Origin of the sequence: Streptomyces sp. NPDC086147 (assembly GCF_040702165.1) — a bacterium.
Classification (GTDB): Bacteria; Actinomycetota; Actinomycetes; order Streptomycetales; family Streptomycetaceae; genus Streptomyces.
In genome coordinates this window covers 504545-616977 of the sequence record NZ_JBFBJO010000001.1, presented here as the reverse complement: position 1 = coordinate 616977, position 112433 = coordinate 504545, and the positions used below count along the sequence as shown (strand labels likewise).

106 protein-coding genes, 2 tRNA genes and 1 riboswitch (2 of these 109 running past the window's edge) are annotated in these 112433 nt (G+C 72.6%); of the genes, 49 read left to right on the top strand and 59 right to left on the bottom strand.

Features of this window, described 5'->3' with window-relative positions; all coding sequences use genetic code 11:
- Positions 1-630, bottom strand: the 5' end (the start) of a protein-coding gene (locus tag AB0398_RS02960) for a nitrate- and nitrite sensing domain-containing protein (protein WP_366371865.1). The gene continues 2478 nt to the left of window position 1, outside the view; only the first 630 of its 3108 coding nucleotides appear in the window; its start codon is at positions 628-630; its stop codon lies beyond the left edge, outside the window.
- Between the two features lie 359 nt (positions 631-989).
- Between AB0398_RS02960 and AB0398_RS02955 the strand changes: the two genes are divergently transcribed.
- Positions 990-1820, top strand: a complete 831-nt coding sequence (locus tag AB0398_RS02955; RefSeq protein ID WP_366371863.1) for a hypothetical protein — start codon at positions 990-992, stop codon at positions 1818-1820.
- A 113-nt stretch (positions 1821-1933) separates the two neighbouring features.
- On the opposite strand, the gene AB0398_RS02950 is transcribed toward AB0398_RS02955, so the two are convergent.
- On the bottom strand, positions 1934-2365 hold the full coding sequence (locus tag AB0398_RS02950) for a MarR family transcriptional regulator (RefSeq protein ID WP_366371861.1): 432 nt from the start codon (positions 2363-2365) through the stop codon (positions 1934-1936).
- A gap of 558 nt (positions 2366-2923) precedes the next feature.
- On the opposite strand from AB0398_RS02950, the gene AB0398_RS02945 reads away from it, so the two are divergent.
- Positions 2924-3835 (top strand): lytic polysaccharide monooxygenase, encoded by a 912-nt coding sequence (locus AB0398_RS02945; protein WP_366372342.1) that lies wholly within the window; start codon positions 2924-2926, stop codon positions 3833-3835.
- 166 nt (positions 3836-4001) lie between these two features.
- On the opposite strand, the gene AB0398_RS02940 is transcribed toward AB0398_RS02945, so the two are convergent.
- A complete protein-coding gene (locus tag AB0398_RS02940) occupies positions 4002-4580 on the bottom strand; it encodes a DUF4240 domain-containing protein (protein WP_366371859.1) in 579 nt (192 codons plus the stop codon).
- Between the two features lie 110 nt (positions 4581-4690).
- The gene (lon, locus tag AB0398_RS02935) at positions 4691-7102 is read right to left on the bottom strand and encodes an endopeptidase La (RefSeq protein ID WP_366371858.1); all 2412 of its coding nucleotides are present in this window, start codon (positions 7100-7102) and stop codon (positions 4691-4693) included.
- 131 nt (positions 7103-7233) lie between these two features.
- Between lon and AB0398_RS02930 the strand changes: the two genes are divergently transcribed.
- The 7 genes from AB0398_RS02930 to AB0398_RS02900 all read left to right on the top strand — a co-directional run bounded on the left by AB0398_RS02930 (position 7234) and on the right by AB0398_RS02900 (position 15961).
- On the top strand, positions 7234-7872 hold the full coding sequence (locus AB0398_RS02930; RefSeq protein ID WP_366371857.1) for a GNAT family N-acetyltransferase: 639 nt from the start codon (positions 7234-7236) through the stop codon (positions 7870-7872).
- A gap of 121 nt (positions 7873-7993) precedes the next feature.
- On the top strand, positions 7994-8557 hold the full coding sequence (locus AB0398_RS02925) for a hypothetical protein (RefSeq protein WP_366371855.1): 564 nt from the start codon (positions 7994-7996) through the stop codon (positions 8555-8557).
- A gap of 300 nt (positions 8558-8857) precedes the next feature.
- Entirely contained in the window at positions 8858-9529 is a 672-nt protein-coding gene (locus AB0398_RS02920) for a spermidine synthase (RefSeq protein WP_366371853.1), read from the top strand.
- A gap of 71 nt (positions 9530-9600) precedes the next feature.
- Positions 9601-10338, top strand: coding sequence for a response regulator transcription factor (locus AB0398_RS02915; protein ID WP_366371852.1), 738 nt, complete (start codon positions 9601-9603; stop codon positions 10336-10338).
- Positions 10335-11534 carry a HAMP domain-containing sensor histidine kinase gene (locus tag AB0398_RS02910; protein WP_366371850.1) on the top strand — a complete coding sequence of 400 codons (1200 nt, stop codon included), beginning with the start codon at positions 10335-10337 and terminating at the stop codon, positions 11532-11534. Before AB0398_RS02915 ends, AB0398_RS02910 begins: the two co-directional genes overlap by 4 nt.
- A 290-nt stretch (positions 11535-11824) precedes the next feature.
- Positions 11825-15655, top strand: a complete 3831-nt coding sequence (locus AB0398_RS02905; RefSeq protein WP_366371848.1) for a multifunctional oxoglutarate decarboxylase/oxoglutarate dehydrogenase thiamine pyrophosphate-binding subunit/dihydrolipoyllysine-residue succinyltransferase subunit — start codon at positions 11825-11827, stop codon at positions 15653-15655.
- A 120-nt stretch (positions 15656-15775) separates the two neighbouring features.
- Positions 15776-15961, top strand: coding sequence for a DUF6104 family protein (locus tag AB0398_RS02900; RefSeq protein ID WP_007266501.1), 186 nt, complete (start codon positions 15776-15778; stop codon positions 15959-15961).
- Between the two features lie 30 nt (positions 15962-15991).
- Here AB0398_RS02900 and AB0398_RS02895 read toward each other — a convergent pair whose 3' ends face one another.
- Positions 15992-16807: a hypothetical protein gene (locus AB0398_RS02895; RefSeq protein ID WP_366371846.1), complete on the bottom strand. Its 816-nt coding sequence runs from the start codon at positions 16805-16807 to the stop codon at positions 15992-15994.
- A 149-nt stretch (positions 16808-16956) separates the two neighbouring features.
- Between AB0398_RS02895 and AB0398_RS02890 the strand changes: the two genes are divergently transcribed.
- Positions 16957-17832, top strand: a complete 876-nt coding sequence (locus AB0398_RS02890; protein WP_366371844.1) for a DUF4097 family beta strand repeat-containing protein — start codon at positions 16957-16959, stop codon at positions 17830-17832.
- Between the two features lies 1 nt (position 17833).
- The gene (locus tag AB0398_RS02885; RefSeq protein WP_366371842.1) at positions 17834-18742 is read left to right on the top strand and encodes a PadR family transcriptional regulator; all 909 of its coding nucleotides are present in this window, start codon (positions 17834-17836) and stop codon (positions 18740-18742) included.
- Positions 18743-18821: 79 nt separating this feature from the next.
- On the opposite strand, the gene AB0398_RS02880 is transcribed toward AB0398_RS02885, so the two are convergent.
- The 3 genes from AB0398_RS02880 to AB0398_RS02870 all read right to left on the bottom strand — a co-directional run bounded on the left by AB0398_RS02880 (position 18822) and on the right by AB0398_RS02870 (position 22796).
- A complete protein-coding gene (locus AB0398_RS02880; RefSeq protein ID WP_366371840.1) occupies positions 18822-20237 on the bottom strand; it encodes a cellulase family glycosylhydrolase in 1416 nt (471 codons plus the stop codon).
- Positions 20238-20342: 105 nt separating this feature from the next.
- Positions 20343-21308 (bottom strand): quinone oxidoreductase, encoded by a 966-nt coding sequence (locus AB0398_RS02875; RefSeq protein WP_053640531.1) that lies wholly within the window; start codon positions 21306-21308, stop codon positions 20343-20345.
- 279 nt (positions 21309-21587) lie between these two features.
- Entirely contained in the window at positions 21588-22796 is a 1209-nt protein-coding gene (locus AB0398_RS02870) for an NADP-dependent malic enzyme (RefSeq protein ID WP_366371838.1), read from the bottom strand.
- Between the two features lie 537 nt (positions 22797-23333).
- On the opposite strand from AB0398_RS02870, the gene AB0398_RS02865 reads away from it, so the two are divergent.
- From AB0398_RS02865 to AB0398_RS02855, 3 genes are read left to right on the top strand one after another with little or no spacing between them, the layout of a single operon-like run.
- Positions 23334-24299, top strand: coding sequence for an ABC transporter substrate-binding protein (locus AB0398_RS02865; protein WP_366371836.1), 966 nt, complete (start codon positions 23334-23336; stop codon positions 24297-24299).
- A gap of 29 nt (positions 24300-24328) precedes the next feature.
- Positions 24329-25279, top strand: coding sequence for an amino acid ABC transporter permease (locus AB0398_RS02860; protein WP_366371834.1), 951 nt, complete (start codon positions 24329-24331; stop codon positions 25277-25279).
- The gene (locus tag AB0398_RS02855; protein ID WP_366371832.1) at positions 25276-26043 is read left to right on the top strand and encodes an amino acid ABC transporter ATP-binding protein; all 768 of its coding nucleotides are present in this window, start codon (positions 25276-25278) and stop codon (positions 26041-26043) included. The genes AB0398_RS02860 and AB0398_RS02855 overlap by 4 nt, the downstream gene beginning before the upstream one ends.
- A 60-nt stretch (positions 26044-26103) precedes the next feature.
- On the opposite strand, the gene AB0398_RS02850 is transcribed toward AB0398_RS02855, so the two are convergent.
- Positions 26104-26853 carry a class I SAM-dependent methyltransferase gene (locus tag AB0398_RS02850; RefSeq protein ID WP_366371830.1) on the bottom strand — a complete coding sequence of 250 codons (750 nt, stop codon included), beginning with the start codon at positions 26851-26853 and terminating at the stop codon, positions 26104-26106.
- Between the two features lie 94 nt (positions 26854-26947).
- Here AB0398_RS02850 and AB0398_RS02845 point away from each other — a divergent pair, with 94 nt between their 5' ends.
- Complete coding sequence (locus AB0398_RS02845) at positions 26948-27568, top strand: CGNR zinc finger domain-containing protein (RefSeq protein ID WP_366371828.1); 621 nt, start codon at positions 26948-26950, stop codon at positions 27566-27568.
- Here the strand turns inward: AB0398_RS02845 and sodX are convergent.
- Positions 27481-27906 carry a nickel-type superoxide dismutase maturation protease gene (sodX, locus tag AB0398_RS02840; RefSeq protein WP_366371827.1) on the bottom strand — a complete coding sequence of 142 codons (426 nt, stop codon included), beginning with the start codon at positions 27904-27906 and terminating at the stop codon, positions 27481-27483. The genes AB0398_RS02845 and sodX overlap by 88 nt on opposite strands.
- A gap of 174 nt (positions 27907-28080) precedes the next feature.
- On the opposite strand from sodX, the gene sodN reads away from it, so the two are divergent.
- Complete coding sequence (gene sodN / locus AB0398_RS02835; RefSeq protein WP_366371825.1) at positions 28081-28476, top strand: superoxide dismutase, Ni; 396 nt, start codon at positions 28081-28083, stop codon at positions 28474-28476.
- Between the two features lie 651 nt (positions 28477-29127).
- On the opposite strand, the gene AB0398_RS02830 is transcribed toward sodN, so the two are convergent.
- On the bottom strand, positions 29128-30096 hold the full coding sequence (locus AB0398_RS02830) for a LysR family transcriptional regulator (RefSeq protein WP_366371823.1): 969 nt from the start codon (positions 30094-30096) through the stop codon (positions 29128-29130).
- Between the two features lie 185 nt (positions 30097-30281).
- Between AB0398_RS02830 and snpA the strand changes: the two genes are divergently transcribed.
- Complete coding sequence (snpA, locus tag AB0398_RS02825; protein ID WP_366371821.1) at positions 30282-30935, top strand: snapalysin; 654 nt, start codon at positions 30282-30284, stop codon at positions 30933-30935.
- 85 nt (positions 30936-31020) lie between these two features.
- On the opposite strand, the gene AB0398_RS02820 is transcribed toward snpA, so the two are convergent.
- The 4 genes from AB0398_RS02820 to AB0398_RS02805 all read right to left on the bottom strand — a co-directional run bounded on the left by AB0398_RS02820 (position 31021) and on the right by AB0398_RS02805 (position 34959).
- Positions 31021-31434, bottom strand: coding sequence for a DUF6304 family protein (locus tag AB0398_RS02820; protein ID WP_366371819.1), 414 nt, complete (start codon positions 31432-31434; stop codon positions 31021-31023).
- A 162-nt stretch (positions 31435-31596) separates the two neighbouring features.
- Positions 31597-32178: a dihydrofolate reductase family protein gene (locus tag AB0398_RS02815; RefSeq protein ID WP_366371817.1), complete on the bottom strand. Its 582-nt coding sequence runs from the start codon at positions 32176-32178 to the stop codon at positions 31597-31599.
- Positions 32179-32392: 214 nt separating this feature from the next.
- Positions 32393-33436: a family 2 encapsulin nanocompartment cargo protein polyprenyl transferase gene (locus AB0398_RS02810; protein ID WP_366372341.1), complete on the bottom strand. Its 1044-nt coding sequence runs from the start codon at positions 33434-33436 to the stop codon at positions 32393-32395.
- A 107-nt stretch (positions 33437-33543) separates the two neighbouring features.
- On the bottom strand, positions 33544-34959 hold the full coding sequence (locus AB0398_RS02805) for a family 2B encapsulin nanocompartment shell protein (protein ID WP_366371815.1): 1416 nt from the start codon (positions 34957-34959) through the stop codon (positions 33544-33546).
- Positions 34960-35214: 255 nt separating this feature from the next.
- On the opposite strand from AB0398_RS02805, the gene AB0398_RS02800 reads away from it, so the two are divergent.
- Both AB0398_RS02800 and AB0398_RS02795 read left to right on the top strand, forming a co-directional pair.
- Positions 35215-35805: an N-acetylmuramoyl-L-alanine amidase gene (locus AB0398_RS02800; RefSeq protein WP_366371813.1), complete on the top strand. Its 591-nt coding sequence runs from the start codon at positions 35215-35217 to the stop codon at positions 35803-35805.
- 58 nt (positions 35806-35863) lie between these two features.
- Complete coding sequence (locus tag AB0398_RS02795) at positions 35864-36784, top strand: pyridoxal-phosphate dependent enzyme (RefSeq protein ID WP_366371812.1); 921 nt, start codon at positions 35864-35866, stop codon at positions 36782-36784.
- On the opposite strand, the gene AB0398_RS02790 is transcribed toward AB0398_RS02795, so the two are convergent.
- Positions 36760-38358, bottom strand: coding sequence for a Na+/H+ antiporter (locus AB0398_RS02790; protein ID WP_366371810.1), 1599 nt, complete (start codon positions 38356-38358; stop codon positions 36760-36762). The two genes, AB0398_RS02795 and AB0398_RS02790, sit on opposite strands and share 25 nt — an antisense overlap.
- A gap of 58 nt (positions 38359-38416) precedes the next feature.
- On the opposite strand from AB0398_RS02790, the gene AB0398_RS02785 reads away from it, so the two are divergent.
- The 3 genes from AB0398_RS02785 (at position 38417) to AB0398_RS02775 (ending at position 40395) form a co-directional block, all read left to right on the top strand.
- On the top strand, positions 38417-38677 hold the full coding sequence (locus tag AB0398_RS02785) for a UBP-type zinc finger domain-containing protein (RefSeq protein ID WP_366371808.1): 261 nt from the start codon (positions 38417-38419) through the stop codon (positions 38675-38677).
- 273 nt (positions 38678-38950) lie between these two features.
- Entirely contained in the window at positions 38951-39364 is a 414-nt protein-coding gene (locus tag AB0398_RS02780) for an anti-sigma regulatory factor (protein ID WP_019889334.1), read from the top strand.
- The gene (locus AB0398_RS02775; RefSeq protein ID WP_366372340.1) at positions 39253-40395 is read left to right on the top strand and encodes a SigB/SigF/SigG family RNA polymerase sigma factor; all 1143 of its coding nucleotides are present in this window, start codon (positions 39253-39255) and stop codon (positions 40393-40395) included. Before AB0398_RS02780 ends, AB0398_RS02775 begins: the two co-directional genes overlap by 112 nt.
- Positions 40396-40567: 172 nt before the next feature.
- On the opposite strand, the gene AB0398_RS02770 is transcribed toward AB0398_RS02775, so the two are convergent.
- The gene (locus AB0398_RS02770; protein WP_366371806.1) at positions 40568-41032 is read right to left on the bottom strand and encodes a hypothetical protein; all 465 of its coding nucleotides are present in this window, start codon (positions 41030-41032) and stop codon (positions 40568-40570) included.
- A gap of 102 nt (positions 41033-41134) precedes the next feature.
- Between AB0398_RS02770 and AB0398_RS02765 the strand changes: the two genes are divergently transcribed.
- Both AB0398_RS02765 and AB0398_RS02760 read left to right on the top strand, forming a co-directional pair.
- The gene (locus tag AB0398_RS02765; protein ID WP_366371804.1) at positions 41135-42103 is read left to right on the top strand and encodes a diacylglycerol kinase family protein; all 969 of its coding nucleotides are present in this window, start codon (positions 41135-41137) and stop codon (positions 42101-42103) included.
- 317 nt (positions 42104-42420) lie between these two features.
- Positions 42421-42678 carry a WhiB family transcriptional regulator gene (locus AB0398_RS02760; RefSeq protein ID WP_003953983.1) on the top strand — a complete coding sequence of 86 codons (258 nt, stop codon included), beginning with the start codon at positions 42421-42423 and terminating at the stop codon, positions 42676-42678.
- Between the two features lie 225 nt (positions 42679-42903).
- Here the strand turns inward: AB0398_RS02760 and AB0398_RS02755 are convergent, their stop codons facing one another.
- Together AB0398_RS02755 and AB0398_RS02750 are read right to left on the bottom strand one after the other, a co-directional pair.
- The gene (locus tag AB0398_RS02755) at positions 42904-44370 is read right to left on the bottom strand and encodes a histidine kinase N-terminal domain-containing protein (protein WP_366371802.1); all 1467 of its coding nucleotides are present in this window, start codon (positions 44368-44370) and stop codon (positions 42904-42906) included.
- 350 nt (positions 44371-44720) lie between these two features.
- Complete coding sequence (locus tag AB0398_RS02750) at positions 44721-45326, bottom strand: TetR/AcrR family transcriptional regulator (protein ID WP_366371801.1); 606 nt, start codon at positions 45324-45326, stop codon at positions 44721-44723.
- Between the two features lie 83 nt (positions 45327-45409).
- On the opposite strand from AB0398_RS02750, the gene AB0398_RS02745 reads away from it, so the two are divergent.
- Both AB0398_RS02745 and nagB read left to right on the top strand, forming a co-directional pair.
- The gene (locus tag AB0398_RS02745) at positions 45410-46159 is read left to right on the top strand and encodes an SDR family oxidoreductase (RefSeq protein ID WP_366371799.1); all 750 of its coding nucleotides are present in this window, start codon (positions 45410-45412) and stop codon (positions 46157-46159) included.
- Between the two features lie 231 nt (positions 46160-46390).
- A complete protein-coding gene (nagB, locus tag AB0398_RS02740; protein WP_366371797.1) occupies positions 46391-47176 on the top strand; it encodes a glucosamine-6-phosphate deaminase in 786 nt (261 codons plus the stop codon).
- A 191-nt stretch (positions 47177-47367) separates the two neighbouring features.
- Here nagB and AB0398_RS02735 read toward each other — a convergent pair whose 3' ends face one another.
- The 4 genes from AB0398_RS02735 to AB0398_RS02720 form a co-directional block, all read right to left on the bottom strand.
- Positions 47368-48891 carry a glycoside hydrolase family 3 N-terminal domain-containing protein gene (locus tag AB0398_RS02735; protein WP_366371795.1) on the bottom strand — a complete coding sequence of 508 codons (1524 nt, stop codon included), beginning with the start codon at positions 48889-48891 and terminating at the stop codon, positions 47368-47370.
- Positions 48892-48899: 8 nt separating this feature from the next.
- A complete protein-coding gene (locus AB0398_RS02730; protein WP_366372339.1) occupies positions 48900-49736 on the bottom strand; it encodes a carbohydrate ABC transporter permease in 837 nt (278 codons plus the stop codon).
- A 26-nt stretch (positions 49737-49762) separates the two neighbouring features.
- Positions 49763-50785, bottom strand: coding sequence for a sugar ABC transporter permease (locus AB0398_RS02725; RefSeq protein WP_366371793.1), 1023 nt, complete (start codon positions 50783-50785; stop codon positions 49763-49765).
- Positions 50786-50916: 131 nt separating this feature from the next.
- The gene (locus AB0398_RS02720) at positions 50917-52209 is read right to left on the bottom strand and encodes an extracellular solute-binding protein (protein ID WP_366371791.1); all 1293 of its coding nucleotides are present in this window, start codon (positions 52207-52209) and stop codon (positions 50917-50919) included.
- A 492-nt stretch (positions 52210-52701) separates the two neighbouring features.
- Between AB0398_RS02720 and AB0398_RS02715 the strand changes: the two genes are divergently transcribed.
- The 6 genes from AB0398_RS02715 to AB0398_RS02690 all read left to right on the top strand — a co-directional run bounded on the left by AB0398_RS02715 (position 52702) and on the right by AB0398_RS02690 (position 59849).
- Complete coding sequence (locus AB0398_RS02715; RefSeq protein WP_053649500.1) at positions 52702-53466, top strand: GntR family transcriptional regulator; 765 nt, start codon at positions 52702-52704, stop codon at positions 53464-53466.
- Positions 53467-53689: 223 nt separating this feature from the next.
- The gene (locus AB0398_RS02710; RefSeq protein ID WP_366371790.1) at positions 53690-53944 is read left to right on the top strand and encodes a DUF3311 domain-containing protein; all 255 of its coding nucleotides are present in this window, start codon (positions 53690-53692) and stop codon (positions 53942-53944) included.
- Positions 53941-55545, top strand: coding sequence for a monocarboxylate uptake permease MctP (gene mctP / locus AB0398_RS02705; RefSeq protein ID WP_366371789.1), 1605 nt, complete (start codon positions 53941-53943; stop codon positions 55543-55545). The genes AB0398_RS02710 and mctP overlap by 4 nt, the downstream gene beginning before the upstream one ends.
- An 81-nt stretch (positions 55546-55626) precedes the next feature.
- A complete protein-coding gene (locus AB0398_RS02700; RefSeq protein ID WP_366371787.1) occupies positions 55627-56136 on the top strand; it encodes a GNAT family N-acetyltransferase in 510 nt (169 codons plus the stop codon).
- A 49-nt stretch (positions 56137-56185) separates the two neighbouring features.
- Positions 56186-56326: riboswitch (cobalamin riboswitch) on the top strand.
- Between the two features lie 131 nt (positions 56327-56457).
- A complete protein-coding gene (locus AB0398_RS02695) occupies positions 56458-58833 on the top strand; it encodes a ribonucleoside-diphosphate reductase subunit alpha (protein ID WP_366371785.1) in 2376 nt (791 codons plus the stop codon).
- Positions 58833-59849, top strand: a complete 1017-nt coding sequence (locus AB0398_RS02690; RefSeq protein ID WP_366371783.1) for a ribonucleotide-diphosphate reductase subunit beta — start codon at positions 58833-58835, stop codon at positions 59847-59849. Before AB0398_RS02695 ends, AB0398_RS02690 begins: the two co-directional genes overlap by 1 nt.
- Before the next feature lie 74 nt (positions 59850-59923).
- Here the strand turns inward: AB0398_RS02690 and AB0398_RS02685 are convergent, their stop codons facing one another.
- Genes AB0398_RS02685 through AB0398_RS02675 form a run of 3 tightly spaced genes read right to left on the bottom strand, consistent with a single transcriptional unit; the run spans position 59924 to position 62006 of the window.
- Positions 59924-60466 (bottom strand): NUDIX domain-containing protein, encoded by a 543-nt coding sequence (locus tag AB0398_RS02685; RefSeq protein ID WP_366371781.1) that lies wholly within the window; start codon positions 60464-60466, stop codon positions 59924-59926.
- 11 nt (positions 60467-60477) lie between these two features.
- A complete protein-coding gene (locus AB0398_RS02680) occupies positions 60478-61602 on the bottom strand; it encodes an adenosylhomocysteinase (RefSeq protein ID WP_366371779.1) in 1125 nt (374 codons plus the stop codon).
- Positions 61602-62006, bottom strand: a complete 405-nt coding sequence (locus AB0398_RS02675) for an ATP-binding protein (RefSeq protein WP_366371777.1) — start codon at positions 62004-62006, stop codon at positions 61602-61604. Before AB0398_RS02675 ends, AB0398_RS02680 begins: the two co-directional genes overlap by 1 nt.
- 153 nt (positions 62007-62159) lie before the next feature.
- Between AB0398_RS02675 and AB0398_RS02670 the strand changes: the two genes are divergently transcribed.
- Both AB0398_RS02670 and AB0398_RS02665 read left to right on the top strand, forming a co-directional pair.
- Complete coding sequence (locus AB0398_RS02670; protein ID WP_366371775.1) at positions 62160-62705, top strand: UTRA domain-containing protein; 546 nt, start codon at positions 62160-62162, stop codon at positions 62703-62705.
- Entirely contained in the window at positions 62702-63469 is a 768-nt protein-coding gene (locus AB0398_RS02665) for a GntR family transcriptional regulator (protein WP_366371773.1), read from the top strand. The genes AB0398_RS02670 and AB0398_RS02665 overlap by 4 nt, the downstream gene beginning before the upstream one ends.
- A gap of 67 nt (positions 63470-63536) precedes the next feature.
- On the opposite strand, the gene def is transcribed toward AB0398_RS02665, so the two are convergent.
- The 8 genes from def to AB0398_RS02625 form a co-directional block, all read right to left on the bottom strand.
- On the bottom strand, positions 63537-64172 hold the full coding sequence (gene def, locus AB0398_RS02660) for a peptide deformylase (RefSeq protein WP_366371771.1): 636 nt from the start codon (positions 64170-64172) through the stop codon (positions 63537-63539).
- 67 nt (positions 64173-64239) lie between these two features.
- On the bottom strand, positions 64240-65220 hold the full coding sequence (locus AB0398_RS02655; protein ID WP_053646821.1) for a hypothetical protein: 981 nt from the start codon (positions 65218-65220) through the stop codon (positions 64240-64242).
- Between the two features lie 79 nt (positions 65221-65299).
- Positions 65300-66580, bottom strand: a complete 1281-nt coding sequence (locus AB0398_RS02650) for an HD domain-containing protein (protein ID WP_366371769.1) — start codon at positions 66578-66580, stop codon at positions 65300-65302.
- Positions 66577-67953: an HD-GYP domain-containing protein gene (locus AB0398_RS02645; RefSeq protein ID WP_366372338.1), complete on the bottom strand. Its 1377-nt coding sequence runs from the start codon at positions 67951-67953 to the stop codon at positions 66577-66579. The genes AB0398_RS02650 and AB0398_RS02645 overlap by 4 nt, the downstream gene beginning before the upstream one ends.
- Before the next feature lie 172 nt (positions 67954-68125).
- Positions 68126-68440, bottom strand: coding sequence for a mycothiol system anti-sigma-R factor (gene rsrA / locus AB0398_RS02640; RefSeq protein ID WP_366371768.1), 315 nt, complete (start codon positions 68438-68440; stop codon positions 68126-68128).
- Positions 68437-69093 carry a sigma-70 family RNA polymerase sigma factor gene (locus AB0398_RS02635; RefSeq protein ID WP_030207302.1) on the bottom strand — a complete coding sequence of 219 codons (657 nt, stop codon included), beginning with the start codon at positions 69091-69093 and terminating at the stop codon, positions 68437-68439. Before AB0398_RS02635 ends, rsrA begins: the two co-directional genes overlap by 4 nt.
- Before the next feature lie 282 nt (positions 69094-69375).
- Complete coding sequence (locus AB0398_RS02630) at positions 69376-70029, bottom strand: alpha/beta family hydrolase (RefSeq protein ID WP_366372337.1); 654 nt, start codon at positions 70027-70029, stop codon at positions 69376-69378.
- Positions 70030-70081: 52 nt separating this feature from the next.
- Positions 70082-70897: an SOS response-associated peptidase gene (locus AB0398_RS02625; protein WP_366371766.1), complete on the bottom strand. Its 816-nt coding sequence runs from the start codon at positions 70895-70897 to the stop codon at positions 70082-70084.
- A 50-nt stretch (positions 70898-70947) separates the two neighbouring features.
- Here AB0398_RS02625 and AB0398_RS02620 point away from each other — a divergent pair, with 50 nt between their 5' ends.
- The 4 genes from AB0398_RS02620 (at position 70948) to AB0398_RS02605 (ending at position 74419) form a co-directional block, all read left to right on the top strand.
- Entirely contained in the window at positions 70948-71634 is a 687-nt protein-coding gene (locus AB0398_RS02620; RefSeq protein ID WP_366371764.1) for a M50 family metallopeptidase, read from the top strand.
- A 20-nt stretch (positions 71635-71654) separates the two neighbouring features.
- Entirely contained in the window at positions 71655-72986 is a 1332-nt protein-coding gene (aroA, locus tag AB0398_RS02615; RefSeq protein WP_366371762.1) for a 3-phosphoshikimate 1-carboxyvinyltransferase, read from the top strand.
- 3 nt (positions 72987-72989) lie between these two features.
- Complete coding sequence (gene rsgA, locus AB0398_RS02610; RefSeq protein WP_366371760.1) at positions 72990-74003, top strand: ribosome small subunit-dependent GTPase A; 1014 nt, start codon at positions 72990-72992, stop codon at positions 74001-74003.
- Between the two features lie 92 nt (positions 74004-74095).
- Complete coding sequence (locus AB0398_RS02605) at positions 74096-74419, top strand: multidrug efflux SMR transporter (protein ID WP_125658544.1); 324 nt, start codon at positions 74096-74098, stop codon at positions 74417-74419.
- Here the strand turns inward: AB0398_RS02605 and AB0398_RS02600 are convergent.
- Positions 74311-74973 carry a TetR/AcrR family transcriptional regulator gene (locus AB0398_RS02600; RefSeq protein ID WP_366371758.1) on the bottom strand — a complete coding sequence of 221 codons (663 nt, stop codon included), beginning with the start codon at positions 74971-74973 and terminating at the stop codon, positions 74311-74313. The genes AB0398_RS02605 and AB0398_RS02600 overlap by 109 nt on opposite strands.
- A gap of 157 nt (positions 74974-75130) precedes the next feature.
- On the opposite strand from AB0398_RS02600, the gene hisN reads away from it, so the two are divergent.
- The 3 genes from hisN to AB0398_RS02585 all read left to right on the top strand — a co-directional run bounded on the left by hisN (position 75131) and on the right by AB0398_RS02585 (position 77214).
- Complete coding sequence (hisN, locus tag AB0398_RS02595) at positions 75131-75943, top strand: histidinol-phosphatase (RefSeq protein WP_366371756.1); 813 nt, start codon at positions 75131-75133, stop codon at positions 75941-75943.
- 204 nt (positions 75944-76147) lie between these two features.
- Positions 76148-76537 (top strand): CBS domain-containing protein, encoded by a 390-nt coding sequence (locus AB0398_RS02590; RefSeq protein ID WP_366371754.1) that lies wholly within the window; start codon positions 76148-76150, stop codon positions 76535-76537.
- A 257-nt stretch (positions 76538-76794) separates the two neighbouring features.
- Entirely contained in the window at positions 76795-77214 is a 420-nt protein-coding gene (locus tag AB0398_RS02585) for a Fur family transcriptional regulator (RefSeq protein ID WP_366371752.1), read from the top strand.
- Positions 77215-77330: 116 nt separating this feature from the next.
- On the opposite strand, the gene AB0398_RS02580 is transcribed toward AB0398_RS02585, so the two are convergent.
- The 4 genes from AB0398_RS02580 to AB0398_RS02565 form a co-directional block, all read right to left on the bottom strand.
- A tRNA-Met gene (locus AB0398_RS02580) sits at positions 77331-77404 on the bottom strand.
- A 69-nt stretch (positions 77405-77473) separates the two neighbouring features.
- The gene (locus AB0398_RS02575) at positions 77474-79438 is read right to left on the bottom strand and encodes a tetratricopeptide repeat protein (protein ID WP_366371751.1); all 1965 of its coding nucleotides are present in this window, start codon (positions 79436-79438) and stop codon (positions 77474-77476) included.
- A 207-nt stretch (positions 79439-79645) separates the two neighbouring features.
- Positions 79646-79719: transfer RNA gene (locus tag AB0398_RS02570), tRNA-Met, on the bottom strand.
- A gap of 45 nt (positions 79720-79764) precedes the next feature.
- Complete coding sequence (locus AB0398_RS02565) at positions 79765-82656, bottom strand: UPF0182 family protein (protein ID WP_366371749.1); 2892 nt, start codon at positions 82654-82656, stop codon at positions 79765-79767.
- 170 nt (positions 82657-82826) lie between these two features.
- Between AB0398_RS02565 and AB0398_RS02560 the strand changes: the two genes are divergently transcribed.
- Positions 82827-83378, top strand: coding sequence for a PPA1309 family protein (locus AB0398_RS02560; protein ID WP_366371747.1), 552 nt, complete (start codon positions 82827-82829; stop codon positions 83376-83378).
- 80 nt (positions 83379-83458) lie between these two features.
- On the opposite strand, the gene AB0398_RS02555 is transcribed toward AB0398_RS02560, so the two are convergent.
- From AB0398_RS02555 to AB0398_RS02540, 4 genes are all read right to left on the bottom strand, one after another.
- Positions 83459-84547, bottom strand: a complete 1089-nt coding sequence (locus AB0398_RS02555; RefSeq protein WP_366371745.1) for a PDZ domain-containing protein — start codon at positions 84545-84547, stop codon at positions 83459-83461.
- Between the two features lie 66 nt (positions 84548-84613).
- A complete protein-coding gene (locus AB0398_RS02550; RefSeq protein ID WP_366372362.1) occupies positions 84614-84796 on the bottom strand; it encodes a hypothetical protein in 183 nt (60 codons plus the stop codon).
- A gap of 233 nt (positions 84797-85029) precedes the next feature.
- Positions 85030-85491, bottom strand: a complete 462-nt coding sequence (locus AB0398_RS02545; RefSeq protein WP_366371743.1) for a molybdenum cofactor biosynthesis protein MoaE — start codon at positions 85489-85491, stop codon at positions 85030-85032.
- Positions 85492-85602: 111 nt separating this feature from the next.
- Positions 85603-86712: an SDR family oxidoreductase gene (locus tag AB0398_RS02540; protein ID WP_366371741.1), complete on the bottom strand. Its 1110-nt coding sequence runs from the start codon at positions 86710-86712 to the stop codon at positions 85603-85605.
- A 214-nt stretch (positions 86713-86926) separates the two neighbouring features.
- Between AB0398_RS02540 and AB0398_RS02535 the strand changes: the two genes are divergently transcribed.
- Both AB0398_RS02535 and AB0398_RS02530 read left to right on the top strand, forming a co-directional pair.
- Positions 86927-88402: a zinc-dependent metalloprotease gene (locus AB0398_RS02535; protein ID WP_366371740.1), complete on the top strand. Its 1476-nt coding sequence runs from the start codon at positions 86927-86929 to the stop codon at positions 88400-88402.
- Positions 88399-88920, top strand: a complete 522-nt coding sequence (locus AB0398_RS02530; protein ID WP_366371738.1) for an NUDIX hydrolase — start codon at positions 88399-88401, stop codon at positions 88918-88920. Before AB0398_RS02535 ends, AB0398_RS02530 begins: the two co-directional genes overlap by 4 nt.
- A gap of 57 nt (positions 88921-88977) precedes the next feature.
- Here the strand turns inward: AB0398_RS02530 and AB0398_RS02525 are convergent, their stop codons facing one another.
- From AB0398_RS02525 to AB0398_RS02510, 4 genes are all read right to left on the bottom strand, one after another.
- Complete coding sequence (locus AB0398_RS02525) at positions 88978-89733, bottom strand: AIM24 family protein (protein ID WP_366371736.1); 756 nt, start codon at positions 89731-89733, stop codon at positions 88978-88980.
- Positions 89734-89752: 19 nt separating this feature from the next.
- Positions 89753-90433: an AIM24 family protein gene (locus AB0398_RS02520; protein ID WP_366371735.1), complete on the bottom strand. Its 681-nt coding sequence runs from the start codon at positions 90431-90433 to the stop codon at positions 89753-89755.
- Positions 90434-90447: 14 nt separating this feature from the next.
- Complete coding sequence (locus tag AB0398_RS02515) at positions 90448-92058, bottom strand: TerD family protein (RefSeq protein WP_366371733.1); 1611 nt, start codon at positions 92056-92058, stop codon at positions 90448-90450.
- A 132-nt stretch (positions 92059-92190) separates the two neighbouring features.
- Complete coding sequence (locus tag AB0398_RS02510) at positions 92191-92802, bottom strand: M48 family metallopeptidase (RefSeq protein WP_366371731.1); 612 nt, start codon at positions 92800-92802, stop codon at positions 92191-92193.
- A gap of 250 nt (positions 92803-93052) precedes the next feature.
- Here AB0398_RS02510 and AB0398_RS02505 point away from each other — a divergent pair, with 250 nt between their 5' ends.
- Together AB0398_RS02505 and AB0398_RS02500 are read left to right on the top strand one after the other, a co-directional pair.
- Positions 93053-94273, top strand: coding sequence for a TOMM precursor leader peptide-binding protein (locus tag AB0398_RS02505; protein ID WP_366371729.1), 1221 nt, complete (start codon positions 93053-93055; stop codon positions 94271-94273).
- A 41-nt stretch (positions 94274-94314) separates the two neighbouring features.
- The gene (locus AB0398_RS02500) at positions 94315-95748 is read left to right on the top strand and encodes an AarF/ABC1/UbiB kinase family protein (RefSeq protein WP_366371727.1); all 1434 of its coding nucleotides are present in this window, start codon (positions 94315-94317) and stop codon (positions 95746-95748) included.
- 6 nt (positions 95749-95754) lie between these two features.
- On the opposite strand, the gene AB0398_RS02495 is transcribed toward AB0398_RS02500, so the two are convergent.
- The 5 genes from AB0398_RS02495 to AB0398_RS02475 all read right to left on the bottom strand — a co-directional run bounded on the left by AB0398_RS02495 (position 95755) and on the right by AB0398_RS02475 (position 99658).
- Entirely contained in the window at positions 95755-95937 is a 183-nt protein-coding gene (locus tag AB0398_RS02495; protein ID WP_366371725.1) for a hypothetical protein, read from the bottom strand.
- 107 nt (positions 95938-96044) lie between these two features.
- Complete coding sequence (locus AB0398_RS02490) at positions 96045-96368, bottom strand: hypothetical protein (RefSeq protein ID WP_366371723.1); 324 nt, start codon at positions 96366-96368, stop codon at positions 96045-96047.
- Positions 96365-96760 carry a WhiB family transcriptional regulator gene (locus tag AB0398_RS02485; RefSeq protein ID WP_366371721.1) on the bottom strand — a complete coding sequence of 132 codons (396 nt, stop codon included), beginning with the start codon at positions 96758-96760 and terminating at the stop codon, positions 96365-96367. The genes AB0398_RS02490 and AB0398_RS02485 overlap by 4 nt, the downstream gene beginning before the upstream one ends.
- 194 nt (positions 96761-96954) lie before the next feature.
- The gene (locus AB0398_RS02480; protein ID WP_366371719.1) at positions 96955-97302 is read right to left on the bottom strand and encodes a hypothetical protein; all 348 of its coding nucleotides are present in this window, start codon (positions 97300-97302) and stop codon (positions 96955-96957) included.
- A 172-nt stretch (positions 97303-97474) separates the two neighbouring features.
- Positions 97475-99658 carry an ATP-dependent DNA helicase UvrD2 gene (locus tag AB0398_RS02475; RefSeq protein WP_366371718.1) on the bottom strand — a complete coding sequence of 728 codons (2184 nt, stop codon included), beginning with the start codon at positions 99656-99658 and terminating at the stop codon, positions 97475-97477.
- A 235-nt stretch (positions 99659-99893) separates the two neighbouring features.
- Here AB0398_RS02475 and AB0398_RS02470 point away from each other — a divergent pair, with 235 nt between their 5' ends.
- Positions 99894-100136, top strand: coding sequence for a mycoredoxin (locus tag AB0398_RS02470; protein ID WP_366371716.1), 243 nt, complete (start codon positions 99894-99896; stop codon positions 100134-100136).
- 47 nt (positions 100137-100183) lie between these two features.
- Here AB0398_RS02470 and AB0398_RS02465 read toward each other — a convergent pair whose 3' ends face one another.
- Positions 100184-100354, bottom strand: a complete 171-nt coding sequence (locus AB0398_RS02465; RefSeq protein ID WP_366371714.1) for a hypothetical protein — start codon at positions 100352-100354, stop codon at positions 100184-100186.
- 29 nt (positions 100355-100383) lie between these two features.
- Between AB0398_RS02465 and AB0398_RS02460 the strand changes: the two genes are divergently transcribed.
- Positions 100384-100788 (top strand): MerR family transcriptional regulator, encoded by a 405-nt coding sequence (locus AB0398_RS02460; RefSeq protein WP_366371712.1) that lies wholly within the window; start codon positions 100384-100386, stop codon positions 100786-100788.
- A 54-nt stretch (positions 100789-100842) separates the two neighbouring features.
- On the opposite strand, the gene nudC is transcribed toward AB0398_RS02460, so the two are convergent.
- The 6 genes from nudC to AB0398_RS02430 all read right to left on the bottom strand — a co-directional run bounded on the left by nudC (position 100843) and on the right by AB0398_RS02430 (position 112168).
- A complete protein-coding gene (nudC, locus tag AB0398_RS02455; protein WP_366372336.1) occupies positions 100843-101754 on the bottom strand; it encodes an NAD(+) diphosphatase in 912 nt (303 codons plus the stop codon).
- 154 nt (positions 101755-101908) lie between these two features.
- A complete protein-coding gene (locus AB0398_RS02450; protein ID WP_366371710.1) occupies positions 101909-103327 on the bottom strand; it encodes a dipeptidase in 1419 nt (472 codons plus the stop codon).
- A gap of 10 nt (positions 103328-103337) precedes the next feature.
- Positions 103338-106862 (bottom strand): UvrD-helicase domain-containing protein, encoded by a 3525-nt coding sequence (locus AB0398_RS02445; protein ID WP_366371708.1) that lies wholly within the window; start codon positions 106860-106862, stop codon positions 103338-103340.
- A 237-nt stretch (positions 106863-107099) separates the two neighbouring features.
- Positions 107100-107867, bottom strand: a complete 768-nt coding sequence (locus AB0398_RS02440; protein ID WP_366371706.1) for a hypothetical protein — start codon at positions 107865-107867, stop codon at positions 107100-107102.
- Positions 107868-108038: 171 nt separating this feature from the next.
- The gene (locus AB0398_RS02435) at positions 108039-111503 is read right to left on the bottom strand and encodes an ATP-dependent DNA helicase (RefSeq protein ID WP_366371704.1); all 3465 of its coding nucleotides are present in this window, start codon (positions 111501-111503) and stop codon (positions 108039-108041) included.
- A 239-nt stretch (positions 111504-111742) separates the two neighbouring features.
- Entirely contained in the window at positions 111743-112168 is a 426-nt protein-coding gene (locus AB0398_RS02430) for an MGMT family protein (protein WP_366371702.1), read from the bottom strand.
- 230 nt (positions 112169-112398) lie between these two features.
- Between AB0398_RS02430 and AB0398_RS02425 the strand changes: the two genes are divergently transcribed.
- A protein-coding gene (locus AB0398_RS02425; RefSeq protein ID WP_366371700.1) for a lysylphosphatidylglycerol synthase transmembrane domain-containing protein crosses the window boundary here: on the top strand, positions 112399-112433 show its 5' end (the start). 2665 nt of this gene lie beyond the right edge of the window; 35 of the gene's 2700 nt are visible here — the first part of the coding sequence; the start codon lies at positions 112399-112401; its stop codon lies beyond the right edge, outside the window.

Genomic DNA, 112433 nt, shown 5'->3' with positions numbered 1-112433 from the left:
GGCGAGGGCCTGGAGCTTGTCGATGACGTCCGAGTACGCCTTGTGGGCCTCCAGGGCCGTGCCCTTGCCGGTGAGGGCGGCGCGGCGGACGGAGGGGACGCCGGCGAGGTCGCGGCGGAGCTCCGTGGAGGCGGCGGGGCGGATCTCGTCGATCTGCCGGTCGACGCGGGTGGAGCGCACGGTGGTGACCTGGCGCTTCTTCTTGGCGTCGCCGCTCTGGGCGTCGCGGCCCGCGGCGATGTACGCGACGACCTCGTCGCGCTCGTCGGCCAGGGAGTGCGCGAGGGTGACGGCCTGCCGGTCGAGCTCGGCGAGGGTGACCAGGCGCTGGGAGTCGGTGAGCTCGGCGGAGGTGGCGAGGATCCCGGGGGCGCCGGCGGCCAGGACGGTGACGCCCACGAGGGCGACGCCGACGACGAGCCGGTTGCGGACGCGCTTGGCACGGCCGGCGGGGGCGGCGGGCTGTGCCGGGGGCTGCGGCGCCGGGGCGGACGACGGGACCTGGGCAGGGGCGGGCGTGCCTCCGGCGGGGGCCGCGGCGGTGCCGGCCGGGGCCGGTGGGACACCGGGGCCCTGGCTCCGCGTGCCGTTCTTGCTCCGAGGCCGCTTCATCTGCACCGGTGCTCGCATTCTTGACTCGTCCAGCCACAAAGCAGAGGTGACGGCCGATCACTATGGAGCGCCCCCACCCCCGATACGGCTTCCGACCATTCCAGCGCTTCCGGGAAGGGGACGGGCATCGGCCGCTCCGCCACCCGAACGAGTGAACAACACTCCCGAGTTGGCGAACAACTTCCCCAAGCCGGGTCCCGGGGCCCGGAAGGGGCCCCGGTTGGATCTTCCGCGCGGGCTTTGGCAGGATGCCCGCCCGCAGCTCCGCGGCGGCGCCCGTTCCGCCCCTTCCGCCGCCGCCGCGCGTTGGTACAGGCCTTTTCCCGCCATTCGCGGGTCCGGTGGAGGCGGACCCGGGGCCGGGCACACTGGGCCGCATGCGCAGCGACGTCGCCTCCCTCCCCGGCAGCCCCGAACGCCCCAACGAGGACTGGGCGGCCAGCGCCCTGTTCGCGGCGGAGGGCGGGGGGACGCTGGTCGTCCTCGACGGTGTCACGCCACCCGCCGGTGACGACGGCTGTGTGCACGGAGTGCCGTGGTTCGCCGCCCGCCTCGGCGGGGCTTTGACCGAACTGTCCGCTTCCCGGCCCGATCTCCCCTTGTCCGGGATCCTCTCCCTGGCAATCCGGCGCACCGCGGACGCCCATCGGGCGACCTGTGACCTTTCTCACGCACGGACGCCTCAGGCAACCGTGGCCCTCGCCCGTTGGAACGGGGCGGTGGTCGAGCACCTCGTCCTCTCCGACGCGGTCCTCCTCCTGGAGGGGCCGGACGGGACGGTGCGGGCGGTCCTCGACGACCGGCTCGACCGGGTGCCGGCCGAGGTGCTGCGGTCCGTGGCGGCGACGGACCGGCTGCGGAACCGGGAGGGCGGCTTCTTCACGGCGGCGGCCGACCCGGCGGTCGCGGAGCTCGCGGTGACCGGGACGACCCCGCGCGCGGAGGTGCGGGCGCTGGCGGCGCTCACGGACGGGGCGAGCCGCTGGGTGGACCTGTTCGGCGAGGGCGACTGGGCGGACTGCCTCGGCGTCCTGCGCGCGGAGGGCGCGTCCGGCCTGCTCCGCCGGGTGCGGGCGCGGGAGGCCGCGGACGCGGAAGCGGGGGGCGTACGGCGCCGGAAGCTGCACGACGACGCGACGGCGGCGCACGTGGAGCTGGGGGCGGGGCTTTTGCGGGCGCCGGGGCCCGGGGGGCCGGGGCTTCCGTAGGCGCCGGGGCCTGGGGGCGGGGCTTCCGTGGCGCCCTGGGCTTGCCTGGTGCCCGGGTCTTGCCTTGGCGCCCGGGGCCCCTGGCCCTCGGGGCTCTTGAGGAGGCCGGGGCCTCAGCCCTCCGCCCGTACGTTGAAGTGGTTCAGGAGCCGGGCCAGCTCGGCGACCTCCGCGCGGTCCCAGTCGGCGAGCTTGCGGACGTAGCGCTCGCGCCGGGCGTCGCGGACGCGGCGGAAGCGGTTCCGGCCCTCCTCGGTGAGGCGGACGAGGGAGGCGCGCCCGTCGGCGGGGTCGGGGTCGCGGGCGACGAGCCCGAGGTCTTCGAGGGCCCGGAGCTGGCGGCTCATGGTCGCCTTGCCGACGCCGAAGTACCCGGCGAGTTCGGTGGCCCGCTGGGACCCGGCGTCGTCGAGGCGCACGAAGAGGCCGTAGGCGGCGGGCTCCAGCTCCGGGTGGACCTCGCGGGCCATCTCGCCGGACTGGGCGCGGGCGCGGCGCAGGAAGACCGCCAGCTCGCGTTCGAGGGCGAGGAACTCCCGGTCCACGCCGGCCGGGGGGACGGACCCGCCCTCGGCGGGAGCCGGCGGGACGGCCCCGCTCCCCCCGGGAGCCGGCGGGGCGCCCTCGTCCTCGCCACGGACCGGCGGAACGGCTCCGGTCCCGTCGGGCACCGGCCGGGCGACCCCGCCCTCACTTCCCGTACCGCTTCCGTGCACGTCAGCGCCTCCCACGCGTTCCCCGGTGACGCGACTCCGTCACACCGGCGGCCTCCGCCGCTGAAAGTTTCTTCCCGTCGCGGCCGTTTCCGCAGCTCTTCCAGTATTTCGCAGGCGTAGGCCGACGGCGGCGACCGGGCCCCCTTCCACGGGCGGGTCCACGGGCGGAATGCCGCCCTCTCTCCCCACGAGCCTCCCGGCGGCCCCCGGAGCGCACGGCGCGCCCCGGGGGGTCGCACCCGCTTTTTCCCTCCACCCCCTTGCCCATTGGTATGGACCAATGCGAGGCTCTACGGCGGTCGCCCGGAATTCAACTTCCTTGCGCCCCGCGCGCGTTGCTCGTCCCGTACTCCCCCACGCACGAGAGAGAGCCCCCGCATGCCCTCCCTGCCTTCCGCCCGCCGTGCCACCGCCGCCGGCGCCGCGGCCCTGTCCGCCGCCGCGCTCGTCGGTCTCACCCCCACGGCGGCCAGTGCCCACGGGGCCGTCTTCAACCCCGTGAGCCGGGTGGCCGCCTGTTACGCCGAGGGCCCCGAGACGCCCAGGTCGCAGGTGTGCAAGGACCTCGTCGCCGACTCCGGCACCCAGCCGCTCTACGACTGGAACGAGGTCAACATCGCCAACGCGGACGGACAGCACCGGACCCTCATCCCGGACGGCAAGCTCTGCTCGGCGAACCGCGCGAAGTACCGGGCCCTGGACTGGGCGCGCACCGACTGGCCGGCGACGGCGGTCGCCGCGGGCTCCTTCGACTTCAAGGTGCGGGCGACGGCGGCCCACTCGGGCACCATGACGGTCTACATCACCAAGGCCGGCTTCGACCCGACCCAGCCCCTGAAGTGGTCGGACCTGGACGCGACCCCGGTCGCGGTGTACAACACCACCCGCGCCGCCACCGACGGCTACTACAACTTCACCGGCACCCTGCCGGCCCGCACCGGCCGTCACATCGTCTACAAGGTGTGGCAGCGCAACGACAGCCCCGAGGCCTTCTACAGCTGCTCGGACGTCACCTTCGGCGGCACGGCGGCGAAGGCCGGGGCCCCGGCGCAGTCCGGCACGGCGACGAACGGCGCGAAGGCGCAGGCCCCGACCGAGGCGAAGATCGCGGCGGGCGCCGCCCTGTCCACCGTGAGCCACGCGGGCCACGGCGGCGACGAGCAGCCCCCGGCGCTCTCCGCCGAGGCCGCCGGAACCTCCTCCCCCCTGATGCCGGCCCTCGCGGGCGCGGGCGCCCTCGCCGCCTTCGCGGCGGGCAGCCTGCTCCTGGGCCGCCGCCGGAACACGTCCGCCTCCTGACGCGCCCCCCACGCGTCACCGGTGGTCCCGCCCGTCCCGACGGGGGCCGGGCGGGACCCGGGGCGTGCGCCGAGGATCTCGCCGTGCGGCGCCCGGCACGCCCCAGGGCGTGTGTCGAAAGTCCCGCCTGCCCTTCGGGCAGACGACGCCACTTTCGACACACGCCCTAGGAGCCGGACGGCCCGGGCGGGAAGAGGGCGGTGAGCCGGGGCAGGGCCGACCCCTCCGGCCCGGCCGCCCCGCGCTCCTCGTCCTCTTCCCCCTCGTCCTCCTCCGCGGCCTCCACCGCTTCGAGGAACTCCTCCCCGTCGTCGTCCTCCTGGCCGGTCAGCTCGTCGTACGCGTCCTGGGCGACGTAGTCGAGCTCCTCCCACTCGGGCCACTCGTCGTCGTCCCAGTCGTCGTGGTGCCGCCCCACGAGCGCCCGTACGTCGGACACGTCGGCCAGCGCGTCCGGGTCGGCGAGCACCGACGCGTACACCTTCCGCCCCTGGCCCACCAGCCAGAGCGTGAAGTAGTGGAAGCCGTCGTCCGTGCAGCCGCCGCCCTCGATCCGGTTCGCCGCCCTCCACAGCGCGTGCGTGTCGGCCGCCCCGCACGCCTTCTCCAGGCGCACCTGGAACGCCACGCTCTCCTCGGCCGGACGTCGCAGCAGCTCCCCCTCCAGCCACTCCAGCCGCTCGTCCCGGGTGCCGGGACGGCCGCTCAACTCGTCGATGAGAGCCCAGAAGGCGTCTTCGTTCATGCGTACGATCATGACAGCCGGGGCTGACATCGCGGACCCGCCCCCGGACCCGCGTCCGGACGTGCCGGAGCGGGGCGCCCCCGAGGGAACGCCCCGCTCCTGACGAGGGGTTACGCGGCCACGCCCACCGGCACCTCCGCCGGGGCGAGGGCGATCTCCAGGACCTGCCGGACGTCCGTCACGGGGTGGACCTCCAGCTTCTCCAGGATCTCGGCCGGGACGTCGTCCAGGTCGGCCTCGTTCCGCTTGGGGATCACGACAGTCGTGATGCCCGCCCGGTGCGCGGCGAGCAGCTTCTGCTTCACGCCGCCGATCGGCAGCACCCGGCCGGTGAGGGAGACCTCGCCGGTCATGGCCACGTCCGTGCGGACGAGCCGGCCGCTCAGCAGGGAGGCCAGGGCGGTCGTCATGGTGACGCCCGCGCTCGGCCCGTCCTTGGGGACCGCGCCCGCCGGGAAGTGGATGTGCACGCCCCGGTCCTTGAGGCCGGTGACGGGCAGCTCCAGCTCCGCGCCGTGCGAGCGGAGGAAGGAGAGCGCGATCTGCGCCGACTCCTTCATCACGTCGCCCAGCTGTCCGGTGAGGGTGAGGCCTGCGGCGCCGGTCTCCGGGTCGGCCAGGGAGGCCTCCACGAAGAGGACGTCGCCGCCCGCGCCGGTCACCGCGAGTCCGGTGGCGACGCCCGGCACGGACGTCCGGCGCTCGGCCGGGTCCTGCGCCGACTCGGGCACGTGGTGCGGGCGCCCGATCAGCTCCCGCAGGTCCTCCGGGCGGACCGTGAACGGCAGCTCGCGGTCGCCCAGTTCGTGCTGGGCCGCGACCTTCCGCAGCAGCCGGGAGACCGTCCGCTCCAGGGTGCGGACGCCCGCCTCGCGGGTGTACTCGCCGGCCAGCTTCCGCAGCGACGCCTCCTCCAGGACGACCTCGCCGGGCTCCAGACCGGCCCGCTCCAGCTGCCGGGGCAGCAGGTGGTCGCGGGCGATGACGACCTTCTCGTCCTCGGTGTAGCCGTCGAGCCGCACCAGTTCCATGCGGTCGAGGAGGGCCTCCGGGATGGACTCCAGGACGTTCGCCGTGGCCAGGAAGACCACGTCGGAGAGGTCGAGCTCGACCTCCAGGTAGTGGTCGCGGAAGGTGTGGTTCTGCGCCGGGTCGAGGACTTCGAGGAGCGCCGCCGCGGGGTCGCCGCGGAAGTCGGAGCCGACCTTGTCGATCTCGTCGAGCAGGACCACCGGGTTCATGGACCCGGCCTCCTTGATCGCGCGGACGATCCGGCCCGGCAGGGCGCCCACGTACGTGCGCCGGTGGCCGCGGATCTCCGCCTCGTCCCGGACGCCGCCGAGGGCGACCCGGACGAACTCGCGGCCCATCGCGTGGGCGACGGACTCGCCGAGGGAGGTCTTGCCGACGCCGGGCGGGCCGACGAGGGCGAGGACGGCGCCGCCCCGGCGCCCGCCGACCACGCCGAGACCGCGGTCGGCGCGCCGCTTGCGCACCGCCAGGTACTCGGTGATCCGCTCCTTCACGTCGTCCAGGCCCGCGTGCTCGGCGTCGAGCACCGCGCGGGCGCCCCGGATGTCGTACCGGTCCTCGGTCCGCTCGTTCCAGGGCAGTTCGAGGATCGTGTCGAGCCAGGTGCGGATCCAGGAGCCCTCGGGGGACTGGTCGCTGGACCGCTCCAGCTTCTCGACCTCCTTGAGGGCGGCCTCCCGCACCTTCTCGGGCAGGTCGGCGGCCTCCACGCGGGCGCGGTAGTCGTCGGACTCGTCGCCCTCGGCCTCGCCGTTGAGGTCGCGGAGCTCCTTGCGGACGGCTTCGAGCTGGCGGCGGAGCAGGAACTCGCGCTGCTGCTTGTCGACGCCCTCCTGGACGTCCTTGGCGATGGTCTCGGCGACGTCCTGCTCGGCGAGGTGCTCGCGGAGCTGGGCGGTGGCGAGGCGCAGCCGGGCGACCGGGTCGGCGGTCTCCAGGAGTTCGATCCGCTGGGTGACGGTCAGGAAGGGCGAGTAGCCGGAGTTGTCGGCGAGGGCGCCGACGCCGTCGATCTGCTGGACGCGGTCGACGACCTGCCAGGCACCGCGCTTCTTGAGCCAGGTGGTGGCCAGCGCCTTGTACTCCTTGACCAGCTCGGTCACGGAGCCGGGCAGCGGGTCGGGCAGGGTCTCCTCGACGGCGGTGCCCTCGACCCACAGGGCGGCGCCGGGGCCGGTCGTGCCGGCACCGATGCGGACGCGGTCGCGGCCGCGCACGAGCGCGCCCGGGTCGCCGTCGGACAGGCGTCCCACCTGCTCGACGGTCCCGAGGACGCCGGTTCCGGCGTAGGTGCCGTCGACGCGGGGCACGAGCAGCACCCGCGGCTTTCCTCCTCCCGGCCGTGCGGCGGCCTGGGCGGCCTCGACGGCGGCCCGTACCTCGTTGTCGGACAGGTCCAGCGGCACCACCATTCCGGGCAGCACGACCTCGTCGTCGAGCGGCAGCACAGGCAGAGTGAGCGGCGCGGACGCCATGGACTCAGAAGCCATGATCTCCCCTTCGGCAGTCAAGTTGAGCTGTACGGACTCAATGCATGTGAGCCCGTGAATGTTCCCGGACGTCCGTTCGCTCTGAGCGATCACTCTCGCGCGCCTCACCGAACAGCCGATGTAATCCCTCCATGGATATGCGAGCCATTACATCGGCCTGGGTGGAGGGCTGGACCGTCTCCCGGGGCACCCCGGCCGCCGTCGACCAGCCGTGGGGGTACCGGATCGACGTCGGGCTCCCCCGGCACGTCCTGCGGCACGTGCTGCCCGCCCCCGACGCGGCCACCGTCGGCGCGCTCTGCGAGCGGCTCACCGAGCCGTACAGCTGGCTCAAGGTGATGGCGGACGCCGGGGATGTGGCGCCGTGGATCACCGAGGGGTGGACGATCCCCGACGACCCCGGCTTCATGATGGTCAAGCCGCTGGACCCCGGCGTCCGCCCCGCGCCGCCCGAGGGGTACGCCCGGACCGTCGAGGTCCGGGACGGCGTCGTCCGGGTCCGGATCCTCGCCCCGGACGGCACCCTCGCCGCCCGGGGGCAGATCGCCCCGACCGGCGCCACCGCCGTGGCCGACCAGATCGAGACGGACGCGGCGCACCGGCGCCGGGGCCTCGGCGCGAACGTCATGCTCACCCTGGAGGCCGCCGCCGCGCAGGCGGGCGCCGCGACCGGAGTGCTCTCCGCCACCACGGACGGCCGACAGCTCTACGCCGCGCTGGGCTGGGAGTACCGGGGGCCGCTGACCGGGATCGTACGGGGGGAGGACTGAGCCCGGGACCCTCCGGACGGCGGCGGAATCCGGTCGTCCGGCTGCGGGGAGGCGCCCCGCCGGGCATGCTCCTCCCATGAGTCCCACGAGGCGAGGCGGACGGGGAAGGCGATGCGGGGCCGTGCTGCTCGCGGCGGTCCTGGCGGGCGGCGCGACCGGCTGCGGCGTGGACACCGGGGCTCCCCCGGCGCCCGGCGCACCGGGGAGCGCGTCCGGGCCGGGCACCCCCGGACCGAGCGCGTCCGGCCCGGCGCCCGGACCGAGTACGTCCGGAACCGCGCCCGGGCCGAGCACTCCCGGCGCCACGACCGGGCCGAGCGCCCCGCGGGACGACCCCCGGCCGGGTCAGGTCCTCGTCCGGGTGACCGTCACCGGCGGCTTCGCCGGGGTCCGGAACCGGCTCGTCGTCCACCGGGACGGGGGATGGACGATCCGCTCCGGCGACAAGCCGCCCCGGACCGGCCGGCAGACCCCCGCCGAGGCCGCCGAACTGCGCGCGGCCCTGGAGGACCCCGCGTTCGCCCTCGTCCCGGCGCGGCCGACCGGACGGCCGATCGCCGACGGCTTCCAGTACGAGGTGGCCTACCGCCACCGCGTGGTCGTCGCGGGCGACGGCGACCGGCCGCCCGCGCTCCAGCGCGTCTTCGACGCCCTCCCGGAGGGCGGGCCGCCGACGAGCCCCTGAGGCCGGGGCGCCCCTCCGACCGGCTTCCGGCCGTCGTCCTCGGCCCGCTGCCCGCGGCGGCGGGCGCTCAAGGGGCGGGACGCCGGACGGACCCGTGGGCGGTGCGCTCCGGGCGTCCGGCCCGAGACCTCCCGGGGTCGGGGCGGGGCCGAGCCGAAGCTGGTCGGAGGGTGGGAGGAGGGCCTCCCGGGAGAGGGGGCGGGCCACGAGCGGCCGGTCCCGTAACACGTTTGTGATCGTCACCACCGCGCGGCCAGGATGACGGGAACCATCCGGCGGGACGACGAGAGCGGAGTGACGATGTCGGGAACCGTGACCCTCGAACGGCGCGAAGGACCCCACGGAGAGGTCGTCCTGCGGCGCCGCGACGAGCACTACGAGATCATCGCCAACGGCACCTTCCTGATGGACACCTCCGACGGGCGCTCCGAGCGGCTCCTGGTCGACGCGGCCCTCGCCTCGCTCCCCGAGGAGCGCCGGGCCGGCGCCTCCGTCCTCGTCGGCGGCCTCGGCGTCGGCTTCTCCCTCGCCCACGCCGCCGCCGACCCCCGCTGGGGCCGGATCGTGGTCGCCGAGCGCGAGGAGGCGATCATCGACTGGCACCGGCGGGGCCCGCTCGCCGCGATCTCCGGGGCCGCGCTCGCCGATCCCCGGACCGTGATCCTGCACACGGACCTGGTGGAGCACGTCCGCACCTCCGCCGACACCTACGACGCCCTCTGCCTCGACATCGACAACGGCCCCGACTGGACCGTCACCGAGGACAACGAATCCCTTTACTCCGCCCAGGGGTTGGCGGCCTGCGCGGACCGGCTGAACCCCGGCGGGATCCTCGCCGTGTGGTCCGCGCGGCCCTCCGGGGATTTCGAAGCAACCTTGCGGAATGCCGGATTCAGCGGGGTACGGACGGAAGAGATCCCCGTTGCCCGGGGCGTCCCGGACGCGGTCCACCTCGCCGTGCGTCCCGGCTGACTCCTGGATAGCCGGGACACCGCCGGTACCTCTAGGCTGCTGCACCGACATCGGCGACGCGAGGCGGGGCAATGGAGCAGACACACACCACTCACCACGGTGCGGCGGCCACTCCGGGGGCCCAGCGGCGCGTCCTGGTGGTCGAGGACGACACCACGATCGTCGAGGCGATCTCCGCCCGGCTGCGCGCCGAGGGCTTCCTCGTGCAGACCGCGACCGACGGCCCCGCCGCCGTCGACGCCGCCGAGGCCTGGCAGCCCGACCTGATGGTCCTGGACATCATGCTGCCCGGTTTCGACGGCCTGGAGGTGTGCCGCAGGGTCCAGGCCCAGCGGCCCGTCCCGGTCCTCATGCTGACCGCCCGCGACGACGAGACCGACATGCTGGTCGGCCTCGGCGTCGGCGCGGACGACTACATGACGAAGCCGTTCTCGATGCGCGAGCTGGCCGCCCGGGTGCACGTGCTGCTCCGCCGGGTCGAGCGGGCCGCGCTCGCGGCGGTCACCCCGCGCAGCGGCATCCTGCGCCTGGGCGAGCTGGAGATCGACCACGCGCAGCGGCGGGTCCGTGTCCGGACGGAGGACGTGCACCTGACCCCGACCGAGTTCGACCTCCTCGTCTGCCTGGCGAGCACGCCCCGCGCGGTCCTCTCCCGCGAGCAGCTCCTCGCCGAGGTGTGGGACTGGGCGGACGCCTCGGGCACCCGGACCGTGGACAGCCACATCAAGGCGCTGCGCCGGAAGATCGGGGCCGAGCGGATCCGCACGGTCCACGGCGTCGGCTACGCGCTGGAGACCCCGGCGCCATGAGCCCCCGGAGGCCCGGAGGGCCGGAGGAGCCGAAGGGGACCGAGGAGCCGGGCGGGCTCGGGGAGCCGGGCGGGCTCGGGGATCCCGGGGCCGGTGAGTCCGGCGGGCCCGGCGGCCCCCGTGGCGGGCGGCGGCGCCGCCGGATCGTGATCTCCATCAAGACCAAGCTCGGCGCGCTCGTCGTCGGGGCGGTCCTGCTGACCTCCTGCCTCGCCCTGGTGGCGATCCGTACCTCCACCGAGTTCCGGTACATCACGATCTTCGCGATGATCGCGACCCTGCTCATCACCCAGTTCGTGGCCCAGTCCCTGACGGCCCCGCTGGACGAGATGACCACGGTGGCCGGGACGATCTCGCGCGGCGACTTCAGCCGCCGGGTGCGGGGCGCGGACCGGCGGGACGAGCTGGGCGACCTCGCGTCGACGATCAACCGCATGGCGGACGACCTGGAGGCCGTGGACCGGCACCGCAAGGAGCTGGTGGCCAACGTCTCGCACGAGCTGCGGACCCCGATCGCCGCGCTGCGGGCCGTCCTGGAGAACGTCGTGGACGGGGTCTCCGAGGCCGATCCCGAGACGATGCGGTCGGCGCTCAAGCAGACCGAGCGGCTGGGCCGGCTCGTGGAGACGCTCCTCGACCTGTCACGCCTTGACAACGGTGTCGTCGCCCTGCGGGGACGCCGCTTCGAGGTGTGGCCCTATCTGTCCGGGGTCCTGCGGGAGGCGAACCTCGCCGCGTCCCAGCGCGGCCTGTCGTCCACCTCGGGCCTGCACAACCGCACGGACGTGCACCTGCACCTGGACGTGTCGCCGCCCGAACTGGTCGCCCACGCGGACGCGGAGCGGCTGCACCAGGTGATGGCGAACCTGATCGACAACGCGGTGAAGCACTCCCCGCCGCACGGCCGGGTCACCGTGCGGGCCCGCCGCGGCCGGTATCCGGACTCCCTGGAGCTGGAGGTCGAGGACGAGGGTCCCGGCATCCCGGAGTCGGAGCGGCACAAGGTCTTCCAGCGGTTCAACCGGGGTTCGGCCTCGCGCCGGCAGGGTCCGGCCAGCGACGGCGGGACGGGTCTGGGGCTCGCGATCGCCCGCTGGGCGGTCGATCTGCACGGCGGCGAGATCGGTGTGGCCGAATCATCACGCGGGTGCCGCATCAGAGTCACTCTTCCGGGCAGTCGTCCACCGACGGATTGACGTAGGGTTCGAACCGGAAGAACACGTTCTGCGTATACGGGGGCGAGACCTCCGCGCACGTGAACGGGGTGCGATCAGGGGTGCGGCCGAAGGGGGCCGTGCCGATGCTTTTCCGTACCCTCACACCAGCGGAACCACGCTTGTTTCCCGCCATTCACGGCTCCGAAACACCCCGTCAAGTGTGACTTGCGCGACGTTGGAGTGCCCGGCCTGCACCTCCCGGCCGGACAGGCGTAGCCTTTATTTCCGCTGTCCATCACCTTGTGAAGCGGAAGAGGGCGGTTGCCGCCGTGTCGTCTCAGTCCCCCAGTACCCCGAGCTCCCCGACCGACCAAGACGGGCAGGGCCAGAACCCTGCGACCGCCTTCGGTGCCAATGAGTGGCTCGTCGACGAGATCTACCAGCAGTACCTCCAGGACCCGAATTCGGTCGATCGTGCCTGGTGGGACTTCTTCGCCGACTACAAGCCCGGAGCGTCGGAGACCCCGGCCGCCCCGGCGCCCGCCCAGAGCACGCCGAGCGCTCCGGCCGTGACGCAGACGGGCCCCGCACAGGCCGCGCCTGCCGCTCCGGCCTCCGTGCCCGCCCCTGCTCCGGCTCCGGCCCCCGCCGCGCAGAAGCCGGCCGCGGCTCCCGCCGCCCCGGCCGCGGTGAAGGCGGCCCCCGCGGCCGCCAAGCCGGCCGCCGCCCAGGCCGCGCCCGCCGCCGCGAAGCCCGCCGCCAAGGCCGCTCCGGCCGCCGAGGCCCCGGCCGGTCCCGAGCTGATCACGCTGCGCGGTCCCGCCGCCGCGGTCGCGAAGAACATGAACGCCTCCCTGGAGGTGCCGACGGCCACGTCCGTCCGCGCCGTCCCGGTGAAGCTGCTCTTCGACAACCGGATCGTGATCAACAACCACCTGAAGCGCGCCCGGGGCGGGAAGATCTCCTTCACCCACCTCATCGGCTACGCCATGGTGCAGGCCATCAAGGCCATGCCGTCCATGAACCACTCCTTCGCGGAGAAGGACGGCAAGCCGACCCTGGTCAAGCCGGAGCACGTGAACTTCGGCCTCGCGATCGACCTGGTGAAGCCCAACGGCGACCGCCAGCTCGTCGTCGCGGGCATCAAGAAGGCCGAGACGCTCAACTTCTTCGAGTTCTGGCAGGCGTACGAGGACATCGTCAAGCGCGCCCGCGTGGGCAAGCTGACGATGGAGGACTTCTCCGGCGTCACCGTCTCCCTGACCAACCCCGGCGGCCTCGGCACGGTCCACTCCGTGCCGCGTCTGATGCCCGGTCAGTCGGTCATCATGGGCGTCGGCTCGATGGACTACCCGGCCGAGTTCCAGGGCACCTCCCAGGACACCCTGAACAAGCTGGGCATCTCGAAGGTCATGACCCTGACCTCGACGTACGACCACCGGGTCATCCAGGGCGCCGCCTCCGGCGAGTTCCTGCGGATCGTCTCGAACCTGCTCCTCGGCGAGGACGGCTTCTACGACGAGATCTTCAAGGCCCTGCGCATCCCGTACGAGCCGGTCCGCTGGCTCCGGGACATCGACGCCTCGCACGACGACGACGTCACCAAGGCCGCGCGGGTCTTCGAGCTGATCCACTCCTACCGGGTCCGCGGCCACGTCATGGCCGACACCGACCCGCTGGAGTACAAGCAGCGCAAGCACCCCGACCTGGACATCACCGAGCACGGCCTCACCCTGTGGGACCTGGAGCGCGAGTTCGCGGTCGGCGGCTTCGCCGGCAAGTCGATGATGAAGCTCCGCGACATCCTCGGCGTGCTGCGCGACTCGTACTGCCGCACCACCGGCGTCGAGTTCATGCACATCCAGGACCCGAAGCAGCGCAAGTGGATCCAGGACCGCGTCGAGCGCCCGCACTCCCGCGTGGAGCGCGAGGAGCAGCTGCGGATCCTGCGCCGCCTGAACGCCGCCGAGGCCTTCGAGACCTTCCTGCAGACGAAGTACGTCGGCCAGAAGCGCTTCTCCCTGGAGGGCGGCGAGTCCGTCATCCCGCTGCTCGACGCGGTCATCGACTCGGCCGCCGAGTCGCGCCTCGACGAGGTCGTCATCGGCATGGCCCACCGCGGCCGGCTGAACGTCCTGGCGAACATCGTGGGCAAGTCGTACGCGCAGATCTTCCGCGAGTTCGAGGGCAACCTCGACCCGAAGTCGATGCACGGCTCCGGCGACGTCAAGTACCACCTGGGCGCCGAGGGCACCTTCACGGGCCTGGACGGCGAGCAGATCAAGGTCTCGCTCACCGCCAACCCCTCGCACCTGGAGGCGGTCGACCCGGTCCTGGAGGGCGTCGTCCGCGCCAAGCAGGACGTCATCAACAAGGGCGGCACGGACTTCACCGTCCTGCCCGTCGCCCTCCACGGCGACGCGGCCTTCGCCGGCCAGGGCGTCGTCGCCGAGACGCTGAACATGTCGCAGCTGCGGGGCTACCGCACCGGCGGCACGGTCCACATCGTCATCAACAACCAGGTCGGCTTCACCGCCGCCCCGGAGTCCTCGCGTTCCTCGATGTACGCGACCGACGTGGCCCGCATGATCGAGGCGCCGATCTTCCACGTGAACGGCGACGACCCGGAGGCCGTGGTCCGCGTCGCGCGGCTCGCCTTCGAGTTCCGCCAGACGTTCAACAAGGACGTCGTGATCGACCTCATCTGCTACCGCCGCCGCGGTCACAACGAGGGCGACAACCCCTCGTTCACCAACCCGCAGATGTACAACCTGATCGACAAGAAGCGTTCGGTGCGCAAGCTGTACACCGAGTCGCTCATCGGTCGCGGCGACATCACCCTGGAGGAGGCGGAGCAGTCGCTCCAGGACTTCCAGGGCCAGCTGGAGAAGGTGTTCGCGGAGGTCCGCGAGGCCACCACCACCGCCTCGTCCTCGGTGCACGTCCCGGACGCCCAGGCCGAGTTCCCGGTCTCCGTCACCACCGCGGTCTCCCAGGAGGTCGTGAAGCGGATCGCCGAGTCGCAGGTCAACGTGCCGGAGCGGATCACGGTCCACCCGCGTCTGCTCCCGCAGATGCAGCGCCGCGCCGCGTCCCTCGACGACGGCACCATCGACTGGGGCTTCGGCGAGACGCTCGCCATCGGCTCCCTGCTGATGGAGGGCACCCCGGTCCGGCTCTCCGGCCAGGACTCCCGCCGCGGCACCTTCGGCCAGCGCCACGCGGTCCTGGTGGACCAGGAGACCGGCGAGGACTACACCCCGCTGCTCTACCTGGCCGAGGACCAGGCCCACTACAACGTCTACGACTCGCTGCTCAGCGAGTACGCGGCGATGGGCTTCGAGTACGGCTACTCGCTGGCCCGCCCGGACGCCCTGGTCGTCTGGGAGGCCCAGTTCGGCGACTTCGTCAACGGCGCGCAGACCGTCGTCGACGAGTTCATCTCCTCCGCCGAGCAGAAGTGGGGCCAGACCTCAGGCGTCACGCTGCTCCTGCCGCACGGCTACGAGGGCCAGGGCCCGGACCACTCGTCCGCGCGCCCGGAGCGCTTCCTCCAGATGTGCGCCCAGGACAACATGACGGTCGCCATGCCGACGCTGCCGTCGAACTACTTCCACCTCCTGCGCTGGCAGGTGCACAACCCGCACCACAAGCCGCTCATCGTCTTCACCCCGAAGTCGATGCTGCGCCTGAAGGCCGCGGCGTCCACGGTGGAGGAGTTCACCACCGGCGGCTTCCGCCCGGTGATCGGCGACACGACGGCGAACCCGGCCGACGTCCGCAAGGTCGTCTTCTGCGCCGGCAAGGTCTACTACGACCTGGAGGCCGAGCGCCAGAAGCGCGGTGACACGGAGACCGCGATCATCCGCGTGGAGCGCCTGTACCCGCTGCCGGGTGCCGAGCTCCAGGCCGAGATCGCCAAGTACCCGAACGCCGCGAAGTACATCTGGGCGCAGGAGGAGCCGGCGAACCAGGGTGCCTGGCCGTTCATCGCGCTCAACCTGATCGACCACCTCGACCTGGCGGTCGGCGCGGACATCCCGGCGGGCGAGCGCCTGCGCCGGATCTCGCGTCCGCACTCCTCCTCCCCGGCGGTCGGCTCGGCCAAGCGCCACCAGGCGGAGCAGCAGCAGCTCGTCGACGAGGTCTTCGACGCCTGATCCGTACCGCTCGCGCGTGACGGGCGGAGGCCCGGCATCCCCCACGGGGTGCCGGGCCTCCGGCGTTCCCGGACCCGGGCGGGCGGCGGGGGCGTGCGGGACACGGCCTATCCTGATCGCATGTACTTCACCGACCGTGGCATCGAGGAACTGGAGAAGCGGCGCGGCGAGGAGGAGGTCACCTTCGAGTGGCTCGCCGAGCAGCTGCGGACGTTCGTCGACCTCAACCCCGACTTCGAGGTGCCGGTCGAGCGCCTCGCGACCTGGCTGGCCCGTCTGGACGACGAGGACGAGGACGACGAGTAGGGGGCTGCCGCGCCCCCGGACGCCGTACGGTCAGTGCTCCCTGAGCCGGTCGTAGGCGAGTCCGAGGGCGCCGTGCGCGACGAGCAGGGCGCCGGCCGTCGCCCAGCCGCCGCTGCGCCGTCCGGCGCCCCAGAGCAGCAGCGGGACCCCCGCCAAGAGCTGCGCCCCGCCCAGCACGCGCGCCCGTGGGCCGCGCAGGTACGGGCCGAGGGGGCCTTGTTCCACCACGTCCAGTTCGGCGCGCACCGCGTCGCGCCGACCGGACCGTTCGAGCGGTTCGGCGCCCTGCGCGAGGGCGACGGAGCGGAGCCGGTCGGCGTGGTCGCCGGGGACGAGGCCGGTGGGCAGCGCGAGGCCGGCGCGGGCGAGGACCGCGGCGATCCCGACGAGCCGGCTGTGGGCGTCGGCCTCCGGGTCGGGGGCGGTGAGCGGTTCGAGGGCCTGCACGTCGAGGACGGGGTCGAGGGCGAGCCGGGCGGCGAAGGTGCGCATGGCCTCGTCCTCGCCGACGGGGGTGCCGTCCGCGAGCCAGGTGTAGCCGACCGTGCGGCGGAAGCCGGCGGCCAGGGTGAGTCCGGCCCGGTCGCGGTCCCACCACAGCGCGACGACGGGCCAGGTGGCGGCCGGGACGGCGAGGGCGGTGGCCCAGCCGGTGACGACCCGTTCGACGGGCTCCCCGCCGTGCAGCCAGGGCTTCCCCTCCGGTACGAGGACGCTCCAGCCGGGGCCGGCGGGGGCGAGGAGCAGGTGTTCCCCGAGCAGCCGGGCCGGCGGCCGGACCGCCGGGGGATCGGCGCGGCAGAGCAGCAGCGCCCCGACGGGCTTCGGTCCGGATGTCGCGTTCATGCCCCTACGCTAGGTCAATTTGTCCCGCTAAAGCAGTGATTGCACCTCGCGTCTCAGGGAAGAGTCGGGGTTGACTTCACTCGACCGCGATATATCGTGTTCATCGAGAGACGCGATATGTTGCGTTGCCGATGCGGGAGGTCAGCACCATGACAGAGTGGTCCGTCACCGAGCCGACGAAACTGGCGCCGGCCGACCCCGTGACGCGCCTGCGGATCCGCGTCGTCAACGGCACGGTGAACGTGGTGGGGACGGACGAGGACTCCGCCCGCGTGGAGGTGTCCGAGGTCGAGGGCCCGCCCCTGCTCGTGTCGCAGGACGGCTCCACCCTGACCGTGGGCTACGAGGACCTCCAGTGGAAGCACGTCCTCAAGCTGTTCGACCGCCAGGAGTACCGGCGCCGGGCCGTCGTCTCCGTCGCCGTCCCCGCGGGCGCCGACGTCGAGGTGGGCGTGGTCGGCGCCGAGGTCGTCGTCTCCGGCGTCCGGGGGCGTACGGAGGTGCGCGGCGTCAGCGGCGACACCACCCTCCTGGGCCTCTCCGGCCCGGTCCGCGCCGAGAGCGTCTCGGGGAGCCTGGAGGCCCAGTCGGTCACGGGCGCCCTGCGGGCCAACTCCATGACCGGGGACGTGACGGTGATCGAGGGCGCCGGCGGCTCCGTGCGGGCCGAGACGGTCAGCGGCGACATGGTCGTCGACCTCGACCCGGCCGGGCTCGACGGCCCGCCCGCCGACATCCGGCTCACCAGCGTCTCCGGCGAGGTCGCCATCCGGCTGCCGCACCCGGCCGACGCCCGGGTCGAGGCCAGCACCACCAGCGGCTCCGTGTCGAACGCCTTCGAGGACCTCCGGGTGGGGGGCCAGTGGGGCGCCAAGACCGTCAGCGGCACCCTCGGCGCGGGCCGGGGCACCCTCAAGGCCACCACCGTCTCCGGCTCCATCGCCCTGCTCCGCCGCCCCGAGGCGGACGAGGACACCGGCGCCGGCCCCTCCTCCGCCCCCTCCGCGACCGGAAAGGTGCTCTGACATGCCGCCCGTCTTCGCCCACGGCCGTCTGCGCCTCTATCTGCTCAAGCTGCTCGACGAGGCCCCGCGCCACGGCTACGAGGTGATCAGGCTCCTGGAGGAGCGCTTCCAGGGCCTCTACGCCCCCTCGGCCGGCACGGTCTACCCGCGCCTGGCCAAGCTGGAGGCCGAGGGGCTCGTCACCCACGCCAGCGAGGGGGGCCGGAAGGTCTACTCGATCACCGAGGCGGGCCGCGCCGAACTGGCCGGGCGCGGCACCGAACTGGACGACCTGGAGCGGGAGATCCGCGAGTCGGTGTCGGAGCTGGCGGCGGAGATACGCGACGACGTGCGCGGCGCGGCCGGCCGGGTCCGCAGCGAGATGCGCGCGGCGGCGGGCCGGACCCGGACGGCGGAGCCCTCCTCGTTCGCCGACGCCAAGGAGGAGCTGCGCCGGGTCGGGCAGGAGTGGAAGCAGCAGGCCCGCGAGGCCCGCGCGGAGGCCCGTTCGGCGCGCCGCCAGGCGAAGGAGTTCCAGCGGATCGCCCAGCAGGTCCAGGAGGAGGTCCAGGACCGCTTCTCGCGCGGTGACTGGCCCAAGGGGGTCTGGGAGGGGATCTCGGGCATCACGGCCCAGCTCGGGGACCTGGTGACGGGCACGACCCATCCGAAGGCCGCCGGCGCCGCCGACCGGGAGCCGCCGTTCGCGGCGGCCCCGGCCGACGAGGCGCCGGAGTGGGCCCGGGACGTGGAGGGTTCGGGCGACCCGGCCCGCGACCTCGACCGGCTCCTCGACCGCTTCCGCGACGAGATCCGGGACGCGGCCCGCGACCACGGGGTGACCCCGGAGCAGCTGGCCGAGACCCGCCGCCACCTCTCGACGGCGGCCCACCGCGTCACGGACCTGCTGCATCCCGAGCGGAAGGCCTGAGCGGAGGACGTAGGCGGGAGACGTGAGCGGAGGGCGCGGGCGGGAGGCGTGAGCGGAGGGACGGCGGGGGCCGGGGGCGTCAGCGGCGGGTGACCGTGACCGTCACCCGGGCGTCCGGGGCCCCGAGGACCCAGGCCCTGCCCCGGTCCTTGCGGAGCACGAGGGCCGCGCCCCGGGCCGTCACCCGCCAGTCGCCGGGCGGCAGGGAGAGCTCGGTGACCCGGGGGCCCCGGCGCCCGGCGGCGTCGTACGCGAGGCGGTAGACCCCGGTCCCGGAGTCGTAGGCGGCGGAGCGGACCCGGCCCGCGACCGCCTCCGCGTACGGCTCGGCGGTCAGCTCCTTGTTGGTGCGGAAGGCGCCCGCACCGTCGACCGCGCAGTAGCCGCCGCCGTAGCACCACACGTAGCCCGCCCAGCCGGAGCCGTAGCGGCCGAGGGAGGACATCGCGTCGCGGTAGAAGCGGTTCATCCGCGGCAGGGAGTTGTTGAGCGGCCCCCACTCCCCCACGACCACCGGCACCTTGTACTGCTCGGGGTAGAGGGTGACGGCCCGCTCGTAGCTCTCGATCCAGCCGGCGGCGGGGTCGTAGTCGGCGCCCGCCTCCATGCCGGTGTTGTAGAAGTGCGGGGCGTAGACGACCTTCGGGTCGTGGATCCGGCCGAGCCCGGTGGGCACGCCCTCGCCGACGATGGGAGTCGGCTCCACGAAGATCCAGGCGTCCCGGTCGACCGAGCGGACGGCGTCGGCGAGCCGGTTGTAGAGCGGGGTGAGCTGGTCCCGTTCGATGCGCCGGGCCGCCGTCGCCAGGTCCTCGCCCTCCCGGACCTCTCCCATCGGCTCGTTGATCAGGTCGTAGCCGAGGACGGCCGGGTGGTCGTCGAAGCGGTCGGCGAGCACCCGCCACATGCGGGCCTGGGCGCGCCGCAGGTCCTCGTCCTCGTACAGATGGGTGAAGGCCCGCTGGACGGCGGGCTCGAAGTACTCGGAGAACCAGTCGTCGGGGCGCGGGGTGAAGGGCAGCCCGTCGGTCCTGGTCGCCCACTCGGGGATGCCCCGGTGGCCGAACGCGGGCCCGAAGACGTCCTGGTGGGCGTCGAGGAGGACCTTGACGTCGTGCTTCTCCGCCCAGTCCAGGATCCGTTCGATCTTGCGCAGGTAGTCCTGGCTGTACCGGCCGGGCCGGGGCTCCAGGTCGTCCCAGAAGACCAGGAGGCGGGCGAAGTTGAAGCCCTTGGCCCGCATGTCGCGGAAGTGCTTCTCGGTGACGGCGGAGAGGGCGGCGTCGCCGCGGTTCGCCTTGTCCTCGACGTTCCAGCCGCGCAGGGTGAGGGCGCGGCCGTACTCGTCGGTGAGGACGGGGATGCCGTCGCCGGCCGTGCGTCCGGCCCCGCCCCCGGCCCCTCCCCCCGTCTCGGCGCGGGCGGCTGTCGGGGCGAGCAGCGCGGCGACGACGGCGCTCGCGAGAAGGGTGGTTCGCCAGGTGGTTCGCGGCATGGAGGACCTCCGGCACGACGGTGTGTTCGGGGTGCGCGTGCCGGAGATCCCATCAGTACTACTGACGAGTCATCAAGAGGTCGTCGGAAGATCTTCGGGTGGTCGTCAGGAGGTCGTCAGGACGACCTTTCCGAAGAGGTCGCCCGCGGCCATCTTCTCGAAGCCCTCCCGCGCCCGGTCGAGCGGCAGGACGTCGTCGATGACCGGGCGGAGGCCGGTGGCCGCGCAGAAGGACAGCAGGTCCTCCAGCTCGTCCTTGGAGCCCATGGTGGAGCCGACGACCTTCAGCTCCAGGAAGAAGATCCGGGTCAGCTCGGCGTGCGAGGGGCGGTCGCCGCTGGTGGCGCCGGAGATGACGAGCGTGCCGCCCGGCCGCAGCGACTTGACCGAGTGGGACCAGGTCGCCGCGCCGACGGTCTCGATGACGGCGTCCACCCGCTGCGGGAGCCGCGCCCCCGCCTCGTACGCCTCGACGGCGCCGAGCTCGACGGCCCTCTTGCGCTTCTCCTCGTCGCGGCTGGTGGCGAAGACCCGCAGGCCGGCCGCCTTGCCGAGGGCGATCGCGGCGGTGGCCACGCCGCCGCCCGCGCCCTGCACGAGGACCGAGTCGCCGGGCCGTACGCCGGCGTTGGTGAAGAGCATGCGGTAGGCGGTCAGCCAGGCGGTGGGCAGGCAGGCGGCCTCCTCGAAGGAGAGCTCCTTCGGCTTGGGCAGCACGTTCCAGCGGGGCACGGTGACCCGCTCGGCGAAGGTGCCCTGGTAGCGCTCGGTGAGGATGGACCGGGGCTCGTCCGGGCCGACGCCGTGACCCGTCTGGCCGATCACGGAGTGCAGGACGACCTCGTTGCCGTCCTCGTCGATCCCGGCGGCGTCGCAGCCGAGGATCATCGGCAGCTTCTCCTCGGGCAGGCCCACTCCGCGCAGCGACCACAGGTCGTGGTGGTTGAGGGAGGCGGCCTTGACGGTGACGGTGGTCCACCCGGCCCGTGCCTCGGGTTCGGGGCGTTCGCCCAACTCAAGGCCGTTCAGCGGCTGGTCACGGTCGATTCGGGCGGCGTAGGCAGCGAACATGGCCCCGACCCTAGGGCGCGCGGGCGGGCGGGGGAACCACACCCCGGTGTGACCCGTGTCGCCCGGCGGCCGCGGGGGGCCGTGGCCCACCCCCGTACGAGCCGCCGGGATGCCGTGGCCCCCCGTACGGGCCCCCCGGACAGCCGTGCCCCCCCCCCGCGCGTACGGGCCCGTCAGGAGGCCGGGACCCGGCCCCGTACAAGCGCCCGGAGCGCCCGTACGCCGAAGGGCCCCGTCCCGGCGTACAGGACAGGGCCCTTCGGGCGTACCGGAGGCGCGTCAGCGGCGGGCGACGCCCTCGGCGCGGGCGGCGGCGGCGACCGCGGCCGTGACGGCCGGAGCGACCCGCTCGTCGAACGGCGACGGGATCACGTAGTCGGCGGCGAGCTGGTCGCCGACCACGTCCGCGAGCGCGTTCGCCGCGGCGATCTTCATGCCCTCGGTGATCCGGGAGGCCCGGACCTGGAGCGCGCCGGCGAAGATGCCGGGGAACGCGAGGACGTTGTTGATCTGGTTCGGGTAGTCCGAACGGCCGGTCGCCACGACGGCCGCGTACTTGTGCGCGACGTCGGGGTGGACCTCGGGGTTCGGGTTGGCCATGGCGAACACGAAGGCGTTCGGGGCCATGGAGGCGACGGCCGCCTCGGGGACGGTGCCGCCGGAGACGCCGATGAAGACGTCGGCGCCGGCGAGGGCGTCCTCCAGGGAGCCGGTCAGGCCCGCCTTGTTGGTGATCTCCGCGAGCTCGCGCTTGACGTCCGTGAGGTCGCCGCGGTCGCGGCTGACGATGCCCTTGCGGTCGGCGACGGCGACGTCGCCGAGGCCGGCCTCCAGGAGGAACTTCGCGATGGCGACACCGGCCGCGCCGGCGCCGGAGATGACCGCGCGCAGGTTGCCGAGGTTCCGGTCGGTCAGCTTCGCCGCGTTGCGCAGGGCCGCGAGGGTGACGATGGCGGTGCCGTGCTGGTCGTCGTGGAAGACCGGGATGTCGAGGCGCTCCTGGAGCCTGCGCTCGATCTCGAAGCACCGCGGGGCCGAGATGTCCTCCAGGTTCACGCCGCCGAAGGAGGGGGCGAGCCGGACGACGGTCTCGATGATCTCGTCGGTGTCGGTGGTGGCGAGGGCGATCGGGACCGCGTCCACGCCGCCGAACTGCTTGAAGAGGATGGCCTTCCCCTCCATGACCGGGAGGGAGGCCTCCGGGCCGATGTCGCCGAGGCCGAGCACCGCGGTGCCGTCGGTCACGACCGCGACGACCTGGGACTTCCAGGTGTAGTCGTTGACCAGCTCGGGCTGCTCGGCGATCGCGGTGCACACCTTGGCGACGCCGGGGGTGTACGCGAGGGACAGGTCGTCCTTGTCCCGGAGGGGAACGGTGGCCTGCACGGCCATCTTGCCGCCCCGGTGGAGGGCGAAGACAGGATCGAAGGGCTCCTCGGGAGCCTCCGTACCGCTGTCGTTGCGAGGGTTGACGATCTCCGCTGCCATTGGGTTGACCCCTTGAGTCTGTTTCATTTGAGGGTGGCCGCTCCCGGTTGAGGAGGGGTGGGGAGGCACCGCGGCCGCCTTGTCGGGCAGCCGCTCGGGCACGCCGCACAACGCGCCCTGAGCCCCGGATGAGGGGTGTAAGGATCCTTCTTACCGGACGGACGGCACCGCAGACGAGTCCATAACCGTTCGGTGACACGACTCATACCGAGAGCATCCGGGCACGTACGGGTGATGACACGTCACACGATGTCCATATAGATACCCAGGGCACCCGATTGGTGGCCTTAGTGTCGTCCGAATGGCGAGATCAACCGGAGATTTTTCGGTGTCGTGGAAGGTATTCCGCAGAAGGTCCGGCCTTGATGGAGCGGTCTGTCGTGATTCGGGGGTCACCCGTTACCCGATTTTGACATCCGTGGCCGTCGGTTTGAGGCAGTCCGAATGGCAAGATGCCGTAATCACACGAGGCCGCGACACTCGAAGATGCGTACGTGGCCACCTGGCATCTCCCTGATACGCCGGAGGAACCCGACCATGACCGCACGCTCCACGCGTTGTACGACCGCCAAGACCCGCACCTCCCGTCTTGCCGCGGTCGCCGCCATCGCGGTCGCCGGCTCCATGCTGCTGACCGCCTGTGGCGACCAGACCGAGGGCGGCACGTCCGGGGGCACCTCGCCCTCGGGGAAGCCCGCCTCCAACGCCCCGCTCTTCTCGAAGCTCCCGGCCGACATCCAGAAGTCCGGCGTCATCAAGGTCGGCACGGACGCCTCGTACGCCCCGATGGAGTTCACCGAGGGCGGCAAGATCGTCGGCGTCGACCCCGACATCGCGCAGGCCCTGAGCAAGCAGCTCGGCGTGAAGCTGGAGTTCGTCTCGGGCACCTTCGACGGCCTGATCACCTCGATCTACAGCGGTCGCCAGGACCTGATCATGTCCTCGATGACGGACAACAAGAAGCGCCAGGAGGGCCTGGACGACAACGGGAAGAAGATCGGCAAGGGCATCGACTTCGTCGACTACTTCAGCTCCGGCGTCTCCCTCCTGGTCAAGAAGGGCAACCCGCAGGGCATCAACTCGCTCGACGACCTCTGCGGCAAGACCGTGGCCGTCCAGCGCGGCACGATCTACGAGGACACCTTCAAGGCGCAGGCCACCAAGTGCGGCGACAAGAAGCTGACCATCCAGGCCTTCGACACCGACGCCGAGGCCCAGACCCGCGTCAAGGCCGGCGGCGCGGTCGCCGACCTGAACGACTACCCGGTGGCCGCGTACATCGCGAAGACCTCGGGCGGCGGCAACGACTTCGAGGTCGTCGGCAGCCAGAGCGACGTCGGCCTCTTCGGCATCGGCGTCTCCAAGGACAAGCCCCAGCTGCGCGACGCCGTCAAGGAAGCGCTCGACGCCATCATCAAGGACGGCACCTACGCCGAGGCCCTGAAGAAGTGGGACGTCGAGGACAGCGCGGTCAAGTCGGCCACCGTCAACGCCGGCAAGTGACCTCGTCGCACCACTGAAGGGCAGTCGTCATGACTGACAAGATCCACAAGGACCCGGCCGCCGCTCCGGCCGGGTCCGGCCCCTCGGGCCCCTCCCCGTACGAGGCGATCAAGGCCGTCCCCGTGCGGCACTACGGCCGCTGGGTCAGCGCCGTGGTGGTCGTGGTCCTCCTCGGCTGGCTGGTCTACGCCTTCTCCCAGGGCAACGTCATCTGGGACACGGTGTGGGACAAGGTGTTCGACCCGTCGATCATCAGCGGCCTGTGGAACACCATCATCATCAGCGTCGCCTCGATGGCGCTCGGCCTCGTCCTCGGCATCCTCTTCGCCGTGATGCGGCTCTCCAAGAACCCGGTCACCGGCGCGGTGGCCTGGCTCTACATCTGGTTCTTCCGCGGCACGCCGGTCTACGTGCAGCTGCTCGTCTGGTTCAACCTGTCGCTGATCTTCCAGTACATCGACCTCGGGCCGATCTACAAGAACGAGACCGTGGACGTCATGACGCCGTTCATGGTGGCCCTGCTCGGCCTCGGCCTGAACGAGGGCGCCTACATGGCGGAGATCGTCCGGGCCGGCATCCAGTCGGTCGACGAGGGCCAGACCGAGGCGGCGCACGCGCTCGGCATGTCCCAGACGAAGACCATGGGCCGGATCGTCCTGCCGCAGGCCATGCGGGTGATTGTGCCGCCGACGGGCAACGAGTTCATCAACATGCTGAAGACCTCGTCGCTGGTCTCGGCCGTGCAGTACACCGAACTCCTGCGGGCCTCGTCGAACATCGGCAGCACGGCCGGCGCCGTGATGGAGATGCTCTTCGTCGCCTCCATCTGGTACCTGGCGCTGACCAGCGTGTTCAGCGTGGGGCAGTACTACCTGGAGCGTCGCTTCTCCCGCGGTTCGACCCGCAACCTGCCGCCCACCCCCTGGCAGCGGATCAAGGCGAACCTGAGCACGTTCAAGCGCCCGGAGGTGTCCCGATGACCGGCGAGCCCATGGTCAAGGCAGAAGGCGTCCACAAGTCCTACGGCGCCGCCCACATCCTCCGGGGCATCGACCTGGAGGTCCGCAACGGCGAGGTCTTCTGCCTGGTCGGCCCGTCCGGCTCCGGCAAGTCGACCTTCCTGCGGTGCATCAACCACCTGGAGCGCATCGACGCCGGCCGGCTCTCGGTCGACGGGCACCTGGTGGGCTACCGCCAGAAGGGCGACAAGCTCTACGAGCTGAAGGACAGCGAGGTCGCGCTCCAGCGCCGCGACATCGGCATGGTCTTCCAGCGCTTCAACCTCTTCCCGCACATGACGGCCCTGGCCAACGTCATGGAGGCGCCCATCCAGGTGAAGGGCGAGTCGAAGGCGGTGGCGCGCGAGCGCGCCGAGCGCCTGCTCGACCGGGTCGGCCTGCGGGACAAGATGGGGAACTACCCCTCGCAGCTCTCCGGCGGCCAGCAGCAGCGCGTGGCCATCGCCCGCGCGCTGGCGATGGAGCCGAAGCTGATGCTCTTCGACGAGCCCACCTCGGCGCTCGACCCGGAGCTGGTGGGCGACGTCCTCGACGTCATGCGGGACCTGGCCGAGTCGGGCATGACGATGGTCGTCGTCACGCACGAGATGGGCTTCGCCCGCGAGGTCGGCGACTCGCTGGTCTTCATGGACGGCGGCGTGGTGGTCGAGTCGGGCAACCCGCGCGACGTCCTGGGCAACCCGCAGCACGACCGGACGAAGGCGTTCCTGTCCAAGGTGCTGTAGGACGTACGGGAAGGGGCGGTACGGGATCTCCCGTACCGCCCCTTCCCGCGTGCCCGGCCGCTACTTCACGGCGAGGAGCAGGGTGTCGGAGGGCGAGGCCCAGACGGCCCGGGCCTCGCCGAAGCCGGCGGCGCGGAGGGTGTCGGCGTGCCAGCGCGGGGAGGGCATGTCGCCGTCGGCGTGCTCGCCGTAGATCTCGAAGCGGCGGGCGGTGGGGCCGGCGAGGACGGGGTCCTTGGCGGCGAGGGCCCACCAGTCGGCCCAGTCGAGGACGCCGGCGGCCTTCTCGCGGTCCATGCGCGCGTGCCGCTGAGCGCGCTCGGCGGCGTTGATGCGGGGCGTGGTCCCGTCGATCATGTGGTCGGCGTTCATGAAGACGCCGCCGTCCCGGACGAGCCCGGCGAGCTGCCCGTAGAGGGCGGCGAGGGGCTCGGCGTGGAGCCAGTGCAGGGCGGTGGCGGTGAGGACGGCGTCGTACGCGTCGTACGGCAGGTCCGCGGTCCACGCGGGGTCCTTGAGGTCGGCGGTCACGAAGGCGACGCGCTCGTCCCCGGCGAAGTACCCCTCGGCGATGGCGAGCAGCGCGGGATCCAGGTCGACACCGGTACTGGTCGCCTCCGGGAACCTCTTGAGGAGCCGATCCGTGATACTTCCCGTACCGCACGCGAGGTCGAGGACGCGGGGCTTCGGCCCCACCAGCGCCTCGACCATGTCGAGCATCACGCGGAACCGCTCCTCGCGGTCCGGCATGTACCACTCCTGCTGACGGTCCCAGCTCTGCTGCCAGCCCGCCCAGTCGGTTCCGGTCATCGCCGTGCCCTCCCCACTTCGTAATACCCTCGAAGGGGAAACAGCCGTTACCCCCTTCGACCGAGACACTAGCCCGCCGAAGTAAGGACTACAAGTGGAACTGGCCCATTACTCGGATTTCGCCGTGCGTCTGGTCAACACCGAGGAGCCGGCCCGCGGCAAGGACTCCCTCACCTCCGTCGAGGTGGTGCGGGACCTCTTCGGCTCGGCCTCCCAGATGGCCCGGCGGGTCACCGAGGCGGACGTGCCGCGCTTCCGCGCGATCCGGACCCGGCTGCGGGCGGTCTTCACGGCGGCCGACGAGGGCGACCACACGGGGGCCGTGGACCTCCTGAACTCCCTGCTCCTGGAGTTCCCGGTCAGCCCCCAGATCTCGGGCCACGACTTCCTCGACGAGGCGGGGCGGCCCCGCTGGCACATGCACCTCGCGGACCACTCCTCGAACGCGACGACGGGGTACGCGGCCATCTGCGCGATGGGGCTGGCCTTCCACCTGACCGAGTTCGGCGCGGACCGGCTGGGCCTGTGCCAGGCGCCGCCGTGCCGCAACGCCTACCTGGACACCTCCACCAACCGCTCCCGGCGCTACTGCTCGGACCGCTGCGCGACCCGCGCGAACGTGGCCGCCTACCGGGCCCGCAAGCGCCTGGAGGCGGAGCGCACGGGCCTGACGCACGAGAACAGCCAGGAGAGCACCACCCCGGCCGACCGCTGACGCCCCGGCGTCACCGGCCGGTACCGCGCCCGTACGCGCCCGAGCACGAGTTCGGGCGGTACGGCCCCGAAGACCCGGCTGTCCCCCTCGGCGTCCCGGTTGTCGCCGAGCACCCACCAGCCGCCGTCGCGTCGCTCGATCAGACGCTTCACGACGAGCAGGTCCTGCTGGAGCGGATGGCGCAGCACGGCCACGTTCCCGGGCCGCAGCCGGCCGCCGTAGTGCACGAGCAGCCGGTCGCCGTGCAGCAGCGTGGGCACCATCGACACGCCCGTCACCTCGGCGATCCCGAACGGAGGACCGGCCTCCCCCGCCCGTTCCCGCCCCGACCCGCTCATCCGGCACCTCCCGATCCGCCCGCGCGCGGGCCCTGTGACCCGCTCGTCCACTCGTACACGAGTCGCATGCCGACCCTGGACTTTTGACCTAAGCCCCAGGGGGCGCCCGCGAAAACGCCCTTCTCACCGAGTAATGTCCCACCTGAGAAGACGATCACGAGGAAGGACGGCTCAATGCTCTCCCGCCTGTTTGCCCCCAAGGTGAAGGTCAGCGCCCACTGCGACCTCCCGTGCGGCGTGTACGACCCGGCCCAGGCCCGTATCGAGGCCGAGTCCGTCAAGGCTGTCCAGGAGAAGTACCAGGCCAACGAGGACCCGCACTTCCGGGCCCGCGCCACGGTCATCAAGGAGCAGCGCGCGGAGCTCGCCAAGCACCACGTCTCGGTGCTCTGGAGCGACTACTTCAAGGCCCCGCACTTCGAGAAGTACCCGCAGCTCAACCAGCTGGTCAACGACACCCTGAAGGCCCTCTCGGCCGCCAAGGCGTCGACGGACCCGAAGACGGGCGAGGCGGCGCTGGAGCTCATCGCCGAGATCGACCGGATCTTCTGGGAGACGAAGAAGGCCTGATCTCCCTCCGGGCGTTCCGACCCTCGTCCTCGCGGGTCGTACCGCCCGGCCTGTCCGCACCCGGTCCGCGGGTCGCCGAACACGGCGTCCCCCGACGGCCCGGGTGCGGTCTTCGTTTCTCCCCTGCGAATGCGCGCGGAGAGGCGGCCCGCTCCCCGGGGCGGCCACGGGCGCTCGGGCGCCGGTCCGGGCGGAGCCGTGAGCGCGGTCCGGCCCCTACGCCGACGGCCGAACCGTTCCGGGGCCGCAGTGTCCTCGGACCGCTCCGCCAGCCACTGGATCGCCTCCCCCTGCCCCTCCGCGAACGGGTCGTCCGCCAGGTCGCGTGCCCGGCCCAGGGGCCGCGCGGCGCTCCTCCTCCGCGGCGACGAGACCGGTGACGTCCTCGCCCCAGGTCGCCAGCCGCTCCCGGGCGATCCACCGGTGGTACGAGTCCGCGCTCACGGCGAGCGCGTACCGGGATACGGACGGGGCGAGGGCGGGGTCCGCCACAGGTCGAAGCCGTCGGCGGGTTGGACCTCCAGGACGGGGTGCAGGGCGATCATCCGGAGAGTGTGCGTCGGCGCGTGACGGGCGCGCCAGGGGGTTTCGGGGCGACTCTCCGTCGCGCACACCGGGGTCGGGCAACAGGCCCGCCGACGCCCCTGTCGCTCACACCGGTGTCGGGCACGGGCCCACCGACACCTCCGCCGCCGCCCCCTGCCCCCGTAACCACTCGCGGTACGGGGCCGCGCGCAGGGCCGCCTCGCGGTAGGCGGCGGCGAGTTCCGCGTACAGGGTGTCCAGCGGCGCGCCCGGGCGCGCGTACAGGAGGAGGCGGACGGCCAGGGGGTCGCCGCGCAGGGGCCGGATGGCCATGTCCTCGCGCGGGCCCGAGGTCGGCTGGCAGGGCGCGACGGCCTCGCCGAGGGCGATGAGCGAGGCGGCCGTGTGGTAGTCGCCGTGCAGCAGCGGCGGATCGATCCCGGCGGCGTGCAGGACCCTGCGCAGGCCGTCCCATTCGCCGTCGACGGTCGGGTCGACCATCCAGTGGTCGTCGGCGAGGTCGGCGAGGTCCACGACGGGCCGGGCGGCGGCCGGGTGGTCGCGGGCCATGGAGACGAACTGCGGTTCGCGGGCGACCAGGACACGTCCCGTGAGCCCCTCGGGGACCTGTAACGGACAGCCCTCCACCTCGTGCACGAAGGCCACGTCGAGCTGGCCGGCGGCGACCATGCGGAGCAGCGCGTGGGCGGAGACGTCCACCCGCAGGCCGACCTCGGTGCCGGGCAGCCGCTGGCGGAGGCGGCGGAGCCAGCCGGGGAGCGCCCGGCTGGCGGTGGAGCCGACGCGGAGGCCGGACCCTTCGGCGCGGGAGGCCGCGGCCCGGGTCTCGGTGACGAGCGCGGCCATGTCGGCGACCAGGGGGCGGGCCCGGCTGAGCAGCGAGCGGCCGAGCGGGGTGGGGCGGCAGCCGGTGCGGCCGCGCGAGAAGAGTTCGGCGCCCAGGGAGTTCTCGATCCGGCGCAGCTGGGTGGTCAACGAGGGCTGACTCATGCCCAGTTGGCGCGCCGCCTTGTGCAGGCTGCCCGCGTCCGCGATGGCGCAGAGCGCGCGCAGATGTCTCACCTCCAGCTCCATGCCCCGAGGGTAGGGCGGCTCCCTGAGTCGCACCAGATACCCGGAACCCCTCAATCACCTTTCATTCCAAGGTCGTTGATGGGCTAAGGAGGGGTGATGCGGTGGGGCTATCGGGGGTTGGCATCATCCCCACGCGCCCCGGCTCCCTCCAGACTCTCCCCAACCCCACACAGGAGGAGCCCCCCATGCTTCGTTCCAAGGTCCTCACCTCCGCGCTGACCGCCGCCCTCGGCGTCGGTCTCGCCGCCTCCCTCGGCGCGTCGCCGGCCGTCGCCACGTCCGACGACCGGGCCGTGTCCCCCGTCAACGCCACGGTGGCGTACGCAGGTTCGGCCGCGGAGGCCAAGGCCAACCAGGCCTTCTTCGACGCCGTCGTGAAGTCGGTGGCGAAGAAGCGTGCCGCCGCCCCCGGCGCGGCCGCCGTCACCGTCGTCTACAGCGCCTCCAACGCGCCGAGCTTCCGCACCCAGATCGCCCGCTCGACCCAGATATGGAACAGCTCGGTGGTGAACGTCCGGCTCGTCGAGGGCAGCAACCCCGACTTCCGCTACTACGAGGGCAACGACTCCCGCGGCTCGTACGCCAGCACCGACGGCCACGGCGGCGGCTACATCTTCCTCGACTACCGGCAGAACCAGCAGTACGACTCGACCCGGGTCACCGCCCACGAGACCGGGCACGTCCTCGGCCTCCCGGACCGCTACAGCGGCCCGTGCAGCGAGCTGATGTCGGGCGGCGGCCCCGGCACGTCCTGCCGGAACGCCCAGCCGAACGCACAGGAGCGTGCGCGCGTCGACCAGCTGTGGCGCTACGGCCTCGCCTCGGCCTTCAAGAACTGACGCGTCAGGAACAGTACGAGTACGACGGCGGCGTCCCTCCCCGGGCGCCGCCGTCCTCGTTGCCGTTCCCGGGCCTTTCGGCCCGTCAGGCGGGCTGGAGGAGGCCGCGGCCGAAGTCCGCGCCGGGCGGCAGCTGGCGGCGGACCCGGTCGAGGGCCCCCTCGAAGTCGCCCCCCGCGACGCATGCCTCGAAGGCGGCGCCGCCGTAGTGCAGCGTGAGGCTGAGGTCGGGCCGCTCGCCGAGCGTCAGCAGACAGCTCAGCGCGGCCTGCTGGGAGGCGCCGTCCACGACGACGGGGAGCGGCAGGTCCCACTCCAGGACGCAGCCGGTGAGGGTCTGCCCGTTGGCGTCAGCGAGCGCGGCGAAGCTCTCGCCCGCGTACTCGGTGCCCCTGATCCGGACGGCGACGTGCCGCCCGTCGGCCGTGATGGCGATCGCTTCCGCGCCGCTGCGGTCCCGGTACCAGCCGGTCCAGACTTCCGTCGACTCCGATGACATGCGCGGACTGTAGCGGTACGAGCGGCTCCGCCGCGCGTCCGGCCACCCCGTGGCCGGACTTCTCCCGATCTCATCGTTCTTGCCGGTCACGTGCGGTGTCGCGGCTTCCGCACCCTCGCGCTCCTCGTGACCGCCGCTCACGTGCGCCGTCGTACGCCCGCGCTACCGCTTCCTGGAGTACCGGCGGACGAGCACGCCGTTGTCGAAGGCGCGGACGTCGTCGAGTTCGAAGTCCCGGGGCTCGAAGCCGGTGCCGAACATCGGCATGCCGCTGCCGTACACCTGCGGATAGGTCTTGATGATCAGTTCGTCGATCTCCTCGACGAGTTCGCCGGCGACGGTGGATCCGCCGCAGAGCCAGATGTCGAACGGGCTCTCCTCGGCCTTGAGTTCGCGGACGCGGCCGACGAGGTCGCCGGAGATCAGCTCGACGTTCGGGTGGGGCGACTCGGCCAGGGAGCGGGTCGCGACGAGTTCGCGCAGGTGGTTGTAGGGGCTGGTGACGCCGATGTCCAGGGCGAGCCGGTACGACCCCATCCCCTGGATCACGGTGTCGAAGCGCTCGTTGGGGTTGTCGATGCCGAGTGCTTCGCGGCCCTGGGTGGGGACCGTCTCGGGGTACTCGGCGTTCATCCACCCGAGGTACGCCTCGTCCACGTACTTGTACATGGACGAGGCGTCGCCCTCGGGGTCGCCTATGAAGCCGTCGATGGTGCAGGCGATGTAGTAGGTGAGCTTGCGCAAACCGGTCCTCTTTCGCTGGGGGAAGTTCCGGGAAGCGGACCACGTCCGCAACCACGTCAGCCATAGTGCTCTGCTTGTAGTGGTTACGCAAGCCTTTTCGTCGACGCCCATGGGATCGGCCGCGCTCGGCCACGTGTCGGGTACGGACGGAGCCCCGCGCGGCGGGGGATCCGGACCGTCCCCGGGCGTGACCGCCCCCGGCCCGGGGCGGGGCTCAGCGCGTGCGTCGGGTGACGAACTCCGCCAGGGCCAGCAGGTCCCCCGCGGCCGCCAGGTCCGGCACCGCCCGCGCCAGGTGCTCGACGGCGCGGCCCATCCGCTCGGCCGCCTGGGCCTGCGCCCAGTCGCGTCCCCCGGCCCGCTCCACCGCGTCCGCCGCCGCCCGCACCCCCGCCGCGTCGAGCACCGGCCGGGAGTACAGCTCGGCCAGCTCCTCCCCCGCCGGGGTCCCGGAGGTGAGCGCCGCCACCACGGGCAGCGACTTCTTGCGGGCGGCCAGGTCGGCACCGGCCGGCTTCCCCGTGCGCTCCGGATCCCCCCAGATACCGATGAGGTCGTCGATGAGCTGGAAGGCGAGCCCCGCCTCCCGGCCGAAGGCGTCCATCGCCGCGACCTCCTCCTCGCCCGCTCCGGCGTAGAGCGCGCCGAGGGCGCAAGCGCAGCCGAGCAGCGCGCCGGTCTTGGCGGTGGCCATGGCCGCGCACTCGTCGAGGGAGACCTCGCGCGGGCCGCGCCGCTCGAAGGCGCAGTCCGCCTGCTGCCCCGCGCAGAGCTCGATGACGCAGGCGGCGAGGCGCGCGGAGGCGGCCGCCGAGGCGGGGTGCGGGTCCTCGGCGAGCAGCCGCAGGGCGAGCGCGCTCATCGCGTCGCCCGCCATCAGCGCGTCCGGGATGCCGAAGACCGTCCAGGCGGTGGGCCGGTGGCGCCGGGTCGGGTCCCCGTCGACGATGTCGTCGTGGAGCAGGGTGAAGTTGTGCGCGAGCTCCACCGCGGCGGCGGCCTTCACGGCCCGGGCCTCCTCGGCGCCGAGCGCGCGGGCCGCGGCGAGGACGAGGGCGGGCCGGATGGCCTTGCCCGCCTGCTCGGCGGCTGGGGAGCCGTCGGCGTGCTCCCAGCCGAAGTGGTACATCGCCACCCGGCGTATGGACCTGGGCAGGGTCTCGACGGTCGAGCGGAGCTGGGGCTGGACGGCCGTCCGCGTCCGGTCCAGGAGCACCATGGCTCCCTGCCCGTCGGTGGCGGCATCCGCGCTGGTCATGGTCACGGTCACTTCCTTCGCGTCCTTCACGGCGGTCGTCCGCCGCAGCGGGCCGGGAACGCCCGGGGGCGGGAGGGTCCACTCCCCCGCCCCCGGGCGCCGCCGGTTCAGCGCCAGCGGCTGACCTCGACGTTCTCCAGGACGCCGAGCGCGTCCGGGACGAGGACCGCGGCCGAGTAGTAGGCGGTGACCAGGTAGGAGATGATCGCCTGCTCGTCGATGCCCATGAAGCGGACGGAGAGACTGGGCTCGATCTCGTCGGGGATACCGGTCTGGTGCAGACCGATCACGCCCTGGTCGGCCTCGCCGGTGCGCATGCAGATGATCGAGGTGGTGCGGGCGTCCGAGACCGGGATCTTGTTGCACGGGTAGATCGGGACGCCGCGCCAGGTCGGGATGCGGTTGCCGTTGACGTCGATGGTCTCGGGCACCAGACCGCGCTTGTTGAGCTCGCGGCCGAAGGCGGCGATGGCGCGCGGGTGGGCGAGGAACAGCTTGGAGCCCCGGCGGCGGGAGAGCAGCTCGTCCATGTCGTCCGGGCCGGGCGCGCCGTCGTGGGGCTGGATCCGCTGCTCGTAGTCGCAGTTGGAGAGGAGGCCGAACTCCTTGTTGTTGACGAGCTCGTACTCCTGGCGCTCGCGGAGCGCCTCGACCGTGAGCCGCAACTGCTGCTCGGTCTGGTTCATCGGCTGGTTGTAGAGGTCGGCGACGCGGCTGTGGACCTTCAGCACGGTCTGGGCGACGCTCAGCTCGTACTCGCGGGGCGAGGCGTCGTAGTCGACGTACGTGTGCGGGACGACGGCCTCGCCGACGTGGCCGGCGGAGAGGTCGATGGCGGCCTCGCCGTACTTGTTGGTGCGCTGCTCGGGCAGGGCGGCGACGGCCGCGAGGTGGGTGGCGAGCGAGCCGGCCCGGTCCGCGAGGTTCCGCACGTCGGCCCGGGTGAGCTCCAGGACCGTGCAGGCGGTGGCGGCCCGGGCGGTCCACTCCCAGGTGGCGTCCTCGCGGATCAGGGAGGACTCGCCGAGGTAGGCGCCGTCGGCGAGGACGCCGAGGACGGCCTCGTCGCCGTACGGCCCCTCGCCGATCTGCTCGATCCGGCCGTGGGCGAGGAGGTACACCCGGTCGGTGGGGGTGCCCGAGACCGCGATGGTCTCGCCCGCCGCGTACTCCCGCTGGGTGCAGCGGGACGCGAGCTCGGAGAGCGCCTCCTCGTCCTCGTAGCCGCGCAGGGCGGGGAGTTCGCCGAGTTCGGCGGGGATCACCGCGACGTGCTCGCCCGTCTGGACGAAGGTGACGCGCCCGTCCCCCACGGAGTAGCTGAGCCTCCGGTTTACCCGGTACGTGCCGCCCTGCACCTGGACCCACGGCAACGCCCGCAGCAGCCACCGGGAGGTGATCTCCTGCATCTGCGGGGCCGACTTGGTGGTCGTGGCGAGGTTCCGCGCGGCGGCGGTGCCGAGACTCTGCTGCGGCGCCTGCTGCTCCGCGAGGACCTCGTCGCCAACCGAACCTACGGACATGGAACTCCCTCTCGTATGACTGAGTTGCGGGAGAAGCCTTTCAGTACGCACCGTGTCCGCGCCATTACACAATCGAGTGGGACTGTTCGAAGATCTTCGGGGCATGTCACCGGTTTTTCCATCCTGACGATGGAGCCCCGGCAACCCCTTCGGCCGCCCTGTCCGGATCGGCTCGCACACGGTCCGAACGGATGGCGGCGGAGCGGTGGACTCCGGTACTCCGGAGGTCCACCCGTCCCCCGGAAGGAGTCGGCCATGGCTGCACCCATGTCCGCGAACAGGTTCCTCACCGCGCTGCGCAACGAAGGCCTCACGGTCGTCCAGGTCGGCGACTGGTCCACCCACAACCGCAACCACAAGGGCCCCTGGGGTCCGGTGCACGGCGTGATGATCCACCACACCGTGACCCGGGGCACCGCCGGCACCGTCCGGATCTGCCGGGACGGCTACGCGGGCCTGCCGGGGCCGCTCTGCCACGGCGTGATCGCCAAGGACGGCACGGTCCACCTCGTCGGCTACGGGCGCGCCAACCACGCCGGGCTCGGCGACGACGAGGTGCTCCGGGCGGTCATCGCCGAGCGGCGCCTGCCGCCCGACGACGAGACCACCACGGACGGCAACCGGCACTTCTACGGCTTCGAGTGCGAGAACCTCGGGGACGGCGTGGACCCGTGGCCGAAGGTCCAGCTCGACGCCATCGCGAAGGCTGCCGCGGCCGTGTGCCGGGTGCACGGCTGGACCCACCGGTCGGTCATCGGCCACCTGGAGTGGCAACCGGGGAAGTCGGACCCCAGAGGCTTCACGATGGGCTCCATGCGGGAGCGGATCGCCGAGCGGATGCGGTAGCCGGAGCCGGGCACCGGGGCTTCCGGGCTTCCGGGCTTCCGGGCGACACAATGGTCCCGTGAACGCGTTCGACCCCTCCCGGCTGCGGCCCCGGCTCCCCTCACCTCTGGAACCGCTGGAGGACAAACGTTTCGCCCGGCGGGGCCTCACGCTGCTCCTGAAGCGCGAGGACCTCATCCACCCCGACCTGCCGGGCAACAAGTGGCGCAAGCTCGCGCTCAACCTGGAGGCGGCGGCCGGGCGGCCCGTGCTCACCTTCGGCGGGGCGTACTCCAACCACCTGCGGGCGACGGCGGCCGCCGGCCGACTGCTCGGCTTCCCCACGGTCGGGGTGGTCCGGGGCGACGAACTGGCCGGCCGGCCGCTCAACCCGTCCCTCGCGCGGTGCGCGGCGGACGGGATGCGCCTGGAGTTCGTGGACCGGGCCACGTACCGCGCGAAGAACGACCCCGCCGTCCTCGCCGCGCTCCTGGAGCGCGCCCCCGCGGGCGCGTACGTGGTCCCGGAGGGCGGCAGCAACGCGCTCGCCGTGCGCGGCTGCGCGGAGCTGGGCCGGGAGCTCGCGGGGGCGGCGGACGCGGTCGCCGTCGCCTGCGGCACGGGCGGCACCCTGGCGGGCCTCGCGGCCGGTCTCGCCCCCGGGCAGCGGGCCCTCGGCTTCCCGGTCCTCAAGGGGGGCTTCCTGGGCGGGGAGGTCCGGGCCCTCCAGGAGGCGGCGTACGGCGGTCCGCGCGGCGACTGGTCCCTGGACGAGCGCTTCCACGGCGGCGGCTACGCGCGCGTGTCCCCGGCTCTGGAGGCGTTCACACGGGATTTCGAGGAACGGCATGAACTCGCCATCGAGCGACTATATGTGGCCAAAATGCTGCACGGCCTCGTGACCCTGGCGGAGGAGGACGCCTTTCCGCCGGACACCCGGATCGCGGCGGTGGTCACGGGCGCCCCGGACGGGGTTCAGCCGTCCGTCTCCTCCCGGTAGGCGGCCGCCTCCTCCAGGTCGAGGCGGCGGAGCAGGGTGCGCATCATCTCGTCGTCGATCCGGCGCTCGTCGCGCAGCCGCACGAAGACCTCGCGCTCGGCGTCGATCATCTCGCCCGAGAGGCGCCGGTAGGTGTCGTCGGCGGTCTCCCCGGTGGCCTCGTTGACCGCTCCGAGCCGCTCCCAGACCGCGTTGCGGCGCCGGTCGAGGACGGTGCGCAGCCGGTCGGCGAGGGGCTGCGGCAGGGCGTTGCGCTCGTCCGCGAGGAGGGCGTCGAGGCGCTCCTCGGCGGCCCGCGAGGCCTCGCTCTGGGCCTGTGCCTCGGCCAGCGTCTCGGCGTACCGGTCGCGGCCGGGCAGCTTCAGGAGCCGGATGAGGGGCGGCAGGGTCAGGCCCTGCACCACCAGGGTGCCGATCACGGTGGTGAAGGTGAGGAAGAGGACGAGGTTGCGGGCCGGGAACTCCTCCCCGTCGGCGACCACGGGGATGGAGAAGGCGATGGCGAGGGAGACCACTCCGCGCATGCCGGCCCAGCCGACGACGAGCGGCGCCCGCCAGTCCACCCCCGGCTCCCGCTCCCGGACGCGGGCGGAGAGCCACCGGGGCAGGAAGGTCGCCGGGTAGACCCAGACGAAGCGGACGAGGACGACGGCGACGAAGACGCCGACCGCGTACCCGGCGGCCTCTCCGACGCCGTACCGGCCGAGCCCCTGGACGACGTACGGGAGTTGGAGGCCGATCAGGGCGAAGACGGCGGATTCCAGGATGAAGGCCACCATCTTCCACACGGCCTCGTCCTGGAGCCGCGTCGCGAAGTCGACCTGCCAGGCGCGGTGGCCGAGGAAGAGGCCGACCACGACGACGGCGAGGACCCCGGAGGCGCCGACCTCCTCGGCGGCCGCGTAGGCGACGAAGGGGATGAGGAGCGAGAGGATGCTCCGGAGCAGGGAGTCCGTCAGGTGGACGCGGAGCCAGTGGATGGGAACCATCAGGACCAGGCCGACGCCGACGCCGCCGACGGCCGCGAGCGCGAACTCCCCGATCCCGCCGGCCCAGCTGACGCCCTCGCCGACGGCCGCCGCGAGGGCGACCTTGTAGGCGGTGATCGCGGTGGCGTCGTTCACCAGGGACTCGCCCTGGAGGATCGTGGTGATCCGGTTCGGCAGGCCCAGCTTGCGGGCGATGGCGGTGGCGGCGACCGCGTCCGGCGGGGCGATCACCGCGCCGAGCACGAGGGCGGCGGTGAGCGGCAGGTCGGGCACCAGGACGTACGCGAGCCAGCCGACGGCCACGGTGGCGAAGAGGACGTACCCGACGGAGAGCAGGGCGACCGGCCGGACGTTGGCCCGCAGGTCGAGGTAGGAGGACTCGACGGCGGCCGTGTAGAGGAGCGGGGGCAGGATCAGCGGCAGCACCACGTGCGGGTCGAGCGTGTAGTCGGGGACGCCCGGGACGTACGAGGCGGCGAGGCCGGCCGCGACCAGGAGCAGCGGGGCGGGCACCGGGGTCCGGCGGGCCGCCCCCGCGATCGCGGCGCTCGCCGCCACCAGTCCCACCAGTTGCAGTGCGTCCATGCCCGTCCCCGCCCGTCCTCTCGTCCCGTACCCCGTGCCGCAACGTAACCTGGCCATCATGAGCGAGTGCCCGCACCTTGCCGAACTGCCGCGCCCCGAGCCGGCCCCGCTGTCCGACACCTGCCCCGAGTGCCTGGCGGACGGCACGCATCCGGTCCAGCTCCGCCTCTGCCTGACCTGCGGGCACGTGGGGTGCTGCGACTCCTCGGCGGGGCGGCACGCGACGGCGCACTTCTCCTCGACCGGACACCCGGTGATGCGGACCTTCGAGCCGGGCGAGCGGTGGCGCTGGTGCTTCGCGGACGGGGCGATCGTCTGACGGTTGGGCGTCTAGCGGTTCGACGGGCTCCCGCTTGGGTACGTCACCCATCCGCCGGTCGCTCGGTTCCGTCGTCCACAGGCCTCCGCACACCGTCCGCACCCATGGGCCTACCATGGGTGACGGGCCGTGACGGGGGCGGGGAACGCACGGCGACACGGCGGGACGGATCGCGATAGCGTCACGGCGGACTGCGCAGCCCCCTGCGTACCGCCCGGTTCGGGGGCCTCTCCCCCGGGCCCCGAATGAGTTTGTGCCACCTTGGAGGTGAGGGTGTCCCAGATCGCAGGCGAGCCCGGGACCCAGGACTTCGTGGAAGTCCGGCTGCCCGCTGCGGGTGCCTATCTGTCCGTGCTGCGTACGGCCACGGCCGGCCTCGCGGCGCGCTTGGACTTCACCCTCGACGAGATCGAGGACTTGCGGATCGCGGTCGACGAGGCCTGCGCCATCCTGCTCCAGCAGGCCGTGCCGGGATCCGTCCTCAGCTGCGTCTTCCGGCTGGTCGACGACTCGCTGGACGTGACGGTCTCCGCCCCGACTACGGACGGCCGCGCTCCCGAGCGGGACACCTTCGCCTGGACGGTGCTGTCGGCGCTGGCCGGGAAGGTGGAGTCGTCGGTGGCCGACGACCGCACGGTCTCGATCAGCCTGTACAAACAGCGCGGCGCGGGGCCAGGCCCGGCGTGAGGAGCGGGGACGCGACGGCCGGCCTCCCCGGGCAGAAGGCGCGGCCGCATGAGGGCGCTACGGAGCGGGCGGACCAGATGAGCGAGCACGAGCAGCAGCACGAGGGTGCCGGGGCACCGGGCGGCCCCGAGGCCCCTGCCGTCCCCGCGGCCCTCGCGGGCCCCGAGGGTCCCGCGGAGGCTTCCGGGGCCCCGAAGTCCGAGGATGAGGGTGCGGCCGGGGCGCGGGAGGACGACGGGGCCGACGAGGCGCCGGAGGTCCCCGCCGTCCCCGCCCCGCACGACCGGAGCGGCGCCCGCGCCCTCTTCGTCGAGCTGCGCGAGCTGCCGGAGGGCTCCCCCGAGAAGGCGGAGCTGCGCAACCGGCTGGTGCGGATGCACCTGCCGCTGGTGGAGCACCTGGCCCGGCGCTTCCGCAACCGCGGCGAGCCGCTGGACGACCTGACGCAGGTGGCGACGATCGGCCTGATCAAGTCGGTGGACCGGTTCGACCCGGAGCGCGGGGTCGAGTTCTCGACGTACGCGACCCCGACGGTCGTCGGCGAGATCAAGCGCCACTTCCGGGACAAGGGCTGGGCGGTACGGGTGCCCCGCCGGCTCCAGGAGCTGCGGCTCTCGCTGACCACGGCGACGGCGGAGCTCTCCCAGCAGCACGGCCGCTCCCCGACGGTGCACGAGCTGGCCGAGCGGCTGGGGATCTCGGAGGAGGAGGTCCTGGAGGGTCTGGAGTCGGCGAACGCCTACTCGACGCTCTCCCTGGACGTCCCCGACACCGACGACGAGTCGCCGGCGGTGGCGGACACGCTGGGCGCGGAGGACGAGGCCCTGGAGGGGGTCGAGTACCGCGAGTCCCTCAAACCGCTCCTGGAGGACCTGCCGCCCCGGGAGAAGCGGATCCTGCTGCTGCGCTTCTTCGGGAACATGACCCAGTCGCAGATCGCGCAGGAGGTCGGCATCTCGCAGATGCACGTCTCCCGGCTGCTCGCCCGGACGCTCGCGCAGCTGCGGGAGAAGCTGCTGGTGGAGGAGTAGAAGCTCCTGGCGGAGAAGTAGGGCTCCTGGTGGAGGAGCGGGACTCCTGGTGGAGGAGCAGGGCTCCTGGCCGAGGAGCGGAACTCCTGGCCGAGGAGTAGGACCCGCCGCTATCCAGTCACAGCGTTCACAGAGCGCCGCTGTTCACAGGGGGCCACGCACGGGGTGCCGCTCACGGGGTGTCCTGGCCGGGACGCCGGATGCCGAGCGCCTCGGTCGTGGCCGGGCTCACCAGGAGGACGAGCCCGGTGACGGCCAGGACGCCGAGGACGGCGCCCGCCGGGATCATCGCGCTGTTCGCCTGGAGCATCTGCCAGGCGACCGGCAGGGCCAGGATCTGGGTGATGACGGCCGGGCCGCGGCTCCAGGAGCGGCGCAGCCACAGGCCGCGGGCGGCGGCGAGCGGGATCAGACCGAGTGCGACGAGCGTCACGGCGCCCGTCACCGCGCCGGTGAGGTCGCCGGACGTCCCGGTCAGGGCCCTCACCAGCATGTACAGGCCCCCGGCGACGAGGCCGAGCGCCTCGACACCGGCCACGGCCGCCGCGGCGGCGAGACGGGCGGGACGGGAGGTGTGCTCCGGGTCGCCGACGGGGGTCTCCGTACCGCCGGCGGGGGTCTGCTCCGTACTGCTCATGGAAGGCAGGGTAGCGGGGGCACCGCCGGGACCGCCGGGGCCGGGTGCCGCCGGACGGGCCGGGGCTGGGCCGGGTACCGCCGGGTAGGTACGCTGGCGACCATGCGCGCACTTCTCGTGGTCAACCCGGCAGCCACCACCACCAGTGCCCGCACCCGTGACGTCCTCATCCACGCCCTTGCCAGCGAGATGAAGCTGGAGGCGATCACCACCGAGTACCGCGGACACGCGCGTGACCTGGGCCGACAGGCCGCCGACTCCGGGAACGTCGATCTGGTCGTGGCCCTCGGCGGGGACGGCACAGTCAACGAGGTGGTCAACGGACTGCTGCACGGCGGACCCGATCCGGACCGGCTGCCGGGCCTCGCGGTCGTCCCCGGCGGGTCGACCAACGTCTTCGCCCGCGCGCTCGGACTGCCGAACGACGCCGTGGAGGCGACCGGCGCCCTGCTCGACGCGCTGCGTGAGGAGCGGACACGCACGGTGAGCCTCGGGCTCGCCTCCGGGGCGCCGGGCACGGAGGACGAGTCCGTGCCGTCCCGCTGGTTCACCTTCTGCGCCGGCCTGGGTTTCGACGCGAGCGTCATCGGCCGGGTCGAACAGCAGCGGGAGCGCGGGAAGAGATCCACGCACGCCCTCTATCTGCGCCAGGTGGTGCGCCAGTTCCTGGGGGAGACGAACCGCCGGCACGGCACGATCACCTTGGAGCGCCCCGGCGAGGAGCCGGTCGAGGACCTGGTCCTCTCCATAATCTGCAACACCTCTCCCTGGACCTACCTGGGCAATCGCCCGGTGTACGCGTCTCCGGAGGCCTCCTTCGAAACCGCGCTCGACGTACTCGGGCTGAGGCGTCTCTCTACCCCCGCCGTCGCCCGGTATGCCACCCAGTTGCTCACTTCGTCCCCGGAGCGCGGGCCCCGCGGCAAGCACGCGGTCTCCCTGCACGACCTGACCGACTTCACCTTGCATTCGAAGGTCCCCCTCCCCCTCCAGATGGACGGAGACCACCTCGGACTGCGTACGAGCGTGGCGTTCACAGGCGTTCGCCGTGCACTGCGTGTGATTGTGTGAGTCGAAGGGCCCAAAGTCCTTTCACTCGAACGTTTAGACGCGCATCCACCCCTAAGAAGTACGGCTGTGACCTAGCCGACACCGAGGAATCAAAAAAAACTTTCCGGAAGGGGTTGTATCCGCTGCCGAGGTTTGCGAGTCTCTTCTTGGCGATCGGGACGGCCCGCAAGACCGGCCTCCACTGAGAGCCAGAACCCCTCCTCAGTCCAAGGACCACACCAGTTCATCTGGCAGTCGGCCCTTCCCTTGCGGGGGGATTCGTGAAAGCGTTCACATTCACAAGCAACCTGCACGTAATACCAAGAGAGGTAGCAGCCATGGACTGGCGTCACAACGCCGTTTGTCGTGAGGAAGACCCCGAGCTGTTCTTCCCCATCGGCAACACCGGTCCTGCGCTGCTGCAGATCGAGGAAGCCAAGGCCGTCTGCCGTCGCTGCCCCGTCATGGAGCAGTGCCTGCAGTGGGCGCTCGAGTCCGGCCAGGACTCCGGCGTCTGGGGTGGCCTCAGCGAGGACGAGCGCCGCGCGATGAAGCGTCGTGCCGCTCGCAACCGGGCGCGCAACGCCAGCGCCTGACGCCCCACTTACAGCCTCAGGCGAGCGGCGCACACATCGCGTGTGCAATCACCGCCCTTGAGTCGCAGCGCGCAGCAGTAACCCACAGCATTCGAGCCCCGGACCGAATTCCCTTCGGTCCGGGGCTCGCTGCTGTGCTCTCCGGCGATTCCGGTTTCTGGCGGTTCCGGGCTCCAGCCGTTCCGGTCTCCGCCGGGATTCCGGCGGAGACCGTTTCCGCGGGGCCTACTTCTGGGACCGGACGGGAATGTCGAGGACCACCTTCGTGCCGCGCTCGGTGCCCGGCAGCATGTCGAAGGTTCCGCCCAACTCCCCTTCCACCAGGGTCCGTACGATCTGGAGGCCGAGGTTCCCGGCGCGCTGCGGGTCGAAGCCCTCGGGCAGGCCGCAGCCGTCGTCCTTGACCGTGATGAGGAGGCGGGCGTCTGCCCGGGCCTCGCCGCGGACGGCGGAGACCTCGACCGTGCCCCGTTCCCCCTGCGCGAAGGCGTGTTCGAGCGCGTTCTGCAGGACCTCGGTCAGGACCATGGAGAGCGGGGTGGCGACCTCGGCGTCGAGGATGCCGAAGCGGCCGTTGCGCCGGCAGGTCACCTTGCCCGGGGAGATCTCCGCGACCATCGCGATGACACGGTCGGCGATCTCGTCGAACTCCACGCGCTCGTCCAGGTTCTGGGACAGCGTCTCGTGGACGATGGCGATCGAACCGACGCGCCGCACGGCCTCGTCGAGGGCCTCGCGGCCCCGGTCGGAGTCCATCCGGCGGGCCTGGAGGCGGAGCAGGGCGGCCACGGTCTGGAGGTTGTTCTTCACCCGGTGGTGGATCTCCCGGATGGTGGCGTCCTTGGTGATCAACTCGCGCTCGCGGCGGCGCAGTTCGGTGACGTCCCGGAGCAGGACGAGCGAACCGATGCGGGTGCCCTTGGGCTTGAGCGGGATCGCCCGGAGCTGGATCACCCCGCCGTTGCCCTCGACCTCGAACTCGCGCGGCGCGTAGCCGGAGGCGAGGGTGACCAGGGCCTCGTCCACCGGGCCGCGCGAGGGCGCGAGTTCCGCGGTGATCTGGCCGAGGTGCTGGCCGACGAGGTCGGCGGCGAGGCCGAGTCGGTGGTACGCGGAGAGGGCGTTGGGCGAGGCGTACTGGACGATTCCCTCCGCGTCCAGGCGGACGAGACCGTCGCCGGCGCGGGGCGAGGAGTCCATGTCGACCTGCTCGCCGGAGAAGGGAAACGTTCCGGCGGCGATCATCTGGGCGAGGTCGGAGGCCGACTGGAGGTAGGTGAGCTCCAGGCGGGAGGGGGTGCGGACGGTCAGCAGGTTGGTGTTGCGGGCGATGACGCCGAGGACCCGGCCCTCGCGCCGCACGGGGATCGACTCGACCCGCACCGGGACCTCCTCGCGCCACTCCGGGTCGCCCTCGCGGACGATCCGGCCCTCGTCGAGGGCGGCGTCGAGCAGCGGCCGGCGGCCGCGCGGGACCAGGTGGCCGACCATGTCGTCCTGGTAGGAGGTGGGGCCGGTGTTCGGCCGCATCTGGGCGACGGAGACGTACCGCGTGCCGTCGAGGGTCGGGACCCAGAGGACGAGGTCGGCGAAGGAGAGGTCGGAGAGCAGCTGCCACTCCGACACCAGCAGGTGGAGCCACTCGAGGTCGGAGTCGCTCAGGGCGGTGTGCTGGCGCACGAGGTCGTTCATGGAGGGCACGATGCGAGCGTACCCGCGGAATTCAGGGGCGGTGAACCTGGATCTCCGGGGCCGCGTGTTGGAGTATGGGCCAGGAAACACCGCGTTCCCGTGGATGGACAGACAAGAATGGTCTAGTCCACAATGAACCGAACAGAGCCTCCATCCTCCCCGCACAGGAGGATGGAACGAGGTACCCGACGCTCTCTGCCCTGACTGCGTCGAGACCTCCCACACGGCCGAGGGACCGCACACCCCCGGCCGAGCAACTCCGGGCTGCGGTGCCGGGCGGGCCGAGGGTCCCGCCGGGCGCCGCGGCCCGCGGGTGTTTCCGGGGCCGCGATCCCCCCCCGGACCCGGGCCTACTCCCCCGCCTCCGCCGGCCAGGCGCGCATCGCCGCCTCGGCCACGGCCGTGAGCTCCTCCGCCGTCGCCCCGTCGCGGGCCTGCTGCGACATGCCCTGGAGGACGGCGCCGCTGAAGCGGGCGAGGGCTCGCGGGTCGGTGCCGGCCGGGAGCTCGCCGGACTCCACGCCCCGGCGGATCCGCTCCTCGAAGAAAGCCAGGCTGGCGTTCCTGCGGTCGCGCAGGGCCTCCTCGACCTCGGGGGTCGAGCAGTTGGTCGCGGCGGAGATCATCAGGCAGCCGCGGGGGTGGCCGGGCTCGGTGAAGAGCTCGGCGGCCTCGCCCAGCATGCGCCCGACGGCGCCCCGGGCGGTCGGCTCCTCGGCGAAGGCGCGGCCGCCGTAGGCGCCGTACGAGAGCGCGTACGCCTCGACGACCTCCTCGAAGAGGGTCTTCTTGTCCCCGAAGGCGGCGTAGAGGCTGGGCGCGCTGATGCCCATGGCGCGGGTGAGGTCGGAGACGGAGGTCGTCTCGTAGCCGTGCTCCCAGAAGGCCATCGTGGCCCGTTCCAGGGCCGTGGGCCGGTCGAAGGAGCGGGGGCGGCCGCGCTGTCTCGTCACCATGGAGTGAATTCTATAGCGCACGCTACGGAAGTGGGGTACGGTCTTTACGTAACGACCGCTACAGATATAAGGGGGGCGTCGCCATGGGCGTGCTCACGGGGAAGACGGCACTGGTCACGGGCGCGAGCCGGGGCATCGGGCGGGGGATCGCCGAGCGGCTGGGGCGCGACGGGGCGCGGGTCGCGGTGCACTACGGGACGAACGAGGCGGCGGCGAAGGAGACGGTCGCGGCGATCGAAGCGGTCGGCGGCGAGGCGTTCGCGCTCGGCCAGGAGCTGGGGGTGCCGGGGGACGCGGCGGCGCTCTGGGCGGCCTTCGACGCGCGGGCGGACGGGCTGGACATCCTGGTGAACAACGCGGGGATCGGTGCGTCGAACCCCTTCGCGACGATCGCCGAGGAGGAGTTCGAGCGGGTCTTCGCGGTGAACACGAAGGCCCCGTTCTTCCTGGCGCGGCTCGGCGCGGAGCGACTGCGGGACGGGGGCCGGATCGTCAACGTGTCGACGGGGCTGACGAGGACGGCGCTGATGCCGGACCTGATCGCCTACTCGATGTCGAAGGGGGCGCTGGACGTCCTCACGCGGGACCTGTCGAAGCTGCTGGGCCCGCGCGGGATCACGGTCAACTCGGTGGCGCCCGGGATCGTGGCGACGGACAACACGGCGTGGCTGGAGAACGACGAGGAGACCAGGACGCGGGCGGCGGGGTACTCGGCGCTGGGCGGGATCGGAAGCACGGCCGAGATAGCCGACGTGGTGGCCTTCCTGGCCTCGGACGACGCGCGATGGGTGACGGGCGCCTGGATCGACGCCACGGGGGGCTCGCTGACCTGAGCCACCGGGGCCTGGATCGACACCACGGGGGGGCACTGACCTGAGCCGCCGGAGGGCCGCGCGTCCGGAGCCCGACTGGCTGGCGGGGCGGGTGCGGCAGACGATGGGAGCGGGGCCGTCCGGGGGGCGGAACGGCATGGGAGGGAGGGCTCTCCTCTGCTAGATTTGACCTTAGATTGGTCTATACCACCGGACCCCTTCCCAGCCCCTCACCAGATCGGCAGGCACAGCGTGGAAGTTGTCATCGTCAAGGACGCCGAGGCGGGCGGAGAGCTCATCGCGGACGGCATCGCCGACCTCCTGCGCCGCAAGCCCGACGCGCTGCTCGGCGTGGCCACCGGCTCGACTCCGCTGCCCATCTACAAGGCCCTGATCGCCAAGGTCGGGGACGGCGCGGTGGACGCCTCGCGGGCCCGGATCGCCCAGCTGGACGAGTACGTCGGCCTCCCCGCCGGGCACCCGGAGTCGTACCGCTCCACCGTGCTCCGGCAGGTCGTCGAGCCGCTCGGGCTCTCCCCGGAGGCCTTCATGGGCCCCGACGGCTCCGCCGAGGACGTCCAGGCGGCCTGCGAGGAGTACGACCGGGCCCTGCGCGAGGCCGGCGGCGTGGACCTCCAGATCCTCGGCATCGGCACCGACGGGCACATCGGCTTCAACGAGCCGTGCTCCTCGCTCGCCTCCCGGACCCGGATCAAGACGCTCACCGAGCAGACCCGGGTGGACAACGCGCGCTTCTTCGACGACGACATCGAGCAGGTGCCGCACCACGTCATCACCCAGGGCATCGGCACCATCCTGGAGGCCCGCCACCTGGTGCTGCTCGCCACCGGCGAGGGCAAGGCCGAGGCCGTGGCGCAGACCGTCGAGGGCCCGGTGGCGGCGCTCGTGCCGGCCTCCGCGCTCCAGCTCCACCCGCACGCCACGGTCGTCGTGGACGAGGCCGCCGCCTCCAAGCTGAAGCTCGCGGACTACTTCCGCCACACCTTCGCGAACAAGCCCGCCTGGCAGGGCATCTGAGAACTGCCGGAACCCCGGTGACAGCACGAAGGGGCCCGGCACCTGAGAGCAGGTGCCGGGCCCCTTCGCGTACGGAGTCGGCGGGAAGCCGTCGGGCTCCGGTGCCGGGTCGCTTCGCCGTACGGCGTCGGCGGGAAGCCGTCAGGCCCCGGTACCGGACCCCTTCGCCGTGCGGCGCGCGCCGGGAGCCGTCAGGCTCCGGTGCCGACCACGGCCTCGGCGGCGGCGCGGCCGCAGACCCGGGCCGCGCCGTGCGTGGCGATGTGCAGGGCCCCGCGGGGCTCCGCCTCGTTGAGGCCCATCTCGACCACGACGGTGTCGGGGCGGGCCGCGAGGAGGCCGTCGAGGGCCCGGATCATCCACGGGTGCCGGTGGAGGTCGCGTACGACCGCCACCACGCGCCGCTCCCCCGCGTCGGCGAGGACGGACTCGGCGGAGGTCTCGTCGTACGAGCCGGTCTCCGTGCCGGGCAGCAGCCGCTCCAGCTCCGCCGCGATGCCCCAGGGCGTCTCGTCGCCGACGGCGAAGTTCGCGACCGGGGTGAAGGACGCCACGTAGGGGGCGCCGGTGATCGGGGTGTACGGACGCTCCCCGCGGGTCACCCTCAGGGCCCGGCGGGCGGCGACGAGTCCGATGCCGGCGCCGGGCGCGGTCCCCTCCTGCACTGCCGCGCCCGGCACCGATCCAGCCCCCCTGACCCGGTGCGCCTGGGTCCAGGCCGCCAGGGCGCGCACGCGCGCCGCGGCGTCGGCCAGCCGCTCCTCGGGCAGTTCACCGGTCCGTACCGCGTCGACGAGCGCGTCGCGCAGCCGCAGTACGGTGTCCTCGTCGCACAGCCCGCCGCCGACGCAGATGGCGTCGGCGCCCGCGGCGATGGCGAGGACGGATCCGCGCTCGATGCCGTACGTCGCCGAGACGGCCTGCATCTCCATGCCGTCGGTGACGATCAGCCCCTCGAAGCCCAGCTCCTGGCGCAGCAGACCGGTGAGGATCTGCGGGCTCAGGGTGGCCGGACGGTGCGGGTCGAGCGCGGAGAGAAGAATATGCGCGCTCATGACCGCTTTGGTACCCGCGGCGACGGCCGCGCGGAAAGGTACCAGCTCACGGGCGTGCAGTGTGGCGAGGTCCACATCGATCCGGGGCAGCGCGTCGTGGGAGTCGACGTTGGTGTCGCCGTGTCCGGGGAAGTGCTTCGTGCAGGCCGCGACCCCGACGCCCTGGAGGCCGTCGACGTACGCCACGGTGTGCCGGGCGACCAGGTCCGGGTCCGGCCCGAAGGACCGGACGCCGATGACCGGGTTCTCGGCGTTGGAGTTGACGTCGGCGGAGGGGGCCCAGTTGAGGTCCACCCCGCACTGCGCGAGCCGGCGGCCGAGCTCGCGGGCCACGGCCCGGGTGAGCTCGACGTCGTCGACGCTGCCGAGGGCGTAGTTGCCGGGGAAGGACGAGCCCTGCTTGACCTCCAGGCGGGTGACGTCGCCGCCCTCCTCGTCGATGGCGACGAGGACGTCGTCCCGCTCGGCCCTCAGCTGCGCGGTGAGCGCGGTGAGCTGCTCGGGGGTGACGATGTTCCGGCCGAAGAGGCCCACCGACGACAGGCCCTCGCCGATGCGGCGGAGCAGCCAGTCGGGGGCGGTGGTGCCGACGAAGCCGGGCTGGAGGACGGTGAGCGCGTCGCGGGTGAGCGTGTCCGAGGCGTGTACGAGAGTGGTCATGAGACCCGTTATCCCTTCACCGCGCCGGCGGTCATGCCGCCGACGGCCTTGCGCTGGAGGAAGATGAACACGACGAGCACGGGGAGCGCGAAGAGGGTCGAGGCGGCCATGGTGGCGCCCCAGTCGTTGCCGAAGGCGGTCTGGAACTGCGTCAGCCAGAGCGTGAGGGTCTGGTTCGTCTTGTCCTTGTTCAGGACGAGGACCATCGCGAACTCGTTCCAGGCGGTGATGAAGCCGAAGAGCGAGGTCGACATCAGACCGGGGGCGAGCAGCGGGAAGATCACCTTGCGGAAGGCCTGGCCGCGGGTGCAGCCGTCGATCTGCGCGGCCTCCTCCAGCTCGACCGGGACGGCGGCGATGAAGCCGCGCAGGGTCCAGATGGTGAAGGGCAGGACCATCACGAAGTAGATCGCCGTGAGCAGCGGGATGCTGTTCAGCATGTCGTTGTCGCGGGCGATCATGTACATCGCGATGACCATGACCTCCCAGGGGGCCATCTGCGCCATCATCACGATCAGGACGATGCCCTTGCGGCCCTTGAACTTCATGCGGGCGATCGCGAAGCTCGCGGCCAGGGCGACGAGCAGGGCCAGGAGGACGGCTCCGGCGGTGACGATCAGGCTGTTCGTGGCGTAGGTCCAGAACAGGTCGACGCCGGTGGCCGTGGAGTAGTTCTCGAAGGTCGGCTCGAAGAAGAAGACGGGATCCTTTGTCAGGATCTCGCTCTGCGGCTTCAGCGAGGACGAGAACATCCAGTAGACGGGGAAGACGAAGACCACGGCGACCACGAGGGCGGTGAGGTTCTTCGCCACCGTCGCCGGCCGGAGCGGGCTGCGGGTCCGCAGCTTCTGGGGGGTCGGGGTGGTGGTGCTCACTGCTCGTCCTCCTGCTTCAGGATCAGGCGGAAGTAGAAGGACATGGCCACGAGCAGCATCACGATGGTGAGGATCGAGATGGCGGCCGCGAGGCCGTAGTGCTGCTGGCCCATGCCCTCGATGTAGGCGAAGACCGGCAGGGTCTCGGAGGTCCGGTCGGGGCCGCCCTGGTTCATGGCGTAGACCTGGGTGAAGGCCTTGAAGATCCAGATGATCTCCAGGAACGTGGTGATCATGAAGAACGGCTTCAGGTTCGGGAAGACCACGGACCAGAAGGTGCGCCAGCCGCTCGCGCCGTCCATCCTGGCCGCCTCGTACAGCTCGGACCCGACCGTGGTCAGGGCGGCGTACATGTTGAGGGCCACGAAGGGGATCGATCCCCAGACGAGCAGGATCGTCACGATGACGAAGGTGGAGAAGCCGGTCTCGAACCAGTTGTGCTGCTCGTAGCCGGCGAAGCCGATCGACCGCATCAGCCAGTTGGCGACGCCGAACTGCTCGTCGAAGAGCCACTTGAAGACGGTGACCGAGGCGACGATCGGCATGGCCCAGGCGAACATCAGCGCCAGGGAGAGCACGAACCGCATCTTCTTGCCGAGGCGGTTGAGGAGCATGCCGATCAGCGTGCCGAACAGCATGACCAGGGCGACGTTGACGGCGGTGACGACGAGCGACCGGACGACGACGTTCCAGAAGTCGGGGTCGCTCAGCAGCTTGGTGTAGTTCTCGAAGCCGACCCAGGGCGTCTCGCGCCGGATCATCTCCCGCTTGTTGACCCCCTGGAAGGAGAGGATCACATTGCGGATCAGCGGGTAGAGGAGCAGCACCGCCATGGAGAGCAGGGCGGGCGTGACGAGCAGGTACGGCAGCAGCCCGCTGGGCAGGGAGCGCCTGCCACGCGGAGGCCGAAGGGATTCCTTCGCGCCGGAAGGGGGTGGCGGAGTCTGCGACTTCCCTGCCGCCCTCCCGGGCGCGTCCTGAGGAGCGGCGCTGGCCGTCCCCTGGGAGTCCACGGTCATGGTCTTCTTCCTCGCGGTTCTGGGGCTCCCGCGCCCACCGGGGCGCGGCCCGGGGGAGCGGGCCGCTGTTCACTGCAATGGCCGAATGGCGCGGCCGGTACGATCCGGCCGCGCCACCGGGGTGGTTACCGCTACTGGTTGAGACGCTCGGCGATGACCTTGTCGGCCTCGTCGCCGGCCTTCTTCGGGTCCTCGCCCTTCAGGACCTTGGTCATGTAGCCCTTGATCGGGTTGGGCTCGGTCTCGACGTTGGCCCAGCCCTCGGTGATCGGGGTGATGCGGCCGCTGTTCGCGGACTTCACCATCGCCTCGGCGAAGGAACCGGCCTCGGGCTGGATCTGCGCGGACGGGTCGTTCGGGACGATGCCGCCCTTGACGGCGGTGCCGTAGGACTGCATGCCCTTCTTGTTGGTGGCGAGGGTCAGCCACTCCTTCGCGAGGTCCTTGTTCTGCGAACGCTCGGCGACGGCGAGGTTCGAGCCGCCGAAGAACACGGAGCCCGGCTTGTCGGCCGTCTTGCCCGGGATCGGGAAGTAGCCGAAGTCGGCCGTCTTGCCGGCCTTCTTGATGGCGTCGATCGCGCCGCCGGCCTCCCAGCCGAGACCGATCCAGGACGCCACGCCGCCCTTGGGGACGATGTCGGTGGACTGCTGCGGGGTCGCCTCGTCCTTGTCCTTCGGAGCGGACGAGTAGGACTGCAGCTCCTTGTAGAAGTTGATGGCCGAGGCGGCCTCCGCGGTGCCGAGACCGCCCTTCCACTTGTCGCCGTCCTTGGTGGCGAGGTCGCCGCCCTCGTCCCACAGGAAGCCGGCGAAGACGTACCAGCTCTGGCCGGGCAGGTAGAGCGGCTGCGACTTCGGGTCGGAGGCCTTGAGCTTCTTCAGGCCGTCGATCCACTCGGCGCGGGTCTTCGGCGGCGTGACGCCCGCCTTCTTGAAGGCGGCCTTGTCGTAGATCACGGCGCGGTTGGCGGCCCACCACGGAGCGGCGTAGAGCTTGCCCTCCAGCTCGGCCGAGGGCTTGATGCCCTCGCTCCAGTTGGCGTAGCCGAGCTTGTCCTTGTCACCGGTGAGGTCGGCGAGACCGCCGGAGGCGGCGTAGCCCGTGGTCTGGGTGTTGCCGATCTCCAGGACGTCCGGCGGGGTGTTCTCGGAGAGCGCCGTGGTGACCTTGGTCTGGATGTCGGTCCACTGCTGCGTCTCGACCTTGACCTTGACGCCGGGGTGCGAGGCCTCGAACTCCTTGTTGACCCCGTCGATCCACTCCTTGGGAGCGGAACCGTCCATGACCCAGACGGTCAGGGTCTTGTCGCCCCCGGCCGTGCCCTTGTCGCCGTCCTTGGCCTTGTCGCTGTCGGAACCACATGCAGCGATGGAGACCATCATGCCCGCGACGCCGATCGCCGCGATGAGCTTGCGCTTCACGCCACCCTCCTCAGGGATGCCTGCAACCCCCCTGCCCACCGCGCGAAGACATACGTCGGGTATTGCTCGTGGGGCTGGGACCTGGTCTTTAATGGTTTAGACCAGTACCCGGAGCTTGGCCTAGACCTTTTTGGGTGTCAAGGGTGCGCAAGACGGGTATGGGCGTCCGTTATCGGACCGACACCTGGTCCAGACCGGCCACGACCGCAGGAATCGCGCCAGCCGGCGCCCTCCCGGGGAGGCCGCGCGCACCCCGGCGGCCCGGAGGACCCTTCCCGTCCCGCCGGAGGAAGCCTCTCACCTCTCGGCCGGAATGGCCTAGACCAACGGGGGATATCACGGTGTATAAGAAGCAGGGAACGACTCCTCCTCGCCGAACCCGCACATATCGGCAGGAGAAACCGTGGAGGCACATGAAGCGTGCCACCATGTGAGCCGCGACAGACGGAGGAGCCGGTGACGGCAACAGCACAGGAGTCGGGAAGGCAGGCCATGGCCACGGACGCGGGCAGCACGGAGACAGAGAGCGGGACGCCCACCCGTACCGCGCGCGTGCCCAAGTACTACCGGCTGAAGCGGCACTTGCTCGACATGACCGAGACCCTGCCGCCCGGCACCCCCGTACCGCCGGAGCGGACGCTCGCCGCCGAGTTCGACACCTCCCGCACCACCGTGCGCCAGGCGCTCCAGGAGCTGGTCGTCGAGGGGCGCCTGGAGCGCATCCAGGGCAAGGGCACCTTCGTGGCCAAGCCCAAGGTCTCCCAGGCGCTGCAACTCACCTCGTACACCGAGGACATGCGCGCCCAGGGCCTGGAGCCCACCTCGCAGCTCCTCGACATCGGCTACGTCACCGCCGACGACACCCTCGCCGGGCTGCTCGACATCTCGGCCGGTGGCCGGGTGCTCCGCATCGAGCGACTGCGGCTCGCCAGCGGGGAGCCGATGGCGATCGAGACCACCCATCTGTCCGCGAAGCGCTTCCCGGCCCTGCGCCGCTCGCTCGTGAAGTACACCTCGCTCTACACCGCGCTCGCCGAGGTCTACGACGTGCACCTCGCCGAGGCCGAGGAGACCATCGAGACCTCCCTCGCCACCCCGCGCGAGGCCGGGCTGCTCGGCACGGACGTGGGCCTGCCGATGCTGATGCTCTCCCGCCACTCGCTGGACGCGCAGGGCGAGCCGGTGGAGTGGGTGCGGTCCGTCTACCGGGGCGACCGGTACAAGTTCGTGGCCCGCCTCAAGCGCCCCAACGGCTGAGCAGACGGCACCCCCTCTCGCAGGACGGTCGCACCCCCCGACGGGTGCGGCCGTTTCGCGTTTCCGGGAATGTCGTATTCCCTCCGCACGGCACCGCCGGTGATCGAAGAGGGCCTCTTCCGACAAAACAGATCCGTTATGCGGACGGGGGTTCCATGGAACGGACGCGTCCCCTAGATTTCCCCAGCATTACCGAGGTGATCAGCGAGGGGACGAAATCTCGATGTCAGAAGCGGCACAAGGGAAACAACCGACCGTCACCCCCCTGCGGGTGGTGATCGCGCTCTGTCTCGTCGCCCCGTTCGTGGCGATGCTCTGGGTGGGCTCCTACGCGAAGGCCGAACCCCTCTTCGCGGGCATCCCCTTCTTCTACTGGTACCAGATGCTCTGGGTGCTGGTCTCCACCCTGCTCACCATGATCGCCTACAAGCTGTGGCAGCGGGACCAGCGGTCCCGCGAGGGAGGTGACGCGCGATGAAGGACGGCGTGAACGGCGTGGCACTCGCCGTCTTCATCTTCTTCTTCCTGGCCGTCACGGTCATGGGCTTCCTGGCCTCGCGCTGGCGCAGGGCCGAGACCGACAGCCTCGACGAGTGGGGCCTGGGCGGCCGGTCCTTCGGCACCTGGGTGACCTGGTTCCTGCTCGGCGGCGACCTCTACACCGCGTACACCTTCGTCGCCGTCCCGGCGGCCATCTACGCGGCGGGCGCGGCCGGCTTCTTCGCGGTGCCGTACACGATCCTGGTGTACCCGCTGATCTTCACCTTCCTGCCGCGCCTGTGGTCGGTCTCGCACAAGCACGGGTACGTGACCACCTCCGACTTCGTCCGGGGCCGCTTCGGCTCCAAGGGCCTGTCGCTGGCGGTGGCGGTCACCGGCATCCTGGCCACCATGCCGTACATCGCGCTCCAGCTCGTCGGCATCCAGGCCGTCCTGGACGTGATGGGCGTCGGCGGCGGCGAGAACACCCACTGGTTCGTCAAGGACCTGCCGCTGCTCATCGCCTTCGGCGTCCTCGCGGCCTACACCTACTCCTCCGGCCTGCGCGCCCCCGCGCTCATCGCCTTCGTCAAGGACACCCTGATCTACGTCGTCATCGCGGTGGCGATCATCTACATCCCGATCAAGCTGGGCGGCTTCGACGAGATCTTCGCCCAGGCGGGCGAGAAGTTCACCACCAACAAGGTCGGTGGACTCGTGCCCGGCGAGGCCGGCCAGTGGACGTACGCGACGCTCGCGCTCGGCTCCGCGCTCGCGCTCTTCATGTACCCGCACTCCATCACGGCGACGCTGTCGTCCCGGAGTCGCGAGGTCATCCGCCGCAACACCACGATCCTGCCGCTGTACTCGCTGATGCTGGGCCTGCTCGCGCTGCTGGGCTTCATGGCGATCGCCGCCGGCATCAAGGTCGAGAACGGCCAGCTCGCCATCCCGCAGCTCTTCGAGACGATGTTCCCCGACTGGTTCGCGGGCGTCGCGTTCGCCGCGATCGGCATCGGCGCGCTCGTCCCGGCCGCGATCATGTCGATCGCCGCCGCCAACCTCTTCACCAGGAACATCTACAAGGACTTCATCAAGCCGGACGCCACCCCGGCACAGGAGACCAAGGTCTCCAAGATCGTCTCGCTCCTGGTCAAGGTCGGCGCCCTCGTGTTCGTTCTGACCATGGACAAGACGGTCGCCATCAACTTCCAGCTCCTCGGCGGCATCTGGATCCTCCAGACCTTCCCCGCCCTGGTCGGGGGGCTCTTCACCCGCTGGTTCCACCGCTGGGCACTGCTCGCCGGCTGGGCCGTCGGCATGCTGTACGGCACGATCGCGGCCTACAACGTGTCGACGCCGAAGCAGGCGCACTTCGGCGGCTCCTCCGCCGAGATCCCCGGCATCGGCGAGATCGGCTACATCGGCCTCACCGCCTTCGTCCTCAACGTCGTGGTCACCGTGGTCCTCACCCTCGTCCTCAAGGCCCTCAAGGCCCCCGAGGGCGTCGACGAGACCTCCCCGTCGGACTACACGGCCGACGCCGGCGACCCCGGCGTGAAGACCGAGATGGAGAAGGCCACCGCGCCCACCCACTGACACCGGCAGCACCGAAAGGGCCCGGGACCTCCACCAGGAGGCCCCGGGCCCCGCCGCTTCCCCGGCGTGCACACTTCCCCCATGGACTTCACGATCAGGGCGGTACGGCCCGAGGAGTACGAGGTGCTCGGCGAACTGACCGGGCGCACCTATCTGGACGACGGACTGCTGAAGTACGGGGCCGAGGACTCCTACCTGGCCGTGCTGCGGGACACGGAGCGGCGGGCCCGCGAGAGCGAGGTCCTCGTCGCGGAGGACACCGGGGACGCGGCGGGGCGGATCGTCGGCGGGGTGACCTTCGCCCGGGGCGGCACCCCGTGGGCCGACATCGCGGTGGCCGGCGAGGCCGAGTTCCGGATGCTCGCGGTCGCCCGGGAAGCCCGCGGCCGGGGCGTCGGGGAGGCGCTCGTACGGGCCTGTGTCGACCGGGCGCGGGCCCTCCCGGGGTGCGCCAGGATCGTGCTCTCCACGGGCGCCGAGATGGCCTCCGCGCACCGGATCTACGAGCGGATGGGCTTCGTCCGCACCCCGCACCGGGACTGGGAGCCGGTCCCCGATCACTCTCTGCGCACCTACTCCCTGGAGTTCTGAGCCCACGTCACGCCCAGGGGGCGACACAACATGTGGGGGGTGCCACGAGCGGCGCCCCCCACATGTATGCTCGTCCTCGCTGTCGACGCAGGGGAATCCGGCGCGAATCCGGAACTGTCCCGCAACGGTGTACTTCGTGCGGTTTCGTCCGGGGTGAGTCCGGACACCTGCCGACAGCGCGCCCGGTCCTTCCGTTCCGGGTGCCACAGACGTCCGGGCCTCGCGGAGTGGGCCGGTGGACGCGGCGCGTCATGCCTGGACGCCCGCCCGTCCGCCCTTTCCCCCGCCGAGGCCCCGAGCCGAGCGAGGGAGAGCCCCCACGTGACCATCGCGCCCGCCGATCCGGCTTCGGCCGAGGCTTCCGCGGTCGAGAGCGACGGCCCCGGGACCGTACTGCTGCGGACCCTGACCGACCTCACCGCCGATCTCCCCGACACCGACCCCGGCAAGGTCGCCGCCGCCGCACTCCGCGGCCGCAGCGCCGCCGCGGACGAGGCGGAGCTGCGCGAGCTGGCCACCGAGGCGGCCGCCGGCCTGATCGCCGAGGACCCGGCGTACTCCCGGCTCGCCGCCCGGCTCCTCACCATCACCATCGCGGACGAGGCGGCCTCCCAGGGCTCGGTCAACTTCTCCTCCTCGGTCGCCGTCGGGCACCACGAGGGCCTGATCGCCGACCGCACCGCCGAGTTCGTCGCGCTACACGCCGACCGCCTCGACGCCACGATCGACCGCGCCGGCGACGACCGCTTCGGCTACTTCGGCCTGCGCACCCTCTACTCGCGCTACCTGCTGCGCCACCCGATCACCCGCAAGGTGATCGAGACCCCGCAGCACTTCATGCTGCGCGTCGCCTGCGGTCTGGCCGAGGACGAGGGCGTCCGCGCGCTCGACGAAGTGGCCGCGCTGTACGGCCTGATGAGCCGGCTGGACTACCTGCCGTCCTCCCCCACGCTCTTCAACTCCGGCACCCGCCACCCGCAGATGTCCTCCTGCTACCTCCTGGACTCCCCGCAGGACGAGCTGGACTCCATCTACGACCGCTACCACCAGGTCGCGCGCCTCTCGAAGCACGCGGGCGGCATCGGCCTCTCGTACTCCCGCATCCGCGCCCGCGGTTCGCTGATCCGCGGCACCAACGGGCACTCCAACGGCATCGTGCCGTTCCTGAAGACCCTCGACGCCTCCGTCGCCGCCGTGAACCAGGGCGGCCGCCGCAAGGGCGCCGCCGCCGTCTACCTGGAGACCTGGCACGCGGACATCGAGGAGTTCCTGGAGCTCCGCGACAACACGGGCGAGGACCAGCGCCGCACGCACAACCTGAACCTGGCGCACTGGATCCCGGACGAGTTCATGCGCCGCGTGAACGCCGACGCCGAGTGGTCGCTGTTCTCCCCCTCGGACGTGCCCGAGCTCGTGGACCTGTGGGGCGCGGAGTTCGACGCCGCCTACCGCAAGGCCGAGGCCGACGGTCTGGCCCGCAAGACGATGCCGGCCCGCGACCTGTACGGCCGGATGATGCGGACCCTGGCCCAGACCGGCAACGGCTGGATGACCTTCAAGGACGCCTCGAACCGGACGGCCAACCAGACCGCCGAGCCCGGCCACACCGTCCACTCCTCCAACCTCTGCACGGAGATCCTGGAGGTCACGGACGACGGCGAGACCGCGGTCTGCAACCTGGGCTCGGTCAACCTCGGCGCGTTCGTGGTCGGTTCGGACATCGACTGGGAGCGCCTGGACGCGACCGTCCGCACGGCCGTCACCTTCCTCGACCGGGTCGTCGACATCAACTTCTACCCGACCGAGCAGGCGGGCCGCTCCAACTCCCGCTGGCGTCCGGTCGGCCTGGGCGCCATGGGCCTCCAGGACGTCTTCTTCCAGCTGAAGCTGCCCTTCGACTCCCCCGAGGCGCGGGCGCTCTCCACCCGGATCGCCGAGCGGATCATGCTGGCCGCGTACGAGGCCTCCACCGACCTGGCCGAGCGCAACGGCCCGCTCCCCGCCTGGGAGAAGACCCGCGCGGCCCGCGGCGTGCTGCACCCCGACCACTACGACGTCGAGCTGAACTGGCCGGAGCGCTGGACCGCGCTGCGCGAGCGGATCGCCGCCGTCGGCATGCGCAACAGCCTCCTCCTCGCCATCGCGCCGACCGCGACGATCGCCTCGATCGCCGGCGTGTACGAGTGCATCGAGCCGCAGGTCTCCAACCTGTTCAAGCGCGAGACGCTGTCGGGCGAGTTCCTCCAGGTCAACTCGTACCTGGTCGACGAGCTGAAGAGGCTCGGCGTCTGGGACGCGCAGACCCGCGAGGCGCTGCGCGACTCCAACGGCTCGGTGCAGGGCTTCACCTGGGTCCCGGCCGAGGTGCGCGAGCTGTACCGCACGGCCTGGGAGATCCCGCAGCGCGGCCTGATCGACATGGCCGCCGCCCGCACCCCGTTCCTGGACCAGTCGCAGTCGCTGAACCTGTTCCTGGAGACGCCCACCATCGGCAAGCTGTCGTCGATGTACGCGTACGCCTGGAAGCAGGGCCTGAAGACGACGTACTACCTGCGCTCCCGTCCGGCCACCCGGATCGCCCGCGCCGCCCAGGCGTCGACGGCCGCCGCCGCGCCGATCCCCGTCCAGCAGGCCTCCGACCCCGACGCGGTCGCCTGCTCCCTGGAAAACCCCGAGTCCTGCGAGGCCTGCCAGTAATGAGCTCCACCGAACAGAAGAACCTGCTCGACCCGGGCTTCGAACTCACCCTCCGTCCCATGCGCTACCCGGACTTCTACGAGCGCTACCGGGACGCGATCAAGAACACCTGGACCGTCGAGGAGGTCGACCTCCACTCGGACGTCGCCGACCTCGCCAAGCTGACCCCGGCCGAGCAGCACATGATCGGCCGTCTGGTCGCGTTCTTCGCGACGGGCGACTCGATCGTCTCGAACAACCTGGTCCTGACCCTCTACAAGCACATCAACTCCCCCGAGGCGCGGCTGTACCTGAGCCGGCAGCTCTTCGAGGAGGCCGTGCACGTCCAGTTCTATCTGACGCTGCTCGACACCTACCTGCCCGACCCGGACGACCGCGCCGCAGCGTTCGACGCGGTCGAGGAGATCCCCTCCATCCGCGAGAAGGCGCAGTTCTGCTTCAAGTGGATGGACTCGGTCGAGAAGATCGAGCGCCTGGAGACGGCCGCCGACCGCCGCCGCTTCCTGCTGAACCTGATCTGCTTCGCGGCGTGCATCGAGGGCCTGTTCTTCTACGGCGCCTTCGCCTACGTGTACTGGTTCCGGTCCCGGGGCCTGCTGCACGGCCTGGCGACCGGCACCAACTGGGTCTTCCGCGACGAGACGATGCACATGAACTTCGCCTTCGAGGTCGTGGACACCGTCCGCAAGGAGGAGCCGGAGCTCTTCGACGACGCGCTCCAGCAGCAGGTCACGGACATGCTGAGGGAGGCCGTGGAGGCGGAGCTCCAGTTCGGCCGCGACCTGTGCGGCGACGGCCTGCCGGGCATGAACACCGAGTCGATGCGCGAGTACCTCCAGTGCGTCGCCGACCAGCGCCTCCAGCGCCTCGGCTTCGCCCCGGTGTACGGCTCGGAGAACCCGTTCTCCTTCATGGAGCTCCAGGGCGTCCAGGAGCTGACCAACTTCTTCGAGCGCCGCCCGTCCGCCTACCAGGTGGCGGTCGAGGGCTCGGTGGACCTGGACGAGGATTTCTAGGACCCGGCGTACGAGAGGGGCCCCGCACTCGGTCGAGTGCGGGGCCTTCGCCGTACCCCGGCGGGGTCGTGCCGTCAGCGCAGCACCCGGAGGACTCGGTCCCGCAGGTCTTCGTCCTCGATCGTGTCGGCGTGGCGCCATGCCGCCGCCGTGACCTCGTCGCTCTGGAGGGCGACGACGTCGGCCGACGTACGGAAGAGAAACCGGAAGTCGAAGTGCCGGTGATCGGGCTCGTCCTTGGCCGGGTTGTCCGGGATGGGGTGGGCGTCGATGTGCACGGGCCGACTTCCGGCCGGGACGACGTCCGAGGCCGCGATCCCGGTTTCCTCGGTCAGCTCGCGCTGTGCGGCGGCGAGGAGAGTGGTGTCGTGGTCCTCGACGTGCCCTCCGGGCAGGAGCCAGCGGTTCAGCGCGAGGTGCTTGATGTGCAGCACGCGGCCGGCGGGGTCGACCAAGAGCGCCCCGGCGGTGACATGGCCCCGGAACTCCTTACGGCTCGTGAGCTCGGCCCCGGCGTCGAGGAGTTCCGTGAGGACGGAGAGCCGCCGCTTCTCGTCGGGGTGGACATCCAGATAGGCGTCCAATGTCTCGCGGATGTGATCGGACGTGATGGACATCGGGTGTCTCCTCAGCGGTTGAAGTAGTCCAGCCAGGTCGTGGCGATGGCGGCGCGATCGGCCGGGCGGGTCTCGTGCATTCCGGGACCGAGATCGCCGCGGGCGATCGCGGCGGAGGCGGCGAGCAGTTCGGCCTGGACGAGGAAGATGAACGGCCCTACACCGGCGCCGTGCAGGAAGTTGACGGCGTTTCCTCCGTTGAGCAGGTAGAAGTAGTGGCCGGTCGTCACATAGCGCGTGACGTGCTCGCCGATGTGAGCACGCTCGTACACGTTCGGCAGCCCGGTGAGTTCCAGCTCGTCCTCACTGCTGGTAACGGTCGCGACGTACGCTCCGTTGCGCAGTCTGGGGAAGTCTTCTCCGCGCAGCGCGAGCGCCCCGGTCGCGCACAGTACGAGCCCGGCCTCGCCGAGCCCCGCCTCGCGGTCACGCGCGACCGTGAAGCCCTGTGCGAGTGCCTGCGTACGGCGTACGGGATCGATGTCGTACACCGTGACCCTGACACCTTGGGCGTGCAGCAGCCGGGCGATGCTCGACCCGAGCTTGCCGAAACCGATCACGAAAGCCGTACGGCCGTGCAGGATGTCGCCTCGGCCGCGCATGAGCGCCTCGGTGGAGAACACGATCGACTGACCCACGAGGAAGTCCTCGGGGTCCTTGAGGGGCGAGCGTGCCACCGAGATGATCGGGCACGGCGGGTCGACGAGGTCGGAGTAGCGCCGGTGCCCGTTCTCCGTGTCCTCGACGACGCCCAGGATCCGGCCCGAGAAACGGGCGCACAACGCCTCGATCGACGGAGCGAAGTAACCACCGACGTCGAACAGCACGATCGGGCGCCCGGCGGCGCGCGTGTCGAGGTACCGCACGGCGCGCTCGGGATCGGCGAACAGCTCCCGCGACAGCTTGTCGCACACGTGCCCGTCGCCCTCGACCCGGCGCAGCGCTTCGGTGTGCACGGACTTCGGCTTGGGCAGTACCGCGCGGACCTCGGTCATGGCGGCCACGCCCCGGACGAAGGCCGGGCGCTCCGGCAGCAGGTGGGTGATCAGTAAGGAGGCGGGGCGCTCGGTGGGCGCGAAGAGGAAGGCGATCCGGTCGAAGTAGGCGTCCAGCCGAGCGCGCTCGAAGGTCTCCATCACCGATCGCCTCCCCGGACGGACGCGACCTTGAAGCTGCTCCAGACGGTCTTGCCGACGACGTGCTCGTCGACACCGAAGGCGTCGGCCAGAGCCGAGACCAGCCGAAGCCCCCGGCCACCGCAATCGTCCGTTCCCCCTTGTACGACCCTCGGATGCCCTCCGCCGCTGTCACGCAGCTCGATGCGAACCGTCAGGTCGTCCGCCGTCATCCGCAGACAGAACTCACGCCCTGTCGGGACCCCGTGCAACAGGGCGTTGGTGGCGAGTTCGGAGACGCAGAGACGGATCTCCTCCCGACGGTCCGTGATCCCCCACTCCGCCAGAGCTTCGAGCGCGAAGGCCCGCGCCGCCGGAACCGAGCTGCGCGCACGAGGGAACCGTCGCTGCCACGACAAAGCCATGGTGACCACCACCTTGATCTGGGCTGTACGAACATCGAAACCGTATCGCTATTCGCGAAAAGCAGTAAGACTGCCCTTCCGGGGCCCTGGGGAGTGCGTCGCTTAACGTGTAAAGCAGCAAGGTCGAACAAGGCGGTCGCACGGGAGGACGTCGTGAGCGAGAAGGCCTGGATCAGTACGTCTGTGCCGTACCTGACGCCACAGAGCGGCGAGGGGCAGTCAGACGCCTGGGCTGTCGAAGCCGCAGCCCGGGGCGGCACGGGAAGTCAGCGCATCGTGCACGCCGGCGAGGTGCCGGCCCCGGGCGCCGTCGCGGCCCTGCTGGGCCTGACCGACGGGGTACCTGTCGTCGTACGGCGTCGTGTCATCGAATTCGACGGTAAACCATGCGAGTTGACCGACACCTACTACCCCGTGGACATCGCACGGGGCACCCGGCTGGCCGAGACACTCAAGATCCGAGGGGGTGCCGTCGCACTGCTCGCCGAACTTGGCCACGTCGGTGTCCGCGTCCGCGAGGACGTGACCGCGCGGATGCCCGACACCGACGAACGGGAAACGCTGCGAATCGGACGTGACGAGCCGGTACTCCGAGTCGCGAGGGTGACTCTCGACAGCCGGGACCGGCCCATCCAGGTCGACATGATGACCATGCCCGCGCATCGGCAGCGACTCCACTACGAGATCACGATCGGATGACCGTGCCCGACAACGAAGACCGGCGCTCACTGCACGAGCGGATCGCCGCCGACCTGCGCGACGAGATCATGAGCGGAGATCTCGCGCCCGGCGCCAAGCTGCCGTCCACGGTGCACCTCAAAGCCCGGTTCGACTCATCAAGCGCCACCGTGCAGAAGGCACTGCAACTCCTCAAGGAGGAGGGACTGGTCATCGGTCGCGCGGGCGCCTCGGTCACCGTCCGGGAGCATCGCCAGCAGACCGTACACCCCTCCGCCTTCATGGCCCCGGCGGCTCCCGGGGAACCGTACCGGTGGCTCACCGAAGCCGCGCGGCTCGGTACGAGACCGCACAGCACCCTGCTGGAAGTCGCCGAGACCAGGCCCCCGGCCGACGTCTCCGCCGCCTTGCGCCTGGAAGACGGCGAAACCGCACTCCTGCGCCGTCAGGTGCTCTCGCTCGACGGGGAGCCGGCCGAACTCGTCATGTCCTACTACCCCTTGGGCATCGCCCGTGCCACCCCTCTCATGGAGAGCCGCAAGATCAAGGGCGGTACCCCGACACTCCTCGCCGCCCTGGGCTTCCCGCCCCGGCTCAGCGTCGATCGGGTCTCCGCGCGCGTCCCCACCCAGGACCAGTACCGGGCCCTGAAGCTGCCGAGCGACCTCCCCGTGCTTCGTACGCTTCGTGTCGTCCACAGCGACGACGAGCTCCCCGTCGAAGCCACCGTCATGGTCAAGGCCGGACACCTCTACGAGGTGCAGTACGCATTCACACCGGAGTGACATCCCAGTACGAGAAGGGGCCCCGCACTCGGTCGAGTGCGGGCCCCTCTCGTACGCGTGGCGGCGATCAGGCGTTCGGGACCGTCTCGTACCGCGGGGTGCCCTCCTCCATCTGGCGCAGGGCGTCCTTGCGGTCGCGCTTGGAGAGGCGGTCGATGTAGAGGCGGCCGTAGAGGTGGTCCGTCTCGTGCTGGAGGCAGCGGGCGAAGTAGCCGGTGCCGCGCACCTTGATCGGGTTGCCCTGCGGGTCCCGGCCGTGGACCTCGGCGTAGTCCGGGCGGGCCAGCTCGGCGTAGGCGGTCGGCACGGAGAGGCAGCCCTCGTTGGACTCGTCCAGGACGCGGCGGTCCGCCGGCAGCTCCTGGAGCACCGGGTTGATCACGACGCCGGTGTGGCGGACGCCCTCGTCGTCCGGGCAGTCGTAGACGAAGACCTTGAGGTCCACGCCGATCTGGTTCGCGGCCAGGCCCACGCCCTCGGCCGCCTTCTGGCTGGCGAACATGTCGTCGATCAGCGTCGCGAGCTCGTCGTCGAACGCGGTGACGTCCTTGCACTCCTTGTGCAGCACCGGGTTGCCGACGACCGTGATCGGGCGGGCCTTGCCGCGCTCGCGGTGGGCGAGCTCGCGCGCCTCGCAGTCCTCCGTGTCCACGACGAAGCCGTCGTTGATCTGCGTCTGCTCGTCCGTCTCCTGCTGCGCCATGTCCGGCCGCGCCTTCCTGAAAACCCGATTCCGTCGGAGGACAGCCTACGGGGAAGGGACGGACCGCTCAGCAGACCTCTTCGAGATCCCGCCACTCGCGGCTGTCCGGGCTGTCCGCCACCCAGCCGTCGAGGAGTCCGCGCACGAGCCCGGCCGGGGCCGCGATGCCGCACTCCCGCTCCGGCACCCACAGCTCGCCGGGCGAGCGGTGGCCGAGCGGCCCGGGATGCCCCGGCTCGCTGTGGTCGTGGGGATCGGAGTGCTCGCCCTCGCCCTCGGCGCTCGGCATGGTCGACTCCGAGCAGGCGCGGCAGAGCAGCCGCACGGAGGACGACCAGTCCTCGGCGGCGAAGCCCGCCTCGGCGGCGAGCTGCTCCAGGGCGTCCCGGTCGGCCTCGGTGGCGGCCTCCAGGAGGACCACCCAGGTGGGGACGGGCGAGGGGGCCCACAGCTCGATCTCGTCGAAGACCGGGTAGGAGGGCCCGGCGGTGGTGGTCCGCTCGCCGTTCGGCACGCCGTCGTGGAGGACGACCTCGCCCCAGCGGCGCCCGGAGGACGGCAGCGGGATGGAGAGCACCTCTATCCGGGCCGGGTCGAGCCGGCGGCCCCACACGACCTCGGCCTCGCCCTCGGGCGAGAGCCGGACGGCGGCGCTGCCCAGCTCCATGCCGGCGGGCTCGCCCGTGCCGGAGGCGGCCCCGGGCACCCGCAGTCCGTACGCCTGCCAGGCGCGGCGGGCCAGCGGCCAGTCCTGGAGGGCGGTGGCGGCGATGCCGACGTTCCACCAGTCGGGGGCGCCGGTCTCCTTGTCGAGCAGGGCGACCGCGCGCAGTCCGGCGGCCCGGGCCTGCTCCCAGTCGTGGCGGAACTTGTGCAGCAGCGCCAGGTTGAACCAGGACTCGGAGAGCCAGGGCTCCAGGTCCGCCGCACGCGTGAGGAGCGCGCCCGCGTCCTCGTACCGGCCGTCGCCGATCAGCGTGAACGCGCGGTCGGTGGCCTGCCGCCACGAGGCGGAGGGCCGATGCCGTACCTTCCCGAAGATCTTCACGATTCCCGCCTGCCGGTCGCTTCACCCTCTTGTTCGCATCCAACCATGCCCGGTCGGACGCGCGCTCATTACCCATGGGTTACCCAGGGACGACCGGGGTCATCCCGGCGGCTCCGCCCCGGGCCAGGACCCTGGCCAGGCACTCGACGACGTCCGGGTGGTGGTCGCGGGCGGTGCCGAGCCGGAGCCTCTCCAGGGCGTCGAGCGCCGCGCCCGCACCCCCTCCTGCCCCGGTTCCCGGCCCCGTACTCGTCAGATCGTCGTAGGCGTTCACGGTCCGGACGATCCGGGCGGGCAGCGGCTGCTCGCGGTACGGGTCGGCCTGCCGCTCGACGATCACGGCGACGGCCGGCGGGACCCCGGTCCTGCGGACCACCGCGCCGCCCAGGAGGGCGATCCGGCGCTGCTCCTCGGCCGGCAGGAGGGCGGTGGCGCCGCCCTCCACCGGGTCGACCAGGGAGAGTTGGCCGATGTCGTGCATGAGCGCCGCGTGTTCGAGGACGGTCAGCTCGGTTCCGGAGAGGCCCAGCTCGCGTCCGACGGCCGTGCTGAGGGCGGCGACCCGGCGGGCGTGGCCGGGCGGGGTGCAGCCGGCGACCTCGGTCGCCCGGGCGAGGGAGGCGATGGTCTGCCGGTTGACGGTCCGCACGGCCTCGTAGCGCCGGTGGGAGACCTGGGTGAGCAGGAGCGGGACGGCGAGCACGGGCAGGGCCCACGGTCCGGCGGCGGCGACCCCGAGGGCCATGACGGCGCCGGTGGCGCAGACGGCGGAGCCGATGCCGAGGAGGGCGCGCAGCTCGTCGCGGAGGAGGGGGCCGTAGGGGAATCCCGTACGGGCGCGGAGCAGGAGGGCGGCGAGCACGGCGTCGCACAGGGCGGTGAGCAGGAGCAGGAGTCCGAGGGAGAGGACGTACGGCGGGCCCTCGCCGAGGTGGCGGACGACGGCGCCGGAGGGGTGGAGGGGCTGGAAGCAGAGCGCGGCGAAGCCGATGGTGAGGACGCGGCGGGCGAGGTGGTCGGGGCCCGGGCCCCGGCCCCGGGCGAGGTGGGGGGCGGTCCCGGCGAGGCCCGCGGCGGTGACGACGGCGACGGTCTGGAGGACGCCGTGGCCGGCGGGGTTCCCGGCGCTCTCCCCGAGCAGGGCGTAGGCCAGGGCCCCGGCGGCGGCGAGCGGCGCGGGCTCGCGCTCGCCGGGGGCGGCGCCCCGGCGGGCCAGTGCGCCGAGGGCGACGAGGGCGACGAAGGCGAGGGCGGTGCCGGGCCGGTCGATCCCGTGCCGGAGGGTGGAGCCGAGGGCGGCGAGGGCGAGCAGCAGGGCGGCCGTGCGGACGGCGCCGACGGTGAGGACGCCGGGCCTCACGTGCGCTCCCCGGACGGGGCGGAGGAGGGGGCGGACGTCTCCCGGGCCTTGGGCACGTTCCCGCCGGGCGGGGTCTCGTCGGCGGTGACGGCGGGCCGCCAGCCGTGCCGGTCCAGGGCCCGGACGAGGGCGCCGACCATCCGGGGGTCGAAGTGGGTGCCGGCGCACCGCTCCAGTTCGGCGACGGCGGCCGGGACCGGCCGGGCGCGGCTGTAGGAGCGGTTGGAGGTCATGGCGTCGAAGGCGTCGGCGACGGCGACCATCCGGGCGAACTCGGGGATCTGCTCGCCGCGCAGCCCGTAGGGGTAGCCGCTGCCGTCCATGCGCTCGTGGTGGTGGAGGATCGCGGCCCGTGCCTCGCCGAGGAAGCCGATGCCCCGGACGATCTCGTGCCCGTACTCGGGGTGCAGCTCGATGACCCGGCGCTCCTCGGGGGTGAGGGGCCCGTCCTTGCGGAGCACCCGGGTGGGCACGCCCAGCTTGCCGACGTCGTGCAGGATGCCGGCGAAGCGGACGGCGTCGAGCCGGTCCTCGGGCATGCCGAGTTCGCGGGCGATGAGGACGGAGGCGTGGCCGACGCGCTCGCTGTGGCCGCGGGTGTAGCGGTCCTTGATGTCGACGGCCTGGACGAGGGCGCGGATGGTGGCCTGGTGGGCGGCGCGCTCGCGGTGGTACTGGGCGAAGACCCAGCAGGAGACGTACATGGGCAGGAGCACGAAGAGGCCCGCGGCCAGCCCGTGGCTGCCGCGCCACAGGACGCCCATCATCAGCCCGGCGAGGCCGTGCACGAGGTGCGGGGCGAGTGCCCGGCCGAGGAGTCCGCGCCAGGCGGCCCGCGGGGAGACCCCGTCGGCGGTGGCGCGGACGCCGCCGTCGAGGGCGGTGAGGACCAGGCAGAGGGCGAGGGCGGCGGCGCCGGCGGGCAGCAGCGCGTACGGGAGGTCGGGGGCGGTGCCGTCGTGTCCGAGGGCGGCCGGGCCGCCCAGGGCGCCGGCGGCGTGGGCGGCGGCCCAGACGGCGAGGGCCGTGGCGGCGGCCCGCCAGGCGCGGCGCGGTCCGGCCGGGGGTTCCTCGACGCGGGCGAGGAGGCTGCCGGGCACGGCGGTGAGCGCGGCGGCGGCGGGCGGCAGGAGCAGCGCGGCGGCGAGGAGCACGGGGAAGAAGGAGCCGTTGCCCACGGGGGCGGAGCCGCCGAGCGCGCGGCCCAGGAGGGGGCAGCGGGCGGGCAGCTCGCAGAGCGCGTACAGGGCGGCGAGGAGCGCGATCGTCCCCCAGGGCGCGCCGGGGCGCGACAGCGCGGGCAGGACGCACGCGCCGGCGGCGAGCAGGGCGCAGCCGATGTACACGCGGGCCGCCGGGGGGACGACCTTCACACCCGTCATCCCCGTCACGCTAGCGAGTCGGGCGGCCCGCGGAGGCGCGCCGGGACCGATTAGCACCTTCGAGTGATACAACCCGACTTACGCCGGAGGCCGCCGCGATCGCGATCGCGGCGGCCTCCGTTTCCGTCGGTGCGGGAGGGGTGTGTCACTCCCGTGGGTGCTCCTACTCCTGCGGGGCGGGCGCGGGCGCGCTCGCCGTGACGTCCTGCTCGGGCGCCGGCTGGCCGGACCGGATCAGCTCGATCCGGCCCATGACCTTGGCCCGCAGGTCGGTGGGGACGTCGTCACTGCCGCAGCAGCGCTTGACCAGCTTCTTCACGGCCTGCTCCAGGCCGTACTTCTCCAGGCACGGGGAGCACTCCTCGAAGTGCACCTCGAACTTGGTGCAGTCGCTGTCGGGCATCTCGTTGTCGAGGAACTCGTAGAGGTGGTCCAGGACCTCCGAGCAATCCGTCTCGTGCGGCTCTCCGCAGCTCATGAGCCCGAGCCTTTCAGATCGTTCGACGACTCTCCGGCGCCCGCGGGAACGAGCCCGCGGTCGCGGGCGTAGTCCTCGAGCATGCCGCGCAGCTGGCGGCGGCCCCGGTGCAGCCGGGACATCACCGTACCGATGGGTGTCCCCATGATGTCCGCGATCTCCTTGTACGCAAAGCCCTCGACGTCGGCGAGGTAGACGGCGATGCGGAACTCCTCGGGGATCGCCTGCAGCGCTTCCTTCACGTCGGAGTCGGGAAGGTGGTCGAGGGCCTGGGACTCGGCGGAGCGCAGGCCGGTCGACATGTGCGACTCGGCGCGGGCGAGCTGCCAGTCCTCGATCTCCTCGGCGGCGCTGCGCTGGGGTTCGCGCTGCTTCTTGCGGTACGAGTTGATGAAGGTGTTCGTGAGGATGCGGTACAGCCACGCCTTGAGGTTCGTGCCCTCGCGGAACTGGTGGAAGGACCCGTACGCCTTGGCGTAGGTCTCCTGCACCAGGTCCTCCGCGTCCGCGGGGTTGCGCGTCATGCGGAGCGCGGCCGAGTACATCTGGTCGAGGTAGCCGAGGGCGTCCCGCTCGAAGCGCGCGTTGCGCTCCTCGGTCGTCTCCTCGGGGCCGTCGTCGGTCCCTGTGTCGGTCCCAGTGACCGGACCCACCTCCTCCAGCGCGGCGGCGAGCCCGAGGGCGGACCCGCTCGTTTCGGAGGATAGACGAGGAACCGCTCCGCCCGCCGCCCGAATCGAGGCGCCCTTGGGCGCGGGCAGCACCGTCCAGTCGAGGTCAGCGCCCTGCGCGCGCTCCGGGCAGATGGTCGAACCCATGCGACGGACTTCCTCTCCCTGCTCTTCCCTGGCTGTCGTACGACGTACCGAACAACAGCGGCCCCCCGCTCGGCATTCCCGGGGCGGGAACGGGCCGGGGCGGGGGCGGACGGGGCGTCAGCGCAGGGCGTCGAGCCACCCGGAGACGCCGTCCACGAGGAGGCCGAGGGCCTCGTCCTGGCCGAGGGGCGCGCGCTTGGGCAGGGCGAAGCCGTGGTCCCCGTACGGGATCTCGACGAGGGCGTACGGGCCGGCCGGGTACTCCTCGGGGCGGCCGAAGGGGTCGTTGCCGCCCTGGACCACGAGGGTGGGCAGGCCGGTGCCGAGGAGTTCGTCGGCGCGGGTCTTCTCCGGCTTCCCCGGCGGGTGCAGCGGGAAGCACAGGGCGAGGACGGCCGTCGCGCCGAGTGCGCGGCCGGTGCGGCAGGCGACCCGGGCGCCGGCGCTGCGGCCGCCCGCGACCACGGGGAGGCCGGGCGCCGCGAGGGCGGGCCAGAGGCCGCGCCAGGCGGTGTCGAGGGTCTTCGGGGCGGGCGCGAGCTTCTTGCCCGCGACCCGCCAGGGCTGTTCGACGAGGGCGACGGTCACGCCCCGGGCGGGCAGCGCCCCGGCCAGGGCCCGCAGGTCGCGGGCCTCGATCCCGCCGCCGGCGCCGTGGCCGAGGGCGAGGACGGTCCACGGCTCCGTCCCGGCGTCCGGCTCATACCAGGTGACGCGGGCGTCCCCGGCGTCGGTGGGGACGGTCTCGCGGCGCGTCGCTCCGTTGGTCACGTCGTCGGTCGTCTCATCGGTCACGCCCTCATCCTGCCGCGCGGGCGGAGGTTCAGAAGAGCGTGCCCTCCTCCGGGCCCTCCAGCTCCGTCAGGAGTTCGGGGCCGTTGTTGCGGACGTTGCTGACGGCCGTCGGCACCGGGTAGGCCCGCATCAGGCCCTCCGGCGGCGGGGCGAGCAGTCCGCGCAGCCCTTCGAGTTCGCCGTTCTCCGGGGAGAGCCAGGCGTCCCAGCGGTCCTCCGTCAGCATCAGCGGCATCCGGGGGTGGATCTCGGCGAGCGAGCGGGGGCCCTCGGCCGGGGCCACGCCCAGCGGCCCGGTCTCCGCCTCCGTGGTGATCACCGAGCAGGTCACCCACCAGGAGGAGGGGTGGTCGTCGGGGAGGGTCCGGTCGCGCCAGAACTCGTAGAGCCCGGCCATCGCGAAGACCGAGCCGTCCGCCGGGGTCACGAAGTACGGCTGCTTCCGCGGCCGCTTCTTCTTCCCCTCGACCTCCAGGTCCCGCTCCGCCGTCCCGGTCACCCATTCGTAGTAGCCGTCGGCGGGAATGATGCAGCGGCGCGACGCGAAGGCGCGCTTGAAGGAGGGCTTCTCGTGGAGGGTCTCGGCCCGGGCGTTGATCATCCGGGCGGCGCCGTCGGGGTTCTTCGACCAGGAGGGGACGAGTCCCCACTTCAGGGCGCGCAGCTGGCGAACCGGCTCCTTGGATTCCGCGTCCTTCACAGGACGCTCCAGAACGGCCCAGACCCGTTTGGTGGGGGCCACGTTCCAGTCGGGGGCCAGGGTCTCCTCGGGCTCCCACTGCTCCACCCCGAAGACCTCCACCAGGTCCTCGGGCCGTCGACTCGATGCAAACCGTCCGCACATACGTGCCACACTGCCACGATCCCGCCCGAGACCGAGGAGCCTTCCGCCGAATGAACGACATCCTCGGCACCCAGCCCGCCCCGGACGAGTGGATCGTCTGGGCCACCGCCGGCTGCGCGCTGGTCCTCGTCGTGTTCCGCGGGCTCTGGCTGCCGGCCCGCAACGCGATCACCATCGCCCACGAGGGCGGCCACGGCATCGTCGCCCTGGCCACCGGCCGCCGCCTCGAAGCGATCCGGCTGCACTCGGACACCAGCGGCCTGACCGTGTCCCGGGGCCGCCCGACCGGGCTCGGGATAGTCCTCACCCTGGCCGCCGGCTACCCGGCGGCCCCGCTGCTCGGCCTCGGCGGCGCGGCGCTGATCGGCACCCACCGGACCACGCTGCTGCTGTGGGCCGCGACCGCGCTGCTCCTCGCGCTGCTCGTGATGGTCCGCAACGCGTACGGGGTCCTCACCGTCCTGGTGACGGGCGCCGCCTTCCTCCTCGTCGCCCTGTTCACCGGGCCCGACGTGCAGGGCGCCTTCGCCTGCGCGGCCGTCTGGTTCCTGCTCCTGGGCGGCGTCCGGCCGGCCTTCGAGCTCCAGGCGAAGCGCCGCCGGGGCGGCACCCAGGACTCGGACGCGGACCAGCTCGCGCGGCTCACCCACGTGCCCGCCGGGGTGTGGCTGATCTTCTTCCACACGGTCTCGATCTGCTGCCTGATCGGCGGCGGGCGCTGGCTCCTGCGCTTCTGACACCCCCGTACAGTGAGGACATGACCGCAGCCGCTTCCCCGCACACCGACCCGTCCACCGACCTCTGGCCCGCTCCGTACGCGCGTGGCGCCGTCGACGCGACCGTCACCGTGCCCGGGTCGAAGTCGGTCACCAACCGCGCCCTGGTCCTCGCCGCGCTCGCCGCCGAGCCCGGCTGGCTGCGCCGCCCGCTGCGCTCCCGGGACACCCTCCTGATGGCCGAGGCGCTGCGCACCCTCGGCGTGCGGATCGAGGAGGGGGTGGGCCCGGACGGGACCGGCGAGGCCTGGCGGATCATCCCCGCGCCGCTGCGCGGCCCGGCGGCCGTCGACGTCGGCAACGCGGGCACGGTCATGCGCTTCCTGCCGCCGGTCGCGGCGCTGGCCGAGGGCCCGGTGCGCTTCGACGGCGACCCCCGCTCCCACGAGCGTCCGCTGCACGGCGTGATCGACGCGCTGCGCGCGCTCGGCGCCCGGATCGACGACGAGGGCCGGGGCGCGCTGCCGATGACCGTGCACGGCGTCGGGGGCCTGGACGGCGGCACGGTCGAGATCGACGCCTCCTCGTCCTCCCAGTTCGTCAGCGCCCTGCTGCTCTCCGCGCCCCGCTTCAACCAGGGCGTCGAGGTGCGGCACGTGGGGTCGCGGCTGCCCTCGATGCCGCACATCCGGATGACGGTCGACATGCTGCGCGCGGTCGGCGCCCGGGTCGACGAGCCGGAGCACGGCGGCGAGCCGGACGTGTGGCGGGTGGCGCCGTCCGCGCTGCGCGGCCGGGACCTGGTGATCGAGCCGGACCTGTCGAACGCCCAGCCGTTCCTGGCCGCCGCCCTGGTGACCGGCGGCCGGGTGACGGTCCGGGACTGGCCCGCGCGAACCACCCAGCCCGGTGACGCGCTGCGGGAGATCTTCACCGGGATGGGTGGTTCCTGCGAGCTGACGGACGAGGGCCTGACCTTCACCGGCACGGGCCGGATCCACGGCATCGACGTGGACCTCGGCGAGGTCGGCGAGCTGACCCCGGGCATCGCGGCGGTCGCGGCCCTCGCCGACTCCCCCTCCACCCTGCGCGGCGTCGCCCATCTGCGGCTGCACGAGACGGACCGGCTCGCGGCGCTCACCAAGGAGATCAACGAGCTGGGCGGGGACGTGACGGAGACCGAGGACGGTCTGCGCATCCGCCCGCGCCCGCTGCACGGCGGCGTCTTCCGCACGTACCACGACCACCGGATGGCGACGGCGGGCGCGGTCATCGGCCTGGCGGTCCCGGGCGTGGAGATCGAGGATGTGGCGACGACGGCCAAGACCTTGCCCGACTTCCCGACGATGTGGACCGAAATGCTCGGGGCCTGAGCGATGCGGCGTTACGGCAAGCACACCGACGAGGACGACATCCGCCAGCGGCCCAACCGCAAGGGGACCCGCCCCCGGACCAGCATCCGGCCGAAGCACGAGGACGCCGTCGAGGGCATGGTCCTCACCGTCGACCGGGGCCGGCTGACCTGTCTGGTCGGCGAGCGGACCGTGACGGCGATGAAGGCGCGCGAGCTGGGCCGCAAGGCCGCCGTGGTCGGCGACCGGGTCTCGATCGTCGGCGACCTCTCCGGCGAGAAGGACACGCTGGCCCGGATCGTGCGGATCGGGGAGCGCTCCTCGGTGCTCCGGCGCACGGCCGACGACGACGACCCGTACGAGCGGGTGGTCGTCGCCAACGCGGACCAGCTGGCGATCGTCACCGCGCTCGCCGACCCCGAGCCGCGGCCCCGGCTGATCGACCGCTGTCTGGTCGCCGCGTACGACGGCGGCCTCTCCCCGCTGCTCGTGCTCACCAAGTCGGACCTGGCGTCGCCGGACGCGCTCCTGGAGATGTACGGGGCGCTCGGCGTGCCCCATGTGGTGACCACCCGGGACGAGTTCGTCGACGGGGCCGCCGCCGAGCGGGTGCGCGAGCACCTCAAGGGCCGGACCACCGCGTTCGTGGGGCACTCCGGCGTCGGCAAGACGACCCTCGTCAACGCCCTGGTGCCGCCGGAGCGGAGGCGCACCACCGGTGTGGTGAACGCGGTCACGGGCCGGGGCCGGCACACCACGACCTCGGCGCTCGCCCTGCCGCTCGACGACGCGGAGGGCGGCTGGGTGATCGACACCCCGGGCGTGCGCTCCTTCGGCCTGAACCACGTCGACCCGTCCCGGGTGATCCTCGCCTTCCCCGACCTCGTCCCGGGCACGGAGAACTGCCCGCGCGCGTGCAGCCACGACGAGCCGGACTGCGCCCTCGACGCGTACGTGGCGGAGGGGCACGCCGATCCGGCGCGCCTGGTCTCGCTGCGGCGGCTCCTGGCGACCCGGGAGCGACGCGAGGGCGACTGAGCCGTCCGCGTTTACGTCCGTTCGGTACCGGTAAGTGCATAATCGCACCAAGTGCGACGAAGCAGTCACCGACGGCGTGGGAGGCACTGACGATGGCGTGGCTGCTGGTGGTGGTGGCAGGGTTCCTGGAAACGGGCTTCGCGGTCTGCCTCAAGCTCTCGCACGGGTTCACGCGCCTGTGGCCGACGATCGCCTTCGCCTCCTTCGCCCTGGGCAGCTTCGGTCTCCTCACGCTGGCGCTGCGGAAGCTCGACGTGGGTCCGGCGTACGCGGTGTGGACGGGGATCGGCGCGGCCGGGACCGCGATCTACGGCATGGTCTTCCTGGGGGACGTGGTCTCCACGCTCAAGATCGTCTCGATCACCCTGGTGATCGTGGGCGTCATCGGGCTCCAGCTCTCCGGCTCCGCGCACTGACCCTCCGCCCTCCGGGTCCCCGCGGCCGCCCCGCACGGCACCGGGGGCGCGACGACGTGACTGAGGGCGATCCTGACGGCGAGTTCGCAGCCCGCCGCCCACCGCTCGTCCGCGCAGTCCACGGTCGCCGCCACCAGCTCCCCCGGCGCGGGCGGCCCGGCGTCGGCGCGGCGCTGGGCGGGGACGGCGGCGGGCCGGGCGCCCGGTCTGGCCGGCCGGGGCGCCGGCAGCCGCGCGTCCCAGGCTCCGGTGAGCAGGGCCCGCAGGACCGGCCGGGCGGCGACCCGGGCCACGATCCACTCGGCGAGCGCGGCGAGGGTCCGGGCGGGCGGCCCCGGGGCGGCGAGCAGCTTCCGGACGCCCTGGAGGTAGGTGTCGGCCTCCCTGCGCACGAGCGCGCGGGCGAGCCCGTCCTTGCTGCCGAACTCGTTGTAGAGGGTCTGCCGGGAGACCCGGGCGACGGTGGCGAGGTCGGCCATCCGCACGGCGGACCAGGGCCGGTGCGCGAGCGCGGCGAGCGCCGCGTCGAGCAGGGCCTCGCGGGCAGTCGGCATCGGCGCCTCCCGGGCCGTACGTGTCGGTGCGGGGCCCGGCACGCTCCGTGCGCGGCCCCGTACACAGCGTCGACAGGCTCCCCCGCCCTGTCAAGGAGCCCGGGGCCGCGGTGGACGGTTCGTCCGGCCGGGAGTGCCCGGGGATAGAGTGCCGACCATGGCCGATTACCACGATGACCTGCGCCTCGCCCACGTCCTCGCCGACGCCGCCGACGCGGCCACCATGGACCGCTTCCAGGCGCTCGACCTCAAGGTCGAGACGAAGCCGGACATGACTCCGGTGAGCGAGGCCGACAAGGCGGCGGAGGAGCTGATCCGCGGTCAGCTCCAGCGGGCCAGGCCGCGCGACGCGATCCTGGGCGAGGAGTACGGCGTGGAGGGTTCGGGCCCGCGCCGCTGGGTGATCGACCCGATCGACGGGACGAAGAACTACGTGCGCGGGGTGCCGGTCTGGGCGACCCTGATCGCGCTGATGGAGGCCGGGGAGACCGGGTTCCAGCCGGTGGTGGGCGTGGTGTCGGCCCCGGCGCTCGGCCGCCGCTGGTGGGCGGCGAAGGGCCTCGGGGCGTACACGGGCCGCAGCCTGGCCTCGGCGACCCGGATCGGGGTCTCGAAGGTCTCCTCCCTGGCGGACGCCTCGTTCGCGTACTCCTCGCTGAGCGGCTGGGAGGAGCGGGGCCGCCTCGACGGCTTCCTCGACCTCACGCGCGCGTGCTGGCGGACGCGGGCGTACGGCGACTTCTGGCCGTACATGATGGTCGCGGAGGGCTCCGTGGACCTCTGCGCGGAGCCGGAGCTGTCGCTGTGGGACATGGCGGCGGTGTCGATCGTGGTCCAGGAGGCCGGCGGCACGTACACGGGCCTGGACGGGCGGCACGGGCCGCACAGCGGGAACGCGGCGGCGTCCAACGGGCTGCTCCACGGCGAGCTGCTCTCATACCTGAACCAGCGGGCGCCCGAGGAGAGCTGACCGGCCCTCAGGCCCGGAGGAGGGTCGCCCGGCCCTTCAGGCCCGGAGGGGCGGCTCACCGCTCCTCCGGCGCCCCGGGCGCCGCCCGCGCTCCCGGAGACGCCTCGCGCGCCCCCTTGTCGGCCCCCTCCCCCGGTGCCACTCTGAGACTCCCCCCACTTGTGAACTTGTGAAAAAGTTCTCGAACAGGAGGTGGTCCCTTCCATGCTCGTCCGCGACGCCATGAGTCCCGTGATCCTGACCATCGGCCCGGCCCACACCCTCCGCCAGGCGGCGAGGCTGATGTCGGCGCGCCGCGTCGGCGCCGCCGTCGTCCAGGACAGCGATGCCGGCGGCTTCGGCATCCTCACCGAGCGCGACATCCTCGACGCCGTCGGCGCCGACCGGAACCCCGACCACGAGACCGCCGACGCCCACACCACCCGGGACGTCGTCTTCGCCGCGCCCACCTGGACCCTGGCGGAGGCGGCCGAGGCGATGACCCGCGGCGGCTTCCGCCATCTGGTCGTCCTCGACGACAACGGGCCGGTCGGCATCGTCTCCGTACGCGACATCGTCCGCTGCTGGATCCCGGTGCACAGCGCCGCCGCCTGAACACGTGCGGGAGGGCCGGCCCCGCCCGTACGAATACGGGCGGGGCCGGCCCTCCCCTCCTCGGCGGGCGGCCGTCGGCCGCGCAGGGCCTGGACCGCGGCCTCCAGCCGCCCGCCGAAGTCTCCGTCCGCCTCGCGGAGGTCGCCGCCCCCGACCAGCGTCGTACGCAATCCTACCTTGGACAACATCCAAGTCGATTAAGGCTCCAAAGTCACACTTTGTTCGGGATCATGTTCCCGACTGTTAGGCTGACCCTCATGAGCGACCTGTTGGAACGCCTGCGCGGACGCGGCTGGCGCATGACCGCGCAGCGGCGCGTCGTGGCCGAAGTGCTCGACGGGGACCACGTGCACCTGACCGCCGACGAGGTCCACGCGCGCGCCGTGACGCGGCTGCCCGAGATCTCGCGCGCGACCGTCTACAACACGCTGGGCGAGATGGTCGTCCTCGGCGAGGTCATCGAGGTGGCCACCGACGGACGCGCCAAGCGGTACGACCCGAACGCCCACCGTCCGCACCAGCACCTGGTCTGCGGCCGGTGCGGCGCGATCCGCGACGTGCACCCGGGCGGCGACCCGCTGGCGGACCTGCCGGACAGCGAGCGCTTCGGCTTCACGATCTCCGACGTCGAGGTCACCTACCGGGGCATCTGCCCGAGCTGCGCGACAACGGCCTGAATCACGCACGGAAGAGGGCCCCCGCTCCGGCGGGGGCCCTTTCCACGCGTGCTCCCGCACACGCCGACACCACGAAGGCCCGGATCCAAGAGGATCCGGGCCTTCGTTCCACTGAGTAGCGGGGACAGGATTTGAACCTGCGACCTCTGGGTTATGAGCCCAGCGAGCTACCGAGCTGCTCCACCCCGCGTCGATGAACCCAACCCTACGGGTCTTCCGTCGCCGGTGCAAATCCGTTAACGGCCGCCGCCCCCGGCCGTCACGCCGTGAGCTCCTGGTGCAGCGCCTCGCTCAGCCGCGCCGCCCGCTCGGCCACCTCCGCCGGACCCAGCTCCACCGCGCGGGCGCACCAGCGGCGCCCCTCGGTGAGCTCGCCCCGGCGCGCCGCGAGCAGCGCGAGCCGGAGCGCGGCGCGGCCGTGGCCGGCCCGGGCGGCCCGGGTCCACCAGAGGGAGGCCTCGCGCTCGCTGCCCTCACGGGCGAGCAGCAGCCCCAGGTTGAAGGCGCCGTTGCGGCTGCCCGCCTCGGCGGCCTCGCGGTACCAGCGGTCGGCCTCGGCCAGGTCGCCGCGCGCGGCGGCGAGCATGCCGACCCGCACCTGGGCGCGCCGGTGGCCCTGCCGGGCGGCCCGCTCGTACCACTCCTCGCACTCGCTCTTCTCCTCGCGGGGCGCGCCGAGCACGGCCGGGCCGGGCTCGGGGCGGCGCGCGTCGAGCACCGAGGCGAGCCGGAAGGCGGCCTCGGCGCTGCCGCCGCCCGCCGCGCACCGCAGGTGCCGCTCGGCGGTCTGCTCGTCGCCGTCGCGCAGGGCGGCGATGCCGACCTGGAGGGCGGCCTCGGTGTGCCCGGCGGCGGCGGCCCGCTCGTACCAGACGAGGGCCGTGCGGTCGTCGTCGCGCCCGGCGTGCAGGATGCCCAGGTTGAAGGCGGCGTCCACGCTGCCGGCCTCGGCGGCCTTGGAGAACCACGGCTCGGCGCCGTTCGCGTCGCCGGCCTGGAGGAGCAGCACGGCGAGCGCGTTGGCGGCCTCGCGGTGGCCCGCGTAGGCGGCCCGCCGGTACCACTGCTCGGCCTGCGGGATGCGGTCCTGGGCGGCGCAGAGCAGCCCGAGGTTGTAGGCGCCGTTGACGTCGCCGGCGTCCATGGCGGCCCGGTACCAGCGCTCGGCGGTCTGCTGCTCGCCCCGGGCCGCGTGCAGGGCCCCCAGGGCGTTGGCGGCGTTGCCGTCGCCGTCCTGGGCGGCCCGCAGCCACCACACGGCGGCGCTCTCCTCGTCGCCCGCGTCGCGGAGCAGGAAGCCGAGCGCGCAGGCGGCCCTGGCCTCGCCCTCCTTGGCGGAGCTGAGGTACCAGCGGCCGGCCTCCTTGAGCTCGCCGCGCTGCTCCAGGATGGCGCCGAGGTGGAGCGCGGCCCGCCGGTGACCGCGCGCGGCGGCCTGCCGGAACCACTGCTCGGCCTCGGCGAGTTCGCCCACCGGCTCGGCGGCGGGGGGGCCGTCGGGCAGCAGGGCCCCGGGAGCCGCGCCCACGGCGCTCCTGGCGGCCCCGGGGACCGGGAGGCGGGTTCCGGTGGCGTGCGGGCCGCGGGGCGCCTCGGTGGCCCGCCGCTCCAGGGCCATGGCGAGCCGGTAGGCGGCCTCGCGGTGGCCCTGCTCGGCGGCGGCGCGCAGCCAGCGCTCGGCGCCGACGTCGCCGCGGTGCTCCAGGAGGTCGGCGAGGGCGTACGCGCCGAGGGCGTGGCCCTGCTCGGCGGCCTGGCGCAGCCAGTACTCGGCGGCGGGCTCGTCGCCGCGCTCGCGGTGGTGGCGGCCGAGCGCGTGGGCGGCGGGAGCGGAGCCGGCGACGGCGGCGACCCGCCACCAGCCGGCGGCCTCGTCGGCGTATCCGCGCTGGTGCAGCAGGACGCCCAGGTTGTTGGCGGCGGCCCGGTCCCCCTCGGCGGTGGCGCCGCGCAGGTGGGGCTCGGCGCCGTCGAGGTCGCCGCGGCGCAGCAGCAGCGCGCCGAGGGCGCTCATGGAGGCGAGGTCGCCGCGCTCGGCGGCGCGGCGGTGCCGGGCCTCCGCCTCGGTCTCGTTCTCGGTGACGGCATCGGTCTCGGCGGTGGTGCCGAGGACGGCGTCGACGGCCCCCGCTGCCTCGATGATCTCGTCCGCGGCGTTCCTGGCATGCCGCTGCACAAACCGCCCTGTCTCCAACAGAGTTGCCCTGTCCCCCATAAATACCATCGTCGCACCACCCGCCACCCGAGCACACCTGGTAAACCGCAGCCAGTGAGGTCACTCAGCGTTTTGTCGACATGCCCACAGAGAGACAAGTCAAACACGACTCACGCCAACTCGCCCCTTCCCTACCGCTCTTCGGTACCCCCTGGCACGCCGACACACGACGAGGGCCCGGATCCTTATGGATCCGGGCCCTCGTTTGCCACAGAGTAGCGGGGACAGGATTTGAACCTGCGACCTCTGGGTTATGAGCCCAGCGAGCTACCGAGCTGCTCCACCCCGCGTCGGTGACGTAACAGTATCACGACGCGGAGGTGGAAAACCTCAGGTCAGCCGCCTGCTCCCGGGGCCTTGAGCTTCGCCCCGGCGTCGGCGGCCTTCTGGAGGGCCGCCTGCAGCTCCTCCTGCGCCTTGCCGTACGCGGTCCAGTCGCCCTTCTGCAGGGCCGCCTGGCCCGCGTCGTACGCCTTCTGGGCGTCGGCGATCGCCTGCTTCAGCGCGTCGTCGTTCGACGCCGGCGGCGGAGGCGTGGTGCCCGGCTGCTCCGGCGTCGGCTGCGTCGGCGCGTCCACCCCGAAGACCGCGTTGAGCGCCTTGGTGAGGTTGTCCTCGAACACCGTGGTGTCCTTGGTCGTGTCACCCGCGGGCTGGTCCGCGTCCACGTAGGACACCGCGACCTTCTTCAGGAGCGGGTAGAGCGCGTTCCGCCCCTGGGCGTACACCGGCTCCACGTACAGGAACCCGCCGTCGAGCGGCACCGTCAGCAGGTTGCCGTACTGGATGTCGGAGTCGGCGCCCTTCAGGTCCCGGACGAACTGGGCCACGGACGGCAGGCCGTTGAGCTTGCTCTGCACCTGGGCCGGGCCCGGCACGTCCTGGGTGACCCTCAGCAGCCTCATCCGGCCGTACTCCTTGCTGGTGGCGTCGGCGTCGACCGCCATGAAGCCGCCCAGGTTGGGCCGCCCGTTCGGCGTGAACGTCGTCGTCAGCGAGAAGCGCTGCGTCGTGTCCCCGGGCATCTTCATGCTCAGGTAGTACGGCGGGACCGCGTTGCCGTCCTTGTTGGTCGGGTCGTCCGGCACCTGCCAGGCGTCCGAGCCGCTGTAGAACTGCGCGGGGTCGGTGACGTGGTAGCGGGTCAGCAGCTCGCGCTGGACCTTGAACATGTCCTGCGGGTAGCGCAGGTGCTCCAGGAGGTCGCCCTTGATCTCGGACTTCGGCTCGACCGTGTCCGGGAACGCCTTCATCCAGGTCTTCAGGACCGGGTCCTCGGTGTCCCACTGGTACAGCTTCACCGTGCCGTCGTAGGCGTCGACGGTGGCCTTCACCGAGTTGCGGATGTAGTTGACCTGGTTCTGCTGGGCGACGACCGTGCGCTGCTGGTTGCCGACGGTCAGCGAGTCGGCCGTGGTGTCGCCGAGCGTGGTGCGCGAGGCGTACGGGTAGCCGTTGGTCGTCGTGTACGCGTCGATGATCCACTGGATCCGGCCGTCGACGACCGCCGGGTAGGCGTCGCCGTCGATGGTCAGCCAGGGCGCGACCGCCTCGACGCGGTCCTTGGGCGTGCGGTTGTAGAGGATCCGCGAGCCGTCGCCGATGGCCCCCGAGTAGAGGATCTGCGGCTCGCTGAAGGCCACCGCGTACGCGGCGCGGTTGAAGGTGTTGGAGAGGCTGACGCCGCTCTTCTCCTTGTAGCTGGTGGTCTTCTCGCCGTTCTCCTCGTAGTCGAGCTCCCGCTGGGGCCCGCCTACGATCGAGTACTGGTCGGTCTTCTCGCCGTAGTAGATCCGCTGCTCGTACTCCGGGAGCTGGCCGGTGGTCGGCAGGCCGGACTCGGTGAAGACCGGGGAGCCGTTGGCGTCGGTCTGCGTGCCCGTGGCCATGATCGCGCCGTAGCCGTGGGTGTAGGTGAAGTGGTCGTTGATCCAGTTCCGCTTCGGGATGCCCCGGATGTTGAGCTCGCGGAGACCGATGACGGTGTCCTTGCCCTGGTAGCGGTCCACGTCCAGGGTGGTCGGGAACTGGTAGTACTTCCGCTTCTGCTCCAGCTGCTGGAACGTGGGCGAGACGATGTTCGGGTCGAGGAGCCGGTAGCTGGCCGCCGTGTCGGCGTCCGCGCGCAGCTTGTCCTTGTCCTTGACCGTCGACTTGCCCGAGTAGTTCTCGGGCTTCGTCCCGTCGATCGCGTACGCCTTGCGGGTCGCGTCGATGTTCTTCTGGATGTACGGCGCTTCCTTGGCCTGCTCGTTCGGCTGGACCTGGAACTTCTGCACGATGGCCGGGTACAGGCCGCCGATCAGGACGGCGGAGAGCACCATCAGGCCGAAGCCGATCACCGGGAGCTGCCAGGTGCGGCGCCAGAGCGTCGCGAAGAACAGCACGGCGCAGATCGCGGCGATGCAGAAGAGGATGGTCTTCGCCGGCAGGTACGCGTTGGCGTCGACGTACCGCAGGCCCGTCCAGTTGCCGGTGGCCTTGAAGTCGCTGGACTTCACGGCCAGGCCGTACCGGTCGAGCCAGTACGCCACGGCCTTCAGCGACACGAAGACGCCGAGGAGCACCGAGAGGTGGCCCGTGGCGGCCGCGGTGGCGCGGGCGCCCGGACTGGTGACCCGCAGCCCGCCGTACAGGTAGTGCGTGAGCGCGGCGGCGATCAGCGACAGGACGGCGGCGGCGAAGCCGAACGCGAGGAGGAAGCGGTACCAGGGCAGGTCGAAGGCGTAGAACGACACGTCGAGCCCGAACTGCGGGTCCTTCTGGCCGAACTTCACGCCGTTGACCCACATCAGCCAGGTGCGCCACTGGCCGGAGGCGGAGGCGCCGGCGATCAGGGCCACCAGGGCCGTGACCGCGAGCAGCACCCACTTCTTGAAGGGCGCGAGGCCCATCCGGTACCGGTCGAGGCTCTGCTGCTCCAGCGACATCGCGCTGAGCGGCGGCCGCAGCCGGTGCGCCAGCCAGATGTTGAAGCCGACGGCGAGCCCCATCAGGAGGCCGAAGACCGCGAAGAGGCCGATCTTGGTCCACAGGGTGGTGGTGAACACGGACGAGTAATCGACCGAGCGGTACCAGAGCCAGTCCGTCCAGAACCCGGCGAACATCACGAAGGCCATGGCAAGCACGGCCAGGACCCCGAGTGTCATGAGCAGGGTACGGGCCCGCCGGGACGGCCGGCCGACTCTCATCCTTGGCCCTGACGGGCCTCCGCCGCGGTCCGGCATCTGGAAAGCCAACGTACGCCCCTCGGTGTTGATGCGTCTCGGTGTCGATGTGTCGATGCGTGCTGGTGGGTCTGAAAGCAGGCCCCGCGATCGTAGGGCCCCACTGATGCAACTTACCGATGCTTTACCTAGTTCCCGGCTTCGGGGAAAGAGGAGGCAGGATATTGGTCATGTCCAACGTTTCCCCCTCCGGCCCGGCGATGGCCGCGAGCCCCCTCACCCGCGCGGTGCTCGAGATCGACACGTACGCGTCGGGCCTCGGCTGGGACCAGCCCGCCCGCCTGTTCGCCCTGGTCGACACCGCCCGGCTGCGCGCCCGGGAGCCCAGGCTCGCCTCCCAGCTCGGCCTGGGCGACGACGCCGCCTCCTACACCCCAATCGAGCAGGACAAGCTGCCGCGCGGGAAGCCGCTCGACGAGTTCCTCGGCACGATCGCCTGGCCCGACGGCGTCGCCGGCTGCGCCATGACGGTGGAGCGGCTCATGCTGCCCCCGTCGGCGGAGGCCCAGGTGCCGCAGGGGCTGAACGAGAAGCAGCTCGCCAAGTGGGTCGCCGGGCACCCGGACCGCCAGGAGGTCCGGATGACCGTGGCGGTGCTGCGGAGCGGTGCGCGCGAGGCGGCGATCCGGCTGCGCGAGAAGGACTCGGCGACCGAGGTCCTGACGGGCCCCGACCTGGTGCCGGGGCTCGCCGAGGCGCTCGCGGCCACCTTCGAGGGCTGAGGACCCCCACGTACGGAGAAGGGCGGCGCCCCCGGTCGGGGCGCCGCCCTTCGTGTCCGCTCGTGCCCGCGCGGGACCGCTCAGCCCTTCGCGCAGCTCGGCAGGGACGCCGTGTCGCCCTTGCGGAGCTTCTCCAGGGACTTCGTGGCGTCGTCGATGGTGTCGACCTTGACAAGGGTGAGCCCGTCGGGGATGTCGGAGGCGGCCGTGGCGCAGTTGTCGGCCGGGGTGAGGAAGTACTGGGCGCCCGCGTTGCGCGCGCCGACCAGCTTCATCTCGATGCCGCCGATCGGGCCGACCTTCCCCTTGTCGTCGATGGTGCCGGTGCCGGCGACGAACCGGCCGCCCGTGAGGCTCTCCGGGGTGAGCTTGTCGATGATGCCGAGCGCGAACATCAGTCCGGCGCTGGGGCCGCCGACGTCGGCCAGCTTGATGTCGATCGTGAACGGGAAGACGTGGTCGGTGCCGGCCTGGATGCCGACGACGGCCCGGTCGCCCTCCTCGGAGGTGGTGGTCGTGATGACCACCTTCCGGGTGGCGGTCGGCTCCTTGCCCGCCTTCTCCGCGGCGGCCGCCTCCTTGGCGGGGACGATCGTGAACTCGACGTCCTGGCCGGGCTTCCGCTTCGTCACCTGCGCGGCGACGTTGCTCTGCTCGGCGATCGGCACGCCGTCGACGGCCTTGATCACGTCCCCGGCGTGCAGCCTGCCCTCGGCCGGGGCGCCCTTGACCACCGTGGCGACGACGACCCGGGAGACCACCGGGATGCCCAGCTCGCCGAGGGCCGCGACCTTGGCGCTCTCCTGGGACTGGCTGAACTCCTCGGCGTTCTCCTGGCTCGACTGCTCCTCGGTCTTTCCGTCCGGGTAGAGCGTGTCGTGCGGCACCACCACGTTGTCGTGGGCGAGCCATCCGTAGACGGCCTCGACGGCGTTCATCCGGTAGTCCGCGCCGGTGACCCGGACCGTCGTCATGTTGAGGTGGCCGTCGGTCGGGTACGTCTTGCGGCCGGAGATCTGGAGCACCGGCTCCCCCCTGGCCTCGCCGAGGGTGTTGACCGTCGGTCCGGGGCTCATCTCCGCGTACGGCACCGGGATCAGAACGCCGGCGATGAGCAGGCAGATCAGGACCAGGGTGGAGGCGAGCATCGTCGCGGTGCGGCGTGGCATGGAACGACAGTACGGGACTCGCCTGTGGATACACCCCCGGGGCGGGTCCGTACGGGGCGGCCCGCGTCAGCCGGAGGAGGACGAGGTGACGGCGGTGGCGGCGGCGGCCGGCTCACGCTCGTGGCGGGCGGAGTCCTCGCGCTCGGAGCGGGCGGAGTCCTCGCGCTCGGGGCGGACGGAATCGGAGAACGTGGGGTGGGCGCGTTCCATCGCGTCCCGGAAGCGGGCGTAGCCGGCGAGTTCGGCCACGTCACCTATGGTCTTGTTCCTCGAAGCCCAGCTTCCCCATATCGCCGCGCCGACGACTGCGAAAAGCGGAATCAGCAACCAGGCCAGCGCTGCCATCCCGACCTCCCATCCCCAGTGAGTTGATCAGCAGACTGTTTCATCCGTGTCGTCAACGCTCGCGCGCGGGGGTCGGTTACGCAAATCGGGCGTTCGGCTACACGGCGTCGGCGTGTCGCCTTGCTCCCCAGTACTCCCTAGCAGGAACCCACCCATTCCTCTGTTCCGTCCGAGAAGGTCTGGTGCTTCCAAATGGGTACTTCGTGCTTGAGGTCGTCGATCAGCGTGCGGCAGGCCTCGAAGGCCTCCGCGCGGTGGGGGCAGGAGACGGCCACGACGACCGCGATGTCGCCGACGCGCAGGTCGCCCACGCGGTGGACGGCGGCCAGGGCGCGGACCGGGTGGTTCGCGACGACCTTCTCGGCGACGCGGCGCAGCTCCGCCTCGGCCGAGGGGTGGCGGGAGTAGCCGAGCCCGTCGACGTCCGCGCCGCCGTCGTGGTTGCGCACGGTGCCGACGAAGAGGGTCGTGCCGCCGGAGGCGTCGTCCCCGACGGCCCGGAAGACCTCGTCGACGGAGAGCGGGCTCTCCCGGATCGCGAGGAGCTTGATGGGGTCGGCCGCGGCCCGCTCGCCGGGGTGGTCAGACGTCAGTGCCATGAGCCCATCGTGCCGTACGCCGCCGACAACCCGGAATAGCGGTTTCGACCGGCGCTCCGGACCCTCCGTAGGAGGGTCCTACAGTTCCGCGCGCGACAGGGACGAAGGGGATCAGATCCCGCGCCGCTTCCGCATCTGCCGTACGAGCGCCGCCGTGCCGAGCAGTGCCACCGTCGCACCGGCCGCGCCGGCCGCCGTCGCGTCCTTGCGGCCCAGGCGGCGGCCCGCGACCGTGTGGCGGCCCTCGACCTCCTCCAGGAGCGCGGCGAGGACCTCCTCGTTCGTCCACTTCGGCCGCCAGCCGGCGTCGTGCAGGCGTCCGACGCTCACCACCCAGGGGTGCATGGTGTACGCGAGGTCGCCCGCCGGGGACGGGGTCAGGCCGATCCGGTGGAGGCGGGCCGCCGTGCCGAGGGCGACGGTGGAGGGCAGCTCCATGCGCCGGATGCCGGAGAGCTCCTCGATCTCCTCCTGCTCCAGCCAGCCCTCGCAGCCGACCACGAACTCGCCGTCGACCTTCTCCAGGGCCGCGTACTCCAGGGCGCTCACCAGGTCCTCGACGTGGCAGAACTGCCAGGTCGGCCGGGAACCGGCGACGACGAGCAGCCGGGGCGACTCGAAGTAGCGGGTCAGCGCCGTGTCCGTGCCGCCGACGAGGACGGCCGGGCGGACCACCGTGACGTTGAGGCCGGGGTGCGCGCGGGGCGCCCGGCGGCCCAGCCGCTCGATCTCCAGCATGTCGCCGACGCCGGTGGCCTCCGCCGTGGCCTTCAGCTCGGCGTCCTCGGAGAGCGGGATGTCGTTGTCGGGCAGGGCGCCGTAGACCATCGCGGAGGTGCAGAGCACCACCCGGTGGACCCCGGCGGCCGCGGCGGCGGTCAGGACGGTCTGCGTGCCGCGCACGTTGTAGGCCGTCCGGGCGGCGGGGTCGGTCTCCAGGTCGAGGTCGACGGCGAGGTGCACGACGACGTCGGCGCCGCGCAGCTTCTCCGCGATGGCCGGGTCGCGCACGTCGAGGACGTGCCAGTGCGCCTCCGGGACCTCGCCCCGGCGCTCGTCGATGGCGACGACCCGCTTGACCTCGTCGGAGGCGACGAGACGCCTGGTCAGCAGGTCGCCGACGCCGGATGCGGCGCCGGTGACCGCGACGACGGGCCCGCGCGCGGCGGGCCGGGTCGAGTGGTTTCGCGCTCCGCGAACCTGTGGATCTGGGGAACTCACCGGGCGTCTCCAGAGGTTGTCTTCAGTACGTACGCCGCACGACGTACGGACCAGGTGGCGTCCATCCTGCCGCAGGGCACGCCCCGGCGGAGCACCGAGCCCGTTTCCGGCCCGGATGTCTACGCTGGTGGTGTGCGGAGCCTGTCGTGGGCAGGCTCTGGTCGGGCAGTCGCCGTCGGCAGGAGGCCGGCGGCCCTACGAGCCGAGGAAACCTGTGAGTGACACCCCATTCGGATTCGGCCTTCCGCCGGAGGAGCCGGAGGACGGCGACGGCAAGAAGAAGGACCCCGCCGGAGGTGGCCAGGGGTCCGGTGGCCAGGGCGGCAACCCGTTCGGGGCGAACCCGTTCGGTTTCGGCGCACTGCCGGGCATGGGCGGGGCCGGCGGGCCGGGCGGCGCGGACAATCCGTTCGCGGCCATGTTCGGCTCGCTGAACCCCAACGATCTGGGCGCGGCCTTCCAGCAGCTCGGGCAGATGCTGAGCTACGAGGGCGGTCCCGTCAACTGGGACATGGCCAAGCAGATCGCGCGCCAGGTGGTGGCCCAGGGCACCCCGGACGGCACCAAGGACGCCAGCGTGGGCCCGGCCGAGAAGTCGGCGGTCCAGGAGGCGCTGCGCCTGGCCGACCTGTGGCTGGACCAGGCGACCTCGCTGCCCTCGGGCGCGAACGTCGCCGTGGCGTGGAGCCGCGCGGAGTGGGTCGAGGCGACGCTGCCGGCGTGGCAGCAGCTCGTGGACCCGGTCGCCGAGCGGGTCGGCGCGGCGATGGGCGACGTCCTGCCGGAGGAGATGCAGGCCATGGCGGGCCCGCTGATCGGCATGATGCGCTCCATGGGCGGCGCCATGTTCGGCCAGCAGATCGGGCAGGCCGTGGGCGCGCTCGCCGGTGAGGTCGTCGGCTCGACCGACGTCGGCCTGCCGCTGGGCCCGGCCGGGCGCGCCGCGCTGCTGCCGCTGAACGTCGAGGCCTTCGGCAAGGACCTGGGCGTCCCCTCGGACGAGGTGCGCCTCTACCTGGCCCTGCGCGAGGCGGCCCACCAGCGCCTCTTCGCGCACGTGCCGTGGCTGCGGGCGCACCTGTTCGGCGCGGTCGAGGGGTACGCGCGCGGGATCAAGGTCGACACCTCGAAGCTGGAGGAGGCGGTGGGCCAGCTCGACCCGACGCACCCCGAGCAGCTTCAGGAGGCACTCCAGCAGGGCATGTTCCAGCCGGAGGACACCCCGGAGCAGAAGGCGGCCCTGGCCCGTCTGGAGACGGCGCTCGCGCTGGTCGAGGGCTGGGTGGACGCGGTGGTCCACGAGGCCGCCAAGTCCCGTCTGACCTCGGCGGACGCGCTGCGCGAGACGTTGCGCCGGCGCCGGGCCTCGGGCGGTCCCGCCGAGCAGACCTTCGCCACCCTGATCGGTCTGGAGCTGCGTCCGCGGCGGCTGCGGGACGCGGCGCGCCTGTGGGCCTCGCTCACCGACGCGCGCGGGGTCGACGGCCGGGACGGCCTGTGGGAGCACCCGGACATGCTGCCGACGGCGACCGACCTGGACGACCCGGACGGCTTCGTGCACCGCGAGCACCTGGACTTCTCCGAGCTGGACAAGATGCTCGGCGAGGCGGCGAAGGGCGGCGCCCCGAAGGACGACTCCCCGGAGGACGACGGCCGGGACGGCGACGGCGGCGGGGACGGCAAGGAGTGACCCTGCACGACGACGCGGTCCTCGTACTGAAGGAGTACGGGGGCCAGGAGGAGCTGCGCCAGGTCTACCTGGACCACCTGGACGCGCACCCGGACGGCATGTACAAGCCCTGCTCGGCCGGTCACCTGACGTCCAGCGCGCTGGTGGTCGACCCCGTCCGGGGGCGGGTGCTGCTGACCCTGCACAAGAAGCTGGGCATGTGGCTCCAGATGGGCGGCCACTGCGAGCCGGGTGACACGACGGTCGAGGGCGCCGCGCTGCGGGAGGCGACAGAGGAGTCCGGGATCCCCGGGCTCGTTCTGCTGCCGGGCGGTCCGGTGCGGCTCGACCGGCACCCGATCCCGGCGCCCTGCCACTGGCACCTGGACGTGCAGTACGCGGCCCTGGCGCCGGCGGACGCGGTGGAGCGGATCAGCAAGGAGTCGCTGGACCTGCGCTGGTTCGCGTACGAGGACGTGGCCGGCGTGGCGGACACGTCGGTGGTCCGTCTCCTGGAGGGCACGCTGGCCCGGCTGTGAGGACGGGGAAGGGGGCGGGCGCCCGACCGGCGCCCGCCCCCTTCCCCGTACCCCTGCCTAGTTCCAGGCGTTGTTCTGGTTCTGGCCGTGGGCCCCGTGCTGTCCGGCCCCGTACTGGGCGGCGATGCCCTGGCCGATGGCCGCGTGCTGCGGGGGCATGACCTCGCTGGGCTGGACGAGGGCGAAGCCCTGTCCGAGGAAGCTGAGCTCCCAGCCCTCCCCGGTGTCGCCGCGCCGGCGGCGGACGCTGGAGTTGTGCGTCTGCGCCTGCATCTGGACGCGCAGCCCGGTGGACCAGGCGACGATCGCGTCCGCGTCGACGCTGACGTACTTCTCGGGCGTGACCTGCATCATCAGCGGCTGCCCGGAGGTCATCAGGGCGACCTTGCCGCGGCCGGAGATGTTGAGCTGGTACTTGCCGGAGCCGGAGACGCCGTACTGGCTGTCGACGGCGATGACCTCGGTGTGGAGGGTCGAGTCGAGCGCCAGGACGTAGGCGCTGTCGACGGTGAGGCCCTCCTGCTCGACCTCCACGACGTGGACGTACTGCGCGAGGTTGGCGAAGTAGACCGTGCCCTGCCCGGAGCAGCGCATCAGGTCGAGGCCCTCCCCGGTGCGGGCGCGGGCCCGCCGCTGGCTCGCGTTCTGGTACTCGCCGTCGAAGTCGACGAGGCCCTGGTAGGCGACCATGGCGCCCTTGCGGGCGAGGACGTCGTCCTGCCCCGTCAGGCTGACCCGCAGGAGCTGCGGGTTCTGGACGACGTACCGCTCCTGGCTCTGCTGCTCGGCGTGGTTGAAAAGCGGGCTCTGCATGGTGTGTTCTCGCTCCCCCTCAGCCCCGGACCCGCAGGCGGTCGGTGCTGTCCTCGCTCGGCTGTACGACGACGATGCCCTGGCCCGAGAAGGCCATCTGGTACGCCTCGCCGCTGCCCCGTCCGATGAGGGAGGAGGCCTTGAAGCTGCGCTTGCCCTTGACCTTGAGCGCGGGCGACCAGGCGACGAGCGCGTCCGGGTCGACGTACGTCTCGTCCTCGCCGCGGCCGCAGTCGACGACGATCGGGGTGCCGCGCGAGGTCAGCGCGACCCAGCCGGTGCCGGCGATCGTCACGTTGAACAGGCCCTGTCCGGCGAACTTGGCGAGGCCCTTGACCCGCTCGACGCCCCACTGGAGGTGCGCGTCGAAGGCGAGGAGGTTGGTGCCGTTGACCGACAGGGAGTCGTTGTTCAGGTTGATCACGACGACGTCGGCGCCGTAGTCGGCGAGGTAGAGCAGTCCGTCGCCGGAGCACTTCATGATCGGCGCGCCCTCGCCCGTGACCCACTGCTGTGCGTACTGGCGGACGGCGGGCGGGTTGGGCTCGTAAGTGATGAAGCCCTCGTAGGCGACCATCGAGCCCGACCGGGCGTAGAGGTCCTGGCCGCTCGCCATGGCGACCTTGAGCATGGCGCTGCCGTGGTTCTCCATCCGGGCCGCGACGGGGGTCGGGGCGTAGCCCGCGAGTTGCTGGTTCATGGCTTCGGGCTCCCTCAGACCTCGTAGGGCTGGACGACGATGAAGTTTCCGGGGGCGCCCCGGAACTGCAGGTTCACGGTCTCCCCGCTGTGGCCCGGGTAGGCGTTGCGGCGCAGGCGGACCTGGCTGGAGAGGACGACCTGGGAGGCCGACGACCAGGCGACGACGGCGTTGCAGTCGGCAAAGGTGGTCGGCGTGACCGGGAGGACCACGGGGATGCCGCGGGTCTTCACGACGACGGTGCCGCTGCCCTGGAACTGCATGGTGAACAGGGCGCCGCCGGGGATGCCGTGCCCCTCGATGCGGCGGATCTCGTACTGGAGGGTCTCGTCGAACGCGAGGACGTTCTCGGCGGAGACGCAGATCCCGTCGCCCTGGAGCTCGATCGGGTGCAGCTGGGCGCCCTCCTCGGCGAGGAAGACCTGGCCGCGGCCGGTGCAGCGCATGAGCTGCATCTCCTGGCCGGTGGCGTTGCCGACGATCCGGCCGGCGAAGCCCGCGCCCTTGTAGCCGAAGTCGACCTTGCCCTGGTACATGACCATGGAGCCCTGCCGGGCCAGGACGGGCGTGCCGCCCATGGCGAGGTCGACCCGCATGAGCTGCTGGTTCTGCGGGGTCCAGCGGGAGCCCGTGGGGGCCTCCTTGTACGGCGCGAGCGCGGCGGCGAGGCCCGCGCCGGCGGCGGGGGCGCCCTGGGGCACGCCCGCGTGCTGCTGACCGTAGGCGGGCGGCTGCTGGCCGTACGGGGGCGGGGTCTGCCCGTAGGGGGGCTGCTGGCCGTGGCCGGGGTACTGGCCCGGGGGCTGCCCGGGGACCTGGCCGTATGGCGGCGGCGTCTGCCCGTAGGGGGCGGGCGCCGGGGCCGGCGGGGGCACGGGGGCCGGGGCCAGGGGCGCGACCATCGTGGGCGCCGTGTGGACCGGAGCCGGCGGGGGCACGGGGGCCGGAGCGGGCGGGCCGGGCGGGGCGCCGAACGCGGGCGCGGGGGCCGGTGCGGGCGCGGGAGCCGGAGCGGCGAAGGCCGGGGGCGCCGCGGCCTGGGGCGGCGGGGCGAAGCCGGGGGCGGGCGCCTGCTGCTGCGGGGCGGCGGGCTCCTCCTCGGCGACCTCGCCGCCGAAGTTGCGCAGGAGCGCGTCCAGGCCTCCGTCGAAGCCCTGGCCGACGGCGGCGAACCGCCAGACGTCCTTGAGGTAGAAGTCGCCGAGCATCACCGCGCGCTCGGTGGAGAACTCCGCTCCGGTGAACGCGTACCGGGCGACCTCCTCGCCGCCGGCCACGATCCGCAGGTGGCCGGGGCCGACCTGGGACATCTGGCCCGCGCCGTCGATCGTGGCGGTGAAGGACAGCTTGTGGATGTGCGCCGGGATGCGGTCGAGGGTGACACGGAAGGACTCGGCGTCACCGGCCTGGGCGCCGAGCTGCTGGATGGACTCCTCGGGCGACTTCGGCTGGTTGAAGAAGACGAAGTAGCGGTCGTCCGAGAGCCGCTCGTCGGCGTCGAGGCCGAAGCAGCTGATGTCGAAAGTCAGTCCGGGCGCCGCGATCTGCACGCCCACGTACAGATCGGTCCCCGCGGTCAGATCGCTGATCTTGGCCTTGTGGCCGCGTTGGAATTCCCTGGCCATGCGTAACGACCGTCCCCCATCCCGAATGGCGAATGCTCGCGCCAGGCTAACCGCTGCGTACGACATTGAGACAGGCCAGGGTGTTTTCGGTACGGAATCGGGAAATCCGTGTGCCGCCGGGTGGCGGCGCCGTCACTCCTCGCGAGCGTCCGAAAGGTCCTGGTCGTCCGGGTGGCCGGGGTGGTCCGAGAGGTTCGGGAGGCGGTCGGCGGCGACCACGCCCTCCAGGTAGCCGCGGGCCCGCTCGGTGCGGGGGTAGGCCTCCAGGAGCCGCCAGAAGCGGGGGCCGTGGCCGGGCACGAGCAGATGGGCCAGCTCGTGCAGGAGGACGTAGTCGACGACGTACTCGGGCATGCCCTGGAGCCGGTGGGAGAGGCGGATGCTGCCCTCGGAGGGGGTGCAGGAGCCCCAGCGGGTGTTCTGGTTGGTCACCCAGCGAACCGAGTCCGGGCGGGCCCGGCCGCCGAAGTACTGGTCGGAGAGGCGCCGCGCCCGCTCGGTAAGCTCTCGGTCGCCGAGGACGCCGCGGCTCTCCTTGGCGGCGAGCTTCTCCAGCATGACGCCGACCCAGCGGCGCTCCTCCGCCTCCGACATGCGGGCGGGGATGAGCACGACGGTCCGGTCGCCCTCGCGGTAGGCCGAGACGGTCCTGCTCCGCCGCGCGCTCCTGCGGACCTCGACCTCGCTCGTCCCCGTACCGCGGGGCGGCTTGCTGGTCACGCTGCGTCGTGGGTCGGCGGGCACGGCCCTGACGTTACCCGCTGCCGGAGCCGTTTCGGGAACGGTCCGGCCGTGCCCCGCCCCATTTGAATGACTAATCCCCCGGCCTGTGGACAACTTTCGGCACGGGTCGCGGCGACGGGGCATTCTCACTTCCGGGCGACGGAAATCCGTTGTCGATCATGAATGCGGATCGTGCGTGCGGATCACGAGTACGGGGCAGGGGCGCGGGTCAGTGAGTGCGGGTCGAGTGAGTGCGGACGGGGGCGGGGAAATGCATCCGATGGTGAAACCGGCGCTGCGGCGGGCCTGGCGGAGCCTGCGGTGCGTCCAGTTCGGGATCACTCCGGCCCATGCCGTGGTGCTCGACCCGGTCGGTCCGGAGACGGAGGCGGTGCTCGGGCTGCTCGACGGGACGCGCGGGGTCGAGCTGCTGCGGGGCGAGGCTCGGGCGCTCGGTCTGCCGGACGGACGTCTCGACGCGCTCCTCGGCCGGCTGGAGTCGGCGGGGCTCCTCACCGACGCCGCGACGGGGCGGCCCGGGAGGGCGGGACCGGCCGCCGGGGCGGCGGACGCGGCCCTCGATCCGCTCCGGGCGGACCTGGCCTCCCTGTCCGTGGTCCACCCCGAGCCGGAGCGGGCGGCGGAGGTCCTGGCGGCCCGGCGGGCCCTGCGCGTCCAGGTCCGGGGCGCGGGGCGGGTGGGGGCGACGGTGGCGGCCCTGCTCGCCGCGGCGGGCGTGGGCCGGGTCGAGGTGCTGGACCCGGGCCGGGTCGAGCCCTGGGAGACGGCACCGGGCGGCCTGCCGCCCGAGTCCGTCGGCGAGCGGCGGGCGACGGCCGCCCGCCGCCTGGTCGGGCGCTGGTCACGGGGCGCGGCGCGCGCGGGCGGCCGGGGCGGAAGCGGGGCCGGGCCGGGCGGTCGGGGCGGAGCCGGGCCGGGCGGACGGACGGGGACGGGGCGTCGCGGGCCGGGTGAAGGAAGGGGCGGGGCCGGGGTTTCACTCGTGGTGGTGACGCCGAGGGACGGTCTCGGCGCGTACGTCCCCGACCCGCTCCCGGCCGAGCGGTGGGTCGCCACCGGCACCCCCCACCTGTACGCCGGGGTCGTCGAGGCCACGGGGACGGTCGGCCCGCTCGTGCTGCCGGGCGGCACGGCCTGCGCCCGCTGCCTCCAGGAGGAGCGGACGGACCGTGATCCGGTACGGCCCCGGCTGCTCGCCCAGTGGCGCTCCGGCGCCCCGCACCCGTTGCCGGCCTGCGACCTGGGGCTGGCCACGGCGGTGGCGGGGCTGGCCGCCGCGCACGCCCTCGCCTTCCTGGACGGGGACCTGCCGGCGAGCACGGGCGCCCGCTGGGAGGCGTCACTGCCGTTCCTGGAGTGGCGGGCGGAGCGGCTGAGGCCCCATCCCGCCTGCCCTTGCGGGGCGGCGCGCGGACGGGAGGGGGAACGGGCCTCGGCAGCGGAGGACAGGCACGACACAATGGCGGGGTAACGGCCCTGCGCGGCACTGCAGTCTGGGTTTTGGAGGGGCGCATGTCTGATCTTCCCCGGAAGGCGGTCACCCGGACCGCCAAGTTGGCCGCGTTGCCCCTGGGCTTCGCGGGCCGGGCCACCTGGGGCCTGGGCAAGCGGATCGGCGGCAGATCGGCGGAGATCGTCGCCCGCGAGCTCCAACAGCGCACGGCCGACCAGCTCTTCAAGGTGCTCGGGGAGTTGAAGGGAGGGGCGATGAAGTTCGGGCAGGCGCTCTCCGTCTTCGAGTCGGCCCTGCCGGAGGAGGTCGCCGGTCCGTACCGGGCGGCCCTGACGAAGCTCCAGGACGCGGCGCCGCCGATGCCGACGCGGACGGTGCACGCGGTCCTGGAGGAGCGCCTCGGTGCCGACTGGCGGGAGCTGTTCCTGGAGTTCGAGGACAAGCCGGCGGCCGCGGCCTCGATCGGGCAGGTGCACCGGGCCGTGTGGCACGACGGGCGCGAGGTCGCGGTCAAGGTGCAGTACCCGGGCGCCGGGGAGGCGCTGCTCTCGGACCTCACCCAGCTGAGCCGCTTCGCCCGGCTCCTCGGCCCGCTGGTCCCGGGCATGGACATCAAGCCGCTGATCGCCGAGATGCGGGACCGGGTCTCCGAGGAGCTGGACTACGGCCTGGAGGCGACGGCCCAGCGGAGGCACGCGGAGGAGTTCGCGGACGATCCGGACGTGGTGGTCCCGGCGGTGGTGCACCAGTCGGAACAGGTCCTGGTGACCGAGTGGATGGAGGGGCTTCCGCTCTCGGAGGTGATCGCGGACGGGACCCGGGAGCAGCGGGACCGGGCGGGCCAGCTCCTCGCCCGCTTCCTCTTCTCCGGCCCGGCGCGCACCGGTCTGCTGCACGCCGATCCGCACCCGGGGAACTTCCGGCTGCTGCCCGGGGCCGACGAGGGGACCGACGGGGAGGGGGACCCGGAGGGCTGGCGGCTCGGCGTCCTCGACTTCGGCACCGTGGACCGGCTGCCGGGCGGGCTGCCCGGGACGATCGGCACCTGTCTGCGGATGACGCTGGCCGGTGACGCCGAGACGGTCTACGACCTGCTGCGCGAGGAGGGCTTCGTCAAGGAGACCATCTCGCTCGATCCGGACGCGGTCCTGGAGTACCTGCTGCCGATCATCGAGCCGGCCGAGGCGGAGTCCTTCCTCTTCACCCGCTCCTGGATGCGCTCCCAGGCGGCCCGGATCGCCGACCCCCGCTCCCCCGCGAACCAGTTGGGCAAGCAGCTGAACCTGCCGCCCTCGTACCTGCTGATCCACCGGGTGACGCTGAGCACCATCGGAGTGCTGTGCCAGCTGAACGCGATGGTCCGCCTGCACGACGAACTGGTCGCATGGCTCCCGGGCTTCGCCGAGCCGGAGGCCGAAACCGAGACCGAGACCGAGACCGAGACCGAACCGGAGACCGAGCCGGAGGCCGAAACGGCGGTGGACACCCCCTAGGAACCGTCACCACCAGGAGGAGTCGAGTCTGCCCTCGATGGCGCGGAGGTTGGCCCGGGAGCACTCCTCGCAGAAGTAGACCCTGCGGTCGTCCTCCACCGAACAGGTCCAGGTCAGCGGCAGGGTGTCGGCGGTCCTGCCGCAGCGCGCGCAGGTGAAGGGCTCCTCGGGGGCACCGGCGTCGTTCACCCTCGCGACGATAGCCCGGCGGGGCGTCCGCGGTCCCGCACCACGCACCGCGGGGGCCGGTCCTGACGGACCGGCCCCCGCGACGGCGCCCCGGAGGGCGCGGGTTCTCAGTGCATGACGGCCATGGCCAGCGCGCGGCGGGCACGCAGCGAGACGCGCTCGGCGCGGCGCTGCATGCGCCGGGCGGCGACCAGGCGCACGGCCTGGCGTTCCGCCTCGGCCTCACGCTGTCGCTCGTGCATATGGGCACGAGCCAGGGCTTCGGGGATGAGTTGCATTTCACGGGTCCTGTTCTGACGCGCCACGGGAGCGGCGGCGGGGGAGAAGGCTGAGGTCGCGGAGCCGGCGGGCTCGCTGGTGGAAGAGGTCATCGGGGCCTGCTTCTGGGGATCGTGCGTGTGGGGGCGGTCGATGGTTCCGGTGGCATTCATGCCGAGACCGGGTTCTTGCGCGGACGGCCACGGGGCCGCTTCCGGGCAACGACCACGCCCTGGACGAAGAGCTCGCCGCCCCAGACGCCCCACGGCTCGCGCCGCTCCTTGGCGCCGGCGAGGCAGGCGGCCACGAGCGGGCAGGTCCGGCAGAGGGACTTCGCGTACTCCACGTCCGCCGGGGACTCCGCGAAGAAGACCTCGGGGTCGTAGGAGCGACAGGGGACGGGGACGCCGAGGTTCTCGATGGCGTCGTCGAGCGCGGTGAGCGCGGTGAGCGCGGTGAGCGCGGTGAGGGGGGCGAGGGGGGTCAAAGCGGGGTCCTCCGTGAGGCCGGGCTGGGGGATCGAATCGGAAAGCGGTACGGACGGGGCGTGCGCTTCGAGTTGCACGGTGTTCTTTCCTCGTCTGGTCGTTCCGGCCTGTTGGCCGGTGTTTCGGCTGGTACCGGGTGGTGTCTGTCCCGAGGCCCCTTCTCCCGCCCGTCCCCGTTCGGAGACGAACCGTCCCCGTTCGGGGACAAACAGAAGGGCCGCGGATCCCGGGTGGGGTTCCGCGGCCCTGAAGGCGCCTGCCTGATCCTGGATCAGGCTGGATCACTCCAGGGTTCGAGCCCACGGAAGGCCCACATCGTGTGGTGAATCGTCTGCTGCTGGGTGCCGGCACCGGTCGCCGCGAAGGCATAGGCCTTGGCCTTGCCCGCTGCTCCTGCTTCCAGTGCCTTGGTCGGTCGCTCATTGCGCAGGGCCACGGAGGCCCGAAGCTCTACGGCGGCGGGCATGCCGAGGCCGGAGAGACCGGTGGTAGGCAGACCGGTGCCGATGAACGACACGGCGGAGAGGCCGAGCGAGCAGGTGGAGACGACCGAGCGATCGGTCATTTTGGCGGTGCTGACGAAGCTGGCGGTGCTGGTCTGAATGGTGCTGCTGATCACTGGAATCGCCTCCTCTCGGCGTCTCGGAGGGCTCGGGTGCGAGCCGGACCCTCATGTTTATTTGGACAAGTACAGCACGAAGACAGGGCTTCGAAGAAGCCGCCGTTTCCGTGGTTAAGAACCTATGGGGCTTGACGGGGCGGGCGCAAACTATTTTTCCGACGAGTTTTCCTCAGTCCTCGCCGACCCCCGTCCCTCCCTCCTCACCTGCGCAGATGGCCAGGACGTCGGCTCCGAAGCGGTTCAGCTTGCGGGTGCCGACGCCGGCGATCGAGGCGAGCTCACCGCCGGTGGCGGGGACGCGTTCGGCGATCGCCATGAGCGTCTTGTCGGTGAAGACGCAATAGGCCGGCTGGCCGAGCTCGCCCGCCCGCTCGGCGCGCCAGTCGCGGAGCCGCTCGTACAGCCCCTCGTCCATGTCCGAGGGGCAGTCCTCACAGCGCATCAGCTTCATCGCGCCCGCCTCGGTGAGGGTCGTGCCGCAGACCCGGCAGCGGACGGGGCCGCGCGTCCGGCGCCGGCCGTCGGCGCTCCCCCGCTCGACCGAGCTCCGGACGCCGCCGCCCTGTCCGACGGTCCCGAGGGCGCCGGAGCCGGGGCGCAGGCCCTTGAGGAAGCGGGTGGGGCGGCGGGAGGGCCGGCCGCCCGGGGAGCGGGAGAGGGACCAGGAGAGCGTGAGGTGGACCCGGGCGCGGGTGACGCCGACGTACAGCAGGCGCCGCTCCTCCTCGACCTGCTCGTCGGTCTTGGCGTAGGTGATCGGCATCATGCCCTCGGTGAGGCCGACCAGGAAGACGGCGTCCCATTCGAGGCCCTTGGCCGCGTGCAGCGAGGCGAGGGTGACGCCCTGGACGGTCGGGGCGTGCTGGGCGGCGGCCCGCTCGTCGAGCTCGGCGACCAGGTCGGAGAGGGTGGCACCCGGCCTGGCGCGGGCGAAGTCCTCGGCCAGCCGGACGAGGGCGGCGAGGGACTCCCAGCGGTCGCGGACGGCGCCGGAGCCCGCGGGCGGCTCGGTGGTCCAGCCCTTGGTGGAGAGGACCGCCCTGACCTGGGCGGGCAGGTCCTCGGCGTCGTCGAGGAGGGAGTCGTTGCCCCCGGCGCGGGCCGCGCCGCGCAGGGCGATGCCCGCCTCCCGGACCTCCTGGCGCTCGAAGAAGCGCTCGGCGCCGCGGAGCTGGTAGGGCACTCCTGCGTCGGCGAGGGCCTGCTCGTAGACCTCGGACTGGGCGTTGATCCGGTAGAGGACGGCGATCTCTCCGGCCGGGACGCCGGCGGCGACGAGGTCGCGGACGCGGCGGGCGGTGCCCTCGGCCTCGGCGGGCTCGTCGGCGTACTCGGTGTGGACCGGCTCGGGGCCCGGGTCGCGCTGGGAGATCAGCTCCAGGCGGTGCTCGGCGGCCCGGCCGCGGGCCTGGGAGAGCAGACCGTTGGCCAGGTGGACGACCTGGGGGGTGGAGCGGTAGTCGCGGACCAGCTTGACCACGGTGGCGCCGGGGTGCCGGGTGCGGAAGTTCAGCAGGTGGTCGGGGGTGGCGCCGGTGAAGGAGTAGATCGTCTGGCTGGCGTCGCCGACCACGCAGAGGCTGTCGCGGTCGCCGAGCCACAGGTCGAGCAGCCGCTGCTGGAGCGGGGAGACGTCCTGGTACTCGTCCACCACGAAGTGCTGGTACTGGCGGCGGACCTGGTCGGCGATGTCGTGCCGGTCCTGGAGGATGCCGACGGTGAGCAGCAGCACGTCCTCGAAGTCGATCACCGAGCGGTCGCGCTTGAGCTGCTCGTACGTGGCGTAGATCTGGCCGATCTCAGCCGGGTCGCGGGGGGCGTCCCGGTGGGACTTGGCGACGACGGCCGGGTAGTCGGCGGGGACGGTCTGGGTGACCTTGGCCCACTCGATCTCGCCGGTGACGTCCCGCAGCTCGTTCCGGTCGAGCCGGATACGGCAGCGGGCGGCGGCCTCGGCGACGAGCTGGACCTTCCGCTCCAGGAGCCGGGGCAGCTCGCCACCGACTGCTTTCGGCCAGAAGAACTGGAGCTGGCGGAGGGCCGCGGAGTGGAAGGTGCGGGCCTGGACGCCGCCCGCGCCGAGCTGCCGGAGGCGGCCGCGCATCTCGCCCGCGGCGCGGTTGGTGAAGGTGACGGCGAGCACGCCGGCGGGCTGGAGCACGCCCGCCCGCACCCCGTACGCGATCCGGTGCGTGATGGCCCGCGTCTTGCCCGTGCCGGCTCCCGCCAGCACGCACACCGGGCCGCCCAGGGCGAGCGCGACCTCGCGCTGCTCGGGGTCGAGCCCGTCGAGCACCGCGTCGGCCGTCTCCGGGACCCGGGGGAAGAGAGTGGAGTGCGTCGCTGCTGTCACCCCGCCATGCTGCCAGGTCGCGCGGGGCCGGTGCGCCGGGTTGTCCACAGGGGGGAGGCGCCGGTCATACGAATTCCGGGGCGGAGGGGCCGGGCCCCCGGCCGGCCCGGAAGCGGCCCGGAAGCGGTCCGGCACCGGCCCGGGACCGGTTCCGGGAATGGGACGGACAGGGCGTACGTTCTCCTTCTCGGACCCGTCAGCGAACGCAAGCGAAGAACCAGAGGAGCGTCTGGCCATGCAGGGCACTGTGACGATGTACAGCACCACGTGGTGCGGCTACTGCCGTCGGCTGAAGAGCCAGATGGAGCGCGAGGGCATCGCGTACACGGAGATCAACATCGAGCAGGACCCGGACTCGGCGGCGTTCGTCGAGAAGGCCAACGGCGGCAACCAGACCGTGCCGACCGTGCTCTTCCCTGACGGCTCCACCCTGACGAACCCGAGCCTCGCGCAGGTCAAGCAGAAGATCGGCGCCTGATCGATTTTCGGCCACTGCGGCCGCCGCTCGCGTCACGCCCCCTTCGGTCACACCCGACCGGAGGGGGCGTTCTCGTGTTCCGGGGCCTCCGGGCGCTCCGACGGCTCCGACGACCCGTCCGCGAGGGTCGGGTAGTCGGTGCAGCCGTTCTCGCCGCCCGTGTACATCAGGCCCTCCTCGCGGACGGGGTTGATCGCGTCGGCGACGGCCCGGACCACCTCGACGGTGAGGCGGATCCGCCCGGCGTGTGGATCGGCTCGGGGAGGGCGACCGGCTCGGTGAACTCGCCCGGCGCAGCGGGGTGAGCGAGAGGTCGCTGCGCTACTACGAGACGCAGGGCCTCCTGGCGTCCGAGCGCACGCCGGGAGGGCAGCGCGTCTTCGGCGCATGGGCGGTGGACCGCGTCATCCGCGTCCAGGCGCTGTACGCGGCCGGGCTCACCAGCGGGAAGATCGCGCTGCTGCTGCCCTGCATGCGGGACGCGGACGGGGCGGCGAGCGAGATCGCCACGCCCCGGCTCGTCGACGAGCTGAACGCGGAGCGCGACCGCATCGACCGTACGATCGCGGACCGGGTGCGCTCCCGCGATGTCCTGGACGAGGTCATCTCCACGGCCGCCGCCTCCCTCGCGGGGGAGGCGGTCCGCTCCTGACCGGCCCGAGTCCGGGTCCCGGAGCGGAGTCCGGGCCCGGGCGGGCCGGGCGGGTCAGAGCACGTCGCCCGGCTTCGGGAGCGGCCTGCCGTACCAGCGCTCGACCAGGCGGGAGGCGATCGAGATGCCGTACGGGGGGACGACCTCGCCGGTCTCGAAGGCGGCGGCCAGCTCCTCGCGGGAGAACCAGCGGGCCTCGTGGATCTCCTCCCCGTCCACGGTGATCTCCGAGGAGGTGGCGCGGGCGAAGAAGCCCAGCATCAGGCTGGACGGGAAGGGCCAGGGCTGGCTGGCGACGTACTCGACCTCGCCGACCGTGACGCCCGCCTCCTCGAAGACCTCGCGGACCACCGACTGCTCGATGGACTCGCCCGGCTCGACGAAGCCGGCGAGGGTCGAGAAGCGGCCCTCCGGCCAGTGGACCTGGCGGCCGAGCAGGGCCCGGTCCCGGTCGTCCGTGACGAGCATGATCACCGCGGGGTCGGTGCGCGGGTAATGCTCGGCGCCGCAGGCCTGGCAGCGGCGGATGTGTCCGGCCGCGGCGATGACCGTGCGCTCGCCGCAGCGCGAGCAGAAGCGGTGGAGGCGCTGCCAGTTCTCCAGGGCCACGGCGTGCACCATCAGGGCGGTGTCCCGGTCGGAGAGCAGCAGCCCGGCCTCGCGCAGTCCGGCGGGGCGGGCGGACTGGTCCATGCGGCCGGGCAGGGAGTCCTTCTGGAGCGCGAAGTAGGAGACCCCGTCCGCGTCCGTGCCCAGGAAGTAGCGGTGGGTCTCGGTGACCGGGGCCTCGAACGCCGGGGTCATGACGAGTTCGGTGGTGCCGTCGGGCCGGTCGTCGATCAGCACCTGGCCGCCGGAGACCACGAAGACCCGGGTCGTGGGGTGGCTCCAGGCCGCCGCGAGCCACGCCTCGTCGAGGCGGTGGTGGGCGGCGCGGTCGACGCCGCTCGGGGCGGTGAGCGAGATCGGGCGGTCCGCCGGGGCGCCCGCCGGGAACGGGGAGCCCGGGGCGTCCGGGGAGCCCGGGGCGTTCTCCGGGGCCGACGTGTCGTTCAGGGCCGGCGCGTTCTTCAAGGTGCTCACAGGTTGCTTCCAACTCCCCCGGTTCGGTGTGGTGGGTTCAGCGCTCGGCGGCCTGGAGGGCGACGGGCAGGTCGCCCCAGAGATGAGCGGTCGTCTCGACGCCCTTCATGAGGAGATCGAGCTCGATCTTCTCGTTCGGGGCGTGCCAGCCGTCGGACGGGACGGAGATGCCGAGGAACAGGACGGGTGCCTCCAGGACGTCCTGGAGGTCGGCGGCCGGACCCGAGCCGCCCTCGCGGGTGTAGCGGACCTCGGCGCCGTCGAAGGCCCGGCTCATGGCCCCGGCCACCGCCTTCAGGGCGGGGTGTCCGAGGGGGGTGAGGCAGGGGCGGGTCGGGGCGCCGAAGACGATCCCGTACCGGATCCCGGCCGGGACGAGTCCGGCGAGCCAGTCCCGTACCGCGAGTTCGATCTTGGCCGGGTCCTGGCCGGCGACGAGCCGGAAGGAGAGCTTGAGGTGGGCGGAGGCGGGGACGATCGTCTTGCCGCCGGGGCCCTGGTAGCCGCCGCCGATGCCGTTGACCTCGGCGGTGGGGCGGGCCCAGACCCGCTCCAGGGTGGAGAAGCCGGCCTCGCCCAGGGTGGCGTGGGACTTGGCGGTGCGCAGCCAGGCCGCCTCGTCGAAGGGCAGCTCGGCGACGAGGGCCCGCTCGGTGTCGGTGAGCTCGGTCACGCCGTCGTAGAAGCCGGGGATCGCCACGCGCTCGTCGGCGTCGTGGAGGGCGGCGACGATCCGGCCGGCGACGGTGGCCGGGTTCGGCACGGCGCCGCCGAAGGAGCCGGAGTGGACGTCCTGGTCGGGGCCGTACAGCTCGATCTCGCAGTCCGCGACCCCGCGCATGCCGGTGCAGACGGTGGGGGTGGTCTCGGACCACATGCCGGTGTCGGAGACGATCACGGCGTCGGCGGCGAGCCGCTCCGCGCGGGCCTCGACCAGCTCGCGGAAGTGCGGGGAGCCGGACTCCTCCTCGCCCTCGATCAGCAGCTTGAGGTGGACGGCGGGGGCCGTGCGGCCGGTGGCGGCGAGGTGGGCGCGGACGCCGAGGGTGTGGAAGAAGACCTGGCCCTTGTCGTCGGCCGCCCCGCGCGCGTACATCCGGCCGTCGACCACGGTCGGCTCGAACGGGTCCGTGTGCCAGCCGTCCTCGCGGGCGGCGGGCTGCACGTCGTGGTGGCCGTAGACGAGGACGGCCGGGGCGCCCGGGTCGTCCGAGGGCCACTCCGCGAACACGGCGGGGGCGCCGGCGGTCTCCCAGACCTCGACCGTCGTGAAGCCGGTCTCCGTGAGCTTGGCGGCGAGCCAGTCGGCGCTGCGCCGCACGTCACCGGCCCGCTCGGGCTGCGCCGAGACGGACGGGATGCGCAGCCACTCGGCGAGGTCGCCGAGGAAGGCGGCGCGGTGCCGCTCGACGTACGTGCGCACTGCGTGGACGGCGCTGTCCGGGGTCTCGCTCATACATATGAGCCTATCCGGCGTCCGGGGGTGCGCCGCCCAGCAGGATCGCCTCCAGCTCGGTCCGGCCGGGCAGCCGGGCGGGCCGGGCGGTCTCGCCCGTCCGCACGTACACGAAGGCGGCGGCCACCTCCTCGGGCGCGAGGCCGTGCTGCTCGGCCCAGGCGAGCCGGTAGATCGCGAGCTGGAGCGGGTCGGCGCTGCGGGTCCGGCTGGTCTTCCAGTCGACGATCTCGTACGCGCCGGTCTCCGGGTCCCGGTAGACGGCGTCGATCCGGCCCCGGACGACCCGGCCCGCGAGGGTGAGGTGGACGGGGACCTCGACGCGGTACGGGGTGCGGCGGGCGTACGGGGTGCGGGCGAAGGCCTCCTTCAGCTCCTCCAGGTCCCGTTCGTCGAGGATCTCGGGCTCGCCCGCGAAGTCCTCGCCGCCGGGCAGCTCCTCCGGGCCGAGGAACGGCAGCGGCAGCTCCTCGTGGCGGGACTCCACCCAGGCGTGGAAGCGGGTGCCCCGGCGGGCGGCGGGCTGCGGCGGCTTGGGCAGGGGCCGGGCCAGTTCCCGCGCGAAGCCGTCGGGGTCGGCGGCGAGGCGCAGCACCTGGGAGGCGGAGAGGTACGCGGGCAGCAGCACGTCCCGGGTGGTGGCGCGGGCGCGGCGGAGTTCGGTGGTGAGGGAGGTGAGGTCGCGGTCCCAGGAGGCGATGGTCCTGGCGTCCTCGGGGGTGAGGGCGCCGGGGCCTTCCGTGGCACCGGTCCCCTCCGATTCCCCGGGTGCCTCCGGCTCCTCGGGTGCCTCCGGCTCCTCGGGTGCCTCCGGCTCCTCGGGTGCCTCCGGCTCCTCGGGCTTCTCGGGCACCTCCGACTCGGGCTCCTCCGGCTCCGGGGCCCTCGGGCCCGGCACCACGTCCGCGTGGGTGTCCTCGGGGAGGGACTCCTCGTCCTCGTCCCAGACGGGCTCCTCGTCCTCCCAGGGGTCCCCGGGGTGCGGGTCATGGAGGTCGGGCGCCGCGCTCGCGGGGTTGTGCCCGCCCTCCCCCGGGCCCTGCGGAACGACTGCCCACAACCGGTCCCGGACGAGGTCCGCGGCCGCCCGGCGGCGCTCGAAGGACGCCCGGTCCAGCGGCAGCGGCCAGGCCTCGTCCCGGTCGGCGGACGCCAGGGTCGGGTTCTCCGCGTCCTCCTCCGGTTCGTCCGCCCAGGCCTCGATCTCGCCGTGCCCGGCCGCGCAGTGCTCGTACAGGGCGAGGAGGAAGTCCGAGGGGCCGCGGGGCTTCTTCTGGCTCGGGCCCCACCAGTGGCCGGAGCCGAGGAGGAGGGAGCGGGGGCGGGTGAAGGTGACGTAGCCCAGGCGCAGTTCCTCGGTGTGCTGGTGCTCGCGCATGTCGGTCTTGAACGCGGCGAGGGACTTGGCGTCCCAGGTGTCGACCGGCGGCAGGGTGGCGGCGTCGCCGCGCAGGGCGTGCGGCAGGACCTGCGGCTGGGAGGTCCACGCCTCGCGCGCGCGTGCGCTGGGGAACTGTCCGGCGACCAGGCCGGGGACGGCGACGACGTCCCACTCCAGGCCCTTGGACTTGTGGGCGGTGAGGACCTTGACGGTGTTCTCGCCGCCGGGCAGGGCGCTGTCGAGGCCCTTCTCGAACTGGACGGCCGTGCGCAGGAAGCCGAGGAAGGCGAGGAGGGTGGCCTCGCCGTCGAGGGAGGCGAAGCCGGCGGCGACGTCGAGGAAGTGACCGAGGGTCTCGCGGCGGCGGGCGGCGAGGGCGTGCGGGGACGCGGAGAGCTCGACCTCCAGGCCGGTCGTGTTCAGGACCCGGTGCAGCACGTCCATGAGGGGGTCGGCGAGCGAGGTGCGCAGAGAGCGCAGTTCGGCGGCGAGGCGGGCGAAGCGGACCCGGGCCTCGGCGGAGAACGCCAGGCCGTCGTCGGGGGCACCGCCGGAGTCGAGGAAGGTGTCGAGCGCGTCGGCGAGGGAGATCACCTCGGCCGGGTCGACGCCCTCGACGGCGGCGGCGAGCCGCTGCTCGGGGTCGGGCTCCTCGCTCCCCCGGTGGACCAGGAGGCGGGCGCGGCGGCCGAGGAGGGCGAGGTCGCGGGGGCCGATCCGCCAGCGGGGGCCGGTGAGGAGCCGTACCAGGGAGGCGTTGGCGCCCGGGTCCTGGAGGACCTCGCAGACGGCGACGAGGTCGGCGATCTCGGGCAGGTGGAGGAGGCCGGAGAGGCCGACGACCTCGACGGGCACGTCCCGGGCGACGAGGGCGGCGTGGATCGCGGGGAAGTCGGTGGCGGTGCGGCACAGGACGGCGATCTCGCCGGGCTCGCGGCCGGTGCGGACGAGGTGGGCGAGGGAGTCCGCGAGCCAGTCGAGCTCCTCGGCGTGGGTGGGCAGCAGGGCGGTCCGCACGGTGCCGTCGTTCTCGGCGCCGGGCGCGGGCCGCAGCGCCTCCACGCCCGCGTGCATGGCGCGCAGGGGGGCGGCGAGGCCGTTGGCGAGGTCGAGGAGGCGGCCGCCGCTGCGCCGGTTCTCGGAGAGCGCGTAACGGCTCGCGGGGCTGCCGTCGTGGTGCGGGAAGTGCTCGGGGAAGTCGTCCAGGTTGGCGACGGAGGCGCCGCGCCAGCCGTAGATGGCCTGGCAGGGGTCGCCGACGGCGGTCACGGCGTGCCCGGTGCCCTGGCCGAAGAGGCCGGAGAGCAGCAGCCGCTGGGCGACGGAGGTGTCCTGGTACTCGTCGAGGAGGACGACCCGGAACTCGTCGCGCAGGATCGTGCCGACCTCGGGCCGGGTGGTGGCGAGTTCGGCGGAGCGGGCGATCTGGTCGCCGAAGTCGAGCAGGTCGCGGGAGCGCTTGGCGGCGCGGTAGCGGACGACGAGGTCGAGCAGCTCGCGGCGGGCGGCGGCGGCCTCGGGGACCTTGCGCAGCTCGGCGTTGCTCAGCCTGGCGCCCGCGAGGGCCGTGAGCAGCTCGGAGTCGTACGCGCGGAGCCGGTCGGGCGGGACGAGGTGCTCGGCCAGCTCGGCGTCGAGGGCGAGCAGGTCGGTGATGAGGGTCGGGAAGGACCGGGTGAGCGCCGGGTACGGGCCGGGGGCCTCGCGCAGCACGCGCGCGGCGAGCTGGTAGCGGGTGGCGTCGGCGAGGAGCCGGGAGGTGGGCTCCAGGCCGATGCGGAGGCCGTGGTCGGTGAGGAGCTGTCCGGCGAAGGCGTGGTAGGTCGAGATGCGGGGTTCGCCGGGCGGATTGTCCGGGTCGATGACGTCGGGGTCGGTGACGCCGGCGCGGACGAGGGCGGTGCGGACGCGCTCGGCGAGTTCGCCGGCGGCCTTGTTGGTGAAGGTGAGGCCGAGGACCTGCTCGGGGGCGACCTGGCCCGTGCCGACGAGCCAGACCACGCGGGCGGCCATCACCGTCGTCTTGCCGGAGCCGGCGCCGGCCACGACGACCTGCGGGGCCAGCGGCGCGGTGATGCAGGCCGTCTGCTCCGGGGTGAACGGGATGCCGAGCAGCTCCTTGAGCTCCTCGGGGTCGGTGATGCGTGCGGTCACCGGAAGAGGCTAGCGGGGCGGTCCGACAGCGCGGGCCGGGCGCGGGGCCCCGGTGCCGGGAGTTCCGGGGGTGGGGCCCGCGCGCGCGTGACCGACCTCTCTTTCCGACGGGGCGTCACGTGCGCGTGGCCGGGGTGTGACGTCGACGAAGGGGCTACGGGCCGGGTCGTCGCGTGCGCGTGGCCGGTGTCCGGCGGGGGCGGGAGGACGAGGAGGGACGGGGGACGGAGGAGGTGCTCAGTCCAGGGCCTTCAGGACCTCGTCCATCTCCACGGTCCTGTCGGCCGGCGGGGCGGTGACGGAGACCGGCCTGTCGAAGTCGCCGAAGGTGATCTCGCCCGTCTTCTCGCCGCCGGTCTCGACGACGCGGAGGAAGTACGGCCTGTCCGCGTCCTTGGCGATGTGCAGGGTCCGGGTCCCGCCCCCGTCGGCCTCACCGGTCAGGGTGACGGCGGGGACGCCGCCGACCTCGGTGTCCTCGCCCCGGGTCAGCCCGGTGGCCCTGTCGTCGTCCTCGAAGACGTTGCGGAGGTCGCAGAACCCGCTGAGGGAGCTGCCCTCCTCGTAGGACGTCTTCGCCCAGCGGCCGGCGAGGAGCCTGCCGATGGTGCGGTTCTCCTCGGAGGAGTTCCAGAAGGCCTCGTCGCCCTTCGTGTAGACGGAGCGGTCGATGCGGAGGAACGTCCCCTTGCCCCCGTCCCCGTTGGTCAGCTCCGCCTCGCAGATCCCCTTGCCGTCGACGCGGACGTCCATCACGACCTTCGTGCCGCCCTCCTCCTGGTGGCCGGTCATGCGGACGGCGGTGACCGTCCTGACGCTCGCCGACGCCTTCTCGGCGATGGCGTCGGCGGAGAGCCCCGCGAAGGGGTCCCCCGCGGCGGAGCTTCCCGCGACGGGAGCGGCCGGCCCGCCTCCGTCCCGGGAACAGCCCGTGGCCCCCACGCAGACCGCCACCGCCACCGCCGTCGCCGTCGTCCGCGTCCAGAGCTTCCGGTCGGCCTTCACGTGCGCGCTCCCCCTGTCCGGTTCACCACGTGCCCCCCTACGGCACCGCACCGAGGGTGGCACGCGCGCGGGGCGGCGGACGCGCCGGGGTGCGGAACGCGACGCTCCGGCCTCCCGGCCGCTCCACGGCGTCCGGGCCTCCCGTCGCTCCACGACGGCCCGGCCTCCCCGTCACTCCACGACGTGCCGGCCCTCCGGCCGGGCGCTGCACGAGGCGCGGAAGGAGCAGGTCGCGCAGTGCTGGCCGGTGGTGGGGGTGAAGCGCTCGTCGAGGACCCGGCCGGCGGCGCCGGCCAGCAGCTCCCCGACCCACTCCCCGGACAGCGCCTCCTGCGCCTGGACCTTCGGCAGGGCGTCGCCGCCCTCCTTCTTCGGCGCGGCCTGCCGCAGTTGTACGAGCTCGGCGCCGCCCGGCTCCGGGCGGCGGCCGTCGAAGACCTCGTCGAGGGCGCCCTCGCGGACGGCGAGCTGGTAGACGGCGAGCTGCGGGTGGCGGGCCACCTCGTCCTTGGTGGGGGCCGACTTGCCGGTCTTGAAGTCGACGACGTAGGCGCGGCCCTGCGCGTCGGTCTCGACGCGGTCCATGGAGCCCCGGATGCGGACCTCGTACTCCCCCGCCTCCAGGGTCACGTCGAAGTCGTGCTCGGAGGCGGCGGGGGTGCGGCCGGCGCGGTCCATGACGTGCCAGCTCAGGAAGCGTTCGAGCGCCACGCGCGCGTTCTGCTTCTCCTGGGCCGACTTCCAGGGCGCGTCGAAGGCGAGGGCGTCCCAGACCGAGTCCAGCCGGGCCATGAGGACGTCGAGGTCGGCCGGGGTGCGGCCGGAGGCGACCTCGTCGGCGAGGACGTGGACGACATTGCCGAAGCCCTGGGCGGCGGTGGCGGGTTCCGCGGCCCTGACCTCGCGGCCCAGGAACCACTGGAGGGAGCAGGTGCTGACCAGGTTGTCGAGGGAGCTGGGCGAGAGCGCGACCGGCCGGTCGCGCTCGCGGAGCGGGGCCGCGGCGCGCGTCGGCTCGAACAGGCCCCACCAGCGGTCCGGGTGCGCGGCCGGGACCAGCGGCTGGCCCTCGTCGTCGGTGAGGGCGGCGAGCCGGGCGAGGCGCTGGGCGGCGGCGTCCCGGAGCGCGGGCGAGGCGTCCGGGTCGACGGTGGTGGCGCGCAGCTCCGCGACCAGGGCGGAGACGGCGAGAGGACGGCGGGGGCGGCCGGGGACGTCCTTCGGCTCGGCGCCGAACTCGGTGAGGAAGCGGGACGGCTGGTCCCCGTCCTCGGCGGCGGCCTTCACGGCGGTGACGACGAGCCGGTCACGCGCGCGCGTGGCGGCGACGTAGAAGAGGCGGCGCTCCTCGGCGAGGAGGGCGCCGGGGGTGAGGGGTTCGGCCAGGCCGTCGCGGCCGATGCGGTCGGCTTCGAGGAGCGAGCCGCGGCGGCGCAGGTCGGGCCAGAGACCCTCCTGGACCCCGGCGACGACGACGAGACTCCACTCCAGGCCCTTGGAGCGGTGCGCGGTCATGAGCCGGACGGCGTCCGGGCGGGTGTGGCGGCGGGTGAGGGTGTCGGCGGCGATGTCCTGGGCGTCGAGCTCTTCGAGGAAGTTGACGACGCCACGGCCGCCGACGCGCTCCTCGGCGCGGGCGGCGGTCTCGAAGAGGGCGCAGACGGCGTCGAGGTCGCGGTCGGCGTTCCGCCCGGCGGGGCCGCCGCGCAGGGCCGCGCGCTCCAGGCGGCCGGACCAGGGGGTGCCCTTCCAGAGCTCCCAGAGGGCCTCCTCGGCGGTGCCGCCGGCGGCGAGCAGCGTCCGGGCGTCCCGGAGGAGCCGGCCGAGCCGCTGCACGCCGTGGGTGTACGCCGGGTCGTGCGCGACGAGCCGCTCGGGCTCGGCGAGCGCGCGGGCGAGCAGCACGTCGGAGGGCGGCGGCACCTTGTTGCCCGCCGCCCGCTCCTCGTCCCGCAGCGCCCGCCCGAGCCGCCGCAGGTCGGCCGGGTCTACCCCGGCGAGCGGCGAGGCGAGCAGCGCGAGCGCGGTCTCGGTGTCGAGCCACCCGCCGTCGCCGTGCCGACCGGCACCGGCGTGGACCGACGGCGCCTCGACGTCGACGACATCGGCGTCAGTACTGGTATCGGCATCGGCACTGGTATCGACATCGGTGTCGGCACTGGTGTCGGCACTGGTGTCGACACCAGCCTCGATACCGGCACCAGCATCCCTCTCCGAACCCCGGCCGTTCTGATCACCCGCCCCGGAGGCCGCCCCCGCCCCCGACACAGCCCGGAGCGCGAGGAGCAGCGGTGCCACCGCCGGTTCGTGGCGGAGGGGGGTGTCCGCCGCGTCCGTCTCGACCGGGACGCCCGCCGAGGTGAGGGCGCGGCGGAGGGCCGGCAGGGAGGCGCCGGCGCGGGTGAGGACGGCCATGTCCTGCCAGGGGACGCCGTCCTCCAGGTGCGCGCGCCGCAGCAGGTCGGCGATGTTCTCGGACTCCGCCGAGGCCGTCGGGTAGGTGTACGCCTCCGCCAGGCCCCCGTCCCGTACCGCCGTCAGCTCCCGGTGGGCGCGGACCCGGTCGGCGGGGAGCCGGGGCACCGGCATCCGCCGGGCGAGCTCCCGGGTCGCGGCGAGGAGCCGCGCGCCGGAGCGGCGGGAGGTGCCGAGGACGCGGACCCCGGCGCCGCCGAAGGAGTCGGGGAAGTCGAGGATGCCGTTCACGTCGGCGCCCCGGAACGCGTAGATGGACTGGTCCGGGTCGCCGAAGGCGACGACCGTGCTCCGGCCGCCGCCCGCGAGCGCGTGCAGGAGCCGGACCTGCGCCGGGTCGGTGTCCTGGTACTCGTCGACGTACACCGCGTCGTACCGGGGCAGGGTGACGCTCCCGGCGAGCAGCACGGCCCGGTGGACCAGTTCCGTGTAGTCGAGGACGCCCTGGAGGTCGAGGACGTCGAGGTACTCGGCGAGGAAGCCGGCCGCCGCCTTCCAGTCGGGGCGGCCGACCCGGTCGGCGAAGCGGGCGAGGGCGTCCGGTTCGAGGCCCAGTTCCCGCGAGCGCGCGAGGACGGCCCGCACCTCGTCGGCGAAGCCCCGGGTGGTGAGGCAGGCGCGCAGTTCGTCGGGCCAGCGGATCCCGCCGAGGCCGTTCCTCTCCAGGTCGATCTGACCGGCGAGCAGCTCGCGCACCGCGAGGTCCTGTTCGGGTCCGGAGAGCAGACGGAGGGGTTCCGCGAAGAGCCCGGCGTCCTGGTGGGCGCGGATCAGGGCGTAGCAGTACGAGTGGAAGGTCGTCGCCTGCGGGGGGCGGCGGCCGCCGAGCCGGGCCGCCATCCGGTCGCGGAGTTCGACGGCGGCCTTGCGGCTGAAGGTGAGGACCAGGAGGCGTTCGGGGTCGGTGCCCCGCTCCATGCGGGCCGCGACCGACTCGACGAGGGTGGTCGTCTTGCCGGTGCCGGGTCCGGCGAGGACGAGGAGGGGTCCGCCGTCGTGCTCAACCACTTCCCGCTGGGCCGCGTCCAGTCGAGGGGGATCCAGCGGGGCCGGCGCGGTGCGCACCAGTCGGTACGCGCCCGGGATCCGCTGCCGTCCCGGACCCGGGTGCGGCTGTCCCTGGTGCGGCGGCGTACGCCGGGTGGTGGAGGAGGAGCTCACGTGGATCGCCGGTCCTGGTGGGTGTGGTGGTGCGGGTGAGGCGGCCGGGTGCCGTGGCCGCCCCCGAACGGCCGGGTGCCGTGGCCGCCCTGGAACGGCCGGGTGCCGTGGCCGCCCCGGAAGACGCGAACGACGACGTTACGCGAAGCGGGGCGGCGGCGAGCCGTACTCCGGACCGCTCCCCGGACCGCGTCCGGCCCGTCCGCCCCGCCCGGCCCGCGCCTCCTGGGCCGATGCCCTCACGTGTGAGTTCCGGCACCTCCGGGGGCACCGTCACCGCCGTCGTCCCCGTCCGCGCCCGTCACGCCGTCCCACCGCGCCCGCCGCATGTCGACCCTGGGCACGTGCCCCTCAGAGGCCGGGCCCGCCTGCCGCAGCGGCGTGCCCTCCTCGCGGTAGCGGGCGAGGGCCCGGAGCTCGGCGCCGGGCAGCAGCGTGCCGTCCGCGCGGACCACACGCCACCAGGGCGCCGCCCCTCCGTACAGGGCCATCACCCGGCCGACTTGGCGCGGTCCGCCCTCGCCCAGCCACTCGGCGATGTCGCCGTAGGTCATCACGCGGCCCGGCGGGATCGCGTCCGCGACGTCGAGGACCCGCTCCGCGTACGGGGGCAGCTCCTCCGCGTCCCCCGGCTGCCCCTCCGGCACCCCTCCGGCCTCTCCCACGGGCCCCTCCACCCTCGTCCGTCCCGTCCCGCGGGCCCCTCCGGGCCCGTCCGCCCCATCCTGCCTCACGGCGCCGACATGGCCCTGATGCCTCCGCCCGGCGGCTCTTCGTGCCACCATCGTGCGGGCGGTGACTGGTGATACGAGATCAAGAGCGGCACGAGCGACACGTAGAAGAACGCGTACGGGAACGAGAACGACACGGCGCGCAGGCAGAGACGGACAGGATGATGGGGCAGGACACGCAGCCTCCCGAGGAGGGCAG

Bases quoted from the DNA above. Each gene is read 5' to 3' on its own strand.
- sodN (WP_366371825.1), top strand. From the start codon at position 28,081: ATGCTCTCCCGCCTGTTTGCCCCCAAGGTGAAGGTCAGCGCCCACTGC.
- AB0398_RS02585 (WP_366371752.1), top strand. From the start codon at position 76,795: ATGAGCGACCTGTTGGAACGCCTGCGCGGACGCGGCTGGCGCATGACC.
- rsrA (WP_366371768.1), bottom strand. From the start codon at position 68,440: ATGAGCTGCGGAGAGCCGCACGAGACGGATTGCTCGGAGGTCCTGGAC.
- aroA (WP_366371762.1), top strand. From the start codon at position 71,655: ATGACCGCAGCCGCTTCCCCGCACACCGACCCGTCCACCGACCTCTGG.
- AB0398_RS02515 (WP_366371733.1), bottom strand. From the start codon at position 92,058: ATGGCCAGGGAATTCCAACGCGGCCACAAGGCCAAGATCAGCGATCTG.
- AB0398_RS02785 (WP_366371808.1), top strand. From the start codon at position 38,417: ATGAGCGAGTGCCCGCACCTTGCCGAACTGCCGCGCCCCGAGCCGGCC.
- AB0398_RS02735 (WP_366371795.1), bottom strand. From the start codon at position 48,891: ATGACCACTCTCGTACACGCCTCGGACACGCTCACCCGCGACGCGCTC.
- mctP (WP_366371789.1), top strand. From the start codon at position 53,941: ATGAAGGACGGCGTGAACGGCGTGGCACTCGCCGTCTTCATCTTCTTC.
- AB0398_RS02930 (WP_366371857.1), top strand. From the start codon at position 7,234: ATGGATATGCGAGCCATTACATCGGCCTGGGTGGAGGGCTGGACCGTC.
- AB0398_RS02715 (WP_053649500.1), top strand. From the start codon at position 52,702: ATGGCCACGGACGCGGGCAGCACGGAGACAGAGAGCGGGACGCCCACC.
- AB0398_RS02565 (WP_366371749.1), bottom strand. From the start codon at position 82,656: ATGCCGGACCGCGGCGGAGGCCCGTCAGGGCCAAGGATGAGAGTCGGC.
- AB0398_RS02875 (WP_053640531.1), bottom strand. From the start codon at position 21,308: ATGTTCGCTGCCTACGCCGCCCGAATCGACCGTGACCAGCCGCTGAAC.
- AB0398_RS02545 (WP_366371743.1), bottom strand. From the start codon at position 85,491: ATGGCACTGACGTCTGACCACCCCGGCGAGCGGGCCGCGGCCGACCCC.
- AB0398_RS02910 (WP_366371850.1), top strand. From the start codon at position 10,335: ATGAGCCCCCGGAGGCCCGGAGGGCCGGAGGAGCCGAAGGGGACCGAG.
- AB0398_RS02860 (WP_366371834.1), top strand. From the start codon at position 24,329: ATGACTGACAAGATCCACAAGGACCCGGCCGCCGCTCCGGCCGGGTCC.
- AB0398_RS02760 (WP_003953983.1), top strand. From the start codon at position 42,421: ATGGACTGGCGTCACAACGCCGTTTGTCGTGAGGAAGACCCCGAGCTG.
- snpA (WP_366371821.1), top strand. From the start codon at position 30,282: ATGCTTCGTTCCAAGGTCCTCACCTCCGCGCTGACCGCCGCCCTCGGC.
- AB0398_RS02940 (WP_366371859.1), bottom strand. From the start codon at position 4,580: ATGAACGAAGACGCCTTCTGGGCTCTCATCGACGAGTTGAGCGGCCGT.
- AB0398_RS02750 (WP_366371801.1), bottom strand. From the start codon at position 45,326: ATGGTGACGAGACAGCGCGGCCGCCCCCGCTCCTTCGACCGGCCCACG.
- AB0398_RS02915 (WP_366371852.1), top strand. From the start codon at position 9,601: ATGGAGCAGACACACACCACTCACCACGGTGCGGCGGCCACTCCGGGG.
- AB0398_RS02955 (WP_366371863.1), top strand. From the start codon at position 990: ATGCGCAGCGACGTCGCCTCCCTCCCCGGCAGCCCCGAACGCCCCAAC.
- AB0398_RS02870 (WP_366371838.1), bottom strand. From the start codon at position 22,796: ATGGCAGCGGAGATCGTCAACCCTCGCAACGACAGCGGTACGGAGGCT.
- AB0398_RS02900 (WP_007266501.1), top strand. From the start codon at position 15,776: ATGTACTTCACCGACCGTGGCATCGAGGAACTGGAGAAGCGGCGCGGC.
- AB0398_RS02770 (WP_366371806.1), bottom strand. From the start codon at position 41,032: ATGAGCAGTACGGAGCAGACCCCCGCCGGCGGTACGGAGACCCCCGTC.
- AB0398_RS02500 (WP_366371727.1), top strand. From the start codon at position 94,315: ATGTCTGATCTTCCCCGGAAGGCGGTCACCCGGACCGCCAAGTTGGCC.
- AB0398_RS02690 (WP_366371783.1), top strand. From the start codon at position 58,833: ATGAGCTCCACCGAACAGAAGAACCTGCTCGACCCGGGCTTCGAACTC.
- AB0398_RS02810 (WP_366372341.1), bottom strand. From the start codon at position 33,436: ATGACCAGCGCGGATGCCGCCACCGACGGGCAGGGAGCCATGGTGCTC.
- AB0398_RS02725 (WP_366371793.1), bottom strand. From the start codon at position 50,785: ATGACCGTGGACTCCCAGGGGACGGCCAGCGCCGCTCCTCAGGACGCG.
- AB0398_RS02800 (WP_366371813.1), top strand. From the start codon at position 35,215: ATGGCTGCACCCATGTCCGCGAACAGGTTCCTCACCGCGCTGCGCAAC.
- AB0398_RS02665 (WP_366371773.1), top strand. From the start codon at position 62,702: ATGACCGTGCCCGACAACGAAGACCGGCGCTCACTGCACGAGCGGATC.
- AB0398_RS02755 (WP_366371802.1), bottom strand. From the start codon at position 44,370: ATGAACGACCTCGTGCGCCAGCACACCGCCCTGAGCGACTCCGACCTC.
- AB0398_RS02600 (WP_366371758.1), bottom strand. From the start codon at position 74,973: ATGCCGACTGCCCGCGAGGCCCTGCTCGACGCGGCGCTCGCCGCGCTC.
- AB0398_RS02575 (WP_366371751.1), bottom strand. From the start codon at position 79,438: ATGGTATTTATGGGGGACAGGGCAACTCTGTTGGAGACAGGGCGGTTT.
- AB0398_RS02470 (WP_366371716.1), top strand. From the start codon at position 99,894: ATGCAGGGCACTGTGACGATGTACAGCACCACGTGGTGCGGCTACTGC.
- AB0398_RS02765 (WP_366371804.1), top strand. From the start codon at position 41,135: ATGCGCGCACTTCTCGTGGTCAACCCGGCAGCCACCACCACCAGTGCC.
- AB0398_RS02855 (WP_366371832.1), top strand. From the start codon at position 25,276: ATGACCGGCGAGCCCATGGTCAAGGCAGAAGGCGTCCACAAGTCCTAC.
- AB0398_RS02590 (WP_366371754.1), top strand. From the start codon at position 76,148: ATGCTCGTCCGCGACGCCATGAGTCCCGTGATCCTGACCATCGGCCCG.
- AB0398_RS02675 (WP_366371777.1), bottom strand. From the start codon at position 62,006: ATGGCTTTGTCGTGGCAGCGACGGTTCCCTCGTGCGCGCAGCTCGGTT.
- AB0398_RS02895 (WP_366371846.1), bottom strand. From the start codon at position 16,807: ATGAACGCGACATCCGGACCGAAGCCCGTCGGGGCGCTGCTGCTCTGC.
- AB0398_RS02560 (WP_366371747.1), top strand. From the start codon at position 82,827: ATGTCCAACGTTTCCCCCTCCGGCCCGGCGATGGCCGCGAGCCCCCTC.
- rsgA (WP_366371760.1), top strand. From the start codon at position 72,990: ATGCGGCGTTACGGCAAGCACACCGACGAGGACGACATCCGCCAGCGG.
- AB0398_RS02620 (WP_366371764.1), top strand. From the start codon at position 70,948: ATGAACGACATCCTCGGCACCCAGCCCGCCCCGGACGAGTGGATCGTC.
- AB0398_RS02880 (WP_366371840.1), bottom strand. From the start codon at position 20,237: ATGCCGCGAACCACCTGGCGAACCACCCTTCTCGCGAGCGCCGTCGTC.
- AB0398_RS02625 (WP_366371766.1), bottom strand. From the start codon at position 70,897: ATGTGCGGACGGTTTGCATCGAGTCGACGGCCCGAGGACCTGGTGGAG.
- AB0398_RS02450 (WP_366371710.1), bottom strand. From the start codon at position 103,327: ATGAGCGAGACCCCGGACAGCGCCGTCCACGCAGTGCGCACGTACGTC.
- lon (WP_366371858.1), bottom strand. From the start codon at position 7,102: ATGGCTTCTGAGTCCATGGCGTCCGCGCCGCTCACTCTGCCTGTGCTG.
- AB0398_RS02920 (WP_366371853.1), top strand. From the start codon at position 8,858: ATGTCGGGAACCGTGACCCTCGAACGGCGCGAAGGACCCCACGGAGAG.
- hisN (WP_366371756.1), top strand. From the start codon at position 75,131: ATGGCCGATTACCACGATGACCTGCGCCTCGCCCACGTCCTCGCCGAC.
- AB0398_RS02680 (WP_366371779.1), bottom strand. From the start codon at position 61,602: ATGGAGACCTTCGAGCGCGCTCGGCTGGACGCCTACTTCGACCGGATC.
- AB0398_RS02685 (WP_366371781.1), bottom strand. From the start codon at position 60,466: ATGTCCATCACGTCCGATCACATCCGCGAGACATTGGACGCCTATCTG.
- sodX (WP_366371827.1), bottom strand. From the start codon at position 27,906: ATGAGCGGGTCGGGGCGGGAACGGGCGGGGGAGGCCGGTCCTCCGTTC.
- AB0398_RS02605 (WP_125658544.1), top strand. From the start codon at position 74,096: ATGGCGTGGCTGCTGGTGGTGGTGGCAGGGTTCCTGGAAACGGGCTTC.
- AB0398_RS02710 (WP_366371790.1), top strand. From the start codon at position 53,690: ATGTCAGAAGCGGCACAAGGGAAACAACCGACCGTCACCCCCCTGCGG.
- AB0398_RS02790 (WP_366371810.1), bottom strand. From the start codon at position 38,358: ATGGACGCACTGCAACTGGTGGGACTGGTGGCGGCGAGCGCCGCGATC.
- AB0398_RS02850 (WP_366371830.1), bottom strand. From the start codon at position 26,853: ATGACCGGAACCGACTGGGCGGGCTGGCAGCAGAGCTGGGACCGTCAG.
- AB0398_RS02865 (WP_366371836.1), top strand. From the start codon at position 23,334: ATGACCGCACGCTCCACGCGTTGTACGACCGCCAAGACCCGCACCTCC.
- def (WP_366371771.1), bottom strand. From the start codon at position 64,172: ATGGCGCAGCAGGAGACGGACGAGCAGACGCAGATCAACGACGGCTTC.
- AB0398_RS02490 (WP_366371723.1), bottom strand. From the start codon at position 96,368: ATGAATGCCACCGGAACCATCGACCGCCCCCACACGCACGATCCCCAG.
- AB0398_RS02555 (WP_366371745.1), bottom strand. From the start codon at position 84,547: ATGCCACGCCGCACCGCGACGATGCTCGCCTCCACCCTGGTCCTGATC.
- AB0398_RS02505 (WP_366371729.1), top strand. From the start codon at position 93,053: ATGCATCCGATGGTGAAACCGGCGCTGCGGCGGGCCTGGCGGAGCCTG.
- AB0398_RS02745 (WP_366371799.1), top strand. From the start codon at position 45,410: ATGGGCGTGCTCACGGGGAAGACGGCACTGGTCACGGGCGCGAGCCGG.
- AB0398_RS02890 (WP_366371844.1), top strand. From the start codon at position 16,957: ATGACAGAGTGGTCCGTCACCGAGCCGACGAAACTGGCGCCGGCCGAC.
- AB0398_RS02830 (WP_366371823.1), bottom strand. From the start codon at position 30,096: ATGGAGCTGGAGGTGAGACATCTGCGCGCGCTCTGCGCCATCGCGGAC.
- AB0398_RS02525 (WP_366371736.1), bottom strand. From the start codon at position 89,733: ATGCAGAGCCCGCTTTTCAACCACGCCGAGCAGCAGAGCCAGGAGCGG.
- AB0398_RS02820 (WP_366371819.1), bottom strand. From the start codon at position 31,434: ATGTCATCGGAGTCGACGGAAGTCTGGACCGGCTGGTACCGGGACCGC.
- AB0398_RS02885 (WP_366371842.1), top strand. From the start codon at position 17,834: ATGCCGCCCGTCTTCGCCCACGGCCGTCTGCGCCTCTATCTGCTCAAG.
- AB0398_RS02520 (WP_366371735.1), bottom strand. From the start codon at position 90,433: ATGAACCAGCAACTCGCGGGCTACGCCCCGACCCCCGTCGCGGCCCGG.
- AB0398_RS02700 (WP_366371787.1), top strand. From the start codon at position 55,627: ATGGACTTCACGATCAGGGCGGTACGGCCCGAGGAGTACGAGGTGCTC.
- AB0398_RS02805 (WP_366371815.1), bottom strand. From the start codon at position 34,959: ATGTCCGTAGGTTCGGTTGGCGACGAGGTCCTCGCGGAGCAGCAGGCG.